Source organism: Bremerella volcania (genome assembly GCF_007748115.1).
Taxonomy (GTDB): domain Bacteria; phylum Planctomycetota; class Planctomycetia; order Pirellulales; family Pirellulaceae; genus Bremerella; species Bremerella volcania.
This window is the reverse complement of record NZ_CP036289.1, coordinates 1,498,455-1,613,797: the sequence shown is the minus strand read 5'-3', so window position 1 is coordinate 1,613,797 and position 115,343 is coordinate 1,498,455. Positions and strand designations below refer to the sequence as shown.

Genomic DNA, 115,343 nt, shown 5'->3' with positions numbered 1-115,343 from the left:
CCAAAGAAGCCTGCTTCCTTTTCGGGAGTACCTTCTGGTGAGGTCGTCTCCGCGTCGTCTTTCTTCTTACCGAATCCGAAAATGCCCATCGCTACGAATCAATCCTCTACCCCTGGGTGGGATGAATGGTTCCATTGGTCCACCGCCAATGTAGCGGAAACCCCGCTGATTGTCTGCCACGGCAGGTTAAGCTGGGTCGCTACCTTCGGCCTGGATGCTTTTGAGAATGCGGTCCAAGAGGCCGTTGACGAACTGCGGACTGTGCTTGCCGCCGAAGCGTTTGGCCAGTTCGACCGCTTCGTTAATCGCCACGCGGGCCGGCGTGTCCGAGTAGATGATCTCGAACGCACCCAGCCGCAACAGGTTACGATCGGTCGCCGCCATGCGGCGGAGGCTCCAGTTGTCGGCGAAGCGTTCCAACTGCATGTCGATCTTCTTGCGATGTTCGCGAGTCCCGATCAGCAGGTATCGACCGAACTCAATCAGGTTCTCGTCATGCTTCAAACGCGCACGCAGGAACTCGTCGGCCAGACGCGGGTCCGCATCGGGGTTGAGATCCTCTTGATAGAGGATTTGCAGAACAACTTCACGCGCTCGACTACGTCTTGCCATGGGAATCTAGAGAATGCCTGGTCTCGAATACGTCTTGCCGGTACACAGGATGCGACTTGGGGAATTCACCGGCCAGATTGGATGAATTATAGCGAGCGTGGCCAGTTCAGGGTTTCGACTCAGGCAGATTTCGCAGAAGTCCCATCATTTCCAGGGCTGCTTCGGCTGCCTCGACACCCTTATTGCCGACGGCTCCCCCAGATCGGCTGATCGCTTGTTCGACTGTGTTACAGGTCAACACGCCAAAGGAAACAGGAATTTGACACTCAAGCGCCAAGTTACCCAGCGTCTGGCTGACCTGGGTGTTGATGTGCACGTCGTGCGTCGTTTCCCCCCGGATGACACATCCAAGGCAAATGACGGCCGTGTACTTACCACTGCGAGCCATCACCGCGGCAGCCAGCGGAATTTCCCAGGCCCCAGGCACCTTGGCCACGTCGATGTCGGCCTCGGAAATGCCACGGCTTTCCAACGTTTGCAGCGAACCGGTCAACAGCTTGTTGGTGATCGAGTTGTTGTAGGTCGAAACGACAATCGCCACGCGATCGCTGGTCGGACGGTAATCGGTTCCGGAGTAAATGTTCGGCACGATGTTCTCAGTTCGGGAATTGCATGGAGGTGAAAGAGACCAAACTCGGGTCCCCTCGCCCCCTTGGGGAGAGGGTTAGGGTGAGGGGCGATGGCTGGTACTCGCTTCCCAACCCTCACCCTAGCCCTCTCCCTTGGAAAGGGAGAGGGAACAGGATTTGTTGGAATGCGGTCAGTAATGAGCGTGCACTACTGCACATTCATGCTCATGAGAAATTCAGCGTTGGTTTTGTTCTTGCTCATGTGACCAAGCAGGAACTCCATGGCGTCGGGCGGGTTCATTTCGTTGAGCACGCGACGCAGGATGCAGACGCGGCGGTATTCTTCCGGATCCATCAGCATCTCTTCGCGGCGGGTACCGCTGGCGTTGATGTCGATGGCTGGGTAGATACGACGATCGACCATGCGGCGATCGAGCACGATTTCCTGGTTACCGGTTCCTTTGAATTCCTCGAAGATCACGTCGTCCATGCGGCTGCCGGTGTCGACCAGGGCCGTCGCGATGATCGTCAGCGAGCCCCCCTCTTCGACCTTACGGGCCGAACCGAGGAAGCGTTTGGGACGCTGCAAGGCGTTAGCATCCAGACCACCGGAAAGGAGCTTGCCCGAAGGAGGGCATTCGCTATTCCAGGCCCTTGCCAGACGCGTGATCGAGTCGAGGAAGATAACCACGTCGGTCCCGAATTCGACCATTCGCTTGGCCTTTTCGATGACCATTTCGGCCACTTGAACGTGACGCGACGGCGGCTCGTCGAAGGTCGAGCTGATCACTTCGCAGTTGGGTCCTTTGACCTGCCGCTCCATGTCGGTGACTTCTTCGGGACGTTCGTCGATCAGCAGCATAATGCAGTAGGCCTCGGGGTAGTTCGTCAGAACCGCCTTGGCCATGTTTTGCATCATGATCGTCTTACCGGCCCGCGGGGGGCTGACGATCAGACCACGCTGACCGAAACCGATCGGCACGATCAAGTCGATGATGCGGCCGCTGAACTCTTCCGGCGTCGTTTCCATCCGGATCCGATCGTCCGGGTGCAGCGGCGTGAGGTCGTCGAAGAAGACCTTCTGGGCGGCGACGTTCGGGTCTTGATAGTTGACCGCTTCGACGCGCAAGAGCGCGAAGTAGCGTTCGTTTTCCTTGGGTGGACGGATCTGCCCGGTGACGATGTTGCCCGTCTTCAAACCAAATCGGCGGATCTGGCTGGGGGAGACGTAGATATCGTCCGGGCACGACAGGTAGTGATAGTCGGGGCTACGCAAGAATCCGAAGCCGTCAGGCAGGATTTCGAGCGTCCCTTCGCCGTACATCAGGCCCGACATCTTCACGCGTTCCTTCAGGATGCGGAAGATCAGGTCTTGGCGGCGCGAGCCGGAAACGTCTTCGAGGTTCTCCTTGCGGGCCTCTTCGATCAGTTCCTGCATCGACATTTTCTGCAGCTCGGCGATATGCACTTCGCTGTGCTTGAGCTGCTCGAACTGCTCGTCGTCTTCCCCTTGATCACCACGATGTTTGCCGCGAGCGATCTGCTCGGCCAGCGACATCGGCTCGGGGCCATCGTCGTAGCTGTTGTTGTTGCGTCGGTTCGAACCGCGTGACGAACGATGCCCGTCCGATGCGTGGTTCGAGGAAGAGTCAGAGGGTTGGGGCGAGTTGGGCATGGAATGATTGGCTTGATCCGAGGCAGCCTCACTGGTTTCCGGCATGATGCCGGCACCAAATGCGTTGGCGTCCTGCGAGACCCGGGACGTTAACTTGTTATTCGAATTCGAATTATTGTTGTTGGTATTTCGGTTTGTTGTCGTGTTTCTGTGTGCCATAGGAGAATGTTCTCCAAGAGGAGTTTCCTGGCCAGAGTTGTCTAAAGGAATGTCCCTTAACCAACCGTTCAGACCGGCTATCTATCGAAGCGGTTCTTTAAAATCGGCATGCAGGGCGTCTTCGGTGGACGCAGGCTGTTCCAGGATGAGGAGGAGACTCTTTCGTTGTAGCAAAACGCTCGCAAGTTCGCGAGGCGATATTCGCCGGAATCGTAGTCTTCGTAAATGGTTGTAAATTAAAGGGGTAACGATAATTCAGGCTGCTATCGCCGCAGGCAATTTCTTGACCCCCACCTTTGCAGTAAGGTGGGTTTCATCGCCACTAAATTCTCCCACGCCTATTCCGAGCGGATTGCGACGAAAAGGAAAATCTTTGGGGAAGTTAACGCGGATTCCCGCGAGGCCCTGGCGGGGGAGCAATGTACCGATCCCAAAAGGATCGGATCGCTGCTTGAAGCTGGGATAAGTCGTCGTCGTTGGGGATCTCGATATCAGCGAGCTTTCGTTTGACTTCTAATTTTTCCTGCGCGGCCTCACGAATGTCAAACTCATTTTTTGTCCAGTTTCGCGCAAGAGCCCTTTCCAGGCGTTTTTCGCGCGAGGCATCCACATAAAGAACATAGTCACAATGGCGTATCCAGCCGACCTTGATCATCACCGGAGCATCGACCACAAATGCCGGTGCCCCAGCGACTTCCGCTGCGTGGAGGGCCGCTTCCAGTTGCTGGCCGATCCGCGGATGCGAGATCTTCTCGAGGTCGGCCAGGGCCTGGCGATGCTGGTCGGAGTCGCCAAAAACCAGCTCGGCGATTTTTGGCCTTAAAACGTTCCCTTGATCGTCGAATACGGCCGAAGAAAACCTCGCTCGGATCTCCTCCTTCACCTCCGGCATCTCCAGAACGCGATGCCCGGCCTTATCGGCATCGAACACAACGGCTCCCAGCGTGCGCAAAGCCTCGGTCGCGGCGCTCTTGCCGGATGCGATACCACCCAGGATTCCGATCGTTTTCATAGTGCGACTTGCCAACAAGCTACCGATACAGGCATGCCAGGTATCGTTAACGTTCGCCTAGTTTTTTTCGTTTGCCGAGTCCGGCGATTGGTGGACACTTACCCAAGTTCAACGGGTTCGCATTCGGCCCAGTTCTGCCCTGACTCGACATCCACCACCAGCGGTACGTCCAGCTGGATGGCTTGGGTCATTTCCGGCAGCATCAACCGCACCAAAGATGGCACTTCTTCCGGGGGTGCTTCAAAAACCAATTCGTCGTGAATCTGCAGCAGCAGTTTCGACCGCAGGTCCGATGCGGCGAGCGCCTTGTGAACGCGAATCATGGCCAGCTTGATGATATCGGCCGCCGAACCTTGGATGACCGTATTCACGGCCGTCCGCTCCGGCATCAGAAGCTGCCGTGCCAATCGGTCACGCTTCTGCGGCGATCGGACGCCGTCGATCTTACGGCGACGCCCCAGGATCGTTTTCACGTAGCCATCCTTGTAGCACTGCTGCAGGGTGTTTTCCATGAAGTCGTCGACGCCTGGGTATTTGCGGAAGTAAGCATCAATGAATCCAAATGCTTCGTCCTTTTCGATATCCAGGCTCTTGGCCAGGCCGAACGCGCTTTGGCCGTAGACGATTCCAAAGTTAATCGCCTTCGCGCTGCGGCGTTCGTTCGAGGTCACCTCGTCCAGCGGAATGCCGTACACCTCCGAAGCGACTTTGGCGTGGATGTCATGATTGTTTTGATAGGCCTCTCGCAGGGCCGCATCTTTGGAGTAATGCGCCAGCACGCGCAGTTCGATCTGCGAGTAGTCGGCACAGACCAGCACCCAATCCTCGCGACTCGCTTTGAAGGCCGAACGGATTTCTTTCCCTTCCTGGGTCCGGATCGGAATGTTCTGCAGGTTCGGTTCGTTGGAACTCAACCGACCCGTCGCCGCCACCACCTGGTTGAACGACGTGTGCACGAGGTTCGTCTTCGGGCAGATCATATTGGGCAGCGCGTCGATATAGGTGTTCTTCAGCTTGGCGTACTGGCGGAAGTCGATGATCTTCCGCGGCAGGGGATCTTGCTTGGCCAACTGCTCGAGCACCTCGGCGTCGGTCGACGCGCCGGTCTTCGTCTTCTTGATGACCGGCAGCTTACGTTTCTCAAACAGAATCTCGGCCAGCTGTTTGGGCGAAGCGATGTTAAACGGCTGCTCGGCGATCTCGTAGATCTCCTTTTCCAGCGTATCGAGGCGTTCGCCGTAGGCCTGGCTCAAGTTCTTCAGACGCTCGGTATCGACGCGGATGCCGTTGTATTCCATCTCGACCAGCACATCGACCAGCGGAATTTCGACGTCGTCGAACAGATCGGTCAGGCCTTCTTCTTCCAGACGCTCGCCGAGAATGTCGTACAAGCGAAGCGGAATATCGGCATCTTCGCAGGCATAGTACGAGACCTTCTCGAGCGGCACCTCGCTCATCAGAATTTGCTTCTTGCCGGTCCCGATCAACTCGCTGATCTTGACCGTTTCGTGCTGCAAATAGCGGCGTGCCAGTTCGTCCAGGCCATGCGACCGTGCGCCCGCTTCCAGCAGGTAATGGGCGATCATCGTATCGAAGTCAACGCCTGCCAATTCGATTCCTACACCGCGGAAAACGATCTCGTCGTACTTCAAATTCTGGCCGAGCTTCTTGATGTTCGCATCTTCGAGCACCGGCCTGAGAAGCTCGATCACTTCTTCCAGCGGCAGGCTCGGGTCCTCCGCGGGCGTTTGAATCGGAATATATCGCGCCGTCCCAGCCTGCCAACAAACCGAGATCCCGACCAGGTCGGCCCAGCGGGGACTGGTATGGGTCGTCTCGGTATCGATCGAGATCCGCTTCTGCTGGCCGAGGATCTCGACCAGTTCTTTCAGCCCGTCGATCGTTTCGACGGCCTGGTAGTCGAGCTTGGTGGCCTGGAGCGCGCTGGTCTCCCCTTCCCCGGCCGTGCCGGTGGAGAGAGCCTGAAGCTGTTTGGACAGCGTGCGAAAGCCGAACTCGTCGCACAGTTCCTCGCAGGCCTGGCCGTTGACGGGCGTGACGACGTACTTCTCCCATTCCCAGCTAAGCGGAACGTCATCGCGCAGGCGAACCAACTGTTTACTGATCATCGCCAACTCGCGGCCATTGGTGATGTTCTCTTTCCGCTTCTTGCCAGAGATCTTATCGACATTGTCGAGCACCCCTTCCAAGGTGCCGAACTGATTGAGTAGGTCCTTGGCGATCTTCGGCCCGATCAGCGGAATGCCCGGTACGTTGTCGACTGAGTCGCCAACCATCGCCTGAAAGTCGACAACCTGATCAGGCCGCACCCCCCAGTCCTCCAAGAGCGACTCGGCCGTGTAAAAGGCATCCTTTCGAACATTGAACAGCCGTACGTTGTCGGTAATCAGCTGGCGGCAGTCCTTGTCGGTGGTGACCAGCGTGCAGCGGCCCCCCTTCTCCTGCACTACCTTGGCGGCAGCGGCCAGGACGTCGTCGGCCTCGAAGCCTTCGTACTCGAGCACCGGAATCGTCATCGCTTCCAACAGGCGCCGGATGCCGGCGATCTGCGATGGCAACTCGACCGGCATTTCGTCGCGATTGGCTTTGTACTGGTCGTACAGCTCGTTGCGGAAGGTCGGCCCCGAGAGGTCGAACGCACAGATCAAATAGTCAGGCTTCTTCTTCTCCAGCAGAAAGACCAGGTCCCGCGCGAAGCCATAGATGGCCGCCACCGGCTGGCCCGCCGGACCGGTCATCGGTGGGATCGCATGGAAGACCTGAAAGATCAGCGAGTGGGAGTCGACAATCCAGACCTCTTTCCCCTGCAGATCGTTGGGATCGCCTTGATCAGGCGGGGCGGCCTGGGGCTGGGGAATTTTTTCCGAAATTTCCTGCGTGTCGCTCGTGTCGAAACTAAGCGACGTTTGCCGCGTGCGATTTTTCATCATGCCAACTGCGTAAGAGGGAGGCCGGAAGCCGCTGTGAACTGCGGTTATGCACGTAGATTATTGTGCAGTAACGAGTTACGAACAAGAAGACACCCCTGAACACCCATTTTCTGTCTATTTCGCAATTTCATCATCACTCCCTGAAGGAACGTTGCCCAAAAACCCCATGATGCGACAAGACATCATTTCCATAAATCCTTTGCTATACAACGACTTACGAAAATTCCAAATCGTTGACTTCTATCCCGAACGCGTGTACACTTACGGTGCTGGCAAAGGTTTGACCAGCCAACCACTCATCCCAATCGCTAATCCGACCTAGGGTTCACGAATCCTTAACACGAGGCCCAGACGGGGCTTCCGTCCTCGCTAGTTGTTGTGATCCCTACCATCGGCTGGATTGGCATTTGCCCTCGCTTTGACTAATTTAGGCAAACTGGGGAGACCGTAGTTCCACGACCCGTCTCCCTTTACTTGTCCCCTCAGGAGAGTTTCGCTCATGGCAGCCCGTGACAATCAAGGTCTTCAAATCGCCGTGATCCTTATGGTCATGATGGTGGTCGGTTTGGGTATCACGACCGGTGTCTTCTACAACGCAAATCTGAAAGCCCAGACTGACGCGAAGGACGCCAACACACGAGCCCAGGCCGAATCGTCCAAGTCGCGTGAGTACCTGCTTGAGCGCAACCGTCTGAAGGTCATGATCGGCCACACCGATGAAACGACCATGGACGAGATCGAGACGCAGTTCAACAACGACATCGCCGCATTCGTGGCCGATGAAGGGGGCACGCCTGCTAATGCTCAGGCCCTGGACTATCGCAAGATCCCTGTCGAACTTCGCAACAAGTACTCTACGCTCGAACAGCAGTTGGCATCGGCCCGTGCCCAGGTCAACGCACTGACGGCCGAACGCGATTCGATCCGCACCACCGCGGATGCCGCCGTTGCCAAAGCGAAGTCGGAAAAGGACGCCGCTGAGGCCAACCTGCGTAAGCTGACCGCGGACTACCAATCGGAACGTCAATCGCTGCAAGACGACCAGAAGAAGGTTCTCGCTTCAAAGCAGGCCATCGAAGGTCAAGTCGCCCAGGTGACCGCCAAGTTCACCCAGGAAAAGAAAGCCCTGGACAAAGAACTGGCCGACAAGCAGAACCTGATCGCTGGTCTCCAGAAGGTGAATGAAGACCTGCAGCCGAAGATCACCGACCGCCCCGATGGAAAGATCGTCTGGTCGAACCAGCGGGAACAGACCGTTTGGATCAACCTTGGATCGCAAGACTTGCTGCGTCCGCAGATGACTTTCAGCGTTTACCCAGTCGGTCAAGAGAACCTGGCAGGAGCCGAAGTGAAAGGTTCCATTGAAGTCACCAAGATCCACGACGGACACCAGGCCGAAGCTCGGATCACCAGCTTCGACGTGGCGAACCCAATCATGCCTGGCGACACCATCTTCACCCCAACCTGGACTCCAGGGCATCCAGAGAAGTTCGCCGTGGTCGGTTACATCGACATCGATGGCGACGACAAGGACGACACCGACGACCTACGCCACATCATTGAAACCTCCGGCGGGATCGTCGCGGCTTACGTCGACGAAAGCGGCAGCATCAAGGGTGCGATCACCCCAGACATTCGCTACTTGATCCTGGGTGAACGCCCAACGGAAAAGACCGCCGAAGGTAGCCTGACCGCTTACTCGCAGATGAGCGAAGCTGCCCGAGCCAACGGTATCCAGGCCATCCGCGTCGACCAGTTCATCGACTGGGCTGGCTACGTCGGAGCGGAAGAACTGGTCCGCCTGAATGCCGCCTCGAAGCTGGAAGAACTCGAAGCCCAGGCCGAGAAGGAAAAGGCCGGCTTCCAGAAGCGACGCCCTAGCGGCAACAGCGCTTTCTAGAACGGTGCTTTCTAAGATTCGATGATTGCCAACGAATAAAGGCCGAGATCGATATCTCGGCTTTTTTTATGTTCCGATTTCTCCAAGCAACGATTAAATATACCCGCGAGCAATGGAGCACTCATGATCGTCACCACAGGCAACGACGTAGAAGGACAGCGCATCGTCGAATATTTGGGCTTGGTCCGAGGGATCGTCGTTCGTTCGACAAGCATTGCCCGCGGTTTCATCGGAGGCATTCGGGCCATCGGCGGTGGCAACATCCCCGAGTACGCCGCCGTGTGCGAAGAAGCTCGGCAGCATGCTTATGACCTGATGTTGGAGCATGCCCGCCAAGTCGGAGCCGATGCCCTCATAGGCGTGCGTTATGATGCGACCGAGTTCATGCCGGGCTCGACCGAAGTGCTGGCCTACGGAACGGCGGTCAAACTTCAGCCTGACGCGGGCTAATGTCTTTCAGTCCCCTCTCCCTTCCTAAGGGAGAGGGCGAGGGGACAAGATTTGGAGTTTGCTCTCTAAGTCAAGAACCGTGGCACGTGTTGGATTGGCAAGATTGACCGCGATGTGTGTTAGCCGTGGGAAGCGTCCTGGTGCACACTCTTGTCGGCGGCGATGGCCTGTTTCCAGAGATGGTAGCCGAAGAACGCTTCTCCGAGCTTGGTCAGTTCGCCGTGCAGGTCGTGGAACTTTTCCAGCTTCATCGCTGAAACGAGAACGCTCGGGTCGCAGAACATGCTGGCCGGCTGAGTCAGTTGAAGCTCGCGGCCAATCTTCTTCAAAAGTGACGCGTCGTGACTGCTCAGGTCATGCTTCTTGCACAGGTCCGAGAACAACCGCTGCGGGTTGTCGACTTTCCAGGCATTCTCGTTTTCCTGCCAGCGCGTCAGTGCCCAGATGAGCGAAGCAATTACGAGAACAACCAATGCCAGGATGATGAAATGCGGGAGATTGAAGTGGGCGTTCTCGGCGCGGAAGTGTTCTCCCATCGCGGTGAAGTCCACCGGCTGCTGATCGGCCAGAAAGATGATTTGCCAAAGTGGTGCCATCGGTCTTCGCTCCTAGGTAGTGACCTCTTCGCTGGCGACCGAAACATCGATCGACGGCACAGCCACTTTGCTGCCAGCGATGCGGCGCAGGCTCGCCTCGGCATTCTCGCGAACACGCACGTTACGATCGAGCATTGCCTGACGAAGTGCGGCCACCGAAGCGGACGAAGGGCAGCGAGCCAGAAGCTTGGCCGCTTCGGCTCGCAGAAAATGATCTTCGTGCTGCAAAGCCTTGATCAGGTCGGCTTCCATATCGAGGTGGTTTTCCATCACCTCGATGATCTTCAGCGCTCGCAGGCGGCGATAGCTGGCATCGTTGACCATCTCGTCGGCCAGCAGACGCTGCGTGTTGACGTCGATGCCGCGAACCAGGCGGCCGGTGTTCTTCTGCGCGTCGGGGCTCATCTTGTCGAACGCCGACAGGAAGCGAGGGAAATTGAATTCGGCCAGCGAGTTGCGAACGGTATCTTGAACGATCAGCTGCGGGCTATCCAGATGCTGTAGCAGCAGCTTGATCGCACCGGGTATGCCTCGCGGCCTGAGTTGACGCAGGGCCTCGGCACGGACGGCTGCGTTGGGATCGCTAACGGCATCGAGGATCAGTTCGTTGGTGTGCGGGTCGATGTAGCTGGCCAATTCTTCCAGTGCTGCCAGGCGTCCGCTGGAATGTTCGGAACAGGCAATCAAAAGCAGCAGGTCATACAGACGCTCCGAGCCGATCGAGGTGAACATGGCCATATGCACGGCAGCTGCCTGCTGCAGGCCGTTCAGCTTCTCGAGCACGTGACGATGCTCGTCGGCCCAGGCCACTTTGTTCAGCTTCGACAGGTTGCGCCGGACGGTGTCGTCCATGTTGCCTTGAATCCGGGCCGTCAATTCCGACATGAACGCCGGATCGTGCCGCAGCCCGACGATGTTGAGCACCGGCATGCTGGGGTGCATATCGGTGAGCGAACTGAGCACCAGGTCGATGATTTCGGGACGCGAGCTATGCCGCAGGAAGCGAATGATCGCGGCGTGTGCTGGGTGTTTGGTATTGTTCCAGGCCTCGCGGAGCAATTGGTTTTCGCGGGTGACCAACACCAGGAATGCTTCCAGAAGGGCAACCGACTCATGCTGTTGGTAGTGGCGGATGCAGTCCCCCAGGGAATCGATCGCACGGCTGCGAACCGATTCGACACCCACTTTTTTGTCGCCGGTGCGCAGGGCTTTACGGAGGCTGGCCGCCAAATGCACCAGCGTGTTGCCGGCCGAATCTCGGTAGGAATGCCCCGAGTCGCGGACGATCAGCGCGAGGGCCGGGATCAGGTCGTACTCGGGAACCTGGTGCAACACCTCGAGACCCAAAGCGAATTGCTCGTGATCGGTCGATTGGATCAGTTCCCGCAAAGCAATTTCGAGCGAGATCCCGGAGAGTTCGATCCAACTACGCTGGACCGCGGTGAATTTTCGCCAACGCTGCACGAGTGCCCGCTGCGCCACGGCGTTCCGTTGATGCAGCAAAGCCGAGAGAGCTCCTTCGCGCACTTCGGAATACGGCGAGTCCAGCGCGTCGACCAAAACAGGGACCGCCGCATGGTTGTCCGTGTTGGCAAATAGCTGAAAGGTTTTTTCGATTCCGGAGGGCACGCTTCGATTCTCGCTGCATGTCTGATTGGTTTCGGCCTTCAAGAGGCCAGAGCCTGGATCGACTACAGGAAAATCTAGTTTTCCCCACAGTTATGGGCTGTGAGAAACCGCATGAAATCGAATTCACCCTCAGCTTGTGGCCGTGCGATCGTTACAAATAGAACGACGGGCCATCCCATCAGGGGGAATCGAGGAAGGAAAAGGCCTGCATCGAACCCCCAACCGGCGGCAATCTACGATTTAAACCGTAACAACCGATTTCGGCGTTAAATATTGAACTGCCGAAGCACCAGGTCGCACACGTCGGTATCGGCCATCGGCGTTTCCGGATAGACCCCTTTTTGGTTGGAGAGCAGGACACCCCGTTGAGCATCCGTTTTGGCTGGGGCCCCGTGCGAACCCTTCACCAAGGTCGCGTCCAGTGGGATCGACTTGGTGGCCATGTCAACGTGCAGTTCGACCGGGTCGTAGCCTGGCTTGCGATGGATATCGACCGTCCGGGCAAACTTGGGGGCGTTGGCGTCTTCCAGCCAGTAGTAATAGGCCTGCCAGCTGTTGGGGGTCGAAACGAGGACCACGTCACCGCTTCGCTCGTGGTTTAAGAAGTACTTCTCGCGATCGGCGCCGGCCAGAACTTCGGCGATCCCTGCCTGGCCCTCGAACAGCTGGACGACCTTATCGATGGTGGCCTGATCGCGATCTTTGACGTAGATGTGCGAAAGCTGGTGATCGGCCACGGCAAATGCGTCGCTGCCGCGGTAATCGATCGTTTCCCCTTCTTCGCCGCTGTTGACCGTCAGCAGGCCAGCTTCCCGCAGCATGCGGTTGGGATAGGTGACGTGATCGACCGGGACGATCGTGTATTCACTGGCCACCAGGATCAGCACGTCGTCGCCATAGGCTTCCTTCAATCCGGCAAACATCTCGCCCAAAACGACATCCAACTCGGCGACGGCCTTCATCGCCGGCTCGCTATCGGGACCAAGCTTCTGGGCCTGGTAGTCGAGATGGGGGAGGTAGATATAGAAGAAGTTTGGCTTGTGCCTGTTCGCGGTCAGCACGGCCGTGTCGGAAATCCACTTGGTGGAAGGAATCGAAGCGAGCGGTCCCCAGAAGAACTTCAGCGGAAAGTGGCCGTATTGTTCGAGCAACTCGCCGTAGTACTCGGTCGGCCGCGTGTAACACCAAAGCGATTCGCTGCCGTCTGGGTTATGCACCGGGGCCGGCATGCAGACGTAATCGGCATTGCAGCGTTTGCTCAGCATCGGGAACCAGACCGCCGAGGTGAGCGATGGATTGTGCTCTTTGAGGATGTCCCAAATCTGCGGACGGGCGATCGCCTCGTTGCCCATCGTCCACAGTTCGACTTCCCCCTTGTCGCGGTCGTACCAGCCGTTGGCGACCACCCCATGATCGACCGGCAGCGTCCCGGTCATGATGTTCGTTTCCACGCACAACGTCACCGCGGGAAAGCTCGGCACCAGCGTGGCTTTGTCCCCAGACTCGGTCAGTGCCAAAAGGTTCGGCATGTGGGCAACGTCGGAGGCTCGCAATCCGGGGATGGAAAGAAGAACAACGTTGTCGGCCATGGGAGGTGCTCGCTAAGTAAGGGCAGGGTCGGGAATCCATTGACAATCAAGTCACTCTAACCCGAGATCCCACGCGAGAAAACCAGGGCAGATCGTGGTTTTGTTCTCCGAAGACCCGCCGCTCGGACATAGAAATTTGCTTTCCCCCAAATTCGAGGCCTATAATCCGCCTGGACAGGAAGTCTCAAGAAGTCGCTACTCACAAACCCAATCCCGTTGGACACAACTTTTCTCAGGCGTCGTTCCATGCATGCAAGTCGTTGCCACTTCATCATTGCCCTGCTTGTTCTTTTCGTGGGGCACGGCTTTGCCGCGGCTGAAACTTTCGAGCTTGTTCGCGTCCTGGAAGTTACTGGGCGACAAGGAATCGCCACCGATGGCGAGCGATACTTCGTCAGTGGCAGTCAGGCCCTGCACATCTACTCCAAAGAAGGAAAGTTGCTGAAATCCAACGAGGATCCGTTCACGGGTCTCGAAAAGCGGGCCAATCATTTTGGAGATATCAGCGAACACAACGGAGAACTCTTTACGGGAATCGAGTGGTTTGAAGAAGGCCGCGGCAAGGACATTCAAATTGCGGTGTACGACGCGAACACGCTCAAGTTCAAACGCTCGTTCCCATGGAACCCTGAGTCAGGCCAGGTGGAAGTCAGCGCGCTGGCCGTCGACGAGGCCAATGGCCTGGTCTGGATGACCGACTGGGTCAACGGCAACTACGTCTATCGGTACAAGCTATCCGATGGCGAGTATGCCGGGAAGTTGCATCTGCGACCGGTGCCGCAGTGGCAACAAGGGATCGCCGTACACAACGGGAACCTCTACATCACGGCCGACGACGGAAATGCGGACGATCGTGAACCAGACAATTTGTGGAAGGCTCCGGCCAGCAAAGAGGAAACAGCCGCATACGTTCAGCACGTGCTCGCATTCGATCAACTTCGCGATTTCGGCGAGATAGAAGGGATCGACTTCGATGAACAAGCGGGCGAAATGCTCGTGTTATCCAACCGGGGTAAACGAATCGACCTGGGCACGCCCAAGGGTTTCTATCCTGGCTACGATCGAGAAATCAGCGAAGTCTATGTCTTCCGGAAGACTGACCGCTAACTCACTTCAGCGCTACAACAGCGGCTTCAAGAACTCGTACGACTGTTTTGCCATGTTGGGGCCGTCGTGGCTGTGGCGGCTGAGTTCGACGTTGACGCAATCCTGGTAGTCGATTTCCTTCAGGGCTTTGAATATCGGCGGGAAGTCGATCTCCCCTTCCCCGAACGGCAGGTGCTCGTGGACGCCAGCGTTCATGTCTTCCAGGTGAATGTTGACGATCCGGTCGCCGTAACGGCGGATGTAATCGGCGATAGGCGTTTCCCCCTGGCAGTGCAAGTGGCCGATGTCGAGGGTCAGCTGAAAGTTGGGGGCATCGATCCGCTGCTGCAGCTGGTCGAACTTCTCCATCGTATCGATCAGCATGCCCGGCTCAGGCTCGAAGCCGATCGTGACGTCGCGCTGGGCGGCGTAGTCGAGCACCGGCTCGAGCGACGCGACCAGGCGGTCCATGGCGACGTCGAACGAAACGTCGTCCAGCAGACGACCTGACCAAACCGAGACGCAATCGCTTTTGAGCGTTTGGGCCGTATCGATGCAGTGCCGCATGAACTCGTAGCGCAGGTCGCGTCCTTTCGCTTCCGGGCTGATGAACGTCGGCTCGTGTTTGCGGCGGGGATCTAACAGAAAGCGAGCCCCCGTCTCGACCACCGATCGCATCTTGGCTTCTTCAAGCGTCTTGGCCAGAAGATCGACCTGCCGCGTCGCGAGATACGTGTTGCCAAATGGCGTGAGAGTCATGTGGTCAACCGTCAGGGCAATCGCACGGTAGCCGATCTCTGCCAGGATTTCCACGGCATCGAACGGGTCGTGATGCGCGAGTCCATTCGTGTTGTAACCTAGGATCATTCCTGACTAACCCTTCGACCTTACGACGTCGATGACTGGTTTGCTTTTCTTCGCGAGCGAGGCTGGCCTACCTCGCTCAAACTGCCCCTCGACATTACGTCGAATACATCCAGCGGCGAAGCCCCATCATGGGAAACAACAGGGCGACGATCACGACAGACCAAATCGTTCCGCATACCGCTAGGGTAATCGCTGCGTCGTAAAAAATCAGCGACAAGATCGCTTGTTTAATCGTTAATTGCACGTTTCGCGGCTCGGGGTAACAGACCGCGATGACCACTCTACGCCCCAAGGCCAGACTCAATAATACCAAAATCCCCCATAGCCCGAACGATTTCGCCGGATCGACGTCAACGATCGACGGCTGAAACCAGGGCACGATTCCCAGCATGCTGATGCCTGCCAGCATCAAAAACGCGCCCAGGCCAAGCATGCCCCGGCTGCTGACGACCGCTTCGGTTCGCGCGAACCATGTCACGCCCACGATGTACACGCCGATGCCGCCAGCGAAAAGCAACTGGCCGATATCGTAACCCAAAACCTGCCAGCTATCGCTGAAGGGAAGCTCTTTGGATAGGCTCATCCCCAACAGAATATTGAAAAAGCGACACGCGCCCATTAGCCACGGGGCCAAGACCGTGCGTTTAAGAACCGCGTCGTAGGCAACCACGCAAACGGAAAGCAATGCCGCGATGGCACCGCCTCGCCAGGGCATCGCGGCGTAGTCGACGTAAACATAGCCGCCCAAAAGTGCCACCAGGGTGCCAACGACCAACATCGAAAAGCCCGCGATCAGGGCCGTTTGTGCGGAAATCGCCCCGGAAGGAATCGGTCGATCAGGGCGATCCCGGGCGTCAACGTCGCGGTCGTAGTAGTCGTTCAGAATCATTCCGGCCGAGTAAATCAAGCTGGAAGCCAACACCAGGCATAGGAAGATGACCGGGGCGTTCAGGTTGGCGATCCCCTGGTTGGCAAACGCGGAAACGATGAAGAAGCCAGCGAAGATATCGGCCCACGCCGTAAACAGGTTCGGCAGCCGGCACAACTTGCCAAACGCAAGCCAGGCAGGGTCAACCGGCGTCTGGGATGTCGTCGAATCGTCCAAGGAGCGTCTCGTGATAGCTTTTTTAGGCGCGAGGGGGATAAGGATAGTGATTGTACGATTCAATGCAGAAAGCGTCGAGAACGCCCCGCCGCTCTCTCACTGAAAACTGAACACTTAAAACTGAAAACTAACCACAAAAAAACCCCCGCGTCGGGCGATTGACGCGGGGGTACTCAGAAAAGGAGGGGCTTGGCAGGAGACAATTACCTAGGCACTTTTCGTTTCGGGCATTTTGAAAAGCTTCTCTCGACCTTCAACGATCTCTCGCGTGATCGAGTAGTTGGAGCCAGGTTCTTGCTCAGGGAGATCAAACATGATGTCGAGCATCACCGATTCGATGATCGAGCGAAGACCACGAGCCCCGGTACCCTTGGCCAGGGCACGCTGGGCGATGGCTTCGATCGCTTCTTCGGTGAACTCGAGTTCGGCGTTTTCCATTTCGAAGAGGGTCTGGTACTGCTTGACCAGAGCATTCTTCGGTTCCGTGATCACTTTCTTCAGACCGTTCAGGTCGAGCGGTTCCAGCGAGGCGACCATCGGCAGACGACCGACCAGTTCCGGAATCAGGCCGAATTCCAGGATATCGTCGCTGGTCACGTTTCGCATCAGTTCCGCCGAGTCGGCATCCGACTTGAACCCGGAGGCCTGGCCGAAGCCGATGCTCTTGCGCCCCATGCGGCGACGGACGATGTCTTCGATGCCGACGAACGTGCCACCGCAGATGAACAGGATGTTGCTCGTGTCGATCTGGATGTACTGCTGTTCGGGATGCTTCCGGCCACCTTGCGGCGGAACGTTGGCGACGGTCCCTTCGAGCATCTTCAAGAGCGCTTGCTGCACGCCTTCACCGGAAACGTCACGGGTGATCGAAACGTTGTTCGAGGTTTTGCCGATCTTGTCGATTTCGTCGATGTACAAGATACCGCGCTGGGCAGCTTCGACGTCGAAGTCGGCAGCATGCAACAGCTTCAACAGGAGGTTCTCGACGTCTTCACCGACGTAGCCGGCTTCAGTCAGCGTGGTGGCATCACCAATGGCGAACGGCACGTTCAGGATGCGGGCCAGCGTACGAGCCATCAGCGTCTTACCGCTACCGGTGGGACCGGCCAGCAGGATGTTCGACTTTTCGATCTCGACGTCAGAACCTTCGTGACCGACGACCAATCGCTTGTAGTGATTGTGGACGGCGACCGACAGCACCTTCTTCGCGCCATCCTGACCAATGACGTACTGGTCGAGGTTAGCCATGATCTCGCGAGGGCTGGGGATCTTGTTGAACAGCTTGTTGCCCGAACCGCGGCGACGATTCTCTTTCTCGAGAATCTCTTTGCACAGGTCGATGCACTCGCCGCAGATGTATACGTTGTTGTAAACGTCGCCAGGCCCCTCGACGAGTGGACCTACTTCGCGGTAATTGCGGCGACAGAACGAGCAAAATGCATTCTTCTTGTTGGTGCTGTTGTGGCGAGTTCCACCAACATCATTTCCTGCGGGCATGAATTAACTCCTTTCGGCTTCGCTTGGAACAGTTTCCTGGCAGCGGGTTTGGAACCTTGAGGCAATTCTCTTGATGCTTGTGCCGGCCAGGGCTGTTGTTATTTCCACGTGCTGCTCGACTGGCCATGGCTTATCGAAGCCGTCTGGCCTGGGGGCATCCTTGTCCGCAAAGAGTTCGAGCCGTATTCTTCAGCCGCAGTGATTGCTCTTGTGTAAGGGGCAACTTCCTACGCTGATACCGCTTCGCAAGGGCGAAGAGAGAATCACCGAAGTGACTCTCATTGGTTGGCCTCCCAGGCACCACACCTCGCAATACGAAACGTTGTTTTGGTTTGTGCGATTGTGTTTCGCAAAAACCAGACAAATAATCCCTAATCCGCCTTGCTGGCATCTTCGGTAAAAACGACTTCCGTTTCTTCCGAAACTGTTGCAGGCTCTTGGATTCGGGCTGATATGTCCGTTTTTATCTTTCGGAATTCCTCGTCCGATAGCTCACCCCGTGAATGCATTTCGCGGAACTTTGATAGCATCGTGTCGGGGTTGTGTTGGTCCTCGTCCGAGTATTCGCGCCATTTTCTCAGAAGGTGAAACGTTAATGCCAATCCTAGGATGCATACGGCTAATAGGAATACTGCGAATGCTAACTGCAGGTATTGATTTTCCATCGCGACCCAGGAAGTACTAACTCAACACTGCCTGCCCATGCCACAAGCGTACCGATAGCGCAGGCCGTCCTTCAAATCACTATTATTTCCATAAACGGCAACCTCGTCCAATCATTCGCCCGGATTGCTCCCGCCCAATCGGCAAATTGACAAGGCCAACCGCCGGCAGATAGGCTATCTCTACTCGTATCTTCTTACTTGAAGACCATTTAGGGCGACCCGATCATGCCACGCGAAACTATCGTTCAAAAAATCTCGTCCACGGGAATCGTCGCCGTCATCCGTGCCGACAATGGGGAAATCTTGGCGGATGTGACTCAGGCCCTGATCGAGGGTGGGGTAACGGCAATCGAAGTCACCTTTACCGTTCCCAAAGCCCACAAGGTACTCGAGTACGTCGCCGATCGATTCGGTGACCAGATCCAACTCGGAGCCGGCACCGTGCTCGACGCCGAAACGGCTCGCATCGCGATTCTGGCCGGGGCCGAGTTCATCGTTTCGCCGATCGTCGACCTGCCCACCATCGAGATCAGCCATCGCTACGACAAGGCGATGATGGCCGGGGCTCTCACGCCGACCGAAGTCGTTCAAGCGTGGCAAGCCGGATCGGACGTGGTCAAGATCTTCCCTTCCGACCTGACCGGTCCAAGCTACCTGAAATCGCTCAAAGGTCCCCTTCCCCAGGTTCGCATGATGCCAACCGGAGGGGTCAACCTGGATACGGCCGAGTCGTTCCTGAAAGCGGGCGCGTGTGCTTTGGGGGTCGGTGGTTCACTGGTCGAAAAGTCGGCGATTGAAAGTGGCAACCTGGATCGTATTCGCGACCTGGCCCAGCAGTATGTCGAGATCGTTCAGCGATTCCGTGCTCAATAGTTGTTCCCTGCCGTGGGGACCGATACGATGAATTGAGACGAAACGACGTTGACTCATCTCCCCTAATTCGCAGCGCACATGCCCATTTCCTTTGATTGCCCTCATTGCGGGACCCATATGCAGGTCCTCGAACGGTATGCTGGACAAACCGGACCGTGTGCCGTGTGCGCCAAGACGATTACCATTCCTGGCGAGCAGGGATCGGCCACCGAGCCAGGGTTTTCGCGGGTCTCCTCCCGGCGCTCGTCTGAAGATAACGGCGGCGTGGCCCTGGGAACGCTGATCGGAATTCTGGGCGGATCGGTCGCTTTCTTCTCGGTGATCTTTCTGACGACGGTGCTGATCTTCAGGGTCGCCATCCCGGCCGCCAACCAGATGCGAACCGACAGTCTGAATCGGGCTTCGCTGGACAAGATCGAGCGGATCGTCCAGGCACTCAATACGTATCACGACCTGCATGGATCGTATCCGCCTGCTTACTTTACGGATGAGAACGGGCAGCCGACACACTCGTGGCGGGTGATGATTCTGCCGCAGTTGAATCGCAACGATCTTTACCAGCAGTACAACTTTAACGAGCCTTGGAATTCGCCCACGAACATCAACGTCACGACCCGGATGCCGGACGTTTACCGCAGCGAGACCGACAACACGGCCGGTTCCACCTCGACCAACTTTGCGGCGGTGATCGGCAAGCGGACGATGTTCCCGCACGAGAAGTCGACCACCCGGTCTCAGGCCATCGACGATCCGGAGACCATTCTCATGGTGGTCGAGGTGCATGGCCTGGGTTTCGACTGGACCGACCCAACGGCGAACTACGACCTTGACAGCCCGCAAGGAACGATGATTATCGATAATAACCGAAGCTCGATGACGGCGAACAAGTCGATGCTGACCGGTAACCTGGGCGTGATGAGCGAAGACACTTACCACGCCGACGACAACACCTCGATCACGCTTCTGCAAAGCATGGCCACACGCAGCGGTAGCGAAGACGTCGGCTATGAAATGGACCTGTTCGAGCGGCCGTGAGCGTTACGTATTGAGCGATTGGTACGAGCCGTACGACCGGCACAGTTTGCCAGCCTTCGCTGACGCGTACCATGAGAGCGACCCTATCAAGCGGACGACTCAACAACCGATAGATTGTGTTGTCGTGTTCTCTATCGTTTTAAAGGGTCGTTCATGTTCGCCAAATCACGCTTGCTCGCTGCCACGGCTGGCGTACTAGCATCGATGCTGGCACTGGGCCCTGGCATGCTATCAGCGCAGGCCCATCGGCCCGCTGGCACGACGCCTTCCGATGGCGGACCCGTACTGACGCGGCAGACCGAGTTTGGCATCCCTTACCAGGTCGATGCCCCGGGTTCGACTCCGGAAGTGCAGCTGATGGTTTCGAACGATCGCGGGGCGAACTGGGTGGGCTATCACCGCCAGTCTTCCCAGCAGGACCGGTTCGTCTTTCAAGCCAAAGCCGACGGCGAGTATTGGTTCGCCATCCGAACCTTCGATGCCAGCGGACGCCCCACCGAAACCGGCGGTTACTTCAAACCTGAATTGAAGGTTGCCATCGACACGCAGACGCCGCAAGTCTCGCTCAAGGCGCAAGCACTCGAAAGTGGCGAGGTGATCGCCCAGTGGACGATTCACGATCCCGCGATCGACCCGAACCAGATCCAGCTTAGTTATCAATCTTCGCTGCAAGCCCCTTTCCAAACCGTTCAGGTCGATGCTTCCAAAGCGTATCAAGCGGAGGGCGTGATCGCTGGCGAAACGCGTTTCTTTCCGATCGCCACCGACCGGGTCATGCAGATCCGATTAGATGCCTACGACAAAGCAGGCAACGTCGGCTTCGCGCAGCAGTCGGTTTCGGTCCCGCTGGTCGCTCAAAAGCCAAGCTGGAACGGCGTTCCTCAGCCAGCCCCAGGTCAGGCCGGCCCCGCCCAAGACTCGCTTGTCGGCGGCAACATCCCCGTCGATCCATTCAAGCAGCGCCGGATCGAGATGCCTGAACCTCCCAAGCAGCCAGTGCCATGGCCGACCGACAATGCCTTGCCGCGGCCAGAACAACAAGCCCAGAACCCACCGCTGCAGCCTGGCGCCGGTGCTCAGCCGCCGCAGCCGCTAGCCGACATTGGTGCTCCGCCGCTGCCTCAAAATGTGGACGATCGGTTCAAGCCTGCCAGCATGAAGATGGAACCACCAGTCGCCTCTTCCAGCCAGCCAGACCGACCCACCGTGCGAGCGAACTCCACCGTTGGTCTTCCACCAGGCGTGTCGGCTCAAGCGATCAACCACAAAGGGTTCGCCCTCAACTACGGGGTCGATACGGTCGGTCCTTCGGGCATTGGCCAGATCGAGCTATGGGTGACCCGCGATGGTGGCGAAACCTGGGAACCAGGCGGCACCGACCCGGACCGTCAAAGCCCATTCGACGTCGAAGTTCAGGCCGAGGGTACGTACGGGTTCCGCATTGTGGTCGAAGGGGGCAACGGCCTGACTGGTCGACGTCCGCAACCAGGCGACCTGGCCGACATTTGGGTGAACGTCGACCTCTCGCAACCGATCGCCACGATCACTAACGTCGTGTATGGCGAAGGACCGCATGTGGGGCATCTCGATATCAGTTGGAATGCTACCGACAACGATCTGGCCGATCGCCCCGTCTCGCTGTACTACGCCTCGTCGGCGGATGGCCCTTGGCGGCCGATCGCGGAAGAGATTGCCAACTCTGGGCAATACATCTGGAAAATCACCCCGGAAGTTCCGGCCGATATCTTCCTGAAAGCGACTGCCCGGGATCGCGCCGGCAACGTGGGCGAGTTCATCCTGAAGCGGGCCATCGCCAACGACGGACTCGTTCCCCGAGCGCAAATTCGCTCGCTGCAACCGATTTCCAGCCAGAACGATCAAGCGGCCATGCCGTTCACGATTCGTTAGGTCTGCCGCTGGTAGCCAAATTGCCCGGCACCGGGTAACTTGGTGCCATGGCAAATACGGTTCACGCGTTTGATTTTCTCGACATGGACGCGACGTCCATTCCTTCGGTTTGCGTCATCTTCGGCCGCGATGCCTTCCTGCGCGGGCTTGCTGCGGAGAAGATCCGCGACGCGGTCCTGGGGGACGATCCCGACGTCCCGTACGGCAAGCTGGCCGGAAACCTGGTGACGTGGGTCGACGTGGCGGATGAGGTCTCGACGGTCAGCTTATTCGGTGCGTCGGGCCGCCGGCTGGCGATCGTGGAAGATGCCGACCCCTTCGTGACCCGCTACCGCGACGAACTGGAAGGCTTTCTCGAAAAGAAACGGCCCGGCGGCGTGCTGGTTCTGCTCGTCGAGAAATGGGCCGCCAACACGCGGCTCTATAAGAAGTGCAACGAGGTCGGTCTTCAGGTTCAGTGCAACCCTCCGGAAAAGAAAGCGGGCAAGAAGACTTTGCTCGATATGGACGGGCTGAGCAAGTGGTTCGTCCGCCGAGCCAAAGAAGAACACCACGCCAAACTCAACGCAGGCGCGGCACACCTTTTGGTGGAACTCCTGGGAACGGAACTGGGACTGATCGACCAGGAGATTGCCCGGCTCGCCCTTTTCGTGGAACCGCACGATGCCATCAACGAGGATCTCGTTCGCGAACAGGTTCATGGTGGCCAGTTGCAAGAGATCTGGCACCTGGTGGATGCGGCCGTGGAAGGAAAGACGGCCGAAGCATTGAACCAGCTCGATCGACTCTTTCAAGCAGGCGAAAAGCCCCAGAAGCTATATGGCCAGATTGCCTGGAGCCTCCGGCGCTTCGCCGCCGCGACCCGAATCTATCAACGTGCCCGCCGCCGCGGAGATGCCGTCAGCCTGCGTGATGCCCTCAAAGAAGCAGGCTTCCCGAACTGGCCCAAGGCGCTGGAAGAAGCCCAGCGACGGCTCTTGGCCCTCGGTCAAATCCGCGGGGGACGTCTCTATCGGCAACTGCTGGAACTCGACATGTCCCTGAAGGGAAGCCACTCGCAAGAGGCCCGCGGGCGGTTGGCGTTGGAAAAGATGATCGTGTCGTTCTCCAAAGCGATGGACCCGCCGCGTGCTACCGCTCAGCGCTGAACTCAAATCCTGTCCCCTCTCCCTTCCCAAGGGGGAGGGGACAGGATTTGCAGCTAGCACCCGCTCGGCATTCCCCACTCGGTATCTCTTGCTTCAATCTTGAGGTTTTCCTACTATCCGCCGACCGTTTCTTGGAAGAAGGCTTGCGCCCGCGCGCGCCATCAACGGAAGCACGAGCGAATGATGTCGAAGATTATCCTCCCTAGCGTTGTCTCCCTGACCGTCCTTCTGACTGGCTGCATGAGCGGCTGGAATCGCGGGATGAGCGAGCCAAGTTCACTCAATTCGTACCTCAATCAGCAAACGGCCCAGCCGAAACCGGCGGCTAAGCAATCGACCATGCCGGAAACCGAGAAACCTCAGCAGCACGAGTTGGTCAAGTCGGAAAGCAGTGACGTGGCGTTGGGCAAAAAGCTGGCGGCTAGGTTGGCAGCCGCCGAGCAGCAAGCGGCTGGTTCCGAACCACAAGCCACCACCTATGTGGCACGCGTCGAAGCGTTGTCGTTACCGGCTGACGACAAGAAACAGATCCTCAGCGAGTTCGCCTCGGCCAGCGACGCCCAATGGGAAGAACTGCTTTCCAAGCTGGAACCTGTGTTCGGTCCTAAGCAACAAGCGGTCGTCAAGAAAGAATCGGCCAGCGAAGCCGACCTGATCGACAAGTACGCCTCGAAGCTCGTAGAGCAACATCTGCAAGTCTCCGCGGAAAGCGACCCTGCCGAGCAGCCCAAGCGGTTGCCATCGGTCAACATGCATCAGGATACATCCCACCTGGCACAAGCCGATCCGGCAGGCTACCCGCGCACGATCGATCTCGACCGCGGCAAGACTTCGCCAGCCGCGCGGGCGACCGCTCCTCCTGAGGAAAGAATCCGCCGCGACACGGGCGTTCAGCTGGCAGCCTACGTGCCGGAGATGGACGCCCACTCGGAAGGTCTCTATCCGGAAGACGTTCAGGCCGCCACCATCGCCGACATGAAACGGGACCCGAGAAATCTGCCTGACAAGACCGCCGGCCCCAAGCCGAAAGCGGCACCAGAAACCCAAGAAGAAGAAACCGTCAGCCAGCTTACCCGCGTCGAATACCGCGCGATGCAGATTCTGTGGCAACGCAGCCAGATTTCATTAGAAGCGCTCTACAAAGAATACAAAGCGCAGTTCGCTCCCGAGCAATCGCGAACTTCGCCTGACCCAAGCATCCTCAGTCTCGACGAACTACACGCGATTCTCTTCGACTTGAAGAACCGCGGCTGGATCGCGGATACGCGGCGGGGCAATACGGTCGTCTATTGGGCTGCTCGTAACCAAGAGGAAACCGACTCCGGCAGTTGGGAAAAGATGATCGACGACACGATCCTGAAGCTGGAACGCGTCGCTACCGATACGCGGGCATCGGGCGAAGAGCGCACCATCGCCCAGTTGCGTCTGCGGATGCTGTACCTGATTGCCAATCGCAAGGCGGACGCGATGGAAAAAGTCGAGGGCCTAACCGCTGAAGAACAAGAGGTCTGGAGCAACACGCTCTTCGGCCTGGCCGACTACATGAAAGTGGAGGACATCCCGGTCGATCGTCGCCACACGCTGGCATTGGGATCGTTCCGCCGGGCCATGTCCCACCTGGAAGCGGCCAGCCCGTTGGAACTGCGAAACCTGGAATTCATTCAAAGCGTCGACAGCTTCGGTCAATTCAAGCCGTTCCCCTCGCACGACTTTCAACCGAAGCAGGAAGTGTTGCTGTACGTCGAGATCGAGAATTTCACCAGCCGCGACAACGGCGGCAAGTTTGAAACCACGCTGCAGAGCAACTACGAGATTTACGACCAGTCAGGCCGCCGGATCGATGCTCGCCAGTTTCCGGAAGTCAAAGACAGTTGCCGCGTGCGTCGTCGCGACTTCTATGTTCCTTACCGCTTGTACATGCCTGAGAATATCCCCAGCGGTACCTATCGGCTAGAATTGACGGTTCGTGATTCGGCCGCCGATAAGTTCGGCCAGTCCTCGATCGAGTTCCGCATCAAGTAGGAAGACGCCATGCTCATGTGCGACGTTGCGGTAATAGGTATCGGCGGCGTCGGCAGCGCGGCGGCCGCTTACCTGGCCCAGGCCGGCGCAGACGTGATCGGTCTCGATCGCTACTCGCCTCCGCATGCCCGGGGCAGTTCGCACGGCCAGACGCGCGTCATTCGCATGGCCTACTTCGAACATCCGGACTACGTCCCCCTGCTGCGTCGGGCCTATCGCGGTTGGCACGATCTGGAGCGAGCCACCGGACGGCAGCTCTACTTCCCCACCGGCGTACTGCAAATCGGTCCCGAGTCAGGCGAAGTGATTGCCGGAACGCTGCGCAGTGCCCAGCAGCATCGACTGGCGATCCAACAGTTTCGTTATGAAGACATCGCCAGCGAGTTTCCCGGTGTAGTTCCTCCCGCGGACTGCGTCGGCATCCTGGAGCACGATGCAGGCTATTTGCTGGTCGCCGAATGCATCAACGCCTACTTAGACCAGGCGAAGCAGCACGGGGCCACGATCAAGACCGACTCGCCGGTTCAATCGTGGTCGCGGACAGGGGAAGCCTTCGAACTGCGAACCGATTCCGAGGTGATTCACGCGAAGCAATTGGTTCTGTGCGGCGGGGCCTGGGCCAAGCAGCTTCTGGCCGACCTGAACGTGCCGATGACCATTCTGCGGAAGCATCTTTACTGGTACGAAAACGATGCCCCCGCCTATACGCCTGCTTCGTCGTTTCCGGTCTTTCTGATCGTAACGCCGCAAGGGATCTACTACGGATTTCCCCAGCTCGACAGCCAAGGGGTGAAGCTGGCCCGGCACGATGGAGGCGAGCCCATCGCGTCGGCCGATCAGCAGAACCAAAGGGAAGACGCCGCCGACCGCCGGGCAGTCGAAACCTTCACGTCAAGTCACCTTCCGCTGCTCTCGCACAACCTCGTGCACCACGAGGCGTGCATGTATACGGTCACGCCTGATCAACACTTTCTCGTGGGCACGCATCCTGAGCATGAAGGGCTGCACTTTGCGGCTGGCCTTTCAGGGCACGGTTTCAAGTTCGCTTCGGCCCTGGGGGAGATCCTCTGCGACCTGGCTACGACCGGCCGAACCTCCGCGCCGATCGAGTTTCTTTCTCCCCGGCGATTCTCTTAATTCGCGCTGACTACGCTTAACGGCAACCTAGAGTTGGATACGCGTTTCGCTGCGCACCTGCGCACGCGCATGGAACAATCGCTACAACCGCTACAATCCGCCAATCGGAAGTCGCCATGAGCCAGCTTCAGCTACCTCCACAAGTTCAACAGTATGCCAGCCTGCTTCAAAAACAGTGGAAGCTGTGGGTGCCGGTGGCCGTTGGCTGTTTTCTTCTGGCGGCAACCTATTCGCTGGTGAAGCCGGACCAGTGGCAAGCCACGCAGTCGATCCTCTTGCGTGACGAAGCGGCCGGCCAGTTGAGCGGCCAAGGGCGTTTCGACAGCATCGATACGATGAAAGCGGCACAGGAAATGGTGGTGGAAGTGGCCCGCAACCAAGCAGTCCTGGAAGCCACGCTCAAGCAGGTTGGCCCACCGCTGGGAAACCGCGTCCAAGGAGAGTGGCCGTCACTGACCGACGTCGAATCGCTGCGCAAGAACGTGAAGGTCAGTCCACCCAACGGAGCCGAGTTTGGCACGACCGAAGTGCTGCACCTTTCGGTTGACGCCGATGATCGCGAGCGAGCCATCCTTCTGACATCAACGCTCTGCCAGCAAATGGACATCGCCCTGAAGAACATCCGTAACCGACGCGCCGACAGCGTGATCGCCGAACTGGAAAACGCCGAGCTACTAGCCCAGCAGGAACTGGACCGGGCTACCGAAGCGTTGAAAGCTCAGGAGACCAAGGTCGGAAGCGACCTGGGTGAGCTGCGCAGCCTGAACGATGCCAACTCAGGCGACGGCAACCTCCGCAATGCCTGGAACAAGATCAAGCAGCAGATTCGCGACGGCGAAGCCGAACTGGTCAAGCTGGATGAACAGCTGAAGATTCTGGAAGCTGCCCAGAACGATCCCGATAATCTGATCGCCACTCCGAACCAATTGCTCGAAAGCCAGCCATCACTTCGCCGTTTGAAGGATGGCCTGGTCGATGCCCAGCTTCGTACCTCGCAGCTGATGGGCAAGATGAGTAAGTCGCACCCGCAGGTTCAGTCCGCGGTTGCGGCGGAAGATGAAGTGCGTCATAAGCTGCGCGGCGAACTGGCGATTGCAGTCCGCGGTATCCAGGCCGACTTGCAGTTGCAACGATCGCGTCTGAAATCGATTAACAACCAAGAGGCCGACGTTCGGGAACGGCTCGATTCGCTGGCCTCCATTCGCGCCGGCTACGCTAACCTGGTGGCCGACGTCGATAAGTGCACGCTCGTCCTGCGGACCGCCCATGAACAACTGTCCGACGCCAAGGCCAACAAGCGTGCTTCGGAAACGGCCAGCTTGATTACCCGCATCGATCAGCCAACCACCGGCGAGTATCCGCTAGGGCCAAGCAAGACGGTCATCGCGGGAAGCGGCCTATTGGGTGGCATGATCCTGGGCATCGGCATCGTGGTGCTGCTTTCGCCCATGCCAGGCAGCCAAGGGCGTCGCTGGACCGATCGTCTGTGGGGACGCCGCTCGACCGATACGTCGGCGGCACCGGCCGCTGGAGATCGCCGATCGGTTCCGCGGGCGGCGGAACCACCGGTCAATCCAGATGCCCCAGGCCGCGGTCGTCGTGCGACCGATCAAGCTCCGCCGGCAACCTATCCGGAAGTCGACCGACGTGCCGGTTACGACCGCCGCGGAACGGCCGCGCCCGGAGATCGGCGCGGCCAGTAGAGTAACGACCTGGCTTCTACTTTCCTTGGAAGTCGGCCGGCTTCAAACCCTTCTTGAAGCTGTTGAAGCCGTAGAAGCTCGGATCGTAGTCCCCCACGATGCTGACGTCGAGATCAGGCGTGATCTTGTCATCCAAACCCAACAGGTCGAACACGCCGTTGACGATAATCCGGCGACCGTCTTCGTTGACGTAGTCGATCGCGCTGCCGAAGGTACTGCACAGCGAAGTTCCGCGTTTGCCACCTTTCAGCTGGTAAGGCATCGTCCAGACGATCGGCATCATCGGGTCGTTCTTCTTCCCTTCAACCGGCTTGTCCTCCGGCTTCATCCCTTCCAGCACCGAGCCATAAACCAGCACGGTTGCTTTTTCCGGCAGATTACGGATCCCATACACGTCGGTCGGTCCCCAGACATCATCGACGCCGCGCAGGATTGGGTTGTCCTTCTGCTCGGCGTTGATCACACCGCGGGTGCTCTCGCTCTTGTGCTTGCCATGATGGCTCACCCAGGTTTCGCCCAGCACATTCTTGCCGAAGCCCCCTTGGTTGTTGAAGCTGTACGAGTGGAACTTGGCATCCTTGGGAATGTTGAACGCATGGGTCGCCGTGCGAATCCCGATGATCGGCTTGCCCGCTTTCAGGTAGTCGTCGATGACCTGCATGTCTTCGTCCGGCAGGTTACGGAAGCGAGTCATGATAATGCACAAATCGGCCGACTTCAGTTTATCGATGCCGGGAATGTTCTTCTGATTGTTTGGATCAACGGTGCCATCTTCCGGGTTGATCGAAAAGAGCACCGTGCAATCAAAACCATGATGCTTCGACAAGATACCGGCCAGCATCGGCAAGGCTTCTTCCGAGCGATACTCTTCATCACCGCTGATCAGCACGATGTGCTTTCCTTTGCCGGGACCATCGCCACCTGAGTAGGTGAGCATGGTGTCGTCGGCGGAAGCAACTGAAAGGGGCGTCACCAGGGCAACCAGCGCGAGCCAGAAAATATTCAGTTTCATGGAGAATTCCTGAGGGGTTGAATCGGGAGGTGGGAAGTCGTGAATCAGTTCGGTTATAATCGAAATCGATCCACATTTCACCGCTCTCGCGCGATCAATTCCCACGAATTTATCGCCATGCCACTCCCCTCCCCCCTGCTCGACGCTTCTCTTGAAGGTTTCACCATGTCTCGATTACGGTCGCTTGCCCTGGGTCTGATTTTATTACTGGGAACCGTGGATATTCTTTGCGCCGAGATGCCGAAGGTACTCGATCCGCGTCTTCAGTTGGAACTGATTGCCGAGCAGCCTGACATCGTCACGCCGATCGGGATTACCTTCGATTCCAGTGGTGCCCTCTTGGTGATTGAATCGCACACGCATCATCGCAAGCCTGATTATCAAGGCCCGCCGAAGGATCGCATTCGCCGCTTTGCCGATACCAATGGCGATGGGAAATTCGACACGTGGAGCACGTTCTACGAAGGAACCGAGGCCACCATGAGCATTCTCTCGGCGAAGGACGGCTCGATCTATGTCGCCACGCGGATGGAAGTCTTTCGTCTGCGCGACACCAACGGGGACCATATCGCTGACAAGCGCGATGAAATTGCCCACCTGGAAACGGCCGGACGCTATCCACACAACGGACTGGCTGGCCTGACGATTGGCCCAGACGGCTTGCTTTATTTCGGGCTGGGTGAAAATCTGGGCGAGCCCTACGCATTGGTCGGCAGCGACGGCACCAAGCTTTCCGGCGGAGGGGAAGGCGGCACCATCTACCGCTGCAATCTCGACGGCAGCGACCTGCAGTTGATGGCGACTGGCGTATGGAATCCGTTCGGGATGGTCTTCGACCCGGCCGGACGTTTGTACATGGTCGATAACGATCCCGACAGCCGTCCCCCTTGTCGGCTTCTGCATATCGTTCCAGGCGGTGACTACGGCTATCAGTTCCGATACGGGCGAACGGGCGTCCATCCACTGCAAGCCTGGAATGGCGAACTGCCTGGCACGCTGCCGATGGTGGCCGCGACCGGCGAAGCCCCCAGCGGCGTCGCGTGGTACCACGGCGAACTGTGGGGAACCAGTTGGGGCGATCATCGCATCGAAACGTTTCGCCTTGGCAACAATGGCGCCAGCGTTCAGGCAACGTTCCAGACGGTCGTGCAGGGAGATCACAACTTTCGCCCGGTCGATTTCGCGATCGCTCCGGACGGATCGCTCTACTTCACTGACTGGGTCGACCGCAGCTACCCGGTGCATGGCCAGGGACGCATCTGGCGTTTGACGTGGAAAGAGCAGCCAGCTGCGAGCCAAGCGTTACCTCTTTCCACCGCGGAAAAGGAAGCCAAAGAACTGCGAAAGGCCCCGACCCTGGCCGCACTGGAATACGATGATCCTTTCCTGCATCAAGCCGCCGTCTATGGCTTTGCCCGGCAAGGGGTCGACATGCCGCTGGAAATCTGGCAAGAGCTTCCCACCGGCGCACAGCGTCTGGGAATCCTCGAAGCGTACCGCTGGTCGCACGACACCAAGCAGACAGAGACGCCTCTGCCACTGCTTCGCGCGGCGATTGACGATCGCGACGATCGCGTCCGCATGTATGCCATGCGGTGGATCGCCGACACGCAGGCCAAAGACTTCCTGCCGCAGTTGCAAGAGCGGCTGCAATCGCACACGCCGAGTGTTCGCGAGTTTCCCGTTTTGCTCAGCACCATCTCGTGGCTCGAGTCCGGCAGCGTTGGCGGGCGGAACGAAATCCTCGAACAGCAGACGCTGGCTGGCATCATTCGCGACGACAACCAATCGGCCGCGCTACGAACGCTGGCCCTCAAACTGATTGATCCGCGTAGCAAACAGCTCACCGACGAAACGCTTGAGGCCCTGACCCATGCCGCCGATAACGACTTGGCACGTCAGGCGATCCAGGTGCTCTACCTTCGCGGCGGCGAGCGTGGAGAGAAGGTGGCGACCGACATCGCCCTGAACACGCAGCGTGATCCCCAAATCCGCGCGATGGCGATCGTTGGCCTGTCCGATCATGCGGACGTCCATCAGGAAACGCTGCAGAAACTGGCGGCCGACGACAACGATATCGTCCGCCAGGAAGCGAAACGCACGCTCCGCACCGCGACGGTTGCCGATCCGATTCCAGCACAGAAGCTGGACCAATGGCTGGCTGCCATCGAAGGGGAAGCCGACGTCGAGGCAGGCCGCCGCATGTTTCTTTCCTCGAAGGGCGGCTACTGCATCCGCTGCCATCGTTATGACGGAAGTGGCGCGGACGTCGGCCCCGACCTCACCTACATCGGCCAGCGTATGACGCGCGAGCGGCTCTTGGAATCGATCCTGCAACCGAGCCAGGAAATCGCGCCGATGTATGTCCCCAAAGTCTTGCTGACCGACGATGGACGACTCCATATCGGATACCCGATTACCGATCCGAACGTCAACGAAAAGCGTCTCTTCATCGACACCGCCGGCAAGCGGTTTGAACTCGACCCCGAGGCGATCGAAGAGGAACGCGACTCGGAGAAGTCGATCATGCCGGAAGGATTTCAACAGGTTCTCTCGCCCGAAGAGATGCGCGACCTGATTGGTTTTCTGATGGAAACCAGCACCGCGAAGTAGCTTTCTCAAGTCCCCTCTCCCCTCGGGGGAGAGGGTTAGGGTGAGGGGGCGACCCCGGTACCCGCTTCATCAACCCCTCACCCTAGCCCTCTCCCTTGGGAAGGGCGAGGGGACAAGAGTTTTTTGGGCAAGCCTTTTCCTTTCAATCATATCGCTTAGTACGCGTTCTTTCGCCCGAGCACGACCCAGACCGTCTCGAACAGAATCCGCAGGTCGAGCCAGATGCTCCAGGTGCGGATGTACTCGTGGTCGCATTGAACGCGTCGTTCCATCTTTTCAACGGTATCCGTTTCGCCTCGCCAGCCGCGGACCTGGGCCAGACCCGTGATGCCAGGCTTCACTTTGTGACGCAGCATGTAGTGATGGATCAGCTTGCGATATTGTTCGTTGTGTGCCGAAGCGTGGGGGCGCGGCCCAACCAGAGACATCGTCCCGGTCAGCACATTGAACAACTGCGGCAGTTCGTCGATCGATGACTTACGCAGAAAGCCGCCGATCGGCGTCAGCCGACTGTCGTTCTTCTGAGCCTGTTTGACGTTGGGACCATCTTCGCAAACGGTCATGCTGCGGAACTTCCAGACCAGGATCTCTTGCCCGTCCAGGCCATACCGCCGCTGACGGAAGAAGACCGGCCCCTTGCTCGTCAGCTTTACCGCCAAGGCGACCAACGTCATCGGGACCGCCAATAGCAACAGTGCGAGCGAAGCGAGGATGATGTCGCTGACCCGCTTCAAGACGCCATCGACACCCAGCAATGGATTCTCGTAGACACTAACCACCGGCAGGCCGCGAATGTCGGACCACCGCGAGTGCAATATCTCAAACACGAAGAAGTCCGGCACGATGTAAACCGAAGCGGTCGTGTCCCCCAAATGATTCAGTACGTTGCGAATCCGTGATTCGGCCCGCATCGGGAACGTGATGTAGATGCGCTGCACGTCGCCACGCCTGGCGGCTTCGACCAGTTCGTGCAAGTTCCCCACGCACGCCCCCAGGCTGTCGGGAATTCGCGGCAAGCGTTCGCTGGGTCGGTCGTCGTAGAAACCGGCCACGCGCATGCCCAGGTCAGGCGTATCTTTAATGTTCTGGGCAAGTTGAATGCTTAGTTCGTTCACGCCCACGATCGCCACGCCATGCTGGTTCATCCCGTTGGCCAGCAGCCAGCGAAGCACCGTGCGAATGATCATTCGCGATACGGTAAGCAGCAGCGGCGTGATCAAGAACCACGAAACGAGCGTATAGCGATTGAAAGGATGATCGTAGCGGAAGACGGTCGAGATCAGGACGAGCACCGCCAACGAAACGGCCCAGGTCATCGCCCCACACCAGATTTCTCGTTCGGTGGAAACGCCTCGCCAGTTTCGGTACACGCCGGTAAATTCGGCGACGACGTAAAAGATGGCCAAGGCAGCGGCTACCGCCAGTTGATGATCGCTGGCCGGAGTTTCGCCAGCCCCCATGACGGCCAGGATCATCCCCACGATGATCGCCGCGGCATCCGCCACGCGGTAGAGCCCATCGAGGAGGGTCGATTTGTGCTGAATCTGTCGAAGTGGATTGCTCATGGCGATTGCCTGATTTCCGGGCGCACGCGCCCCTGGGATTCGAATTCAGGCAAATATAGGTCAGCCCCCTCAACGGAGGAAAGAAAGCGGATCAGCGAGGTATGATCTCGTGTGATCGTCGTTCCAGTTGTAACGATTACACCAACTAGATCAGGGTCAGCGACAGGCTCCAGTCCCCTCTCCCTTCCCAAGGGAGAGGGGACTGGAGGTTTTAGAGATCGACCGCTTCGCCTAGGTTGATCTCAACCTCTGGTGCCGCTGGGTCGGGGGTATCGCCAGGCGGGGCATCGGAATCCTGGGCCGCTTCCTGGGCTCGTTTTAGCAGCCGCTTGAAAAGGCCATCGCGCGGGGCATCTTCTTCGTCGGTCGCGTTTCGTTTCTGTTGGTTGGCCTCGCGTCGCTCGCGCATCTGATCGAGCATTCCCCCTTCGCGGTTGGCGTTTTCCAGCAGCGAGCCTGCGAGATCGAGAATGCCGTCAACGTTGACTTCGCCTTCTTCCCCCTCGAAGTTCAGTTTGATCTCGTCGCTGTTCAGAAAGTCGCGCAGCGTCGACTCGGCGGTGGCCATCAGCGATTGACCGAGGCGATCTTTGTCGATGATCGGATTATCGAGCGTACCGACGATCGGGATTTCAATCGTCTTGCCTCGCAGCGCCGAAAGGAGCGGGCGCGGAAGCTCCCCATCCTTGAGTTCTTCCACCGGATCGAGCGGCATGGGAACTTCCGCGATCAGGTTGAGCGACTTATCGAGCCCTACGAAGCCGCGTGTCCGCACACGCACGTTGCCGACGCCGAAGTCAAGCCCTTCGTGATAAACCTGCTTGTCGGCCAGTTCGAAGTTGATGGTGCAGTCGGAGAAGACCTCGACCGACGGCCCGAGCCCGATGAACTCGGTAATCTTCTGCACCAGCGGCGTCTTCCCGGTGAGTCGGGCCTTGTGAATGACCATTTGCCCTTTGCCAACCGAGCTTTGTCGATCGGCCAGGGGAACGCGGATATCGGAAAGGGAAAGCGAGATCTCACCGTCGACCTGCGTCACGCCGGTGACGATCGGGGCAACGAACTTGAGCATGTCGTCGCACATCTCCTGCGTCATCTGCTGACGATCCATCAGGGTCGCTTGGGGAATGAGGATCGAAGGACCTTCTTCGTCGCTGCGACCAGGACGCAGTTGGGCGAGGAAACCAATGTTCTCGAAACCCCATGGCTGCTCCGACCCTGGTTTTTTGACCTGCACGGTGGCGTCGATGACTCGCACGTCGATCGTTCGCTGAAGTGCCGATTCGACTTTGTCTCGATCCAACGAAGGGGCATCCCCGGCACCGTCGGTGACCAGATCGGCCTGTTCGCTGGGAAGTTCAATGACGATCAGCGGCTGTTCGATCGTCAGGTTACCGAGTTGACGCGGCTTGGTGATCAGCTGAAAGAGGGTCACGTCGTTGGCGATCCGCGGAACGCCGACGTTGTACTTCCCTTCGTTTTGCTGAACACGAAGATTCTCGATTTCCGTCGGGCGGAACCACCCTACCGAAACCGAATCGACCGAGACAGCAACTTCTTTGTCGTTGAACAGATGGTTCAGTAGAAAGTTACGCACTGGGCCGTAGCCGATAAGCGTCGGTGCCGCGAGCACCAAGACGATCAGCAGCGCGACCACGCCGCCGGCAAGCCCAAGCAGTTTGCCCCAATGCTTTTGCAGAAATTTCATGGCGTGACATCCGGAAGTGTTTCGCCCAGCCCGCCGATCGCGCCGCGTCCCCTCGCCCGCGACGCGAGTGAGGGGACTGGCGAGTGATTGACTTACAGGGCAGCATTCAACGCGGCCAAGGCAGCGTCATAGTTAGGTTCTTCGGTCACTTCCTTGCAAGTTTCAGCATAGACGACCTTGCCGTCCTTATCGAGAACAAACGTGCCGCGGGCCAGCAACTTCAACTCGTCGATCAGCATGCCCCAGTTGTTGCCGAAGCTGCGATCCTGGTAGTCGCTGTACTGCTTGATGTTTTCGATTCCTTCGGCACCGCAGAAACGGTTCTGGGCGAACGGCAAGTCCAGACTAATCGTCAGGGCGTTGATCTTGTCGCCAAGTTCGCCCAACTTTTCATTGAACTTCTTGGTCTGCGTTTGGCAAACGCCGGTGTCCAGCGAAGGGACGACGCTCAGGATGGTAGGCTTCCCTTTGACGTCGGCTACGGTGATAGCCGTCAAACCGGCTGGGCCAAACGCGTGCAGCTTGAAGTCAGGAGCGTCCTGACCAACTTGCACTTCTTCGCCGACCAGGGTCATCGGGTTGCCTTTGAACGTAATCGCTGCGGGGCGGCTCATGGAACTTCCTCTTCTAATAATGTTGCCGATGGCAAGTGGGTTTCACAAACAAAGGCGCATTGTGACGCGCCGCCCAGGGGGATTAAAGAGGGCGTCCAGCTTCCCGCAGGCGATGAAAAAGAAAAGGCCGCTATTGGCGGCGAGTTTTCAGTTGGAAGTGTTCAGTTTTCAGGAAGAGGACGAGAAGGATCGTTCGAAAATGAAAAATGCCACCGGGCTTTCACCTGGTGGCATTTCACTTTATGGAAATGGATCGTTGACGGTTGATCTTCGTCCGAAGGGTGCGGACCAATCAACGCCAATCGACTTCCAGTTGATTTTCGACTTCATGGACGCCGTCCAACCGGCGGACGGTTTCCTGGGCCATCTGCTTGTGGAAGTAGCTGCCCACGCGACCCTTTAAAACCACGCGACCTTCGCTGTCTTCCACTTCAACGTGGCGGCCGGGAAAGTGCGGGCTAGTGGAAAGGGCCTGGTGAACATTGCTGGCAATCGCGGTCATCTCTTGCATCACGGGTGCCTCACGAAAGGTCTGAGATCGGGGGAATTCGCTCGAAGTGCTATCACTGCTATCGGAGTTTCCCTGAGGCAAACCTCAACGGATTTTCCGCCCGCGATGCCACGCGAGCCGAAACGTTACCGGTTGTCCGGGTTGTAACGATTTGCCAGACGCCTTTCTGGTCCCCTCGCCCCTGCGGGGGAGAGGGTTAGGGTGAGGAGGCGAAGCGGGGACTAGCTTTGAAAACCAACCTTACCGCTCCCCTGAACGAGGATGCTAACGGTCGTTCTCGGCGTGAGACTGCCCGCCTGTTTTAAACAGCCAGGCCGCAAGGTCAACAATGGCCGACCAGAGGATGAAGAAAACAATCCCGATCCCGAAAAAGACGACCTGCCCTGAGATCCCGGTTAGCCCGATCATGTTCGATACCACAAACGCCATTGAGTACCGGTGGAAGCATCCACGCGAGGATGTAGACGGAATCGAGCCAAGGTTGACGGTTCATATTGGTAACTGTTGGTTCAAATCACTACTTCGAAGAATCGGTTCGGCGTATTCATTTAGCTTTACTCGATGCCAACGTTATTCATCTACCCCCGCACGTATTCATCCGAATCATCATCTGGCTCGTCGAGAACGCGCTCTTCATAATCGTCCGGAATCTTATCAAGAGCGGTGGGAAGCCACTCTCCCTTTGACTTTCGATAACACTTCTTGCGATAAGGGAATTTCTTGATGATGCTTTCGATCTCCTTGAACAAATTCTCCTTTTCGTACCAGATCGATCCGCACTCGCCGCAGCCCCAGAAGGGGTCTTCTTTCTTTCTGCTCTCGATGTAGTCGACGAAGCCATCGCATGCGGAAACGGGGCAACGGTACTGGGGCTTGGAGACAACCGTTCCATCCTTGCCTGCGACGACCGCGGAAGGATTGATCATCGTGTACTCGTGACAACGAGGACATCTGATTCCCAACTCCGTCCACTTGCCCTTGGCACACCTTCGAATCATGTCCGCCTGCTTCGTTTTCAGGGGATAGAATCGTTCGCCGCATTCCTCACAAATCGCTGAAGACATCGAGGACCTCCGCAGTCATGAATGATAGCAGCGTGTATCAGAAACTCCTGCTTATGACCCATGAACGGCATACGACTCCGCCTGAACCGTAAGCACAACACGCCTTATGTCGGAGTGTAGCCGGTGCATTGTGACTTGTCACATGGTTTTTGGCGCGGATGAAAGACCAACGCCTATTCCACGTCAGAATACCGGCTCAGCCAAATCCCGGAATCCTAGTTCGCTCTGAAGTAACCGGATTGCTTACGCAAACAGCGTTTTGGCTAATTCTTCCGCTTTGGCCATAGCCGCCGGAATCTGCGAGGCGTCCTTACCACCGGCCTGGGCCATGTCAGGTCGACCGCCGCCGGAACCGCCGACGATGGCCGCTGGTTCCTTTACCCAGTCGCCGGCCTTCTTGCCGCTGTCGGTGAGCGACTTGCTGAGGCCGGCCACGATGGTGACCTTGCCTTCTTCGGCAGCGGCGAACAGCATGACGGCTGACGATTCGGTGCTTTTGCGGATCTGGTCGATCAACTGCCGCATGAGGTTGGCGTTGGCACCTGGGACGTCGGCGACGACGACGCTGGTGCCCCCCACGGTGGTAGCCTTGGCCAGCAGATCATCGCCCGAGAGCGTGCCCGACTTCTCGCGTTCGGCCAGTTGGTGCTTCAGCTTGTCGACTTCGTGGTAGAGCGTTTCAACACGTTCGGCCGACTCGAACAGCGGGCTGTTGAGCAGGCGGGCCGATTCCTTCAACATCTCTTTGCGGTGATAGTAATCGACGTCCTTGCCGTTGTAAGGCTTGATCGCGGCGGGGGCTTCGGGGGCTTTGCCGCTGCCGTTGACGGCCTTCTTCAAATCACGCACGTACCCGGTCAGGCTGCGGACCGCTTCGGGAATGTTGGGCACGTCGCACTTGAGCGTCTTAGCCATCGCCTCGAGCGAGTGATCGACCTTTTCGCGGTACTCCTTCGCCTTTTCGCCGGTCAAAGCGATGATGCGGCGGACGCCAGCGGAAACGCTTTCTTCGCTGATCACCTCGAACGCTTCGACCTGCTTGGTATCGGTCAGGTGCGTACCGCCGCACAGTTCGCGGCTGAAGTCACCCATGGTGACCATGCGGACCGGGTCGGGGTACTTCTCGCCGAACAGCATCATCGCGCCCAGTTCGCGAGCCTTGGCCAGGGGAACCGTTTCCCATTTGACCGTGCCGCCGTCGACGACCTTTTCGTTCACGTCGGACTCGATGGTCGTCAATTGATCGAGGGCTATCGGCTCCATGTTGGTGAAGTCGAACCGCAGGAGGTCGTCTTCCACCTTCGAGCCTTGCTGCTGGGCATGCGAACCAAGGGTCTTCTGCAGGGCATGATGCAGAATGTGCGTGGCCGAGTGTGCCCGCTTGATGGCCGCGCGGCGCGTCGTGTCGACTTCAGCCTTGGCGGTGCTATCCGTCGTGATCGTTCCCTTGGCCAGGTAACCTTCGTGCAGGAACAGGTCGCTGTCCTTTTGCGTGTCGGTCACGATGAACTCGAAGTCGTCCGAGTAGATGCGCCCCGTATCGCCGACTTGACCGCCTGACTCGCCATAGAACGGCGTCTTGTCGAGCACGACCACCAGCTTGTGTTCTGGACCGGTGGTACTGCAGTCGTCAACCAGGTGCGACTCTTCGTCTCCTTCGGACGCGGTCACGATTCCTTTGATCGTCACATCGGTCGCTTCGTTGTCGTAACCGACGAATTCGGTGGAGCGAACCGAGTTCTTGAGCGACTCGATCGGACCGGTCTCGAACAGTTTTACCTGATCGCCGCCGGAACGCTCGCCGAACTCTTCCATCGCTTTCTTGTAGCCGACCCAGTCAAACGTGAAGCCATGTTCGATCGCGACCTGCTCGAACAGTTCCGGCGGAAAGCCAAACGTCTGGTACAATTCGGCCGCTTCGTCACCGTTGACGACGGTCCGGTTGGCCGAACGCATGCCGGCGAAGATCTTTTCGCTGCGGGCAATGCCGTCGTCGAGCGAGTGCAGGAAGTTTTCTTCTTCGCTCTTGATGACGTTCTTCACGCGGGTCACCGAATCTTGCAGATCCGGATACGGCACCTTCATCATCTCGACGATCTTGTCGACCAGTTGGTAAGCGAACGCCTGGTGCATGCCCATCTGGTGACCATCGAGCACGGCTCGGCGGAGCAAGCGGCGGATAACGTACTTCTCTTTGTTGGCGCCTGGGTAGACGTTCTCGTGAACGGCCATCGTGCACGCGCGGATATGGTCGGTGATGCGGCGCAGGCGGCGACCGTTATCGGAAGCCGGATCGTACTTCACGCCACAGATTTCGCCGGCGGCTTCGACGATCGGACGCAGGATGTCGATGTGGTAGTTGGTGGTGACCCCTTGCAGCGTCGCCGCCGTACGTTCGAGCCCCATCCCGGTGTCGATGTTCTTGCTGGGGAGCGGTTCGAGGTTGTTCGGCGGATCCCCCACGCGATTGAACTGCGTGAAGACAAGATTCCAGATCTCGACCTTCTTGCCGCCTTCCGGGGTGAAGTAGATTTCGCTACACGGACCACAAACGCCATCGGGACCTTGGCTCGGGGCGCTGGCAGGCCAGAAGTTTTCGTCTTCGTCCAAGCGTTCGATGCGGCTGAACGGAAGACCGATTTTTTCGTGCCAGATGTTGGCCGCTTCGTCGTCATCCTTGTAAACGGTGACGCTCAGTTGATCGGGATTCATCGCGAGCCACTTCTTGTCGGTCAGAAATTCCCAGGCCCAATGGATGGCGTCTTCTTTGAAATAGTCGCCGAAGCTGAAGTTGCCCAGCATCTCGAAGAAGGTGTGGTGGTAGGCGGTACGGCCGACGTTGTCGATGTCGCCGGTACGCAGACACTTCTGACAGGTCGTGGCCTTAGTGAAGTCGAGTTTCACGCGGCCGAGGAAGTGATCCTTGAACTGGTTCATCCCGGCCGGGGTAAAAAGAACCGAGGGGTCCCACGTAGGAACCAGAACGTCGCTCGGGCAACGCGTGTGTCCTTTGGTCTCGAAAAAGCTGAGGTACTTTTCGCGTAGTTCGTCGGTTTTCATTGGGAAACTAGTTTTCAGTGTTCAGTTTTCAGTGTTCAGCAGAAAGCCGGAGCTACCGCTTCTTCCCCAATCGTTGGGACACAAGTCCTTCATGATAAGTTCTTTGCCAATTTGGGCAAAGGTGACTGGTTGGACCAGATAAAGTGGCCGGCAAGAACCAAAACAAGGCCGGCCATCCCTCTGTGCAAGGACAGCCGACCTCGGAACCCTGTTTTGGAAATGGAGAACGCTCGGAAAAAGCAAATCCCGGGGGGAGAGATCTGCCAGATCTGCTTTGGGTCGGCACGGTTCCCAGAACGAACTATGCCGTGCAGGTCGATCCAACGGAAAGGATGGTGCAAATCGCTGGGGACGCTTCGCTATTCGCACCTGATACGGTCCCCGGCGAAAGGGACCGCGTTGTAATCACCCGGGAGGACGGGCCGCTTACAAGTCTTCTTCGGGTGGCATCTCGCCGTCATCTTCGGGGCCAGAGACGGGCCCAACGACTGGCTCGATCGAATCCATCACTTTTTGCTTGATTTCCTCGGTAATCTCGGGATTCTCGACCAGGAAGATCCGGGCCTTCTCTTTCCCCTGACCAAGCTGCATGTCGCCATAGCGGAACCAGGCCCCACTGCGAGCGACAATTTTATGAGCAAGACCGAGATCCAGTACGTCCCCTTCATAGCTGATGCCGTCTTTGTGCATCATGTCGAACTCGGCGACGCGGAACGGCGGGGCAACCTTGTTCTTGACGATCTTGGTGCGGACGCGTTGCCCCACCACGTCTTCCCCATCCTTCAGCTGACCGATGCGGCGGACATCGATACGGCAGGACGAGTAGAACTTCAAAGCGCGGCCACCCGGCGTGGTTTCGGGGCTGCCGAACATCACGCCTACCTTTTCGCGGATCTGGTTGATGAAGATCACGCAGGTTTTCGACTTGGCGATCGCCCCGGTCAACTTTCGCATCGACTGGCTCATCAAGCGGGCCTGAAGACCGACATGCGAGTCACCGATCTCGCCGTTGAGTTCCGCCTTGGGAACCAGGGCAGCTACCGAGTCGACGACGATGATATCGACCGCGTTCGATTTAACGAGCATTTCGGTGATCTGCATCGCTTCTTCACCACTGGAAGGCTGGCTCACCAGCAGCGTTTCCAGTTGAACGCCAAGCTTCTTGGCCCAACTGGGGTCCAAGGCGTGTTCGGCATCGACGAATGCAGCGATCCCGCCCAGTTTCTGAGCTTGAGCGATCGCATGCAGGGCGAGCGTCGTCTTACCGCTCGACTCAGGGCCGAACATCTCGATGATGCGCCCACGTGGAATTCCTCGACCACCCAGGGCCAGGTCGAGCGAAAGCGATCCCGTCGGGATCCCTTCGATTACCTTATGATTGTTGCCCAGGGGCATGATGGCCCCCTCGCCGAACGATTTCTCGATCTGCGCGAGCGTTGTTTTCAGGGTGGTGTTCCCAGCAAATACGTCCTTTTTGGCGTCCGTTCCCTGGGGAGCGGTGTCCTTCCCGGACGATTTCTTCTTGGCTGCCATTTTACCGTTGCTCTTGGTTGCGACCGTGACCATTTCTCAGGGCTCCTTTATGGGGAAAGACTGCAGGCACTGCAAGCGGCCTGAAAGCCTAACTGCACAGATGAACAGTGTACAAATTTGCATCGGCTATGCAAACTCGTTTCTGTGTTGTTTCTGAAATTAATGATCGGTGAGGGACGGGACACGTTAGGTCCAGCGGCGGAAAAGAATTTCCAGAAAGTGAAAAGATGCCCGGAAAGCCTTTCAAAGTAAGGCCTTACGAAACGCTCCTATCCGCCATGCGGGCCCCGATGGGCATTTAACCGAGCGTACCGCGACCGATCAGCGTGTACTTGGGACCAGTGCGATCGAGCTTGCTGGCAAAGATGCAAACTTCCTTCACGTGGCACTCACCCATCGGCAATTCGGCGTTTTCGGCCAGCAGCGTCTTCAGGTCGTCGACCTTGCGGCTAAAGCGTTTCAGCCGACCAAGAGTCAGATGGGGGTGATACTTCTTCCGCGAATCTGGCGGGAAACCGATCGCGGCCAGGCTCTCGGTCAGATCTTCCTGCAGCGCAATCAGCTGCTCGGCTCCGGCACGCGCGCCGACCCACAGCGTGCGGGGATTGGCGACGTCGGGAAAGGCCCCGGTGCCGATCATCTCTAACTCGAAGGCCGCGTGCTCGGCGGCGACCTCAATCGTTTTCCGAGAGATGTCGACCACGTCCTGGCTGGTGACGTCCCCGAGAAAATTGGTCGTGATGTGCAGGTTCTCGGACTCGACCCATTTCACGTCGGCCTCGGCAACCGAGAGCTTTTTGATCAGCTTTTCGGCGCGGCGGCGGACGTCTGTGGAAATGCGGACGGCCAGAAAACAGCGAGTCGCTTCCATGAAGCCCAGCGCCTTAGAAGGTGAGCATCTGGCGGTATTGGGCGAAACGGCCGTCGATTTCATCGCGGCTGGCGCCCTTCAAGCGATCCATGCTGAAGTCTTCCACGATCAGACTCGCCACGACGGTACCGTAAGCCATCGCTTCTTTGAGGGTCTTCGGATCGAAGTCGTTCTTTTCGGCCAGGTAGCCCATCATGCCACCAGCGAAGCTGTCGCCAGCACCGGTCGGATCAACCACGTGCGGCGTGGGGAAAGCAGGCATCACGTAAGTTTCGCTTTTCGAGAAGAACATCGCCCCATGTTCCCCCTTCTTCAAAACCACGAACTTCGGTCCCATTTCCAGGACCTTTTGGCCTGCTTTCACCAGGTTTTCTTCCTGGGTCAGCAGCTTTGCTTCGCTGTCGTTAAGCACCAGGCCGTCGATGCGGTTGAGCAGCGTCATGAGTTCGTCGCGTTCGATTTCGATCCACAGGTCCATCGTGTCGGCAACGACCAGACGTGGGCCAGTCATTTGATTAAGCACCTTCAACTGGGTGGTCGGCGATCCGTTGGCCAGAAACACGAAGGGGCAGCGGGTCGCGTCTTCGGCCAGGGTCGGGCTGAAGTTTTCCAGCACGTTCAGATGAACTTCGAGCGTGTCACGATCGTTCATATTGTCGTGATACTTACCGGTCCAGCGGAAGGTCTTGCCCCCCTTTTCGACTTCGATGCCAGTCGTATCGATCCCGCGCTCGGAGAATAGCTGGGTGTGCTCTGCCTGCCAGTCTTCCCCCACGACACCGACCATGCGAACGCCGCTAAAAAAGCTGGCCGCATAGGAAAAGTGGGTTGCCGATCCGCCAATGATGTTTTCGCGAACCTCGGTAGGCGTGTGAATGGAATCGATGGCGATGGATCCGACGACCAAAAGTGACATGGGGACGTCTTTCGTTTTAGCGTGAGCAGGGGAAAATCGTTTTTACCGGCGCGACGTCCCGACCAAACCATGGGCAGTTCTCCCTGTCTGGACCATAATGAACCTCGCAAAACGCCCCATTATCAGGGAATTCGCTCTGACTGCAACGTACCGCATGAAACCAAATGGGCATTGTGGTCATTTTCTTGTGGCGTCTTGGTATCCCTCGTTTTCGCTTGATTGCCCCGAAAGGTCGTGAAATTGCCTTTTCGCTCTGCCTTGTTCTGCCTTCTGATTTTTGCCTGCACGATCAGTTCCGCTGCTTACGGTGACGAAGAAAAGCGGTTTGTCGCCATGCTGGAAGATGGCCGAGTGGTCGAGGACGACGTCCTGCGCAATTGGTATTCCGGTAACGCGATGCCGCAGTTGGCGGGGCAAAGCCTGATCCAGGGCGGCAATCCCATGCGGTGGATGATGGACCGCTCTCTAGGCCCAGCCGAAATGCCCAACGCCTACATCGAGCTTTTCTCCGGCGATCGCGTTCCTGGGCACCCAGATGCGTATGTACCGGAAGGGGTCGAATACCAGGCCGACGTGCCGGAACACTTTCTGATTACGCCCAGTTTCCCCTTCCGCAGGTCGTCCAACTCGCGGTATCGCTCCGACATCCGCGTGCGCCGCGACTTCGTGCAGAAGATCGTGTGGGAACAGATGCCGGCGTTGATCGATCGCCACGTGCCGGCAACCGTCTTCTTGAAGAACGGGCGCGAGATTACCTTCCGCGCCATTCGCTTCTCGGAAGCAGGCATTCATCTGCTGGTCGATCGCGAGCGCATGTCGTTCGGCTTTCATGAAATTGCCGAACTGCACCTCGACGTCGAATCCCCGTGGGAAAGCCACTTGCAAGAACTTGCGATCCTGTTTCCCAGCGGCAAGGTCGAGCCGGCCGATCAACAGCGGCTGGTGCAGTGGGAAACGTCGGATGGTTTGGTCGCAACGACCAGCGTGCAGCGGATCGATGCCGACTCGCGGGGCGACAACAACAACTCCGATCGTTGGGTGCATGGCATCCAGCCGGCGTGGTCGCTCGATCCGATCTGGATCGAGTGCCGTTCGACCTGGATGCGGCGTAGTTGGGCCTTCGACGAAATGCCGTTGTTTCGCCTGCCCTTTGCTGAGAGTCGCGACGGAGCGATGTTCTCGCGCAATGGTTTCTCGGCCCGCATCAACCGCGGCATTCTCGCCGGCACGGCCAAGAGCGGCGATCGCGTCAGCGGATGGAGCTTGGGCGTCATGGCCCCCAGCCGCTTGAACTTCGACCTGCCGCCGTTCGCCACGGCGTTTCGCACGATGCTTGGGATCGACCAGGCCGCGCATGACCGTGGGTGCATCCGTGGACGGGTGTTCGTCTCGTGGGAGAGTTCTCCGAAGTTTGAATCGGACGCGATCGTTGGCTCGGAAAAGATGGCCGATGCCGGTAACGTTCATTGGAATAACCTACCGGGTGATGGGCAACTGATCCTGGAAGTCGACATGGCCCATCAAGGGCGTCCCGATGGTGCCGATCCATTCGACATCCGGGATATGGCCAACTGGATCGAGCCGCGAATCCAACTCGATCGCGAGAAGCTGCGCGAGGCCATCAATGAGCGAACGCCTGGAACGATCCTGGCCTGGAACGGATGGCAGGTCGCGTCGAACCTCGACAAGTTGCGTTTCCAAACGACGCGACGCCGCGTGGAATACCCTTACGAATCCCCTTCGTGGCGTACCACCGTCGTGGCGAAGGACGAGCCGCTGCGGCTCACCACGATCAAGAAGATCGCGCCTGATACGGCCTACCTGGAGATCAACACGGCCAAGTTCGATGGCGGCGATGAGCCGAACATCGAAGTTCGCATCAACGACGTCCCCGTTCTTTCCGAGCCGATGAAGAACGTCAACACGCACGATCACGTCAACACGCCGGCTCCCTTCCTGGTCGACCTGACTCCCTTCGCAGGGAATGAAGTCACGCTCGAAATCTCGCAAACGCCTGGGGCGGACAACATCACGGTCGACTGGCGTGGCATCCACTTTCTGCCAACTCCATCGTTTCTGGTGCCCGTGCTGGATGCTCCTTCCCAGCAGCAAGTCGAAGGGCTGTTGACCATCGATGGACAGCCATCCGGCGCGAAGTGGAGAAACGACATCCGCCTGGTGAGCCGGCCAGCCCTCGAAATCAACGATGGTCCGTGGGTTCAGATTGCCAGCTTTGATCGCCCGATCGAGATTCGCGAACGCCCCCTCCCAGGTCAGTATCGGCAGTTGCGATTCGCTTTTCAAAAACAAGGCGATGGCTACGTCCAGATTCGGCTGCTGCACGATCGAGACAGCGAATCACCCGCCATCTATGCGGTCGGCACCACCAAGGCAGACAAAGGAGTCATCGAACTCGACCCAAAGAAGATCAAGGAAAACGATTGGCACCAGGTCGGGCCCGATATCTTCTCGAACTTCCGCGAACTCAACATCACAGGGATTGCCATTCAATCGGTTGGTGGCGGCAAGTCGACGTGGGACCATTTCGTCTTTTCCAGCAGTGCCTGGCATTATGATCGCCTGACCTCGATCTCCCCCATCAACAACAACTGGGACGACTGGCAAAAGCGATCGGACGACCTACTTCAGTGGCTGCCCAAAGCAACAGTCCAGGTTAACCGTCCAGGAAAACCGGTACGACCGGCGATTCTGATCGACCAGGGACAAGGCATCTGCGCCATGTTGGGAGACGGTGACTGGAAACGGGACCAACAGGTCGAAATCGTACGGGATGACGGCAAGAAGTTTCCTGCGAAATGCCTGGGCATCGATGAAGAATCCCACCTCGCACTGCTGCGCATTGAGAATATCGAGCAGGACGGACAGTGGAGCCAGGTTAACCTGGCCGGTGGCGATCGGTTCGATCCTCAGTTCGCATTTATGCTGATTCAGCAAGATGATACGCCCGGCCAGATCACCTGGGATATCAGTCGGCCGATCACTTACACAAAAAGAGTTGAGATCCTTTCCGAATCCCCGTCTCTTGACTTCCAATTAGGGGCGATCGCGATCGACCGAAACCATCAGATCGCCGGATTCGTCAGCGGCAAGACCCCCAATGGGGAGCCAATTCTTACCATCGCCCATCCTCTCTCCCAGAAGCGTTCCACCCTTCAGGGCAATTAACAAACTCATCTACTTTAAATATATTTGCGGAATACTGCTTATCTCGGGAAATCCATGCCCTTCCCGATCGATTTGCCGAAACGCAATGTTTCAGGCGGTGTTACGAGGTAAATCCCTTCTTTCCTCCTTCCTCACTTGGTATCACCATGCGCAAGAGTCATGCCTTCACGTTGGTCGAGTTGCTTGTTGTTATCGCCATTATCGGCGTGCTGATCGCTTTGCTTTTGCCTGCCGTCCAGCAGGCACGTGAGGCAGCCCGCCGTATGCAATGCACCAACGGCGAGAAACAAATCATTTTGGCGATGCACAACTACGAATCGAGCTTCAAGTTGTTCCCCACGGGGCGTCTTGGTTGTGACGGTGCCTGCAACCCAACCAATGGCCCTGGTACTAGCGGATTCGTGCTGCTGCTTCCGTTCCTGGAAGAAAACAACCTGTACGAGTTATTCGCACCGTACGGCCCAGACAACGCCTTCCCGGGCAATCTCCCATCCTCCACTTTGTCGCAGCGTCCCGATGTGTTCGTCTGCCCCAGCAGCACCATGCCGGAAACGGTGAACTCGGGTAGCAAGGATTGGGCGACCAGTTCCTACGCACTGGTCTCGGGGCACTATGGTCCTTCGCAGGGGATTGGCTCAAAAGTGAAGTGGGAAAACTCCGGCATGTTCGTCTATCGTGATTCGTTTGGCGTTCAAGACGCGACCGATGGACTGTCGAACGTCATGTTCGTGGGTGAAGTGATTGACGGGCATCTCTCCAATCACATCAATCGCTGGACCACCGCCGGCCGTCACTTGGACTCGCTGCGATCGACGGAAAACCCCGTCAATACACCGCCAGGGCAAGGCGTCACGACGTCCCCCTACGGCGAGGCGCTCAACGGGGCGTTCGGCAGTCGGCATCCAGGCGGAGGGAATTTTGCCTTTGGTGATGGTTCGGTCCACTTCATTCCTGAAACGATCAACCTGACCGTCTACAAGCGTCTCGGGCAACGTGCTTCCGGACAGACCAAGGCGTTTAATTAGAAGAGGCACTCGTCTGAGCGTTTACTTGATATCCCTTCATCCGAGATTGCCTTATGTCGAGATGCATTTTGCTCAGCGCTGCATTGGCCGCGCTGATGGTTGCTGGTTGTGGTGATGGCCGCCCGGCAGTCGTGAAGACCTCGGGACAAGTGTTCTTCAATGGCGAACCATTGACCTTCAAGGGAGATGGCTTCGTGCAGGTCATTCCTGCCGATAGCAGGCCTGCCACCGGAAAGATCAACCCCAACGACGGGACCTTTACGCTCACCACGTTTGAAAATGGGGATGGAGCCATTCCCGGCGAACACCCCGTGACGATCCTCGTCAATGCCTTGGGGCCTGGTGGACAATCGGTGAACCTGCTGCCTATGGAATACGCCGATGTGGCGACCAGCGGGCTCATGGTCGTCATCGACAAGCCCACCGATTCCCTCAAGATCGAACTGGAAGGGAAAATGCGCGCCGCACCCGACAGCACCAACGCATTAAGAGGTGACGCTTCAGGCTTTTAGCGTTCATCGCTGGGAAACATCACCTGGCAAGCCTCTAGCCGAGAACCTGCGTCGTCGGTGACGGCGATCTTCCAGTCTCCTCGCAGGCAAACCCCGGCATGGGTTCCGTCTTTGGCCAACAGGTAAAGCTGCAGGTTGAAGTTGGGTCGGCCGAGGGTGTCTAACTCGAACGGCGGAGCATGCTTTGCGGCGTGCTCTAAGGTCGCCATGCCGGCTTCCTGGGGCGACATCCCCTGCCCCATCAATTGCACCGCGAGAAAGCTGCTGCAGTTGAGCAGGTTCGCTTCGCCGTGGCCAATGCTTCCACAGGTGCCGTGCTCGTTGTCGACGTACAGACCTGCTCCGAAGATAGGAGAATCCCCCACGCGACCTTTCGTTTTGAAGCAATGTCCACTGGTGGAGGTGACGCAGGCCAAATTGCCGTGCTGGTCTTGCCCGGCCGTGTGGACCGTTCCGGCCGGGTGACGATAGTAGTATGTTAAGATCTTCATGAGCTGCTCGGTTTCTTCATCCGCCGGGGCCGGCAGCCACTCTTTATTGGCTTGATACGTTCTCTTCCACAGTCGCCACAGTTTGCGTGCTTTCTCAGTCAACAGATCTTCCATCGGAAAGCCGCAGGCACGAGCGAACGCATCGGCTCCTTCGCCGTGCAGCATCACGCGACGAGATTCTCGCATGAGGCGCAAAGCCACCTTGGAGACGTGACGAACGCCGGTTAGGCCGATAATCGAACCACCGCGGTGCGATTGTCCATCCATCACGGCCGCGTCGAGACTGACGTTTCCCTGTTCGTCTGGGAGCCCGCCGTAGCCGACGGTCAGTTCTTCTGGGTCATCCTCGACCAGGCTTACGCCGTCGACGCACGCATCAATCAGAGGGCAGTTTTCCTGCAGCTTCTGCCAGGCGAGTCGGGTGGCTTCCAAACCGTTGTGCGAGGCAATCACTTTCATGGTTTTTTGTCACCCTTCTGAAGGTATAATTGACGGACTCAAAAAATCGTAACCTAGTGGTCTCATGTCCACTTATCGTTACGATTGAATAAAAATGGAAGCGGGACATTTTACCAAATGTTCTGACGGCTGACGTTCTGCAAGGCGGCGGTTTGCGGGGACGGTCACCCGCGAGCGAAAGTCGAGAACGCTCGGCTTTTTGTTTACTCAGGAATCGAAGCAGAGATCGTAACGCGTTCTCCCACAGAGAGCGATTTCCCCGATCTTTGATCGCCTTGCCCCCATCAAAGCACTCATGACCAATCCAACTGACGCAAGCGATTCGCCATCCCATTTGCGATTTAATCACGGCCCGGAAGAGCCGACTCGCCAGTCACGATGGCTACGTGGCATCGGCGGCATCATCATGGGTCTCTCGCTGGCTGTGGCGTTTGCACCTCTCTTTTTCACGGCCGACGTATCGTCCATTGAGACGACCACCTACCTGCTTTGCCTGGTCACGGTGCTGGTCTTGGATGGTTCGCTGGCGGCCGTGATTATTACCTGGCGGAACGTTGCCAGCAGCCGGCTGGGCGAATGGCAATTCACGGTGGATGGTTTTCAATCGTCTCATTACCGCAACTTGCTCCTCGGCGGTGGCATGCACACTCTGTCGCTGTTTCTGCTGTGGATTCCGCTGTTGATGAAAGAGAAGCCGAACGTGCCGCTCAATGGCTTTCTGCCGTTTGTCGTGATGGCTGGGTTTGGCGCACTGGCCAGTATTCCCTGGCTGGTCCAGTTCTTCTTGGGCGTCAAAGGGCACGACCTGGAAGTCCACGAAGAGGGCATGATGATCGGCGGCTTTTATCCTTGCCGCTGGGATCGCATTCTGGGCTATACCGTTTGGGACGATGCGGCATCGCTGTTGGTCTTCGATATCCGCGGACGTGGCCCGGTCGAAGTCTTTATGGCTCCCTCCGACCGCAAGATCCTGGTGGCGGAACTTCGCCGCCACGTAGGCCCACCACGGCGAGAAGGACGCTCGGACGACCTGCCCGACGATGATCACAACGGGCAGTTTGGAAACCTCTCGGTGTTTCGATAACGTCTAACTGACGCTGGCAATGAAACACTTCAAGTATTCATTTTCCAGACACGTGGCGCTAACCGGATGATCCGGGGCTGCCCCGCGCTGCTCCAATAAACGCAGATCACGTCCCGTCTTCTGCGACACGCCCAAGAGCATCATCAGAAACTCATCGCGGCTCACGTTGCCACTACAGCTGCAAGTCACCAGGATGCCGCCGGGCCGCAGTAGCTGCGTGGCATGTCGATTGATGTGGAAGTAGGCCCGCAAGGCTTCGTCGATCGTGCGACGAGACTTGGTGAACTTGGGCGGGTCGAGAATGATCGCGTCGTACTTGTCGCCGGCATCGACGCGGGCCTTCAAGTAGTCGAAGCAATCGGCTTTCTCGAACGAGACGTTGTTTAACTGGTTACGCTCGACATTTCGCTGGGCCGCGGAAACTGCCGGGCCACTTCCATCGACTCCATGCACTGACGCCGCGCCGCCATGCCGGGCCGCATTCATGGCGAAGCCGCCACTATAGCAGAACATATCCAGCACTTTGGCATTGTGGGGCAAGTAACTCGCCGCTACACGCCGGTTGTCGCGCTGGTCGAGATAGAACCCGGTCTTCTGTCCCTCGGACAGATCGACCTCGTAGCGCAAGTCGTTCTCGACGATCTCGATCGGTTCGCCTGGCAACTCGCCGACCAGCATTCGAGATTCGACCTCCAGGCCTTCCAGCTTCAAGATGCCAGCTTCCCCGCGTAAGGAGATGCTTTTCGGCTGAAGCAGATCGGTCAGGATCGCCGCGATGCTTTCGATGCGGCGGTACATCCCGAGTGAGGTGACCTGGATCATCAGATGCCCAGCGAAGTTCTCGACGATCAGACCGCTGAGCCCGTCGGCTTCGCTGTAGACGAGTCGGCAGCCGGTGTCATCTTGCAGCAGCCCCATTTCACGGCGCATCAAGATGGCTCGCTCGAGACGCCCACGCCAGAACTCGTCTGCCAGCGGCTGCTCTTGGTCCCACGAGTACAACCGCACGCGGAGGTGGCTGTTGCGATTGATCAGGCCATACGCGATGAAGCGGTCCTTGTCGCTGTGCAGTTGGACCACATCGCCATCTTGCACCTTGCCGATCACTTTATCGATGCCGCTGTCGCGCACCCAGGGATGCCGCCCGAAGAACGGCTGAGCCTTGCGGGGGCGGAGCTTCACGATCGGAATGGAGGACGCAGACGCATCGCTTGTTTCATCGGACATTAGGTGACTATTCAGATTCAGGTGGAAACTTTTCCTGGGCTAATTTCAACGTCGCGTCCATACGCTTCAAGCAAGACTCTTTGCCCAAGATGGCCAGGCAATCAAACATGCCAGGGCCAACCGTCTTGCCGGTCACGCTCAGGCGAACGCCGTGAATGATATCGCCGATCTTGACGTCCGCCTCATCGATGAACGCGTGCATCTCTTTGTCGAGATGCTCGACGGTCCAATCTTCGACGTCGGAAAGATGATTGCGGAAGGTCGCCAGGATGGCTTGCGATTCGGGGCTGGAAAGCCGCTTCTGGAAGCCTTTCTCGTCCATCTCCATTTTGTCGTCAGCGACGTAGAAGTAGTCGGCGTAGGAAAGGATATCCCCCATCACCTTCAAACGATCGCCACAGGCCGCGACGATCTTCTCCAGCTTTTCCTTCTCGCCAGCGGCGCTGGCGTCGGCAACCAGGCCGGCTTTCACGAGAAACGGCATCATGCCGGCGGCTTTCTCTTCGACCGACAGCTTCTGCAGATGGCGATCCTGGAAAGCCCACAGTTTCTTGGCATCGAAGCTGGCGGGGGCCTTGGTGACGCGCTGCAAGCTGAAGTGTTCGATCATTTCGTCGACCGTGAAGTCTTCGGTCTTGTCGTCCAACGACCAGCCCAGAAGCACCAGGTAGTTCAAGATGGCCGATGGCAAATAGCCGGTCAGTTCGTAGAAGTCGACGATCACCGGGTTGAACGTTTCGGCCGACATCTCGATCCCCATGCGATGGGCGATCTCTTGACCATGTTCGTTGATCCGTTTGAAGTCGGGGTTCTTCAGATACTTCTCGAGCTTCCGCTTGCTCAGCTTGTTCTTGCTGCCTGGCTCGGCCACATACGGAAGGTGAGCATACACCGGCAACTCATACCCCAACGACTGCGCGATGAAGATCTGCCGCGGCGTGTTGGGCAAGTGCTCTTCGGCTCGAATCACGTGCGAGATCTGCAAGTCGTGATCGTCGACCACGCTGGCCAGGTGATACAAGCAGGAACGATCGCTTCGCTGGATGACGTGATCGTTCTCTTTGGCCCATTCGAACGAGACGTCGCCGCGCACCGCGTCGGTGAATTCACAGTTGCCTTCGCGAGGCATCTTTAGGCGGACGACGAAGCTGCGGCCTTCAGCCTCGAACCTGGCTCGCTCCTCAGGCGTGGTCGCCATCCACTTACGACTGTACTGGAACGGCTTCTTTTCAAAGTGTGCCAGATCGCGTTCGGCGTTGATCTCTTCGGGGGTCGAGTAGTCGTAATAGGCGAAACCGCTTTCAATCAGCTTCTGCGCGGCAGCTTTGTATTTTTCAGACCTTTGCGACTGGTAATAGGGCTCGTGCGGGCCGCCGACCTCGGGGCCTTCGTCCCAATCGATACCCAGCCAACGAAAGCCATCGAGGATCGGCTGCAAGGCCTCGTCGACGTTGCGTTGTTGGTCCGTATCATCGATCCGCAGGATGAACTGACCGCCATGCTTGCGGGCAAACAGCCAGTTGAAAAGTGCGGAGCGAACACCACCGATGTGCAAATAACCGGTCGGACTGGGGGCGAAGCGAGTACGAACTGGTGCCATGATGACGAGGGCTTATGCCATGCTGGAGGAACCGAACAGCGACAGGCGTCTCCCCCTTATTGGGAGGGAAACGCCTGGAACGATCCCTAAGCTTAGACGCTTGCGGCAAAGCCCGTCAAAGGGGCTGCGGCGATTTAGGCGGCTGACCGACGCTTTAACTTCTTCAAACGCCGCCGCTCGGCCTTGCTGAGCAGATGGTCTGGCTTCGATTCCAGCCGCAAGATTTCCTCGTCCTCGCTCGAATTTTCCGAGTCTTCGTCATTCTGCGAGTACCTGCCGGTGATGGTGGGTGCCTGGTTTGCGGCTGGCCGCTCTTGAGCCGCTGGCTGCTGCTTCGGACGCGTTTTGACCCGTGGGTTCATCGTCGTCCGCGCTTCTCCGGCGTCGGCTCCCTCCTCCTGGCCGGCATCTTCCGAGGATTTCTTGCCCCACGAGAACCACGATCGCTTGGGCTTCTCTTCGGCTGGCTGATCGTCGACCGTGGAAGGGGCGACCTTCGGCTTGGCCGGGGCCTTACTTTCCTGCTCGGCTGATTCGTCCTCGACGTTCTTCTTGCCGAACGAGAACCAACCACGCTTAGGCTTCTCGTCTGCCGACGCTTCGTCGCCGGTCGACTTGGCGGCTGGCTTCCTTACCGGCTTGATCGCTTCCTCTTCGCTCTCTTCCGACTTCTTCCTTCCCAACGAGAACCACCCGCGTCGCGGCTTGGCTTCTTCGTCCTCTTGGGTCGGCTCCTTAGCAGCAGGCTTCTTGGCGGCGGTGCGACTGCGGCGAGTCGTCTTCCGCGGCTTGGCTTCCTCGTCCCCTTCTTCTTCTACGCGGACGGAGCGCCGTGAGATGAGGCCCTGGGCGTCTAGCCAGACGAAACGGGAATACTGAACGAGCGTCGTCAACAACAGCCCCACGCCCAACAGTTGGGCCGCATGCAGTGCCAGACCGGTCGGCACGCCGCTGGGCAGCAAAAGCAGGTCCATCTGCAGGGCCATCCCAGTGAACAGCAGCCCGGCGCTGATCAGTCCGACGACGACCGTCCCCACGCTTTCGCGAACTTCGATGAGCGCCCGAAGCGTCATCGATCCGTAGGCCACGCACCAGACGACAACCCACCAGCCATCGGTTTGACCGAGCAGACGAACGCGTGTGACGGCCTCCAGCCCGCGAGCAACGTCCGAGCGGAAGTTCAGCATGCAGTCCAAGCTGGCGAACAGCAGCAGTCCGGCAAACCACAGCCAACATCGGTAGCGGCCGCGATAGTCATCCAAACGATGACGTCGAATACGATACGTGAGAAACGCCAGCATAGCCCCGACAAAGAGCGAGCCAGCGGAAAGATACGTTCCCAGGCTATCCACACGGGATAAGTCGGCCCAACGCACGATGTTCGCGCCGTAGTGATGCATGGCTAGCAGCACGGCAACGGTCAGCACAATGGCGGCATAAATGAGTGTGACTTGGACGAGATACACCGGCACGACGTCAACGATGCGAATCCTTCGCTCGTCGACGGCAGTCTTCGAATAAGTCCGGGCCGACCGACATACGACGTCGTCTGCCGTGTTCGACGTAGGCTGGTTGCCTGAATCGCTCGCGCGATCGTCCATGAGGGCCCGGCGACGACGCTCGTCGCGCAGACCATTCCGCCTGAATTGCATGCTTACATCCATCCCTGGTGAAAGAAATGACCACTTCCCTGTGGCATTTAATCATCCTACACATGTCATTTCGGCAAACGCACGAAGGGTTCTGAACGATTGCTGGTCACTATTTAGCCAGCAAACGGCAGCTCCTTATCGCATCGCGTAAAACGCGTAAAGTCGAGCGATCTTGCTGGCAGGGCTAGCGGGTGGATCTCTTCGGCTGGCTGCCTGGTTTGCGTGCTCGACCTACTTCGCGTCGATCACCGGATTGGTGAGCACGCCCAGCTTTTCGATCTCGACTTCGACCCGGTCGCCGGCTTTTAAGAAGACCGGCGGATTGCGAGCCATGCCCACGCCTGGCGGCGTTCCCGTGTAGATCAAATCACCCGGCATCAGGGTGCATACCTGGGAAAGGTAAGAGATCAGAAAGTCGATGCGGAAGATCAATTGGCTGGTCGACGAGTCTTGCATCGTCTCGCCGTTGAGTCGGCATTGGATCCGCAAATTGTGCGGATCTTCGATTTCGTCCGCGGTGATCAGTTCAGGACCGAGTGGGGCGAAGCTATCAAACGACTTACCAAGCAGCCACTGCTTGCCAGGCTTCCCTTTTTGCCAATCGCGCGCGGACACATCGTGCCCCACGGCGTAGCCAGCGACGTGGCTCATCGCATCTTGCTTGGCGATGTTCTTGCCAGCACGGCCGATCACGACGACCAGTTCCGCTTCGTAGTCGACCTCCTTGCTTACCGCGGGGAGTTCGATCGGCTGGCCGTCGGCACGCAAACACGTTGGGAATTTATTGAAGACGACGGGTTCATCACCGACGGTTGCCCCGGTCTCGGCAGCATGGTCGGCGTAGTTCAAACCGATGCACAGGATCTTTTGCGGTTCCACCACGGGAGGAAGCAGGCGCAGCTTGGCAGGATCGATCAGCCGCCCCTCTTCGGCGGCTTCCAGAATGGCATCGTGATGCATGGACAGCATCGGCAGCAGGTGTTTCATCTGGGTTGGCAATAACGGGTCGGCCTGGTGCAAGTCGACATAGCCTTCGCCACGAGCCACGGCGGTGCGTGGGCCGGTTTCACTTTGGTAGCTGATCAATCTCATATCGGTCGGCAACTTTCCTGAGGAGCAATCCCATCAATCGTTAAAAGCCAAATAACCATCAAGATTCAACTTATCGCAATTATTAGGGAGGGACAACGAGACGTTTCCGCTTTCCGGGAAGCCGTCAGCCGCTGGCAAGCTATTGTTTTCATGGAATTCTCATTTCTTATTCGGTGGTGATTTGCTGGTCTACGGATTTCGACGTACCTTTTCAGCGCTAACCTTCCAACAACATAAGCGCGGTAAGCGATGGGCAGCAGTAACTAATGGCGATGGAACCTCCTACTAACTCAGGTTCATACGACCCTACGGACGAATCACTCGGCGCCGTAGATGATCCGATTCACACTATTTCGAATCTCATTGCCTGGGCCAACGAGCCGTCGGAAGAGACGGCTGATGAAGAATTTGGGGAAGCAGACAATCAACTCATTCAAGTGAGCCTGGGGATCGCATCGGGCCTGTTCTACTCGCTGCAAGCAAAGCACTTTCCAACCGCTTCTCACTCGCTACGCGTCGCCAAGTTGTGTTCTCAATGGGCTGCAACACTCGACCTGGAAGCCTACCAGCGCGACCAACTGGAAGTCGCCGCTCTGCTGCACGACATCGGCAAGGTGGGCGTGCCCGACTACGTACTGGCCTGCCCCGGCAAGCTGGCCGCCGAAGAACAGCAATTGATGGATCGCAGCCAGGACATTGGCCTGGAGATTCTATCTGCCTGCTGCGACGGCGAAGAGATCGTCGATCTGATCCGCTACAACTACGCCTGGTTTGACGGCTCCAAAGGCAACTCGAACGTCAAGGGAAAAGATCTTCCGATTGAAGCACGCATGCTGGCCATCGTGGATGCGTTCGACTCGATGACGGTCGATCAGATCTTCCGCCGTGCCCGCTCGAAAGAACGGGCATTCGCCGAGTTACTCTCGTTTGCCGGTACCCAGTTCGATCCGGACCTGGTGAGTAACTTTTGCGAAATGTTGTCACATCCATTGCCATCAAGCAGTCAAGCAACACGCCACTGGCTCAAGGTTCTATCCCCGGAACAAGCCAACAGACATTGGCGAGTGAATCAGAATGGCGCCAATCCGTCGAAGTTGCGTTCGCTGGCACCGTTCCAGGAAAGCATCGTTCGCCACATCCACGACGCGGTCATTTTCATTGATATCAATCAGCAGATCCTCGGTTGGAATCAAGCCGCCGAGCGTCTCACCGGTTTGACGCGCGACGCCGTCGAAGGGCACCTCTGGACGTCCGAGATGCTAGGCCTGGCCGACCACCAAGGCCGCAAGTTCACCCATGAAAACGACCCTGTGCGCGTGGCTGTCTCTGGCGGCACCCAGGGCATGCATCGCCTGTCGATTCGTAACGCCGGCGGCAAGTTCGTGACCGTCACGGCACACATCGTTCCGGTGGTAGGTGAAGACGGCAAGAGCCTGGGCACGACCATCCAAATGCACGACACCTCCGGCGTTGAGTCGCTGGAAGAACAGATTCAATCGCTGCACTACAAAGCGACCCGCGACCCACTGACCGGGTTGGTCAACCGCGCCGAGATGGACCGCGGCCTGATCGACATGGTCGAGCGTCATACGACCTCTGGCCGATCGTGCAGCGTGATCATGTGCGACATCGACTTCTTCAAGAAGATCAACGATACGTACGGACATCAGGCCGGCGACGAAGCATTAATCTCTTTCGCCAATCAACTTCAGACGAACGCCCGCTCGGCGGATATTTGTGCTCGCTATGGCGGTGAAGAGTTCGTAATCCTTTGCCCCAGCTGCAACAACGAAGAAGCCGCGATGCTGGCCGAAAAGATCCGCAGCGAAGTGGCCGCAACGCCACAGAAGGCACTGGGTGGCAAATGCATGTCGGCCAGCTTCGGCGTGACCGAAATCCAACGCGGCGACACGGCCGACTCGATCTTGAACCGTGCCGACCGAGCCCTGCTGCAATCGAAAGAAATGGGTCGCAACATCGTTACCCAGATCGGCAGCGGAATGAAAGAACCGGCGATCGGCGATCGGCGCAGCTGGTTCGCCCGGATGTTTACACCGGTCGAACCTGAGGTGCTGCTCAAGCGGGCCATGAAGACCAAGGTACCGCTGAACCTGGCCGCGGAAAAGATCCGAGGCTTCGTCGCCGACCACCGTGCCGAAGTGCTGAAAGTGACCGAAGAGTCGATCAAGATCATGGTCGACGGCGAGTCACTGCCGCTTCAACGTCGGATGGCAGACCGTGCGGTTCCGCTGATCATCGAACTCAAGTTCAGCCCCATTCTTGGTGAAAATGGCGGGCAACATACCAAGGTTCAGATTTCCATCGCCCCACGCCGCAATCGCGACCGACGCAAACGGGACGCGATCGAACGAGCCCGCCACTTGCTGGCGAGCCTGCAGTCGTACATGGTGGCCTACGAATTCGTTGACACCACCGTCGCCTCGGAAGAAGTCGAGGCATCGTGGTGGAACAAGCTGTGGGGCGGATCACGCAAAGGGGAATCTCATTAGGCGAGACGCGTCGAGTATCATCGTCGTTTCTTCCAGAAATCCCTCACCCTAGCCCTCTCCCTTCGAGGGAGAGGGGACGAGTGGCTGGCTTTTGGCTGATTCGTTCTTAGCCGATCAGCTTTCGTAGTTCGCCGCTCAGGTCATCTGCTTTGACGCGCCATTGTTCCAGCGTGTCGCGATGGCGGATGGTGACCGTTTGATCCTGCATGCTTTCGCCGTCGATGGTGATGCAGAACGGGGTACCTGCTTCGTCTTGGCGACGATAGCGGCGTCCGACGGCTCCCTTTTCGTCGTAGAAGACATTCCAGTCCTTCTTGAGCGAGCGGTAGATGTCCTGTGCCATCTCCGGCATGCCGTCCTTCTTCACCAGTGGGAAGATGGCCGCTTTGATCGGGGCGATCCGCGGGTGAAGTTTCATCACCGTTCGCGTCTGCATGTTCCCCTTGTCATCGGGAGCTTCATCTTCGGTGAATGCTTCGCACAAGAAGGCCAGCGTCGCGCGGTCCGCACCTGCCGATGGCTCGACCACGTGCGGCACGAAGCGTTCGCCGGTGATGTCATCTCGGTACGACAAGTCCTTGCCGCTACCACGATGCTTGGGCTTCCCTTCTTCGTTTAACTCGACGGTCATCGGGTTAGTGCTTGGATCGAGCTTCCCTTCCATGTGACTGCGCAAGTCGAAGTCGCCCCGGTGGGCAATCCCTTCCAACTCGCCATACTCCCCTTCCGGCAGGAATGGGAACGCATATTCGATGTCGGCCGTACCGATCGAGTAGTGAGCCAGTTCTTCCGGATCGTGTTCGCGGAGAATCAGCTTGCCTTCGTCCAGGCCCATGTCCTTGTACCACTGGAAGCGACGCTCGCGCCAGTAGCGGTACCATTCTTGCGACGAGTCTGGGTGGCAGAAGAACTCGATTTCCATCTGCTCGAATTCACGCGAGCGGAACGTGAAGTTACGCGGCGTGATCTCGTTGCGGAAACTCTTACCGACCTGGGCGATACCAAAGGGAACGCGTACGCGGCTGCTGTCGACCACGTTCTTGAAGTTCACGAAAATCCCCTGAGCCGTTTCAGGGCGCAGGAACGCCGTATCGGCCTCGCCACCTAGGGCGCCGATCGTCGTCTTGAACATCAGGTTGAACTCGCGCGGCGGAGTCAGCGTGCCCAGGCTCTTTGCATCGGGACCGAGCACCTGCTCGAAGTCGTCGACGGTCGTGAGCGAAACCAACGGGCCATCCCACTTCAGTTCGTCCGCATTCTTGGAACGCATACCAAAGAATTTAAGTGCCTGACGTTCGATGTCGGCTTCAGGCGATTCCGAGTCACTACCGGCGGTGGCGAAGATCTTTTTGTCCTTCGCTTCCACCCAGCGACCTTGGATCTGGTCGTGGCGGTAGCGTTTCTTCGATTCGCGGCAGTCGACCATGTAGTCGTGAAACAGATCGTAGTGACCGCTGCACTTCCAAACCTGGGGATGCATGATGATCGTGCAGTCGAGACCGGTCATCTCGTACGCAGCCGGCGCACCCGGCAATTGGGCCAGATCATCGTGACCGGTGACCATATCACGCCACCAGGCATCCTTGATGTTGCGTTTCAGCTCGACGCCCAACGGGCCGTAGTCCCAAAATCCATTGATACCTCCATAGATTTCGGATGACTGAAACATGAAGCCTCGCCGTTTGCACAACGAGACGAGCTTTTCCATTTCCATGGCGTCGATTCTGCTTGAAGTGGGTGGTTGGCGTAAGTCGTTAACGGGTAAACGTCTAAGTGTACCTCAGGGGTCCTGGCGGCGTCTACGTGGGTCGTCCGCTGGCAAATGGCTCGATTGCCTGGCCGGTTTACCCTAGAATTCGGACAAGCACCGCAGAGAAAGGTTCCTTTACCACGGTCATGCCAGAAGATCCCGTCAATCCGTTTCAGTCGCCGCAAGCAACGCCGGACGAGCCGCCGTCGGTCGTTTCGACCGTGGTGGATGAAGATTGGCCGTTTGAAGCCACCGAACTGGCGGTCATCGAAGTGATCGAACCACCCCTGGGCCGACCGATCGCACCTGGCCGGCCGTGGGGCAAGATCATTTCTCTCTTGCTGCTGGGCCTGGTCGGACTCTACGGACTATGGATTGGGACGATGCTGCTCGTTGCGTGGCTCTCCGGCAACGCGGATCTGCTCAGCAAACTTACGATGCAGCATGTCCCGACCATGCTGTTTGTCATCTTGCCGGCGGTCATGTTTCTGCTGACCATCAGCCGGCATTACTTTCAGCCAGACTATTCGACGTTTCGTCGATTGGGAAAGCTGATTCGCCAACGCGAAACCAACGCAATTCCTTCGTTGAACTCCCCCAACTGCCAGTTCGTGGCGATCGCGCCGCGCGAGCGATGGCATCTTCCCGAACAGGAGCTTGCGCAGGAAGTCGCCATCCTGCATGTCAATCCCTACGAGTCTCGCATCATCCTCGAAGGTGCCGAACATCGCTTCTGGGTCCCCTCGCAGGCACTCCTCAAATGCGGGGTCGACTTCTTTACCAAGAACAACAAGCAGATCTGGGTCGTGTGCCTGGTGATTCAAACCAAGGATGGACCGCGGGAAGTAGGCCTGCGAATCGGCAACGTCGATGGGTTCTGGCAATCGAACGCTCAGCGAAAGTCGGTTGCCGAGAAGTATTGGGGACGGATCATGCTGCTGAAACAAGCACCGCTCAAAAACGCAAAAACAACCTAGCCAGGCCCTGTGAATGACGACTCAAGAAACCAATCCGTTCGCATCGCCGATGACCGAATCGAAGCGTGAGTCGGTTCAGTTGGCGGCCATGCCACCGACCACTCCGCTGGATGAAGGATCATGGCCTTATCAGGCGACGGAACTAGCCGAGATAGAAGAAATCCCCAGACCATGGGGACGCCCCGTATCGGTTGCCCGCAAGTGGGGAAACGGTCGCTGGCTGGGGGTCTTCCTCTCGGGGCTGGCACTGGCTTACTTCACGTTTGCGATCGGTGTTTCCGTCATCTCCGAATTGGATATCGCTGAATCCTCCACTGCGGTGCGGATGATGTCGGCAGCACTGATCATTATTCTTGTTTTGTCAGTTCCCCACGCGATCTACTACTTGCGCGAAGATGTCTCCGATATTCGAAACTTAAAGAAGCTAATCCGCCGTCGCCGACAGGCCATCGATCCTCTGCCTGAGTCGGAAGAACCGGTCTACGTTGTGGTGGTCCCCAGAACACGATGGGTCTTCTCACGTAATGAGATGACTGCCTATGTCGCATTCGCCCACATCGATCTCCAGGCAAAGCAGATTCTTCTGGATGCCGATCAGTTTCGCTTTCGAATTCCGGTGAACTCTTTGCTGGATATCTCGGTAGAACCACTACTGAAATATCGCACGACGTACTGGTTCGTGCGGCTAGTCCTCCAGACCCAAACGGGCCCCCAAGAGCTCTGTTTTCGCCTGGGAAATACGAATCGACTTTGGCAAACCAATAGTCAAAGAGAAGCAGACGCGGAAGAATACAAAAAACGTATTCTGCTGTTGAAGAACTCGACATGACCACCGAACCCACCAATCCATTCGCTTCACCGATGACCGATACCGCGGCTACCGGCAACCCGGAAGCCGACCAGGCGTACCCCATGACGGCGACGGCCATCGCGGTGATCGAGGACGTGCCGGCAGCGCATCGCCGGAAGGTCCGCACGCTGGGTATGCGTTTCCTACTGGGGCTGCCCAACGTGGTGATCCCAATCATCCTGGGCATCATGTTTTATACGCTGGCCGCGTTCGGTCCGGCGTGGCTCAACCTGGGGGGGAACGCCTCGCTGGCCCTTCTGGTTGTCAGCATTACCTTGTTCTTCACCATGATCTATGTCCTGACGAACGCTTTCCGCCAGGACCAGTGGTGGGAGTCGATGTTGCGGCGTCAGATTGAAAGCCGCCCTACCCCGTGGATCTCGCTCGAAACTCATCTCTCCGAATTCGTCACGCTGACTTCGACGCAGCCCAAGTCGATGGCCTCGTTCCAGCTTGGATCCAACGAGGCCGAGATCATCGACATCGGCCTGCTTCAGCTGGATAAGATTAAGGGAGAAATGGTGCTGGAATGCGATAACCGCCGCTATCGCATTCCACGCAATTCTTTGCTGGCATGTGACGTCCAACAGATCAAGCTGCATTCGCCGTGGACGTCGGTCGTGAAAATCGCTTGCCAGACCAGCGACGGCCCTCACGAGTTCTGCATCATTCCGGCCGACGTCCAGCCGTGGCTCGTCATCACGCAGCGTTACCGCAAACGGCAAACCGAACGGCTGGCCAATGAAATCTACGAGTTGCCTGAGACGCGTTAGATCAACACGTCTTCCCAAGGCCCGGTAATCGCAACCGTGATCCCAGGCGTCTGGATGTTGGCGAACAGCCACTTTCCGTCGGGGCTGAAGGTCGAGCCAGCCCATTCCTTGTCGACGAATGACCCACGCAAGCCGTTGTGCTCGCCGTTGAGAATGACGTTGTTCTCGGCGAAGGTGTTCAACCGGCCATCCTTGCTCAGGGTCAGCATCCGCTGCGGTAGTGGGGCTTCGCCCGCGTAGTCGTTATCTTCGCACAGAATCAGGCCACCCTGGGGGCTCACGCACAGGTTGTCTGGCATGTTCAGCACGCGTTTGCTGCGCGACTCATAAAGCAGCGTCACGGTCTGCTGTTGCGGATCGAACTGCCAGATCTGCCCTGCCTTGGCGGCGCCGCCATCGGTGGCATCGAAGTAGATCAGATCGTTTCCGTACCAGCAACCCTCGAGACGCGAGAAGGTCGAGCCCCCCAGCTTCTGGCCTTGCTCGAACACCGAGTCGACCTTGGCATTGGGACTTGTCTTTTCCAAAGCAGGGTTGGCAATGCGATGCCACTTCACTGGGAAGGTCGAGCCATCAGGGAATCCCCCCCGCAGGTCAGGTTGCCCCACGACCTCGGCGATTTCCAGCACGCCACCCTCGGCCAACTTGCCAGGCTGCGTGGGCCGGAAGCGATAGAACCCGGAACTACCCTGGTCTTCGGTCAGATAGACATAGCCAGTCTTGCGATCGATGGCGACGGCCTCGTGCACGAAGCGTCCCATTTCCTTGATCGGTTTAGCGGTGGCCGTACCGTCGGCTGGAACTTCGAAGACCCAGCCATGCTCCTGCTCGTAGTGAGACAACTTGTTTCCATCTTCCGGGCCGTACAGGGTCTCTTCGCACGTCAACCAACTCGCCCAGGGAGTCACACCACCGGCGCAGTTGCGGACGGTGCCAGAGATCGCGCCGTAGCTGGTCAGCCATTGCCCGCGTCGCATGTCGAACTCGAGCTGGGTACAACCCCCAGTGGCCGAACGATCATATGGGGAACCATTCTTAAAGTTGAATGCAGGCCCGGCGTTGCCGAGTTCGTGATTCCGCGTCAGCAGCAGCTTGTTTCCCTTTTTGCCAATCACACCCATCCCGTCGTGCGCGGCTGGAGTCGACTGGCCATCGGCCATTTCATCGCCTGTCCAACCAAACGAGACGTAGCGAAACCCTTCCGGGAGTTTTATAAGGGGCAGGCCGGTTGCTTCGTCCCTAACCGGGATCAGAGGAGTCGATTGCCGAGCCGCTTCGCCGAGTGCCGTTCGCTCGCCAAAGGTCGATAGCGCACCTCCGATGGCGAATGACCCGAAAACAGAAAAGGTATCACTGAGAAACTCGCGCCGCGATTTAGATTCTGCCATGTCCACTTCCCAAGATGGGACTATTAAGAAACGCCAATGCCAACGGGCAAGGTACCCCCATAGCTATCAAGCTGACAAGCAGCTTCATGAATTCTTAACAAACGAAACGCGTTTACGCAGCCGCCGTGCTGAACTTCAAGCCAAGAATGGCAATCGCCAGTAATGCCATGAAAAACAAGCGGATTGGCGAGACAGGTTCATTCAGGACTACCATCCCCAAAATGGCGGTACCTGCCGCTCCGATCCCGACCCAAACCGCATAGGCGGTTCCTATCGGCAGATCGCGAACCGCCACCGAGAGGAGGTACATACTTCCGGCCAAAGCGACCGCCGTTAGTAAGCTGGGCCAGAAGCGGGTAAAACCTTCGGTGTATTTTAGACCGACCGCCCAAACGACTTCGAGAAGGCCTGCTGCCAATAGAATCCACCAAGCCATGATAAGCTCCTTGTATGACGACACGAGGTTGTTTACTTCGTGCGTCGTCTTATCCTGACCGGGTACGGCGCGTCTCGTCCGGGGCTGACTGCGTAGCCAACGCTTGTGAGATTATTGGTGAACGAGGATGCGGCAGCAAGGTCGGCTTACCGTATTCACATTTTGTCCCCTCTCCACCGTCCTCGGGGGAGAGGGGACAAGAAATATTTTGCTTTCCGACCCAAACCCAAGCACTAAAAATTCGGCGTCGGGGGGCGATACTGCGACAGATCAATCGTTTTGAACCAGTCGATCGTTTGCTTGAGCCCTTCTTCCAATTGCGTGGTTGGTTCCCATGCCAGGTGCTTTTTGGCCAAGGTGATATCTGGCTGACGCTGTTTGGGATCGTCAGCGGGCAGGTCGGTGTAGATGATTTCCGACTTCGATCCAGTCAACTTTACGACCAACTCGGCCAGTTGTCGGATCGAGAACTCCTTGGGGTTCCCGATATTGATGGGGCCGACCTGATCGCTTGCCATCATCTTCAGGATGCCGCGCACCAGGTCGTCGCGGTAGCAGAACGAACGCGTCTGCGAGCCGTCGCCGTAGATGGTGATCGGTTCGCCGGTAAAGGCCTGGCGTATGAAGTTCGAGATCACGCGGCCATCATACGGATGCATCCGCGGTCCATACGTGTTGAAAATACGCACGATGCGAACCTGCACGCCATTCATGCGATGGTAATCCATGCACAGCGTTTCACCGGCTCGCTTCCCTTCGTCGTAGCAAGCGCGGATGCCCAGCGTGTTGACGCTGCCGCGATAGGTTTCCGGCTGCGGATGAACTTCGGGATCACCATAGATTTCCGACGTCGACGCATACAGATACTTCGCGCGGCAACGCTTGGCCATCCCCAGCAAATTGATCGAACCCATCACCGACGTTTTCATCGTCTTGATAGGATTAAATTGATAGTGGCCGGGCGCCGCCGGACAGGCCATGTTGTAGATCTCGTCCACCTCCAGCCACAGGGGATGGATGATGTCGTGACGAATGACCTCAAAATTGGGCTTGGGCAACAGGTCGACGACGTTCGTCTTCTGGCTGGTAAAGAAGTTATCGACGCAGATCACGTCGTGACCTTGTGCGACCAACTCTTCGCAGATTCGCGATCCTAAAAAGCCAGCCCCGCCGGCCACCAAAATGCGTTTGATCTGAGACATAGATTTCAGGTCACTCTCTGTAGTGAAGTCCCAATCCGCAAACTAGGCTTGGGAAACATCGACCGGACGACGTCCCACCGAAAAGTACGTGAACCCGTGCTTTTCCATGGTGCCCAGGTCGAACAGGTTACGTCCGTCGAAGATGGTCGGGGTCGTCATTTTGGCCTTCAGCTTCTTGAAGTCCGGCGTGCGGTATTCGTTCCACTCGGTGTTGATTGCCAGGCAATCGGCACCATCGATCGCTTCCATCTCGCTTTTGCAGTACTTGTGGATCTTGTCGCCGAATTGGGCCTGAACGTTTTCCATCGCTTCAGGATCATGCACGTGAATGATCGCTCCCTTTTCGACCAGGTAGCTCAGCAGTTCCAGTGCCGGTGCCTCGCGAATGTCGTCGGTCTTCGGCTTGAAGGCGAGCCCCCAGACACCAAACGTCTTGCCGGCAACGTCGCCGCCATAGAAGGCATCGATCTTGCGAACCAGCGATGCCCGCTGATGAACGTTGACTTCGTCAACGGCCCGCATGATCTTTGGGTGTAGTTCCAGCGATTCAGCCAAAGAGGCTAAGGCCCGGACGTCTTTCGGGAAACAGCTTCCGCCGTAGCCCAAGCCAGGAAAGAGAAACTGAAAACCGATCCGCTGATCATGCCCCATGCCGATCCGCACATCGTTGATGTCGGCACCCACCTTTTCACTGAGATTGGCGATCTCGTTGATGAAGCTGATCTTGGTGGCCAGCAAGGCATTGGCGGCGTACTTCGTCAGTTCCGAGCTTTCGGGACTCATGAACAAGATCGGCTTGCCGGTGCGAACCAGCGGGGCATGCAGCGTCTGCAGCAATTCCTCGGCCGCTTCGTTACGCACGCCGCAGACGACGCGATCGGGGTACATGAAGTCCGAGATAGCCGAGCCTTCTTTCAGGAACTCGGGATTGCTCGCCACGTTGACTTCGCGGCCGCATAGCTTTTTGAGCATATCGTAAACTTTGCCGTTCGTGCCGACCGGGACGGTGCTCTTCACGACCACCAACGCGTCTTCTCGCAGATGGGGCGCAATCCCTTCGACGACTTTCCACACGGCAGAAAGATCGGCCGCTCCGCTATCGGATTGCGGCGTGCCGACGGCGATGTACACAATATCGGCGTCCGGGATCACTTCAGCGGCGTCGGTCGTGAACTGAAGTCGACCTTCTTCATGGTTTCGCAGAACCAGTTCCGACAAGCCTGGCTCGTAGATGGGGATGATGCCTTTTTTCAGGCCTTCCACTTTGGCCTGATTGACGTCGATGCACGTGACTTCATTACCCAAATCCGAGAAACAGGTCCCCGTAACCAGACCGACGTAGCCTGTGCCTATGACTGCTAGCTTCATCTAAACTCTTCCTGCCAGGAAATCGACCATGAAGGTAATCGAATTAGTGTAACCCAGTTTGTAAAGGATAACAGGTGAAGAGCCCTCGCGCGACCACACCTAACAGGGCAATTCAGGCACATCTGGGGAAGAAAACCCTTTTTTAGGCGGCGTGAGTGTGGGAGAATCTGGCGAACTCATCCAACGACACGCGATCCAGCCTTCATCTCTTTACCTAATCTTCCCCGTATCCTTGAAATGCTCCATCGAATCATCTTCTGGTCGGTAACGGCTTCTTTGGCCGGTTTTCTGTTTGGTTTCGACACGGTCGTGATCTCTGGCGCCGAAAAGACAATCCAGCAGTTATGGGGGCTCAAGGACTTTCAGCATGGTCTGGCCATGAGTGCCGCCTTGTGGGGAACCGTCATCGGCTCGATGGTTGGTTTCTGGCCGACCGATCACTTCGGTCGCCAAAAGACCCTGGTATCGATCGGCATCCTTTACCTGGTATCGGCCGTGTGGTCAGCCCTGGCGAATGATCCTTATTCCTTCATGCTCGCTCGGTTTATCGGCGGCCTCGGGGTGGGGATCTCGACGGTAACCTCTCCGCTGTATATCTCCGAAATCTCGCCGCCACAAAACCGCGGCAAGCTGGCAGGCATGTTCCAATTTAATATCGTCTTTGGAATCCTGATCGCATTCCTCTCGAACGCACTGATTGCGCAGTGGTTTGCCAGTTCGGTCGCCGAAGGGGAAGTCAACAACGCATGGCGGTGGATGCTGGGAGTCGAAGCGGTTCCCGCACTCGTCTACTCGCTCTTCTGTTTCTTTCTGCCCGAGAGCCCTCGCTGGTTGATAGCCCGCCAGGGAGAACGCGAAAAAGGGATCGAGATCCTGCGGCAGATCATGCCAGAAGACTCGCCCGGTCACGTCGAAGCGGTAGCCGACGAAATCGAGATCACCGCCCAGCAGACAATGGCGGCTGGCAGCATCTGGCAAGCCAAGCTGCATGTGCCGATGATGATGGCCTTTCTGATTGCCTTCTTCAATCAACTCTCCGGAATCAATGCGGTGCTTTACTTCGCTCCGCGAATCTTCGAGATGACAGGCCTCGGCGAAGAAGCCGCCTTGTTGACTTCCGTGGGAATTGGCGTGGCCAACCTGATTTTCACGTTTGTGGGCTTGGCCCTGATCGACCACCTGGGACGCCGCACGTTGATGATCATTGGTTCGATCGGTTACATCGGCTCGCTGGGACTGTGCGCGTGGGCGTTTCAGAGCGAGTATTACTCGATCGTCCCTCCCTGTATTTTCGCCTTCATCGCGGCGCACGCCATCGGGCAAGGAGCGGTGATCTGGGTCTTCATTTCCGAGATTTTCCCGAATCGTTACCGCGCCGGTGGCCAGACGCTCGGCAGCTTCACGCACTGGTTCTTCGCGGCCACGCTGACGCTCGTCTTTCCCTACTTGGTCAACGCATTGGCCCCGGCAATCGTGTTTGGCATCTTCTGCGGCATGATGGTGCTGCAGCTTATCTGGGTCTTATTGATGATGCCTGAGACGAAAGGAGTTCCCCTGGAAGAAATCGAGCGGCAACTGGGCATTCATCAGTGATCCGATAACCGCTCGAACAATTTCTTAAGCCGACAAAGATGTTCTTCCGGCGAGGCAAGATTTCCGTGATTGGGCAGGACTCCGCGGGGATTGATCGCCAGTGCCGTCTGAATGCTGCGCACGTTTTGCTCGGAATCGATGTTGAAGATGTTCAGCGGCAGCCGGGCCTGATCGCGGTAGCTGACAAACAAATCGCCTGTGAACAGAATCCCCTGCTCTTCCCACCAGAATCCCATGTGCCCGCGGGTATGCCCTGGCAAGTGAACGGCTTGGACGCCGGAAAAGATCTCGAGCCGATCCCCGTCGTCCAGCCAATGATCTGGCTTGAATTTGTGGTAAGCGAGCGTCACGCGCCCTACGGCTTCAAGCCAGCCGGTCACGCGGGAATGGCCTGAATACTTCGGGCGACCGGCGTAATGATCGGCATCCAATCGGGGTGCCGCGATCCAGGCCCCATACGCTTTGGCCAGGTGGGAGACGTTCAAGATATGATCGAGATGGCCATGCGTGACGATGACACCGCGGACCGGCTCGTCTTGCCAACCCTCTTGCCGCAGCGCGTGCTGGAACAATCGCCAGCCTCCGATAAACCCACCATCGATGACGTAAAGCCCCTTGTCATCCCGCAGGACGAAGAAGTTCAGTCCCAGGGCACGGACCTCCAGGATTCCAGGATGAACGATAGGCATAGCGGTGCGATCAAGGTAAAGCGTGAGTGTTCCTACAGAATAAAGCGATAAACGCGCGCAGGTAAGTCATCCTGAGCGTTGCCTGGCTCAACCAGGTACGGTTATCCTCTTGCAGCTGAAGCATCGCCCCAAGGAAGCACCGTCCGTGACCACCACCCCCAACCCTCGCCGAGTCGTCATCGCAGGCGGTAGTGGTTTCCTGGGCATCTCGCTGGCTCATCACCTCCACGAAAACGACTACGAGGTGGTTCTTCTTTCGCGCAGTGCCCCCAAGTGTGACGGCCCCTGGAAACATGTTGCCTGGGATGGTCGAACCCTCGGTAATTGGAAGAATTGCTTAGGCGGAGCACTCGGCATGGTTAACCTGGCAGGGCGCACGGTCGACTGCATTAAAACCCCCGATCACCAAGATGAAATCCTTCGCTCACGCGTGGAGTCGACCAGAGTCCTCGGCCTGGCAGTACGAGCCATCGACCAGCCGCCGCCTGTTTGGGTGCAGATGGGAACGGCCCACATTTATGGCGATCCGCCGAAAGCGATCTGCACCGAAGGCTCTTCACTGGGGATCGGCCTGGCACCCTTGGTGGGCAAGGCCTGGGAAGAGGAGTTCCACACCGCGAAGCTTCCCGCGCAGCGCGGCGTAGTGCTTCGAACCAGCTTCGTCGTCGGTCGAAACCGCGGTGCGGGTGGCGGTGCTCTTGATCGCTTGAGTCTCCTCACACGATTGGGGCTCGGCGGCCGTGTCGGTTCCGGTAAACAAGGATTCAGTTGGATACACGAACACGATCTGAATCGTCTTTTCCAACAAGCGCTGACTCAGGACAGCATGCAAGGTATCTACATCGCTTCGGCTCCTAACCCAGTCTCGCAAGTCGAGTTCATGCAAGCCCTACGCGACGCTTTGGGCGTCCGGTTCGGCCTGCCTGCGTTTGCGTGGATGGTTCGTCTGGGGGCACCCTGGCTGCTGAAAACGGATCCGAACCTGGCGCTTTATGGCCGTTACGTACGTTCCGAACGATTGCCCAGCGAAGGATTTACGTTTCAGTTCCCCGAGGTGGGGCCGGCGCTGAAGAACATTGTGGGTCGCGCCATTTGACTATTGAATCTCGGTCCAGCGGATGATTCGGACACCCTGGGTAACCTGGCCGGATGATAAGGCTTGGATTTCCGAGGCACACAGCGCGCGGCTATAGACACGTACGTCGTCGACGCGGGCATCCAGGTAGTCTCCGGAAGGAGCGTAAACACCTTCGCCAATTTTAAAGTACGAACTACTGCTGCCGTACGTGCCACTGCCAATCGAACTGCCTTCCATGTGAAGGAGCGTTCCATTCACGTAGACCGAAAGTGAGCTCCCATCACCCACCGCGGCGACATGGATCCATCGCCCTGTGGAAAGGGTACCGGCCGTGTAGAACGAGCCCCCGTTCGCCGTCCATATGTGGATCTGTCCGTCGGCGCCATTGATGCCCAGTTCAACTACGTCGTTCTGCCCGAAGAACGAACGATTTGCCGTGAGCGAGTCGAAGTAGATCCAGCCGGCGATCGTGAATTGACTTAGCCCATTGAGCAAGCTCTTCCCACTGGTGACGTATTGCGTCGAGCCATCTAGTTCGACGGCCGTTCCCAGTTCAGCCGAGTTCGGCCCGCCGACGGCAAGCGTTGGTGCACCAATATACGTGGCATGATTGCCTGCCAAGGTCGAGTCGTAGGCGATCGATCCACTTGTCTCGTCCAGTTCATAATGAGCAATCACCCCGGCCAACTCCAGAATCTCGGAGGTCAGGATCTTGCGGTTATAGATCCGGAAATCGCGCATCGCCCCTTGCCAGTATTCGGATGAGCCAGTGCGTGTTCCGAAAGTAAGTCGATTGGCCGATTGCGACGCTAAGTTATTCGCGGAAATGCCGCTCTTATGCAACTGGCCATCGATGTAGATCGCGTAGCTATCATCGCTTGTGTCGTACACGGCGACGAAGTGATACCACTTCGCCCCCATCAGCGGATCGGAATAAAAACCGCCCCCAGCCCCATCCGATGTGATGTCGCAGTACACAACGCCATCGGTATCCTGACGCATTTCGTAGTCGCCGCCGACGCCCCACAGCCGCTGATGCGAAGCCGTTGGATCCGTACTTAAGAACCAGAACGCAATCGTCCCTTCCGCAGGAGGCGCGAAGTTGGAATTGGTTTGGGCGTTGTCGCCGGAACCGTCGAAGGACAGAATCGTATTGCCGGCGCAGTCGGTCGACCAGGTCGCGCCATTGATCGTGGCATCATTGCCGAAAGCCGTACTATCTGCCGCGACGCTGCCACTTCCTTCGTCAAACTTCCAATGCCCGACCAGTCCGTATAACTCAGCAACTTCCTGGGCATCGAGTTCGTAATTGTAGATTCGCAGGTCGTCGACCGTTCCATCAAAGCGTTCGCTCGAACCGGTCCGCGTTCCCAGCGAAAGATAGTTGGCCCCTTGGTCCACCAGGTTGTAGGAACCGGTCTTATGGAGTTGGCCGTCAATATAAATCGCATAGGTGTCATCGACCGTGTCGTAAACGCCCACTACGTGATACCAACGATTGACCACCATTAAGGAACTGTTGGTCACGAATCCGCTGGCCGTGCCAGATCCCCCCAGATCGAACGTGACAAGGCCATCCGTTTCCATGCGAATTTCCCAGTCGTTCGACACACCGAGTATTCGTTGGGTACTGCTGACCGAATTATCCCGTTTCATCCAGAAAGCGACCGTCCCCCGCGCTGGCGGATCGAAGGTAGCATTGGAGCGAGCATCATTCGATCCACTGAAATCAAGGGCTCCGTCTCTCGGTCCCGTGGCCCATGTCGGAGTCCCGGTCTGAAACGAGCCGTGGCGATTGTTGCCTGAAACGTCGCTGAGAGTCGTTCCCGATCCCTCGTCGAGCTGCCAGTGAAGTTCTAGTTGCTCACTTGACGCTGCTGCGAAGGCAATCGCTTGCTGAACTAACGTATAACCTGTGCTGTTCAAGGACGACCACTGAAAACTATTTCCAGCGATCGGCAAACGGACACGTCGGCCGGCAGCGTTTGAATTACTGAGCAGGGTGTTGGCCAAAGTAGCGCCAACTTCTAAAGTTGCCGCCGTGATGGCACCACTAGAGCTTGTCCGTCCTTCTACGGTCAACCCAGGAGCCAGATTGCCACTCATTTGCGTGAGGGGCTGAGTGGACGAAACAATGGTGATGCTGTAACCCAAACTTGGAACATAGATCTGCGTTGCAAAACGTTCACTACCTCCTGTGTCGGAAAACCCCAATTCATCGTCAAGCTGCGACTCTTCATTGATCACACCGATAGGAGCCAGTCTAAGCTTGGTGCCGAGAGTCGAGCTATCGACATCTTCCGGAATGTAGGCCAAGTCCACGGATGCATAAGCGTTGTTGAACGTCGTCTGCGACGCCCCGGCCCAAATCGTGGTCACGGTATGTCCCCACGTCTGAAAAGTCGAACGCCGGGCAGATTCTTCACTCGTTACACTGCCATCGTTGGAGGTCACCAGCAAAATATTATGCTGAGCCAAGAGCGACGGCGCAGCGGTACTCAGCACCACGAAAAATGCAGCAACAGCGATCCATCTCGACCAGCGTGGGCGAGCCTTCATCGGGACCTTCTCCGAGAACACATGCCATCAATACGGAAAACAAGGTCCTAAAAGATAGGTCAGCCCTGGAGTGTTTCAAATCGTCAGAACCCGCATAACCGGAACCTACGAGAAGCATCCGGGCAGATGGAGTGATTTAGAGCCATCCCATCCGATACGTACGATCGAAGGCTCGCTCGATGAAGGTGCTGATATCCTCTTCGGATGGCACGCCCGAAGTCCCCTCCCGCCGAGCGTCACCGGTAATCATTTGACGGATCTCAGCCATCTTTTCGCTACGATCGTAATCGCCGATCAAGATCCCGTTTTCGAAGACTAGTTCTCGTACCTGAAGGTACTTCCAGGCTGGATGAAAGCCCATGTGCACGTATAGCTCTTCGATAAAGCCGTCGGCCAGCAGCAGCCCGCCAGAGTACTCCAGGTGGAAGTTGATCTTCTCATAGTGATTGTTGAACCAGTCGTGCTCGTCCTGCATATCAGTCGGCACGATGCCATTGATCTCCGGCCCTTGCAGCCGTCGGTAGCCTTCCCCCTCTTCATAAAAACTGGCATGCAGGTTCACAACGGCCAAATGCCGATCGACCAGGCCATACTCGACGAAGTAGCCTCGCCAACAGGCCGAGCAAGTTCCCATCGGTTGGATGTCCAGGATCGCCGGATCAAACAGACTCCCTTCGCTGATGCCTGCGACGCTGTAAGACTTGTCGGCGTACAGAAAGTAATCGTCGATTTGCGCTGTCACGAGGATCTTTAGCTCCTGAAAGAATGCCCTTGGATCAGGCCTTCCAACCACTGCCAAACCATGGGGTGTGGATCTCGTAGTCCATCCGCAGCCGCATGATCAGTTGGGCCGCGTGGTGTTGAATATGACGCACGTTGTAAACATGGAGTTCGGCTCGGCTGAACGTCTTGGGAGGAAACAAACAGGGGGCAGCCAGGTCTGCGGCCGATTCCGCCGCCAGCACCTCGTTCGCCTTCGTTCGACAGAACTGCAGATAGTCGTCGAGTGACTCTTTGGTATACCGCTGCACCTGGTGGCGCGGCTCCATTTCTTCGTAGTCGGCAAAGAAATCAGCATACTGTCGGTGGTACGCCTGCTGCTTGAGATCTTCTGGTTCTTTGCAGAGGTAGTAGTCGGTGAAAAACAGCGTGTGAAAGACAACCTGGTCGAAGGTCATATTGACCACCTTCCCCTGCCAGGCCGCTTCCGGACTCTCGATAATACAGTGATTCAACGTGCACAACGAGGCTTCGTATTGCTGGTAAAGCAGGTCGTTCCAGAAATCGGCCATACCCTTTTCCTTTTCGGTAAAGTCTTATCAGCTAACCACTTGGCGCATCGTAACGCCTTCGGCAGGTTCCGCCCAGAAATGGGTTGGATTTACCCCTTTCTGGCCACGCGTCGCGGAAACCCGCCTATTCTTTCGTGCGCTTAGCGAGTATAGTAATGCCAAACAAGGTGTGAGACTTAGCGGCCTTTTGGCCGTTTAAGTTCATTCGATTCGATAAAAAGCGGTCACCTGGACCGAGATGCAGCAAACGTTTTGCCATCTCACTTGCTCATCCCAGGTTGCTCGTTCTCTCGACCGCGACTGATTATCTTGCCCCTTACGGCCACTCCACGCAAACCAATATCGTGCGTGATGATTTATTTGCCACGTAAGGCAAAACCATCTGGCCGACAACCTGGCATCGCCCCGCAAACCATGGGGCAGACAGTTCGCGCGTCCCGGTAACAGAGGACTCTCTACCGACGGTCTGCGAACGTCTTCCGAAAGCATTGATTGATATGAAGTTTACCGACGTCGCGCTAGCCGAACCGTTTCAGCGTGCCCTGAAGAAGCTGAAATACGAAACGGCCTCGCCGATTCAAGCGGAAGCCATTCCCGTCATCATGGACGGCAAAGACCTGATTGGCTGTGCCCAAACCGGCACTGGCAAGACCGCGGCATTTGCGCTGCCCATGCTTAATCGCCTGCTCGAGACGCTACCTCCCCGGGAGCAGCCGACCGAGCGTGTTCGCGGCAAGCGCGTTCCTCACAACAAGTTCCACGGACCACCACGCCCGATCCGTGGCCTGATTCTGGCCCCCACACGTGAGTTGGCCGCTCAGATTGGCGAGAGCCTGAAGAAGTACGGCGGGGCAACAGCGCTGAAACACACCGTGGTGTTCGGCGGCGTTTCGCAAAACCCTCAGGTTCGTGATCTTCGCTGGGGTGTCGACACCCTGGTGGCCACGCCTGGCCGCCTGCTCGACCTGATGAACCAGGGTCACATCAACCTCTCGCAGTTGGAAATCCTTTGCTTCGACGAAGCCGACCAGATGCTCGACATGGGCTTCTTGCCGGCCTTAAAGAAGATCGTCGCCGCGTGTCCCGATCAGCGTCAAACGGTGATGTTCTCGGCCACCATGCCGCCGGAAATTCGCGAACTAGCCGAAAAGTGGCTGACCAATCCGGTCTCGGTTCAGGTCGCCCCGGTCGCGGCTCCGGCCGATCGCATCTCGCAGTCGGTCCACTTCGTCGACAAGAGGCGCAAAGCCGCCCTGCTCTCACGTTACCTGCAAGACACCCCACGCAGCCGAACGTTGGTGTTCGTCCGCACCAAGCACGACTGCGACAAGATTGTCCAACTGCTGGAAAAGGACGGCCTGCGTGCCGCCGCGATCCACAGCAACAAAAGCCAAAGCGTCCGCAGCCGCACGCTGGCCCAGTTCAAGAGCAACCGCCCACCGGTTCTGGTAGCCACCGACATCGCCGCACGCGGCCTGGACGTGAATGACGTTTCGCACGTGGTGAACTTCGATCTACCGGAAACGCCGGAGACATACGTCCATCGAATCGGCCGCACCGCGCGGGCTGGCGCCGAAGGGGTGGCTGTATCTTTCTGTGCCGGTGGCGAGCGCCGCTTGCTTAAGCAGATCGAACGCTTGACGCGAATCTCGATCCCGATCGAACCGACCATCGAAGGCTTCGAGACGAGCGAACCGATCGTGTACGACGAACCAAGACGCGGTGGTTCGCGCGGACGCGGTCCTCGGAGTGGCGGTCCACGCAGTGGTAGCGATTCGCAAGCAAATGGTGGTCCACGTAAGTTTGGCAGTAAGCCAGGCAAGAAGCCGCGTCGTTTCGGCTCGAAGGCTTCTTCCAATAGTCAAAGCCGCGACCACCAAGGCGGCGACGATCGACCCAGCGACAAGAAGCCAGCCGCGGCCGGTCCTTTCGGCAATAAGAAGAAGCCGAAGCGCATCGGCGGTAAGCCGGCAACCGGCTTCGGCCAGAAGCAAAAGCGACGCCGCCCGGCAAGTGCCAAGGGCTAAGCCAAAACAATCATGATACGGCAAAAGAAAACCGCCTGAGCGAGATCTCGCTGCAGGCGGTTTTTATTTTAACAGGATGCGTGCGAAAGTTCGCTTAGTCGTTGAGCAGGCTCGAGAACAGTCCGCCGGTTCGCTTGATGCGGTAGAAGGTCGTCGTACCGCTCACTTCGTTCGACACCACAATCGATGGCTCGCTGAATGGGCCTTCGCCGCGTGGGATGAAGTCGATCCCTTCCGGGGCATTGTCTAGCTCGTCGCGTTCGTACTGTAGGAAGCTCGGGTTGAGCGGATTCGAGATATCATACAGCATGATGCCGCCGACGCGTTCCAGCCCGATGAAAGCCCAGGTGCAACCCAGATCACTGCCGATGTCAAGTGCTTCAGGCTCTGGACCTTTGTTGTCGCTACGGTTATCGAAGCTGTCTTCTTCACCTTCGTTCGAGTTGAATTCTTCTGGAACTTGAGCAGCGATGATTTCTTCAAATTCGCTGCCGCTGTCATAAACCTGGACGGTCTGGCCAAACGGCGTGAAGAGCCAGATCGAGAACGAACGGGCACCAAAGCTGTACAGCTCGTCGTAGTCGCCATCGTTGTCGATATCGCCCATGGTGGTCGTCACGGTCAAACGGCCCAAGGTTTCGTCTTCTTGCAGATCATCGGCATCGGGGAATACGGTTGGATCGAGTGTCAGATCCTTGACGCGTTCCTCTTCTTCAAAGTCACCATACTCGCGGGCATCCCCTTCATTGGCCGAAGCCACCAAGGTGAAACCAAGGAATTTGGTCGAGGCGATTGAATCTGGCATGTACATCCCCTTGACCGGCCATGGCTGGATGTTGATGGCATCGTCGCGGTCCGAAGCATCGAAGGCATTTTCTTCCAAGGAATGATCTTTGTAGCCCAGCGGATTGATCGACACGATGCGTTTGGCAGGAATATTGACCACGGCAATCGCGTTGTTTTCCTGGCAGCTGACGTAAGCCGTACGGGAATTGGCCGAAACGGTAATGTATTCCGGTTCCATATCCTGAGCGACCGACGAGCCTGGGCCAAAGATACGAACGCCGTCGGCCTTGAGCGCGGCTTCGTCGCCGTTGAACGACTCGAAACCAGCTTCAAACACTTCCGGATCGGCAGGATCGGTCACGTCGATGATCGAAACCGAGCCGACGGGATCAAGGACGTAGTCATCTTCCGGTTCCCCTTCGTTGGCAACCAGCACGTATTTGCCGTTGGGGGTGAAGGTCACCATGTCTGGCAGGAAACCGACTTCGGGCTGCGAGAAAACCGTGTAGTCGTCGGCATCGACGAGCATCACCTTGCCACGCACACCGACCGTTCCCGAGTCGACGGCGATGGCGACCAGGCCTTCATGGCAATCGACGCTGTTGACGTCTCCGACATCAATCTGGTGCAGCAGCGTACCGTCGGTCGCATCAAGCACGTCGACCGTTCCGTCTTCCGAATTGGTCGTGAAGACTTTCTGCGTGGTCGCGTCGTACGAGGCGATTTCGCTCACGGTACCGAAGTGACGCCACTGAAATTCAAGGCTAGGCGTCCCAAACAGAAAATCCAACGGTCCAGCCGCAGCCGAACCGGCCAGAACCAGCGATGCCAGAACGGCACTGCCAAAAGAAAGTAATTTCATCCGAGGTGATCCTTCAACATGGGGAGTGTCCAGAGAGACAATGAGCCGACAAGTTTGTCGAGGTAATGTTGGCAGCAGATGAAGGTCAAATGAAAAAACAAGATTTCGTGTTATGGCTAACGATGCAACAGCCGAGAATGATTCGTTCCCTTTCGAACGACAATTCAATTCCGCGATTTGTTGCGTCCCGATAAGATGAAGGAAGCTTAACTTGCCTCCTTCGACAAAGCAGACGCGTCGCGTGTTCGAGAGTCCTTATCTTCGTCTGGTTCAAGCCGCATCGCAGGTCGTTGTCGACGATGACTACCACGACTTGATCGACCGCGGAGACGTCGCCTCGCTTCGTCGTATCGTAAGTCACAACCGCGAAGCACTGGCGTTTGCTCGGATGCACCTGGGCCCAACGTGCAAGATTGAGTTGGTCTACGAAGCGGACTTCTTTGCCAAGAACTGTCCCAACATGCAGCATCTGCGCGGTCTGTCTCGGGCCTTCACTACCGAGGGGCATCTGGCCGGGCTGGAAAATCGCTGGGCCGATGCGGCTTCGATTGGGCTCGATTTGTTGGAACTCGCTGGTGCGACGGGTCGCGGCGGGCTCTTATGCGATCACATGGTGGGTTGGGCCATTTCAGCCGCTGGCATCGACCTGCTGCGGCGGTGGCGTGCGAAGTACGACGAAGCGACCTTGTCTCACTTGCTGGTCCGTATCCCTCAAATCGAAGCTGGCCGAGACGACTGGAACGCCGTCCTTGAGCGCGATCGCAAATGGGAAGAGATCGTCGAGTACCCGGATGAACCCGTGGATCGGTCCGATATCGAGCTTACCGAAGAAGACAAGCAAGAGATGTCCGAGGAAGAGATTGCCGCGTATTACGAGGTGGTCGATCTCACGCTGAACATACCTGATGAAGAGCGAACCGATACGAGCCGTAATCTCGAGAACCGTGCGATTGCCGGCTTGCGTCTGATGACTCTCGATACCGCGATCCGCATGTTTCGAGCCATGACCGGCAGTTACCCCCGGCAGCTTGCCGAACTGATCCCTGGCGTCCTGGCGGAACTTCCGAGCGATCCCTTCACCGAGCGTGACTTCATCTATCGTCCCCAGTGGAAAGGGATCTTTCACCGCGCGATCGAATGCTTCTTGCTCTACAGCCCCGGGCCCAGCCAAACGGACCACGGCGGGACGTTTGGCCCCTACCCGCTGGTCGCCGCTGGCGAGGCCGACCTATGTCTAGATGAAGCCGACTATTGGTCGGAAGATTGATCCTCGCCGGTCGACTCAGCACCCGCTTCATCCGACGCTGGCGTTTCGTCGGCAACCGCCCGGAACGAGTCGATGCGTTCTTTGATCAGCTCGGGGCGTTCGTACCCGCGGACGATCGCCTTCTTAAGTTCACGATCGGCATCTTCAAAGCGGCCCACCGTGGCGTACGCAAACGCTAGGTTCGAGTGCGCGACCGCCAGTGAGTCATCCAGTTCGACCCCCTTCTCCAAGTGAGCGACCGCCTTTTCGTATTCTTCCTGATGGATATACAGTGCCCCCAGGCTGACGTGCAGTTCGGCATACTCCGGCTCCAGTTCCAGAGCCTTATTGTACATCTTCTCGGCCTCGTCAAACTCGCCCAACAAACGGCATACGACTCCTTTATTCACGTATGCCATGTGATTCTTGGGATTCTCCTTGATCGCCATGTTGTGGTACTTGATCGACTCCTCGTACTCGTCCAACTCGTTGTAGCAGTTGCCGATCATGGTCAGCACTTCGCTCTTGTTATAGTTGACCAGCGGCTTCTCGAGGGCATCCTGGAAATAGGGAATCGCTTCGGCGTAGTTCCCCTCGTCGTGATAAGTGGCCCCTTCTTCGACCAGCGCGTCCCCGTTTTTTGGAATATCGCAGCCGACAAACAGGAGGATCGCAACGAGGCAGACAGCGGCGGAAGGTAGCTTTGTCATGACAGTCGATCTATGAGAGAAAAAGCAATCGCGGAGAATCGTTCCTCTCGATTCTAGTCTTGTCGCGTCGAATCTACCAGAACTTCCACCAAGGCTTCTTGCGCGCCGGGCGAGAATGCTGCGACATGTTGAAGACCGTCTCCACCGCCTTGTCCATCGTTTCCTGCGAAACTCCTCGGTCGGGCACCACACTCGGAAAGAGCCGCATGGCGCTCAAGTCGTCAGGATTGGCACCCGATTCCAAAGCATTCAAAATCGCATTCGATTCGGCGTTGTATAAGGTGAGTGGTTGCCACTTTTCTTCCGGCAACGTCTCCCAAAGCTTGGCCCCGATCGCTCGGGCCCTTGAGTAGGCCGGCAGTGACATCAATGGGACATCCGTTTCGATCGTGCCGTCACGATGTGCTCGCACGATCGTAGGGGAGTACTTGATGCCGGTCTGCTCGAAGTAAAGACGCCCGAATGCAATCGTCGAAAGAGACTCGACTTCGTGAACCAGGTCGGCATCGAATCCCTTTCCGACCATGGCGTCCATCAGCTCATCGATCGTGGGGTAGTCGGTAAAGTGCTCGGCGAAGAAGCGGATCGTGCGTTCCAGTTCCTTGCGGTGCTCGATCTCCGCCGAATTGCGAGGAAACTCGAACACGGCAAAACGCGTCAGGTAGCCGAAGTCTGGCCCCTCCACGCCGGCCGGCCAGTCGTCATCGTGATGCGCGACCTCGTGCCCGTCGATTTCGAGTTCACGCTTCCAGCCTTCGGCACCATGCGAAAGGATGGTCGCCTTGACCAGGTGGACTCGCCGCGGAGCCGCCGACTCGGCCGCGTAGCGAAACCACGGCTTGCTGTCGTCCAGCTTGCCGTGGATTGCGTCGTCTTCGATGCCTCGCGCCAGCGATGGCCCCACGTACGCCCGCAGCCCTGGCAGACCGTAGTCGCCGGGCGCATATCCTTTCGAGAAATCGCCGTCCGCTACGCCGGCCTGGCAGGTCATGCAGAGGGGCTTATTGTCGAGAAACGACTTGATCGGCCCGGCCACGCAGGTAATCCACAGCGCCGCCGCTTCGCGTAGTGCCTTGTCACGATCGTCCCCCATGCCAACGACGCAGGCATCCAGGACTTCGTCGTCGTACTCATGCAGCGTGGCAAACACGTGACAATGCGCCATCTCCCGCCGCCCGTCTTCACCTTCGTAAATCTCGCCGGTAAGGGTGATGCGTCCGTCGAACAGCTTCAGATTGCCATCGAACAGCTGCGTCCAGCCCCCCAGTTCCCCACCATGCGCGACGATGCCTTCCTCGATGTACTCGAGTAGTTGATGTTCTTCGTTCACGGTTATAAGTATCCCGGCATGATGTTGAAAAGGGTTTAATCGACAGAAACTTGATTGACGACACCGGAAGCTTCCAACGCATCCACCTCGTCACTAATTTCGTCGTAGTAGTCGGAGAGTACGATGTGTGCGTTTCTCGCTCGCCATGCGTGAAACGCATCTTCCATATCGGGACGATCTAACCAAAGGGCTGCTTCGTGAATCAGCAATTGGTTCGGGACATGCCGTCTGGGATTCAGCATCTCCGTAGCCGATAACAACCCGAAATGCTGACAGTTCAGGACGAACGCCAACGCAACGCTGCGGCTTTGCCCCGCTCGGCAGGTTACCAACAAGTTTTCGCTATTCTTAGCGAATGCGAGGGCCTGTTGGATGTGTGTCGAAGTGACGTGCTGTTGCCCCTGGACGGGAAATTCGATGTCGTCGAAGCGTAACACGAGATGGCGCTGGGTGGTTTCCGCGACCAATGGATTCAGTTCCGCTTCCCTACCCAGCACGACAATCACATCCCACAGACCAGCTTCCCGCCGTAACAAGTCGGAAGCGGCCAGATAACTAGCGACGCGGATTGCCTTCAATGTTTGCTTCCCTTTCAAGCGACACCAGTTCGGCGGTTAAGCCCCGCCAGCCTCTTCCAATCGCTTCATCACCTTCTTCCATCCCAGCGACTTGGCCAGCATGTACGGCGTCATGCCGTTGCCGGCAGGCTTGTTCGGGTCGGCGCCGTTGTTCAGGCAAACGTCGACGCCATCGAGCGAGCCTCCCAGGGCCAACTGGTGCAGGAAGGTGAACCCCCTGTCGTCTGGCTCGTTGAGCATCTCGGGATTGCCGGCCAAGGCTTCCTCGAACGAGGGACGCATGTTGACCGACATGGGGTGCTCGTGGGCGGCGACCTTGGCGTAGTCTTGCGGTTGTTGCTTGGCGGCGCCACCAAACAGCTTGCTGAAGAAGCCTTGCTTGACTGGCTTCTCGCCGATGTAATCTGGCGGTACGAGATTGACGACCCCCACTTCGCCGAAATCAAAGCCCCACGCATTGTCATGTTCGCGGCGTTCGCTGGGAGCCAGACGCGACCGCATCAGGTCGACCGTAAAGCCGCCGTAGACCTTGCCGAACATGACGTACATCCAATCGCAAATCTGCTTGCCGGGGATCTTCACCTCGTCCCCTTCTTTCACCGACTTGAGCGAGTGGGGAGAGTTGATCAGCGTGCCGGTCAGGTGCTTGCCGTCGAAGTCAACGTCCATCAGCCACATGTGCTCTTTTTCGAGTTCATCCGAGTCGCCGGTGCGTAGTTCGGGAGGATCTTCAAAGGTCGCTTTCACGGCGGCAAGCTCCAGCCCCGGGATGATTCGGCGGCGTTCCCACGACATCTCGCGCCAGAAGTATTTGAAGGTCTGCCGCGCTTTTTCAGCGGCTTCTACCATCTCGGGGTCGTTGGCTGGGGTAAGAATGGCGGTCGATTCTTGATCGGACATGGTCGACTGGCCTCGACGAAAGGAAGAAAGAAAAGAGGGTTAGGTCCCAGTTTATCGGAGCGACCAACCAGTGCCAACGTTTTTATTGGGAACCCCTGCGAGCGTTTTCGAACGAAACATGCCCACGCAAACGTGGGCATGTCGTGAGATCACGTCTGAATTCTTACCCGTTAGAACGGCAGCCCTTGGTTGGGCGAATCGCTGGAAGCATCGCCGCTACCATCCTTCGTCGCATCTTTCGGCGGGTCCATCCGAATCAACAGGTAGTGCTGGGTGCTGGCCGTACCGAAATGAACCAGGACCGGCACTTCGTTCTTGGTGAGATTATAGATCCCGGTCTCAAAGACCGTCGAAGAATTGTCCCCCACCGTGAACGCACAACGCTGCGTCTTCTTGTCGACCTTTCCTTGCACCAGGTACGACTTGTCGGTCGACGTGTTGTAGTACGACCCACTGATGATCCCGTTATGATCGACGGCCAGTTGGATCACCCGCGTCGGCTTCGGATCTTCTTCACTGGTCGAAATCGCGAAGGTCCCCAGCGGCAGGAACTGATCCCCATCGCTGTTGTCGCCTTGCTGGTTATCGGACTGCGTGTCGGAAGGCTGCACGGTCGCCAGGTCCATTGCCGACTGGGCGTACTGCTCTTGCGTGCCGACGTCTTGCCCGTTGACGTAGACGGAGTTGTCCTGGTACACGACGTTGCCCCCGTCGCCGTAGTCGTAATAGATCGGAGCACCCCAGCCGTAGTATGGGAACCAGGCCGTCATGCGCCCCCAGGTCACCCCACCCCACCAGTACCACCAGGCGTGATTGTGCCAATCGTGTTGGTAGTACCACGGCCGAAGGTTCGGATGGTTGTGGCTCCACCAGTCACTTCCAGGACGATTCCAGTTGAAATGGTTTTCGATGTTCTGCGTGATCTCGGGATGATTGACGCTCCACCAGTCGCCGTCGATATGGTTGTCGTGAATGTTGTTCCATTTGTTGGCGATGTTGCCGTTGTTCTGGAAGTTCTGCAGCTTGTTATCAAGATTCGGATGGTCCTTGCTCCAAAAATCGCTCCCAGGCTTCGGACCGTCACCCCCCAGCCACTTTTCGATTTGGTTACTGGCGTTGGGATGATTCTGACTGAACGCCCCGCTGCCAATCAGCCCCGAGCCCTTCGCCTTGTCGGCCCATTGCTCGAGCTTCGCGGCGCGGTCCGGGTTGTTATCCAGCCAACTGCTCAGCTTGTTGGCACCGGCACTGCCTGGCCCGACGATATTGCTTAGCTGGTCACGGACCTTACTGGCAGCATCAGGCGGGAAATTCGAGCGAATTCCACCGTCAGCTTGAGGACCACCCTGCAAACCGAGAAAGCTTTGCAGTTGGCCCGTCGAAGGTCGCCCGCCGTTGGGCAAGTGCGAAGTGAACGAAGGGAAGCCGGCGTGGCTTTCGCCGATACCGGCCAGAGGATCACCCCCGTGCAGCGACGAAGGATTCAGCGTACCCGGGAAACGTCCCGCGACGCCGGAAGGAAGGTTGACCCCTCCTTGCGGCAAGTGAACGCCGGACGGTAGATGAGCGCCACCAAAGTCTCCTCCGCCAAAGCGGCCGGCGCCCAGCGCCCCGCCGCCAAAGTTTCCGGAAAATCCGCCGCCGCCAGCACCACCGGGGTGAAAGCCACCGCCAGGCATCACTCCGCCGCCATGAAAGCCGCCTCCCATGCCTCCCATTCCACCGCCGTGGAAACCGCCACCACCATGAAAGCCAACCGCGTACGTCGCTACGGGAAAGAGGACCGCCGCCACGACGGCAAAGCACCCGGTTAATAGATTTCGCTGCATGGAAATGTTCCCTTATGTTTCTTGTGTGCGTGAAGTCCTAGTTGCCGTAACGGGTAAGCTTGTCAGGCCCCGTTCCTGGAAGCGCGTGACCGTCGACTTCCATATTGACCAGGCTGAGCTTCAACTCGTTTGGCGAAACGCGCTCGATCACCTGGCTGTACGAAGCACGACGACCATCAACCAGCTTCACGACCATCGGGCAGCGCCAAGTCGCGGGACCGGTTTGTTCGAACGTCCCTTCACCGAAGCTTCCGTCACCGTCAAACTGCCAGCAGCGGATCACGTTATGTTCGTTGTCCCAGCCGAGGATCTGCATGCCATACTGGCCGAAACCTTGCGGCGTGTTCATTTGATAATTGCGGGCCAGGAAGTTACCGCCACTGATCCAATAGACCTGATTCGAGACGGTCGCCTTTTCATCGCCGTCGACCCATACACCCACCAGCCATTCGAGTTGTTGCAAACCGCTGGGCGAGCCTGCGGCGCTGGGCGGCACATCGGTTTCTTCCACTTCACTGATCAGCCACTGGTCGTCATGCTTGGCGAGCAGTGCCGACAAACGCGAGAACGATACCGACTTGTCGCTGTGCGAGAGCTGCGTCGAGCACTTCACGCTGACCACATTGGGGGCGACTTCACGAAACGAATTCAGCGTGATTACCAGCTTGGCCTGGGGATCGGCTTGAAAGAGAGCTTCGTACGCGGCTAGAATCGCGGCGCGTCCCTTCAGATTGCCGGCCACGGTCGTCTGGTGATGGACGGCATCTTCCTGCCAGAGGTTGGCGATCGCTTTGGCATCGTGCTGATTGAATGCCTTTTCAAACGCCTGGAAAGCCGTTTGCAGTTCTTTCTCAAGCGGTTTGTTTGTCGGCTCGGTCGATTGGGCGTAACCCGCCGCACTAAGCAGCAACACAATAGAGCATGCCAGCAAACCATCGCCGATCTTACCGGTAAGATGGCATCTACTGGGCGAAGATAGAAACTTCATCCGACGTCCCCCGTTCTCTGCTTAGTTGAGTTCGCCCCTTGGTAGGGTGTTTCATCCCAAATTATAGGTGGTGTTTTTTGGGGGTCGCAATAAAAGCGTCGGAAGAATTGGCGGAGAGGGGCAATTTCACCTGAGTTTCACGCTCGTTACATCGGCAACAGGTAATACATCCAGGCCTTGATACGGACCGTAACGGTGCTGATGATCTGAAATGGTTTCCCTTTTTGCGTGTAAATCGTCGCCATGCCAGCGGTTCCCATGGGAAGCGACTTGGCAAATTGCTCGTCGTCTAACACGATTTTGACGGCAAATTTACCGCTGGAATGAACACTGGCGGCATCCAGTAGTTTGCCTGAGGTGACGAACTGCCCTTCCCCGCTGGCCTGGATGACGGAATCGACCGTACCGGCGAATACCTGACCGGGATGGCTCTTCAGTGCCATTTCGACACGATCGCCGGGGGCGACATTCTTCAGCACATTCTGACTGAAAACTCCGACGATATCGGCACGGGTCGTATCGATGAACGTGCCCATGGGAGCCAGCGGCAGCGGCACGGCCATCGCCCCCTCGCGGACTTGCCAGTTCGTCACAAAACCATCGGCCGGCGCGTAGACGGTGCACTGCTCGAGATTGAACTGGGCCGTTGCAAGCTGGGCCTTGGCGACGTCGACTTGCTGCTGTGCCGTCTGCAGCGTAAATGAGGCAACTTCTTTCGCTGCGTTTGCTTTATCAACGCCTGCTTCCGCGGCCGCGACCCTCGCCCGCAGTTCCGTCAGTTCCAAGGCGCTCACGGCCCCTGGTGATCGCTGGTTGGCATCTTCCTTGGCAGCCAGGTCAGCCTTGGCCGCCTCGAGACTGGCCGTCGCCTCTTGAATCGTGGCATCGGCGACTTTGATTCCCGCTTGCAACTGCTCGACCGTTTTCTCGGCGGCACTGACGGCCCCTTGGCTCTGATTTACGGCGAACTGATAAGGATCTCTTTGTATCTCAAACAGTATATCTTTTCCCTTGGTCAGCGGCACGTTGGGCTTGGCTTCGATCTTGGTAATGGGCCCTCGGACCTGCGGTACGATCTGAATCGTATAACGCGAAACGACCAGTTGACTGGACGTCGGCGCCGAGAACTGCCAGCAGATCACGATCGCACCCACCGCGACAACGCCGATCACGGCGCACGCGGCCAGGTTCACCGGCGTCGGCTTGACCTTCAGCTTCATATAGAAGAGCCAAATCCCCGCCACGTACAGAATGACGAACAAGGCAATCATCGTGAACCTATCTTTTGCAGGAGGCGATCGATCTTAAGTGGACGCATTCTTAAGGGAAGCCAGTTCGGCTTGAAGCTGGGCGACCTGTTTGCGGAGTGACTCGACTTCCCCATCACCGGTGGAGTTCGATTTGCCAAAAGGAATAAACGCCCACACGAACGCGATCGGCCAAAGGATTCCGCCCAGCGCCAGTCCAATCCAACTGGCCGCATTGATGGCATCGGCGTGGGGATGATTCCGCTGCTTTGCGATACCGCCAGGCAGCGACCCTAAACCAACAATCGCGGCGACGACCACAGAAAACAAGACCGCAATGACGAACCAGGCGAACAGCGTGGCAATGTCCATAATCCCTATTCCTGAACGCGAACGGACGTTATCGATAAGCTGCTCTTAGTTTAGCAATTCGAAATTCGAGCGTCATCGTTTTCCCCGCAATGTTTTCGTCTTGACCGGGGCGGTGGTATTCTCATTAAGATCAAACATAGTTGATGCTCCCGCCGCGAAATTCCTGCACCACCTCTTGAGAATCACCATGGCAACGAAGGACTTTGGCGTGATCGAAACCGATTACGCGTTTTTCATGTCGCATGCCACCGAGGCGAAAAGCGACGTCGAGGAGTATGCCCGTAAGCTGGTCGGTTTCGGCAACGGGCGATCGGACATTCATCTGCTCGACTTTGGCTGCGGTACCGGAGAATTCAGTCGCCAACTTCTCGATGCCCTGGCGTGGCCCAAGGCATCGCTGTATCTGACTCTCTTTGAACCGGTCGATCATCAACAAGAGATCGCAGCCAAAAGGTTGTCGTGCTACAGCGATCATGCGATCGCCAGCTTGGGGGAAGCCTCGTACGACCAGCGGCCGACCTTCGACGTGATTCTTTCCAATCACGTCTTGTATTACGCCGAAAACCTGGGCCAGACGATCGACCAGTTGTTGGAACGCTTGCATCCCGAGGGAAAAATGCTGTTGGCGATGGCCGGTCACGAGAATGCTCTGATCAAGCTTTGGAAAGTCGGCTTCGACCTGCTCAATCAGCCGATTCCCTATTACGTAGCCGAGGACGTTGCCGAGAACCTCGCTTCCCACGACGTCCGTATCGAAATGTCCCTGTCACACTACCAGCTACGTTTTCCCGATAGCGAAGAGAACCGCTGGAAGATCCTGCGGTTCCTGTTCGGCGACTACCTCCGAAAGATTCCACGGGAAGAACTTCTTCAGGAATTTGATCCGTACGTGGAAGACGATCACATCGCGATCAACACGTTCAGCGAACACTTCCTGGTCGAGCTGAACGCGAAAGCGTGAGCGTCAGATTAACAACTGATCGACAGGATGATGCTCTTCGACGCCGGTCAGCCTGAAATTCAGCCCACGATGACGGAACGTCAGCTTCGTATGGTCGATCCCCAGGCACTTGAGAATGGTGGCCTGAACGTCGTGGACGTGTACCTGGTTCTCGACGACGTTAAATCCGAGTTCGTCCGTCTTGCCGAGCGAAAACCCCGGCTTTATGCCGCCGCCGGCAAACCACATCGTGAACGCTTGCGGATGATGGTCGCGTCCCTGGCTTCGACCCAGCGCGGCACTCGCTTCGACCATCGGCGTGCGGCCGAACTCACCACCCCACACCACCAACGTGTCCTCGAGCATGCCGCGGCGACGAAGGTCTTCGACCAGCGCCGCACAGGCTTGATCGGTTTGCTTGGCCTGCCCGCGAATGCCTCCTTCAACGTTGCTATGATGGTCCCAGCCGGCGTGGTAAACCTGGACGAATCGGACACCTCGCTCGGCGAGACGACGGGCCATCAAGCAGTTGGTGGCAAAGTCACTCTTCGGATCGAGCGGATTGGCCCCGTACAGGTCAAGCGTCTCCTTGGTCTCTTGCGAATAGTCCATTAGTTCCGGAGCACGCGACTGCATGCGGAAGGCCATTTCGTACGCTTCCATCCGCGTGCGAATCTCGGGATCGCCGATGTCTCCCAGCTGCTTCTCGTTCAGATGATGAATCAAGTCGAGCGAGTCACGCTGGGCCTTGTCGTCGTAGCCTGGCGGGTTGGAAACGTGCAAGATCGGCTGGCCATGACTGCGGAAGGGTACGCCTTGATGGACCGAGGGCAAAAAGCCAGCGTTCCACATTGCCGCACCGCCACTCAAACTACCGCCACTCTTGAGCACCACGAACGAGGGCAAATCATTCGCTTCGCTCCCCAGCCCATAGCTGAGCCACGACCCCATGCTCGGACGCCCTGGCACACCGTTACCCGTATTGCAAAACAGTTGGGCCGGCGAATGGTTGAAATGATCGGTATGGACCGAACGCACGATGGCGATGTCATCGACCACCTTGGACAACCCAGGCAGCACTTCCGAGATTTCGGCACCGCACTGACCATGCCTGGCGAACTTGAATCTAGGGCCGAGCACCGCCGCATCAGGCTGAATGAACGCATAGCGCTGACCGGCGATCACCGATGGGGGAATCGGCTTCCCTTCCATCTCGGCCAGTTTCGGTTTGTAGTCGAAAAGTTCCAACTGGCTTGGAGCGCCGGCCATGAACAGGTAGATCACCCGCTTGGCCTTGGCCGGAAAGTGCGTTGGCTTGGGCGCGAATGGGCTTGCATCTTCGGCCACGACTTCACTCGACTGAGCCAATAGCGATGCCAGGGCGATCTTACCGATGCCGACACCACAATTGCGAAAGAAGTGCCGTCGCGTTTGCTCTTGTAACCAGTTCATGGATGTTGTGTTTCTTAAGGTTTGGTAACGGCTTCGTCCAGGTTCATCAGCGAGCGAGCCACCATGACCCAAGCCGCTTGCTCTGGCGAACTCGATTTCTGCGAGCCAATGACCTGGACGTCAAGCTCTCCACTTTGCAGTCGAGCGAGTTGTTGATTTCGAAACGCCAGGATCACCTTCAATTCGTCCTCGGCAGGCGGCCGCGTCAGCAGACGCCGGAAAATGTTCTCGGCAATCGCTTCCGGCGTCGACGACTCGCGCTGGGCCGCTGTTGCCAACGCCTGGGCCAGTTCGATGTACATCGCGTCATTCAGCAGCGTCAACGCTTGCAGCGGCGTGTTGCTGCGATCTCGTTTGGCCGTGCATACCTCACCGCTCGGTGCATCGAACACCGCAAACGCCGCGAAGGGGGTCGTGCGTTTGCTGAACGTGTAAATCGAGCGACGATAGCGATCTTTGCCGGTCGATGGCTTCCACTTGAAATCTCCGTAGGCCAGCGCCGTCACGCTCTCAGGCTGCGGCGGATAGACGCCGGGGCCGAACATCTTGTCCGAGAACTGACCGCTGGCCTTGAGCATAATGTCGCGGACGATTTCCGCATCGACGCGAAACCGAGGGCCGCGGGCTAGGAGCCGATTCGCAGGATCCTCCGCGCGAAGTTCCCCCGGAGCGTCTGCCGTCTGGCGATAGGTTGCACTGAGCACGATCTGGCGATGCAGCCCTTTCATCGACCAGCCATTCTCCATCAGCGAGCAAGCCAGGTAATCGAGCAACTCCGGATGGGTCGGCGGATCCGACTGCGTCCCAAAGTCGCCACTGCTTTCGGCCAGTCCTCGGCCAAACAGCGCCTGCCAGGCTCGGTTCACCACCACCCGGGCCGTCAAAGGATTTTCTTGACTGACCAGCCACCGCGCAAGCTCCAAGCGGTTACTCGGACCATCGGTCAATTCGTCCCCCAAAAACTCCGGCACGCGCGGCGTGACCGCCTCTTTCGGGCTCAGGTACTCGCCTCGGTGATGAAGAAACGTCGGGCGTGGGTTGTCGGCGGGTCGCTCTTGCATCACGAGCGTCTTGGGAAACGCCGGCATCTTCTTTCGCAGCTCATCGATCGGCTTGCGAGCGTCGGCCAGTTCCGGGGCAATCGAAAGATAGTAGTGATCGATCTGTTCCTGCTGCTCAGGCGAAAGCTCTTCCGCGGATTTGGCGAGCAGCGATTCCATTTCAACGGGCATCTCTTTGGCCGTGGCCTGTCGATCGAGCGAGGCCGCCGAAAAGCGGAATCTTCCCAGGCTGGCCGCGAAGTGGCGTTCGAACAACAGCTGAATCTTCAACTCGCCGGGCGTAGTGATCGGCTGCGGCAAATTGACCACCAACTGATGCGACTCTCCTTCCCGCTGAGCGGTCGACCAACCGGTCGAACCGTCGCCATCGAGCACGTTGGCCGCGTCGGCACTACCACTGCCGATGCTGATCTTGCCGTAGCTCTGCGAGGCGCCGTCCAGCTTGACCGGGTGGCCATCGAACCTGGCAGATAGCTCACTGAGAAAGAAGTCCCCTTCCCGGCCTTCGTAGTAGGTGCGTCCTGGGCCGCCGGCCGGTAAGCGAGGGTCCGCCATCGCTTCGAGCCGCAATGCCGTCAGAGGCAATTGGCTGGCGTCGATCGTGTAGGTCAACGTAAACACGTCACGCTTGGTGATGTCCCCACTGGAAAGAATCGAGTGATCCGGCAGCGACTCCAGCTTCGGCATATTGCTTTCCAGCTTAGTGGCTGGCAGGGGTTGCCACTTGGTGGCCTCGGCCCTGGCAGTCTCCAGCCAGGCCGAACGCTTGGCCTGAAGGTTCGCTTGACGCCGCTCGTCTTCCTCTCCCTCTCCTTCCATCGGTGGAAACTGCCTGGCGAGTTCCGCCGTCAGCTTTTCGATCTGCGCGGTGAGTTCCTCACGACGCTTGACGATATCGTCTGGTTGAATATGGAAATCTGGCTCGTCGGCGTTATTCATCAAGGCCATGAACGAGTAGTAGTCGGTATGCGTGATCGGGTCGTACTTGTGCGTGTGGCACTGGGCACATCCCACGGTCAGCCCCAGCCAAACGGTCCCGGTCGTGGCGACGCGGTCGACCATCGCATAGAAACGGTACTCGAGCGGGTCGATCCCCCCTTCTTCGTTGAGCATCGTATTGCGGTGAAAGCCGGTCGCGATCTTCTGGCTTTCGGTTGCATCGGGCAGCATGTCGCCGGCAATTTGCTCGATCGTGAATTGATCGAACGGCATGTCGTCGTTGATCGCGCGAATGACCCAGTCTCGGTAAGGCCAGATCGAACGGGGACGGTCTTTCTCGTAGCCGTTGGTATCGGAGTAGCGAGCCAGGTCCAACCACTCGCGGGCCCACCGTTCGCCGTAGTGCGGAGACGCCAACAAACGATCGACCAGCTTTTCATACGCCTGAGGATCCTGGTCGTGAACGAATGCGTCCGCCTCGGCGGGTGTCGGGGGCAGTCCGATCAGGTCCAGGTACACGCGGCGAACCAGTGCGTATCTATCCGCTTCCGGTGAAGGCTGCAACCCTTCCTTCTCAAGGCGAGCCAGCACAAACCGATCGATGTCGCCCCTGGGCCAATTGGGATCTGAAACCTCTGGCACCGGCGGCTTCTCCGGCGGCACGAATGCCCAGTGCTCGGCGTAGGGGGCTCCCTCTTGAATCCACCTTTGAAACTTCTCTTTCTGCTCGGCCGTCAGCGTGTCGTTGGTATGCGGTGGGGGCATCACCAGGTCGGGATCGTCGCTTAAGATCCGTTCGACCAGCAGGCTCTCGTCCGGTGTGCCTGGGACAATCGCTCCGTAATCGATGGCCGCTTCGCGCTGGTCCAACCGCAGATCGGCCTCACGGTGCGACTCATCGGGGCCGTGGCACGCAAAGCATCGCGCGGCAAAGATCGGACGAATGTCGCGATTGAAATCAATCGTAGACTCGGCCATGGCCAGACGCCCATCGAGACCAACGGCCACAACGAGAGCCAGGCAAAGGAAAAGAACTCGACGAAGCGACATCACGTATTCCAAGGAAGCTAAGGGATGGCGGGATAATCCCTCAAGTATATCCCTCAATGCCCGATTTGCCAAACATGCATTCATATCGATTGATCTGACCTGAATGATTCGATAGTGAACCCTTCTTCGCCTGATCTGCGTGGCTTGTGCTTCACCTTAGTTCCCGCCCAATCGTGAAACAACGACTACCGTCAATCGATCTCCAACTCTTCCGCCAATTCCTCTAGAAACCATTCAGGAAGACCCACCCGCGGGACGAATATACCGAAGGCGGAAGTTTTACCGATCGCGTGGGATTTGAAGCGATGCCTCGACGGGCGACAGCAATGATGGCAGTTCTGGCAGTGATCATTCACTGCGTGCTCGGCTGCTGCGCTCGTTGCCTGAGCGCAGGGGAGCATCACGACCACGCCGACGCGTGTCAAACGGGCTGCCTTTGTTGCGAGCATCACCATCACGATGCCAGGCCGCAACTCTGCTTGCAGCCTGCTACCAGCGAAGTGCCCGCCGAGACGACCTCGGAAACGGTTCCGCATCCCGACGAACAATGCCTCGGCTGCGGCAAGGCCAAGTGTGCGTTCATTCAGGATGAGTCGGCCTGCGATGGCCTGACCGATGCGCTGCTTGGACCGGTCGATCTGGCCTGGCTCGACACGGCCTGCCTGGCGATCGAAAGCGACCCACAGTTTCATCCACCAAGATTCTCTGAGCGATCGACGTTACTCCTGACACCCAAGCTGCGCCTCCATCTCTCCCTGGCGGTCCTCACGCTTTAATGTCACACCGGCTGACTTGCATGTTCTTCATGCGTGATGGTCAGCGTTTCTACCACTTCGACAACGGCAATGACTACCTGGTAATGCCTCCGCCGCGTGGCGGTTTCATCACGAGCCGATACGCCAAGAGCCCGCGTTCAGGCACCATTTCATAAGTACGACATTTCATCCGAAAGGATTCCGATGAAGATCATCACCCATGCCGCAATGGCACTTGCCTGTTTGCTTTCCCTGTACAGCGTCAGCTTCGCCCAGGCTGATGCCGGCGCGACTTTGCAACAGGCCCAACAAGCCGGACAGTTTACGTTCATCGTCTTCTACAAAGACAACTCGCCACAAACGCAAAAGATGCTGCAGGTCGTGCAGCAATCGATTTCCGACCAACCCCAACAAGCCACCTTGGCAACGGCCAGCATGGCTTCCGCCCAGGGGCAGGCGCTGGCCGAAAAGTTTCAGGTCAGCCGTGCACCGATGCCGATGACCGTGGCCGTCGCACCCAACGGAGCCGTCACGGGCTTGTTCCCTCGCCAGGTTGCCAAGGCCAACATCGACGCGGCGATCGTTCCACCAGTCATGATGGAGTGCATGAAAGAACTGCAAGCCCAGAAGCTCGTTTTCGTTTGCTTGACCAAGTCAGAACAGGCCGCCGTTCCGGCAGGCGTCCGCGCCTTGCAACTAGATCCGATGTTTAAGGACCGTATGGCCCTGATCGGCTTGAACGTGCAAGACGCGACCGAAGCTCGTCTCATGCAGCAGCTCAAAGTCGATGCCGACCAGGTTCAAGGACCTTACGCGGCGCTGATTGCTCCGCCTGGGGTTCTCGTCGGGCACTTCTCCGGCACGTCGACGGCCGACCAAATCGCCGCCGCGATCCACAAGGCGGGCAAGTGCTGTGACGATCCGAATTGTAAGCATGCCGGCAACGCCCAGGCATCGCAGTCCACCGCCACGCGCCGCTAAGCCACTTACCGAGAAGGAAACACGATGAACCTTCGTTCCATCATCTGGCACGAGCTGAAGTCGCGCCCGGCTGGGGTGGCGTTCAACAGCCTGACCATTTTTTTAGGAGTCGCTGCCCTGGTGGCGATTCGCCACGTCACGGTCCATTCGGAAGAAGCCGTGTCAAAGCAGCTGACCAACCTGGGAGCCAACATCCTGGTCCTTCCCAAGGAGGCCACGCTGCAAGATTATTATGCCGCCGATCAAAACGGCGGCACGCTACCGGAAGAATACGTCGCCGAAATCTTCCTCGCCGGTTTGTCCGGCGTCGAACAGGTTTCGCCGCGATTGAACGTCTCGACCGAGCTTAACGGCCATCCGGTGGCGATTACCGGTATCCTGCCGCAGTCGGAAGTCGAATCGCTGGCCACCTGGCAGGCAACGACCATGTTCATGACCGCGACCGAAACCGGCTGCTGCAATAAGGCCAGCGTCGCCACCAGCGACGACCTGAAAGCACCGGAGGCGCTAGTCAAACATCGAGCCATCCAGAATCTCGATAAGCAGGCGCTCGTCCTGGGTGCCGACGTCGCCCAGAAGCTGAACTGCCAGGTCAACGATCGGCTGAAGCTTCAAGACGAGAACTTCACCGTAATCGGCATTCTTCCCGTGACGGGCACCGTGGATGACGGACGCGTGTTCGCGCATCTGCATTCGATCCAGCGTCTGTGGAAGAAAGACTCGACCTGCAATGCGATTGAAATTGTCGGCTGCTGCGAAGACGCGGCTGGCAGCCTGGTACCACAGCTGCGCGAGCTTCTGCCGGAAGCCAAGGTCGTCACGATCTCGCAGGTGGTCGAAACGCAGGTCGGCGTCAACGCCCTGATGGCCAAGACGTCGTGGATCGTGCTGGCCGTGATGATCGTCGTCGGTGGAGCCGGCCTGGCCGGTTCGATCGCGTCGAACGTGCGGGAACGCCGCCGCGAGATTGGCACGTTGATGGCGCTCGGCGCTACGCCAGGGTTCATTCAGAAGCTGTTCCTGGGCAAGGCCTTTGTCTTGGGGCTAGGTGCAGGCAGCGTCGGATGCCTGGTCGGCGTCGTGGCCGCGATCATCGCCGGTCCGGTCTGGGCAGGCGTGGCGATCACGCCGCTGATCGGCACGTCGCTGGCTTCCATTGTGGCGGCTACGCTCGTCGCGCTGGTTGCCGCGTGGTGGCCAGCTCAGGGAGCGGCCCATCTCGATCCATGCATCTGTTTCCGGGAGGTGTAAGCGATGATTCAACTTGAAGCGATCCGCAAGGACTACCAACGACGCGGCCAGGCATTGACCGCGTTTCAGTGCGAATCTCAGCGAATCGAAGACGGCGAGTACATCGCCATCGTCGGACCCAGCGGAAGCGGCAAGACGACCCTGCTTTCGATGCTCGGTGGAATGCTTTCACCGACGACTGGACGCGTGCTGGTCGATGGGGTCTCATTGTACGAACACTCGGTCGCCGAGCGTTCGGCTATTCGCGGTCGGAAGATGGGCTTTGTATTTCAAAGCTTCAATCTGATTCCGTACCTGTCCGCACTTCAGAACGTGCAGATCCCGCTCAGTTTCTCGGGCATTCCGGCAGCCGAGCAGCAAGCACGCGCGACCGAGATGCTAACGCACCTGGGCCTGGCCGAGCGGCTGCATCACAAGCCGTCGGAACTAAGCGTCGGACAGCAGCAGCGCGTCGCCTTGGCACGCACGCTGGTCAACGATCCCCAGATCATCCTGGCCGACGAACCGACCGGCAACCTCGACCCGACCAGCCGAGAAGTCGTGCTGGAAACGTTCGACCAATGCCATCAGCAAGGGAGAACCTTAGTGGTGGTAACCCACGACCCTAGCGTCGCTCAGCGTGCCACGCGGCGTTTGACGCTGGTGGATGGAATGCTGGTTGACGAGGACAAGGCGAGTTCGGCTGTATCGGCGCGAGTTTCTGCCGCGTAAGGCGAAACGACGTTCCACGCAGAGAGGAGCAATGACCAATCTGTCTCTCTCCTCTCTGCGATATTGGACGCACTCAACGAGAGCACCCTTCGATCGCGGAGCACGGCCTGGTAGTCATTGAATCAGCGAGCGGTCAGCCGAGCTAAGCCGAGTCCGCAGGTACCAAACCAACCAGTTGCCGAGTGTTCAAGACGACAAACCTACAACAAGCTTCGTACGCTTGGGTTCAAGATCTGAAAGGGCGTCTCTTTCGCGATACAACACCAACTATTCAGGCTCCACCGTTTTGCTCAACGCGGCGTGGAACTGCTCAATCGTAGGCGTTGGCCCTGGCCCCAGGTTGCAGTTCGCGCCATCGGCCGTAATGCATCGCAAGGTCGTGCGGCCACCCAGCGGCGATTGTCCGAGAATATAGTAGCTGATCTTCCCTTCGCGATCCCGTAAAACGGAGGAAAAATACGGAGCCAGAACCAACGGGGGCTGCGAACGCAACAACTCCTCAGGTGACTTGCCGGCCATGTCGACCGGCGGGGGAGTCGGATAGGCAAGCGTCAGGTAATCGACAACCCCATGGAAAGACCCGACATGCCAATGGAACGTTTTGGCGGTCTCGACGTCAGGCTCGACTTTGCGCATTTGACAGGCCATGACGTAGAAGAACGGGCCGGCGGTGCCTGGCGTTTCACGACACATCCCGTCAAGCTTCTCAAAGTCTTCATGCGCGTAGTGGGGCAGCACGAAGTACGCGACGTCGTAACATAGCTGAGGAAGCGGTACGCTGGGCTTCGGTTTCTTGAAGAAGTCAAAAAGTCCCACGGCGGCTCTACGCTTTCTTGTGCAAGTGCTTGTTTTGGGGTGATCAACGGGGAGATGTCATGAGCAAATCCTGGTGAGATGCCTGACGATCATACCGGAAGCGAACGTTGGGGCTCGCGTCTCATTCAGTCGCTTGGGCATCCTGGTCTTCCTCTTGCCCGGCGTCAGGGGCTTTCCAGAGATCGGCATTCTTGTCCAACCATTTCGCCGTTCTGGCGCCCCAGCCTTGCCAGGGAGGTCGCTCGAAGTGGCGGGCAATGCGCTCAGGCTCACGGATCGTCACGTCCAGAACGGCAGGATTGCCCATTCCCTCCCAGAACAGTTTTTCCAGTTCGGGATCGGAGAAGTGGATCTTGCCGGCGGCTGCTTACTCTTTGACCAACCGGTTGCGCCCCTCGATCGCGATGCATCCGCCAAACGAACTGATGGCAATCGGTCCGCCGTACTTTTCGTGCAGCGCTTTGGCCGTGACCCAGTCGACACTCGCTCCGATCCCCCATCCCATCGCGGCGGCCACTTGTTTTTTCCCCTCGGGAGATGCGTATGGCTGAAGATGCTGCGTGGCCTCATCGGCGAAAAGCTGCTGAATCTCTTCCCGACTGGGTCGCACATTATTCTGCTCTGCCCAATCCGACATGACCTGGTACGAAACCTTACTGACAAGCGGCCGCCAGCGCGAGTCCGCTTGCCACCGGGCAAAGTCCTTATCAGAAAGCTTCGCTCGGTTGTGCTCCACTTCGGCCTCCGAGATGACGCGCAGACGGACGTCCTCATCGAACACGGTCGCAGCGACGTAACTGGAAGGCTTCGCAGCCGGCTCCTCGGCAGCCGCGACGCCCCGCGAACTGGCACACGCAAGCACGATCAATCCCATGGCGAAGTGGTGGCCTGCAAATAATTGATTCTTCATGGCTCGTTCCTTCCGCTCGAGGTGGCACTGCCAAGATCTGAGTTGATTATCCTACCTCGGAATCGAGGCAGACGAAAATCGAAATCAACGGCAGTCGTTACGTAGCGGATGCCAGACACGGAATCGGCAGGTCTAACGACTCGCCCCTTCCCAGCGTCACTCAGCCAATAAACGGCCGATTTGCTGGACTTTTGTCAGGGACCGAGATAACCTTCGATGACCTGTCCGTTTGTCGATCACCGAGGTGAATACCCATGCGCTGGTGCGTCTTCTTACTGCTCATCCTTGTGACGGCCAGCACCGCTTGGGCGGCTCCTGGGGATGATGCCCCCGAGTCGACCAAGCGTCCCGAGCCACTCAAGGTCCCCATTCCCAAAGCTCCGATTGGTCGGTTTGGGGATGGCATCGTTTACGATCTGGACGGTACGCCGGTCGAAGGGGCCGAGGTACTCGGCTATTGGGAGTACAAAAAGCACTCCGGGATGTCGGCTTATCCGATCGAGACCTGGGAGACAAAGACCGATGCCAACGGGCGGTTTTCATGCAATCCGCCAAAGCACTTGGGGGACGTAACCATTCACGTCCTCGTTCGTGACGGGAAGGGTAACTACGCATCCGAGACTATTCATAAAGACGGGGATACTCAGCCGATCAAAAAACTGGTGTTGCTGGAAGAAAAGTACCACCAGGTTTGCGTCATCGATGAAGACGGCAAACCTCAGGCAGGCATCACGGTGTTTGTTGCTTGCCCCTTGGGTCCGCGATTGGCTGCGACAACGGATGGAAATGGTCGAGCTTACGTTCTCTCGGTAAAGCTCATCGATACACTGGTTGCCCGAATGCCTGGTAAGTTGGCTGGCGTCCAAGTGTTTGGTAACCGTGCAACTCGCCGTAGTGACAAGATCAATGTCGTAACTCCCATCGAAGTGAAAAGGGTTCTTCCACGGGAAGTGGTTGTGCGCAGTCCAGACGGCAAGCCTCTGTCAGAGGCCTTCGTCGCGGTCCGTGCCTTCAGCGTTACTGGCTACGATCCACTCGACCAGTCTTACTTTACAGCCACCGACGCCCAGGGGCGGGCGACGATCGACTTGCCGATCCTCACAGGCGGCGTAATTAAGATCTTCAAGGATGGCTACTACCCCCAGCGAGTCGAGTTCGGAAAACCCGACTGGGTTGCGAGAAAAATCCCAGTCTTCAAGGAGGTCACCTTGCCCGAGCTTGTCACGCTACGAGGTGTGGTGGACGTCGATCCGAGCGTGAAGCTGGACGACGACGAATCCAGCGAAATCATGATCGACTACCTAGGTACCAATCCCTTGTTAGGGGAGGTCTACGATAAGCTCAAAATAGAAAAGCCTGGTTCTTTTGAGTTGCGGCTGCCTGCCGACAGCCAGTTGGTGTTGAACGCTTACCAACAGCAACATTACTCGCGTGTGAACCTTCGCGTCGTGCGCCGCGGGGAAGAAGCGGAATCAGTCAAACTCAAGATTCAGTCGCCGGTGACGATCACTGGCATCGTGCTTGACAAGAACACTCGGCAACCGCTTGCCAATCACAGGATCATCGTCTCCGAGAAGCGCTGCGATCCGCAAGTGCAAGAGGCCTACTTCCAGCAGCACGCGATTCCCAATAACGATATGCCCAGGTCTGACTACCTGAGAGACGAGGGCTGGACCTCCCTCGACTCCGACGAACACGGCAAGTTCCAGTTCAACGCCTACTCAGGCTACATCACCTTCCGTGCAAGCGGATCGGATGAGTACATCCTGGTGAGATTCAAACCAGGTGACACGCCGACGGTAACGCTTTGGGCGGATGGTGAAGAGGAATAGTTGGCGTCGTATGCCACTACTGCCAAATGCTTGCACGGATCTCATTCGTCTGGGAGTATACAGTTCAGGGGTGCGATCGAGCATAATGGACTTCGCCGATCGATTTTTCTTAGGAGAAGGCGGATGCACACAAGCTTTGGCCTCACGCTGGTCGTGAATCATGCGTGCAATCTGCGCTGCTCGTATTGTTACACCGGCGAGAAGATCCGCCGCCCGTTGTCGCCTGAGATCGGACGCAAGGCCATCGATCGGGCGATCCGATCCGTGTGCCGCGAGGGGACGCTCGAATTGTCCTTCTTCGGCGGCGAGCCTCTTGTCGAAGCCGAGTTAGTGCTCGATCTGGTGCACTACGCTCGGTCAATTGCCGACCGCGTGGATGTCCGCTTGGCGCTCAGCATGACGACCAACGGAACCATTGAATCGTCTGCGTCATGGTCGGTCATGACATTGCCTGAACTCGAATTGGCAATTAGCCATGATGGGTTGCCAGGCGTTCATGATGGACAACGCGTTACGGTCGACGGCCAGCCCAGTTCGCTTCGAGTCCAAAACACCATGGCTCGCCTGTTCGATGCCGGAAAAGAGTTCCGCGTCGTGATGGTCGTCCAGCCATCTACCGTTGATTCCTTGCCGGATGGAATGGAGTTTCTGAACGCGCTCGGGGTCCGGCGATTCGATCCTTCACTCAATCTTTGGACCACCTGGAATCAAACCGACGGCGAGCGTTTGAAAAGCACCATCCGCCGCGCCGCGGATTTTTGGGGAGAGCGACTGCCTGAATGCAGCGTCAGTTGGTTCGACGAAAAGGCTGCCCGAGCGACAGGCATTCCCATGACACAGACGGCCCGCTGCGGTTTTGGCCACGGCGAGATCGCGGTCACCCCGGCCGGGAATCTATTTCCTTGCGAACGCCTGGTGGGTGCAGACGAGCCCAGTAATCCGATGCGTCTCCCCGGGAATGTGTTTGATGGCGATGATTTCCTTGCCATGACGTCACTTGCGGATATGTGTTCACCGGAATGCGCCCCGTGTCATCTGAAGTCACTTTGTAGTACGAAAATTTGTCGATGCAGCAACTACATCAGGACAGGCGATGTGAACCGTCCGGATGGACTACTGTGTTTGCTGGATCAAGCTTGTTACCAGGAAACGATCCGCGTCCTTGAGTCGCGATTCCTCTCTTCCAACTAAGGTGCCCTATGGACGAACCCTCCAAATCAGACGAGTCGTTGGCAGATGTACCGCCGACCCCTGTGACTGCGCCGCCGACGCACTCGGCCAACAATTTTGGCCTGAACGCATTGGTCCTGGCTGCGGCGGGTGCGGGAGCTTTTTTTCTCATCGGGGGCACGATGACTCCATGCATGGGAGCGACGCGTTCCACCCAATTACAGTGGCAAGAGCGAAATGCACAAATCGAGCAGGCCGAATGCGATGCCAGAGCCAGAGAATCCCAATCAGAATAACTCTCCGGTTCGGAGTCGTTTTACTTCGATCTTTCGCGGAAGCCTGCGTTGGATCGAGCGCGGACTGGCCGGGTTCGGGGCGATGGTCGCGATTTACTGGCTGACGATGGACGTTTCCGTCGTCTTGTCCCCATCGATGCAACCGACGCTCAAGGGAACCAATCCCGACAATGGTGATCGCGTGATCACCGAGAAAGTCAGCCGCTGGTATCGTACGCCTCGCCGCTGGGAAGTCATCACCTTTATTACCGACTCTGGTGAAAAGCGAATGAAACGCGTCGCGGGGCTGCCAGGCGAGAGCATTCAAATGCTTCGCAATGGGGAATTACTCATCGATGGCCAACCGGTGGAATGCCCGGAGTCGCTCGACCTCAAGTATTTGAGGTTTGGCAATTTAATAGAGGGCAAGCCCGTTCCGTGCGGTGATGGCTATTATGTTCTGGGGGACGACCTCAAAGATTCCGACGACAGCCGGTTCAATGGCCCGGTACCTTCCCACAGAATTATGGGCCGTGCATGGCTGATTGTATGGCCGATGTCGCGCGTGGGATGGGTCCACTAACCCACACGCTGGAAACCCGACTTCGGAAAGCTTGCACCTCGGCCAATTAAAAAGAAAATGGACGTCATCCCGTCAGATCGTGGATGACGTCCATTGTGTATCCGCAGCGGCGGAGGTTTATCGGCCGAGTTCCGCTGACTAAGTACCAGGCGTCTTGCTGTGCGCGTTCTGCGGGAAGTCGAACGTCAACACGAGCGGTTCCGTTCCCGTGTTCTCGATTTCCACGCCGCCAGCCGCAATCGCTGCCTGGGTGATGAATCCGATCTCGGGGTAGATCTCACCGAGAATCATATTCTGGTGATAGCGCACCTCGAGCTTTCCAACGCGACCACTGCCGCCGTTGGTATGGAACATCGTGGGGCTCTCGGGGCGGAAATTCGTCTTGGCACCAGGCTTCACGATGAGCCGGAGAATCGAGCACTTCTGCTCGCCGAGCAGTTCGCCGTAAACGATCCACTTGGCGTCGACGCCATCCCCACTGAATTCCTCCGCCGTGATTGCCGGACGCGAATTCTTCAAGACGAAGTCAGGATCCTGGTTCGCCGCGAAGTCGAACTGTTCCACCAGGTAGTCCCAGTCTCCGTGCTTAGACTTCGGATAGTCCTGTTCCCGGCAGGCATAGAATGCCGCCTCGGCACTGATCCGCCCGTCGAGCGTGACGTCCTCGGCCAGGAAGTGCTCGTCCATCGTGACGTGCAGTTCGTGCGTGCAAAGATCGGTCGGCGAATGCAACACGCCGTTGGGCATCACGAAGCCGTCATCCAATTTCATCATGGTATGCGGTGCCAGGTGGCGAATGCCGTTGTACTCGCCTTTGCCGTATCGCTTCATGCAAGCAAGGAACTGATCCTTGGTCACGAACGGATACAGACCCATCGCCGTGGTGTGATAGTGCGAGGGGCTGACTCCTGGATTGTCGTACGAATTGATGTCGTACACTTCCCACTTCTTCCAGTGCAGGTGGTCTGGAATCGGATTCAGATTGTCGAACTTCTTCGACACGATCGGCCACGTCGGATCGCCGAACATCTCTTTCGAGAAGGCGGTAATCTTTTCCCCCATGACCGTCTCGGGATTGGCGGCGATCAAATCCTGAAGCGAGATCACCTGTCCATCCGAAGCAAGGACATGCGCTTCCCCTTCGCGAAACGGTGCCTTGTTGGTGCGGGTATCGATGACGCCGGTCACGATGGGAACGGTGCAGCACATCCAGATTTCATCGAGACCGGTGCCCCCCATGTAGTCTGGATAATACGATTTCTCTTCCAGGCGAAGGCGCTTGCCTGGGCTACAAAACGTCCGCCCCGCATAGCGATGCAAAAGCTGGAGCACTCCGCCGTTCTTGTTGAGACAGTCGTCCAGAACCGCGGCGACGCCGTCGCTGGTCCCGTCGATCACACCTTGCTGTGGGTACTCGTGAAGTTTTTCTGCGAGAATGGGGGTGGAAGCAGCCATGAACATTTTCCTCTAAAGACCGAAAAGCGTCTCTGTTTCCAAAAACTCGGGAGAGACGAGTGATGGTGTCATCTTGGCAGTACGCAACCGGGCGGGCATACCAGTGAAGTTGCCAACGTTATATCAAAACCAGGGGCATAAGGGGAATCAGGGCCGAAGTGAATCGCAGAAACGGCATCCAAGAACCGCCCGGCTTTCCCCGTCGATTCTAAGGCCGCTGGATGCCCCCTGGCTGCAAGCGTGCCACCCAATGCGGTCGTTTCCTGCCGCGATGGTGACCGAAACCGACAAGGCCGTGTCGGATAATTCACAATCGAGGAAATCGTGCCTGGGGGAAAATCTCATCCATGTTAGCCAGCCAATCCCGGACTCTACAGACATCCCCCGAGAATTCGTGTTACACTCAAACATAAAGAGGGAATGCGTGCCGGAAGTCGTCCACAACCGGCATGGCGTCCCAACTCATCCTGATTGCCTGGGGATCGTCACTTCTTGCAAGCGAAAACCCATCACCCACCTGAAAGGTAAACCCCATGAATCCTACCAACCAATCGATCACGCGTCGTAGCTTCCTTCATACCGGCCTGGCCGCCGGAGTCTGGCTCGGCACGGCATCCAGCATCACCTATGCCGCCAACGCGAATGAGGAAATCGGCGTGGGCCTGATTGGCTGCGGCGGTCGTGGCGGCCAGTTGATGAAGTATTTCATGAAAATCGACGGCGTGAAGATGGCCGGGTTCTACGATCCCGACCCAGGGCGCGCCGCCGCGACGAAGAAAGCCTCGAAAGGAAACGGGACCGTTCACGCCAGCCTCGACGACCTGATGGCTGATGATGGGATCGACGCGGTGATTATCGCCACGTGCAATCACTGGCATTGTCTCGCCGCCATTCGGGCGATGGAAGCCGGCAAAGACGTCTACGTCGAGAAGCCTCTCTCGCACAGCCAGTGGGAAGGCCAACAGACCGTGGCGGCCGCGCGCAAGTACAACCGAATCTGCCAGATGGGAACCCAGCAGCGTTCCGACCCCATGCAGGCCGAGATCAAAAAGTTTCTTCACCAGGACAAGGCACTCGGCGAAATCCAATCGGCCCGGGTCAACCGGTACGGACAACGAGGCCCCATCGGCAAGCGGACCGAACCGTTGGTGATCGATTCCAAGATTGACTACAACATGTGGCTTGGCCCGGCTCAGGACGAGCCCCTCTACCGCAACAACCTGCACTACGACTGGCACTGGGACTGGAACACCGGCTCCGGCGAGATGGGCAACTGGGGCGTGCATGTGCTCGACGACGTCCGCAACAACGTCTTCCAGGATAAGGTCTCGCTCCCCCAGCGGATCATCGGCGGCGGCGGACGCGTTGCCTGGAACGACGCAGGCGAAACGCCCAACGTCCACTTTGTGTACTTCGATACCGGCTCGATTCCGGTGGTCATTGGCCTGAGCAACCTGAAGGAAATCGGCTCGGCCAAGCATCCCGGTCCAGGCAGCGGCTACATCGCCTATTGCGAAGGGGGGCGTCTGGAAGGCCAACGCGGCCGGGCGGTGGCTTTCGATAACGATGGCAAGGAAATCAAATCGTTCAAGGGCAGCGGCGGCAATGACCTGCATCAGCAGAACTTCATCGACGCCGTGCGGTCGCGCGATGCCTCGTCGCTCAACACCGAGGTGCAAGTCGGCCACGATTCGACTGGCTGGTGCAATCTCGCCAACATCGCCTTCCGGGCAGGCGACACCTTCAGCTACGCCGCGGCGAAAGAAGTCAGCGGCGAGGGCGGCATCTGGAACAGCTTGCTGGAAGAAACGGACAAGCACCTCCAATCGCACGACATCAAGATCGAAAGCTCCGAGATCAAACTCAGCCCCATGCTGACGGTCGACGTCGAAAGCGGACAATTCGTCGACGACCACGCCCAACAGGCCAACGGCTTCCTCAAACGCGAGTACCGCAAAGGCTTCGAAGTCCCCAAACTCGCCTAAGGACCAGCCTGAAATCAAACGTCGAGTCCGCCAATTACGCAGCTCGACCAGCACCCAAACGCAAAACAGCTCGCCGCGTAATGCAACGCGACGAGCTGTTTTTGTTTGTGAGTCTGAAGGTACCCAGTTGCCGATCAGAATCCGTCGGACCTTATGGGCGATCAGTACGAGAGGCATCCACAAGTTTACAGACCTGGGGAAAATTGTTTTGATCCTTCAGTTGCGCAGGAGAATAGTCGTCAACCGTAGAGATCGCATTGCACTGGCCAGAGGCCAGTGGCACCCTGCCGACGGGGAAATACCTGCCGTTGTGTATTCTGTATTCTGTCCACCCAATCCGAATCTAGCGTTCACAAAGTTGTCCGCCAATCCTAATACGGCAGAACCTTGCTCTCAAGAAGTACATTGGGCACGTCTACTAATGCTTCAATTACCTTAGGATGCCTGGCAAAGAGGAGTCGTATAGTCCGAATTGACCTATATGCCTCCAGGATTACTTCGCGTTGTTCCTTAAAGTATTGTTGATTGAAATGGTCCTCATTCACTGCATGGGCTGGCTTTTGTCGAAGTTTTCTCACACGTTTCATAGCGGCAATACAGGCGTTCCACTGTTCAAGATCGCTAAAGGTAAAGAATTTACGTGTCCACTCGTCGAGAATTCGGATTGTGCCTTTCCGTTGTACTTCAACCTTTCCATCTTGCCGTTCAACATCCTCCTCTCGCTCAATATCTTCTCCAAAGAAATGAACATTTATATTTTCGGAGAGGAGCTGATCGAGCAGCAAAATATATGAGTAAAACTCACTAGCAGTCGGACGAATAAGGAAACTAAACTTTGGAGGCTTACCCTCAAGGTTGGGGCCGAAATCTTGGCGAAACAATGGCTTACGGCCCATTGCCTTAGCCATGCAGTTGACAACATATAATTCCGCTAAAAACGCATCGTGAATTGATATATGAGAAGGGAAAATACCACCTAAACTAGAATTAAAATATTCAGGGTGCAGCGTATAGTTCCCGTGAAGCTGTTTCGCCTTCCAAATCTGCTGATGCTCCGAACTGAGATCACGTAGGTATCGCAAAAATACTGCAACGCCTCGATTCATTTCGCTGTCGTAGGCAAATCCAAAGGTCTTAAGAAGTATCTCGTCGCTTTCAGCAATAGTACCTTTCTGAAAATGATCATCAGAGATGCAGATACGCCCTGACATGTCGTTGGCATAGTAAAGGTACCGTGGGTCATTTCGATAAAACTCAAGAACCGACAAGTCAAAAACACGAAAAGCAAGCTGAGGTTCACCTAGGGCCAGGGCATGCTTGTACGGCTCATTAATATACTTAGATTCATCGACAGCGGGTTCAAGAAGCGGTGGGCGTGGGTAGGCGCAGGCCTCTTGAAATTCAGCTGAAATACGAGCACTTTGATCTTCTGGTTTACCGAAACCTAATCGCTGGATATGTGGATTATCGTCTGCACCGAAAATGACACCGATCTTATTATCTAGAATCAGTTCAATAAGCGTTTCGACAACTACTTCTCTTGTAAGGCCACACCGCATCGCTAACTGAGGAAGCGGAATACCGTTGAAGTCATTGGATGAAAGGTAGAACTCAGTGATGGCATCTGGAATATTAATGTTTAGCTTCCTTCATCGTCTTACTTGATTTCATGCATGTATGATCATATTCAGCGATTCGGACGAATAGCGCCGCCGAGATCCTGGCAGATTCCACCTTATAGCGTGTGCCACTGCTGCCCTCAGCAGTGCTGGTCCCCGATCGACTTAGCGTACTCGAAAACGCCACCCTTTTTCAAACCTCCCGATTCTCAAGCCCCTTCATCAGTCCCGAGAGCATCTTTGCGATCTCTTCCTGCTTCTCCTTCAACTGATCGTGCCGTTCGTCGTCGATGCGCTTCCGGCGGCGAGCCAGTTCCAGTAGTGGCACGCACTCCTGGGCCGAGCCGCGGGCGATGATGAAGAAATGTTTTCGGTCGGCCTTGGTGAATCGCCCGTTTCCTTCGGCGATGTTGGCCGAGATCGACAAGGCTGCCCGGTTTAGTTGGTCGACGAGGAAACCGTAACCACGGGAAAAGTTCTCGCTGGCGCTGCAGACCTCATCCGCGAAATCGATGGCTTTCTGGTAGACGACGAGCTTCTCGAAGGCAAACGTCATGCGGCTACTCGGGAGAAGTGAGTAGAAAGGAGAAAGTAGACCGAGTAGAGAGGGAGAAAGTGTAGTGGTGGTGAGAATCGTCGCCCTCGTGAAACGGCTTGGCGATCAACGCTCTCCTCTCTACTTTCTCCCCTCTACTCTCTACTGAGGCGACGCCTCAGTCGGGGTAACAGGATTCGAACCTGCGACCTTTTGACCCCCAGTCAAACGCGCTAACCAGGCTGCGCTATACCCCGAGTTTTGTCCCTGTGGTGGTGCCGTTTGGGACACCAGGACTTGGCTTCGGTTCACTCTAGTGGTGGCCGAGGCCTGTGAGGGAAACTACCAATATGCCAACTCTGGGCCTGGGAAACAAGGCCTGATCGGGCATCTCGGCTGTGGCTTATGGTTGACTCTGCGGATAAACGGGCCGGAATCGGGCGTTACGGGGCCGGATTCCGAGAATCGCGGATTTCCCAAGTCTTCGGGTTCAGCTTGGGGACGACGTCGAATTTGTCGAGCGCGGCCGCGATGTCGATGTCGTTATCCAGGCCCAGCCGCAGGACGTTGCGGCCTCCGCGGCTTTTCTTCAGGCGGTCGGCCAGTGTGGTCGCGGTCAGGCCGGTCTTGGCTTCCAGCCAGGCATCGGCGGCGATCTGGGCCTGGTCGTTCAGTTCGATCGGCTTTAGGGCGTCGGCGGAAAGAACGTCGACGATCGCGCCGGCCAGCAGCACGTCTTCCCGCGTGATCTCTCCTGTGGTTCCGGCACACACCACGAAGATATGCGGGCAGTCGGCCAGCTGATTGCAAACGGCCGTCAGGTTGACGAACGCGGCGATATAAATGTCCTGGGCGGTGCGGCAGGCCTGCATCGCTTTGGTGCCATTGGTGGTGGTGAACAGAATTTTCTTGCCAGCGACGGTGCTCTCGGGGTACTCTGCCGGAGAGTTCCCCAGGTCGAAGCCGTCGATCTTCTGGCCGCCCCGTTCGCCTCCTAAAAGCGCGGCAGGCTGCCGGGCACCTTCCTCTTTCGCATCATCAACGTTTAACAAAGGGACGACACAATCGGCTTTATGGGCGATGGCATGCGTGATGGTGGTGGTGGCCCGCAGCACGTCGATGACCACGGCCACGCCGCCAGAGAGGTCGGTTTCCCCCAGCAGGGTCGGCAGCAAAAAGACGTCGATTCGCTTCGTTTTCAAAATTTACTCCTGGGGGCTCGCCAATTTTCCTTTGGCCGCGGCGAATCTAGTATTAGGACAACGACACACCACTTTTGAATTATGACCTGAAAGGGTTCCCTGAGGAATGACGGAGAACAACAACACTCACTCGATCGTCGTCGGCTACATTGCCTGGGCCTTCGGCGTGTTTGGTGCCCACCGCTTCTACTACGGCAAGCCAATCACCGGCGTGATCTGGATGCTGACGCTGGGCGTGCTGTTTATCGGCTGGATCATCGACCTGTTTCTGATTCCCTCGATGGATGCCGAGTGCAACGCACGCTTCAAAGCGGGGCCGGTCGATTACACGGTTGCCTGGCTGCTGACGGTCTTTCTCGGGTACCTGGGCATCCACCGTTTTTACATGGGCAAATGGATCAGCGGCATCATCTGGCTGCTGACTGCCGGCGTGTTTGGCATCGGCTGGATCTACGACTGCCTGACGATCAACCAGCAGGTGGATGAAGTCAACCGAGAACTGGCCGCCACGTAACGTTACAAAAAAGAAAGCCGGCGAGCGACCTGCGTCACTCGTCGGCGTTTCATGTTGATGAAGCGTTGGTGAAAACTACTTCGCCAGCTCTTGAATCTTGGTCGGGCTGCTCGGGTCGAGCTCGAACGTCACCGGGTAGTGATACCCTGCGGCCTTTTCCGGGAACAGCTTTTGCCATGCCCGCACAACCGAGTAGGCGGCGACTTTCACGCCGTACCCCAGCCCCTCGGTATTTTGCGAAAGTGTTTGGCAGCCGAACTTGTGCCGCAGGAAACGATTCGCGCGGAACAGCTTGATGCGGCGGCGAGCCTTCGGCGTGAGGTGTTCGGTGGTGAGCGAAACGTTCAGCCCTTCGATGTTGCTCACGCGATGCGGCGTGTTTTGCGGCCAGGTGATCATCTGCCCTGGTTGCAGGTCGACGACCATCGCTTCCTGATCGTACTCCGGCTTGTAATCCAGCTCTTCATTGCAGACGCCGCAAATGACGTCTTCGACCTTCTTCTGCGTGACGTAGCGTTCGTTGCGTGGTGGATAGGCGAACACGCGCTTCACCCCTCGCAGGTGCCACAGCATGTTGCAGGGAATGTCCAGGTGGTAATACACGAGGGCACTCGGCGAACTGATCAGCAGGTTGGCCGATCGCTCTAAGGCATAGAAGCCCGGGGCCTTCGCTTCGACTTCGTTGTAGATGTCGTTGATCAGTTGGCGGAAGTCGTCGTGATGCTGGGCCATGTTGCGGACGTTCAGCCACAGGCGGCCTGCCTTGGTGGCTTCCAGCAGCTGCTCTCCGGAAAGCTTCGAGGCATCCCCTTCGCGCCACTGGTTCGACTTCTCGTCGGTCCCCATCGTGTGGACGTTCAGGTAGTCGCGCGGATGAGTGTCCAGAATGCGGACCAGTTGTTGATCGTCGAACAGACCGGTATCCAGCAGGTGGTGCTGCGCGGTCAGTGGGGTTTCTTCCAACTGCTGATTGGTGAACGTGCAGTCGACCAGGTTTGTTGCGACCATAATTGGGGGCTCTCGCGCGATTACGTTTGAAAATTGCGGCGTCATCCGCTTGTTAAGGAAGTTTAGGCGCTGCCGGGCGGACAAGTCCCCCACACCTATCCTCTTTCCCCAATCCACCACAAACGATGGTTGGCCCGATTGATTTATTCCCTTCAACCGTTACCAATGGAATAAGCGCCTCGCGGCGTGGCTGATTGTCACCACGCGGGGGATGCGTTATTCTGTCGGCAAGTCAGTCGGTTCGCCGAGTTCGGACTATCTGACCGTCGCTTTCGCCCGTAACGACACCAAATGAGATAAGTTGAGGATCCCAACTATGGCTTACACACTTCCCGACCTGCCGTACGCCTACGATGCCCTGGAACCGCACATCGATGCCCGCACGATGGAAATCCATCACACGAAGCATCACAACGCCTACATCACCAAGGTGAACGCTGCGATCGAAGGTACCGATCTGGAAGCCAAGTCGATCGAGGACCTCGTCGCTGGCATCAACTCGGTTCCTGAAAACATCCGCACTGCCGTCCGCAACAACGGCGGCGGTCACGCCAACCACACCCTGTTCTGGACCGTCATGAAGCCCGGCGGTGGTGGCACTCCTTCCGGCGATCTGGCCGCGGCCATCGACAGCGAACTGGGCGGCTTCGATAAGTTCAAGGAAGACTTCAGCAACGCCGCCGCGACCCGCTTCGGTTCCGGCTGGGCCTGGCTGGTCGTCTCGGGCGGTAAGCTCGAAGTGATGAGCACCCCGAACCAAGACTCGCCGCTGATGGAAGGCAAGACCCCGATCCTGGGTCTGGACGTCTGGGAACACGCTTACTACCTGAACTACCAGAACAAGCGTCCCGACTACATCGCCGCGTTCTTCAACGTGATCAACTGGGACGAAGTCGCTTCCCGCTACGCCGCTGCCAAGGGCTAATTGAACCCAGGGTGCCATGCCCAAGTCCGCTTGGGCGCGCGCACCGGGTACCGACTGTCCAACCCTCTCCCTTGGGAAGGGAGAGGGGACAAGACGTTCTGATAGCATCGCATTCAACGAAGGCCTGATTCCTGAATGAATCGGGCCTTTTTCATGGGCGCAGGGCAATTCTTTAGGGGAATGCCATTGACCCCGATTCGACCCATAACTACGATCCGCCACGATTTCCGGGCCCCGCGTCAAACTGGGTCGGGTTTTCTGAGAATTCGTATCGGAATGGTTGAAGGACGCCTGAACAACTTCCGATCTCAAACTAATGGACGGGTATTCGGGATCGACGTCGAAGCGTTCCGCGGGAACGCCATCCGTCACCGAACACCAAAATTGAAACATCACCGAATGAGTTGGTGAGCGAAAAAGAACCTTTCGCAGATCAGCTCGTGCACATCCGAAGGCAAGGACGCCATGCGAATGCACACCAATCAATGGTCGCTACTGTTCGCCGTAGCCGTTTCCGTCACTTCCGTCGCCGCGACGGGGTGCAAGTCGATGCCCGGCTATCACTACATGGCCAGCTGGGGTGCTCCTGAAAAGGCATCGGCCGGTGCTTCGGAAGCTCCGAAGTATGCTGCGGCTCCTTCTTCGACCTCGACTCCCGTACCGTCGACTGCCCAGTTGGCGGGTCGTCAGTCGGTCACGCCAAATTACTTGGCTGGGGCAACCCAATCGGCCAGCCCATACGCCTACCAGCAGCAACATGCCGCTCAAACGGCTCAGGCTTCGGCGACCTCGATGCAGCCGCAACGCGGTTTCTATGCTTCATCGCCTAGCGGATCGGCTCAGACGGCCGGTGCCCCGCCGCAAGCGGGTTACGGCGCTTACAACCCAAGTACCTCCGGCGGTAGCTACGGTACTTCGCCGGCAGCCTACACGGCCAACGCCAACACCACGTCCACCTACAGCGGCACGTCTCCTGCCGGTTACTCGGCTCCGCCAGCATCGTACACGCAGCCCCAAAGTGGTTCGCAGTACGGCGGCTCGCAGTACAGTGGCTCGTCCTATAGCGGCGGTCAGACTTCCACCTACAGCGGCGGCTCGACGCCAGGTGCCTCGGCTTACCCCAGCACCTCGACTCCAACTGCTCCGAGCTACCCTTCGACCTCGACGCCACAGTCGAGCTACCCATCGACCAACAACTACCAGTCGAACTCGGCCTATCCTTCGACCAGCAGCTACTCGAGCACCTCGGCTCCGAATCCTAATGATTACCAGGCGATGAGCAGCCCGGCCTATCAGACGGCTTCGACCGCCGGAACCGACTCGCATTACCGCCCAGGCGGCACGGCCGACTACAGCGGAAGCACGACCACCAGCGGAACGACTTCCCGCTACGGTAGCACCGAATCGAGCTACCCCAGCACGTCGACCTACACTCGCTAGTCGATCGCAACACAATCCAACAACAACCACGGGGGGAGCATGCTGGTTTGCTCCCCTTTTTTCATGCGCGCACCCAACCCTCCCACTCCCCTCGCCCCGATGGGAAAAGGCCAGGGTGAGGGACGAACGTGGTACCAACTTCTCGAATGCAAAAAGAGAAGACCAACCACGGATGAACACGGATAGAAGAGAAATGGTATGTGGGTGCCACTGCCGCCCCCGGCAGTGCGAAGTTGGTACCCGTTCTCGATTCATTCCCATCCGTAATATCCGCGTAATCCGTGGTCAAAAAATTTTTTTCCGCGCGCACTATCTCACTGAAGCGCTAACCCTCTAAATTGCACGTACACCCGGCGAAGCATCACGCTTCCGGGTGCCAAGCCCACGTTCGCGTGGGCACGCAAACCTTCAACACACTCAAACGTCATGTCCCATCAACACGCACCACAACCTGAAACACACGGAGCTGGCTCAACCGGCCACGCTCCGCAGGTTGCCGTGCGCGAGGGGAATCGGCTTCTCTGCCCTTGCTGCGGAGAAGTGTTGATGATCTTGCAGGAAGAGCCGGCCAACGAGTCGCAGCCCAAAAAATTCTGGCCGCCGAAGATGTCGCCTCCGAAGAGAACGCCGCGGCCCCAATCGGCCACGCTCAACGAAATCATTCGGCGGCAAGAGGCCCAGGAGGAAGCCGCGTTTCAGGCTGCGATGACGAAGGATGTTTCCCACGACGAGCCGCCTGTTGAAGCGTTCGACCCCGACCGGCCCCACTACCGGGCCGACAGCATCGTGGTCGAAATCGATCCGGAGGTCGCGGCGTACGAGTTCCCCGAAATCGATCCTCCCCTGGTGCCCAATGGCTTAACACCCAAACGTTCGCGAAGTGATTCAGGCGAATACCGCGAGCCCCGCGAACGCGACGCCGTGACGCGTTACGAGGAACGAAAGCGTTACCGGCTGCGGCAGCCGCTGCGCGAACCGCTCACGTACGAAGCCGCCCGATTGTACGCGTGGATGTTCTACCGCATGAAAAAGCTCAACCTGCAACTGATCGAGGAGATCACCGCGAAGCAGGCCGAGATCGATGCGCTGGAAGAGGAACTCAACGCACCGGTCGAAGCGGCTTCGAGTGAAGACCAACCGCCAAGCGAAACGCCGCCCCAAGTAGTCTCTCGAGCCGAAACCCAGAAGATCATCACGCCCACACGACGCGAACGTGTGCTTCGTGCGATCGAAAAGCGTGTCCACGCGGACATGGCGTCCGCGATGGAAACACAACGAGTCGAAGCGGCCAACGAGCGCGGGCCGCCTTGATCATGTCAGCCCCAAGGGGGCGACAAGAAAATCCTGTCCCCTCTCCCTCGCAGGGAGAGGGTTAGGGTGAGGGTTTGTTGTGCGGTTTTTGCCTCACATCGCTGGTCGAAAGTTCCGAGCCTATCGCGAACTTCGGTCTCGCATGCGCTTTCAGGCCGGCGGGGATAACCCCTCACCCTGGCCCTCTCCCCTCGGGGGCGAGGGGACAGGAATGCGCGCGCATGCGTCGGCCTTCGTTGAGTGCCAGCACTTGTGGGTTGGATTGCGAGAAAGGGGGTTAGCGCCCCGTTGGACAGAATTTTTGACTGACGATGCGAGACAGCATGCCTTGCACTTTCAGTTTCATCACCTTCTTTTCGGCGGTGGCATTGTCGGCGAACGTACCGACGCGTTTCCAGGCATGTTCCGTCGCATCAAAGACGTCAACGAAAACCTGCCGCGCCATCCCCCCCGGGGCGCTGACGGAAATCCACTTTCCCGCCGAGCTTTGTGTGGATTGATTCATAGCTCAATCTCCCAAGAAATTAGATGCGGTTCTTATTCCATCGAACCATTTCGCGGCGATTGATTACCCAATTTCCAGGTTTTCGGCGGCAAGAGAGGAAATTGAGGCCAACTAGTGCGGTTCACCGAAATCGCTCGGCCTGAGATGCCGAGCGAATGAGGGGTGATTTTAAGAGAGAATGGGGGGCGTTTAGGCAGGCCAAACGCCCCGCGGAAGCGCGAAAACAAGCGGAGTACTCCTCCGCCTGAAAAGGTCGGCAGGCCATTACCAACCCATGACCATGTTCGACTCGATGGCCTTACGAGCCTGGTTCAGGTCGTTGCCGGTCTCGTGCATGTACAAGCGAATCGCATGGACTTTGTCCCCTTCCGCTTTCGAGAGACAATCGCGTGCCACAATGCAAGGATCCAGAGGACCTGTCGTTAAACCCAATGCTGCTTTAGAGATTACCCACGATGTCCGTGGTCTTTTAGAAATGCGAATTACGTCGTCGCCCGGGTAATTGTCGTAGACCTGTCCTTTGGCCTCGTTCTCGTCATCCGCCCACGTGATGACGATGTGAGCGTTTGTTTCCACCTCGAATAGCGCCATGGAGAATCTCCTTCTAACGAAGACTAGGGAAAGCGAGTGAGAAAAGAACCGGCCTCATCCTCTTCTGGCCTGCCCTCGCTTTCTCTCCGACACGCTCGAGTCACTACCACACAATTCGCAACGGATGCGGTGTTAAAGCCAAGCGGCAAAGCGTCGTAGGAGTAAGAAACATAACGAGGCGACCTGGTAGAATAAAATGAGGTA

95 protein-coding genes, 1 tRNA gene and 1 riboswitch (1 of these 97 only partly in view) are annotated in these 115,343 nt (G+C 57.5%); of the genes, 37 read left to right on the top strand and 59 right to left on the bottom strand.

The genetic code is table 11. The features are described from left to right. From ftsY to polA, 6 genes are all read right to left on the bottom strand, one after another. Positions 1-89 carry the 5' portion of a signal recognition particle-docking protein FtsY gene (ftsY, locus tag Pan97_RS06530; RefSeq protein WP_144971314.1) on the bottom strand. The gene continues 904 nt to the left of window position 1, outside the view, so only the first 89 of its 993 coding nucleotides appear in the window; its start codon is at positions 87-89; its stop codon lies beyond the left edge, outside the window. Between the two features lie 97 nt (positions 90-186). Next, positions 187-612: a transcription antitermination factor NusB gene (nusB, locus tag Pan97_RS06525; protein WP_144971313.1), complete on the bottom strand. Its 426-nt coding sequence runs from the start codon at positions 610-612 to the stop codon at positions 187-189. A gap of 106 nt (positions 613-718) precedes the next feature. Further along, the gene (gene ribH / locus Pan97_RS06520; protein WP_391529980.1) at positions 719-1,201 is read right to left on the bottom strand and encodes a 6,7-dimethyl-8-ribityllumazine synthase; all 483 of its coding nucleotides are present in this window, start codon (positions 1,199-1,201) and stop codon (positions 719-721) included. A 188-nt stretch (positions 1,202-1,389) separates the two neighbouring features. Further along, positions 1,390-2,901, bottom strand: coding sequence for a transcription termination factor Rho (gene rho / locus Pan97_RS06515; RefSeq protein WP_449240258.1), 1,512 nt, complete (start codon positions 2,899-2,901; stop codon positions 1,390-1,392). 496 nt (positions 2,902-3,397) lie between these two features. Next, the gene (coaE, locus tag Pan97_RS06510; protein ID WP_144971311.1) at positions 3,398-4,027 is read right to left on the bottom strand and encodes a dephospho-CoA kinase; all 630 of its coding nucleotides are present in this window, start codon (positions 4,025-4,027) and stop codon (positions 3,398-3,400) included. 98 nt (positions 4,028-4,125) lie between these two features. Continuing rightward, positions 4,126-6,978 carry a DNA polymerase I gene (gene polA / locus Pan97_RS06505; RefSeq protein ID WP_241676365.1) on the bottom strand — a complete coding sequence of 951 codons (2,853 nt, stop codon included), beginning with the start codon at positions 6,976-6,978 and terminating at the stop codon, positions 4,126-4,128. A 499-nt stretch (positions 6,979-7,477) separates the two neighbouring features. Here polA and Pan97_RS06500 point away from each other — a divergent pair, with 499 nt between their 5' ends. Beyond that, the gene (locus Pan97_RS06500; protein WP_144971310.1) at positions 7,478-8,878 is read left to right on the top strand and encodes a GumC domain-containing protein; all 1,401 of its coding nucleotides are present in this window, start codon (positions 7,478-7,480) and stop codon (positions 8,876-8,878) included. A gap of 123 nt (positions 8,879-9,001) precedes the next feature. After that, a complete protein-coding gene (locus Pan97_RS06495; RefSeq protein WP_144971309.1) occupies positions 9,002-9,328 on the top strand; it encodes a YbjQ family protein in 327 nt (108 codons plus the stop codon). 119 nt (positions 9,329-9,447) lie between these two features. Here Pan97_RS06495 and Pan97_RS06490 read toward each other — a convergent pair whose 3' ends face one another. From Pan97_RS06490 to Pan97_RS06480, 3 genes are all read right to left on the bottom strand, one after another. After that, complete coding sequence (locus tag Pan97_RS06490) at positions 9,448-9,924, bottom strand: hypothetical protein (RefSeq protein ID WP_144971308.1); 477 nt, start codon at positions 9,922-9,924, stop codon at positions 9,448-9,450. Positions 9,925-9,936: 12 nt separating this feature from the next. Beyond that, positions 9,937-11,553, bottom strand: coding sequence for a HEAT repeat domain-containing protein (locus tag Pan97_RS06485; protein WP_144971307.1), 1,617 nt, complete (start codon positions 11,551-11,553; stop codon positions 9,937-9,939). 266 nt (positions 11,554-11,819) lie between these two features. Then, a complete protein-coding gene (locus Pan97_RS06480; protein WP_144971306.1) occupies positions 11,820-13,142 on the bottom strand; it encodes an alkaline phosphatase family protein in 1,323 nt (440 codons plus the stop codon). Positions 13,143-13,388: 246 nt separating this feature from the next. On the opposite strand from Pan97_RS06480, the gene Pan97_RS06475 reads away from it, so the two are divergent. Next, positions 13,389-14,249 (top strand): hypothetical protein, encoded by an 861-nt coding sequence (locus Pan97_RS06475; RefSeq protein WP_196782301.1) that lies wholly within the window; start codon positions 13,389-13,391, stop codon positions 14,247-14,249. A gap of 12 nt (positions 14,250-14,261) precedes the next feature. Here Pan97_RS06475 and Pan97_RS06470 read toward each other — a convergent pair whose 3' ends face one another. From Pan97_RS06470 to clpX, 3 genes are all read right to left on the bottom strand, one after another. Further along, positions 14,262-15,095: a sugar phosphate isomerase/epimerase family protein gene (locus Pan97_RS06470; RefSeq protein ID WP_144971305.1), complete on the bottom strand. Its 834-nt coding sequence runs from the start codon at positions 15,093-15,095 to the stop codon at positions 14,262-14,264. A 94-nt stretch (positions 15,096-15,189) separates the two neighbouring features. Next, entirely contained in the window at positions 15,190-16,200 is a 1,011-nt protein-coding gene (locus Pan97_RS06465) for a UbiA family prenyltransferase (protein ID WP_165698641.1), read from the bottom strand. A gap of 207 nt (positions 16,201-16,407) precedes the next feature. After that, entirely contained in the window at positions 16,408-17,697 is a 1,290-nt protein-coding gene (gene clpX / locus Pan97_RS06460; protein WP_144971303.1) for an ATP-dependent Clp protease ATP-binding subunit ClpX, read from the bottom strand. Between the two features lie 890 nt (positions 17,698-18,587). Here clpX and Pan97_RS06455 point away from each other — a divergent pair. From Pan97_RS06455 to Pan97_RS06425, 7 genes are all read left to right on the top strand, one after another. Further along, complete coding sequence (locus Pan97_RS06455; RefSeq protein ID WP_144971302.1) at positions 18,588-19,235, top strand: bifunctional 4-hydroxy-2-oxoglutarate aldolase/2-dehydro-3-deoxy-phosphogluconate aldolase; 648 nt, start codon at positions 18,588-18,590, stop codon at positions 19,233-19,235. A 78-nt stretch (positions 19,236-19,313) separates the two neighbouring features. Further along, positions 19,314-20,270, top strand: a complete 957-nt coding sequence (locus Pan97_RS06450) for a DUF1559 family PulG-like putative transporter (protein ID WP_144971301.1) — start codon at positions 19,314-19,316, stop codon at positions 20,268-20,270. Positions 20,271-20,423: 153 nt separating this feature from the next. Then, the gene (locus Pan97_RS06445; protein WP_144971300.1) at positions 20,424-22,178 is read left to right on the top strand and encodes a hypothetical protein; all 1,755 of its coding nucleotides are present in this window, start codon (positions 20,424-20,426) and stop codon (positions 22,176-22,178) included. A gap of 47 nt (positions 22,179-22,225) precedes the next feature. After that, positions 22,226-23,326, top strand: coding sequence for a DNA polymerase III subunit delta (gene holA / locus Pan97_RS06440; RefSeq protein ID WP_144971299.1), 1,101 nt, complete (start codon positions 22,226-22,228; stop codon positions 23,324-23,326). 180 nt (positions 23,327-23,506) lie between these two features. After that, positions 23,507-25,348 (top strand): hypothetical protein, encoded by a 1,842-nt coding sequence (locus tag Pan97_RS06435; protein WP_144971298.1) that lies wholly within the window; start codon positions 23,507-23,509, stop codon positions 25,346-25,348. 9 nt (positions 25,349-25,357) lie between these two features. Next, positions 25,358-26,485, top strand: coding sequence for an N-methyl-L-tryptophan oxidase (solA, locus tag Pan97_RS06430; protein ID WP_144971297.1), 1,128 nt, complete (start codon positions 25,358-25,360; stop codon positions 26,483-26,485). Between the two features lie 116 nt (positions 26,486-26,601). Further along, positions 26,602-28,188 (top strand): GumC family protein, encoded by a 1,587-nt coding sequence (locus tag Pan97_RS06425; protein WP_144971296.1) that lies wholly within the window; start codon positions 26,602-26,604, stop codon positions 28,186-28,188. Between the two features lie 16 nt (positions 28,189-28,204). On the opposite strand, the gene Pan97_RS06420 is transcribed toward Pan97_RS06425, so the two are convergent. After that, positions 28,205-29,200 carry a ThuA domain-containing protein gene (locus tag Pan97_RS06420; protein WP_144971295.1) on the bottom strand — a complete coding sequence of 332 codons (996 nt, stop codon included), beginning with the start codon at positions 29,198-29,200 and terminating at the stop codon, positions 28,205-28,207. Positions 29,201-29,365: 165 nt separating this feature from the next. Between Pan97_RS06420 and Pan97_RS06415 the strand changes: the two genes are divergently transcribed. Continuing rightward, on the top strand, positions 29,366-31,813 hold the full coding sequence (locus Pan97_RS06415) for a PVC-type heme-binding CxxCH protein (RefSeq protein WP_165698640.1): 2,448 nt from the start codon (positions 29,366-29,368) through the stop codon (positions 31,811-31,813). Positions 31,814-31,968: 155 nt separating this feature from the next. Here Pan97_RS06415 and Pan97_RS06410 read toward each other — a convergent pair whose 3' ends face one another. The 10 genes from Pan97_RS06410 to Pan97_RS06370 form a co-directional block, all read right to left on the bottom strand. Next, the gene (locus Pan97_RS06410; RefSeq protein WP_144971293.1) at positions 31,969-33,378 is read right to left on the bottom strand and encodes an undecaprenyl-phosphate glucose phosphotransferase; all 1,410 of its coding nucleotides are present in this window, start codon (positions 33,376-33,378) and stop codon (positions 31,969-31,971) included. Positions 33,379-33,589: 211 nt separating this feature from the next. Beyond that, entirely contained in the window at positions 33,590-35,086 is a 1,497-nt protein-coding gene (locus tag Pan97_RS06405; protein WP_144971292.1) for a hypothetical protein, read from the bottom strand. Positions 35,087-35,178: 92 nt separating this feature from the next. Then, on the bottom strand, positions 35,179-35,700 hold the full coding sequence (gene tpx / locus Pan97_RS06400) for a thiol peroxidase (protein WP_144971291.1): 522 nt from the start codon (positions 35,698-35,700) through the stop codon (positions 35,179-35,181). Between the two features lie 292 nt (positions 35,701-35,992). Then, complete coding sequence (locus tag Pan97_RS06395) at positions 35,993-36,202, bottom strand: BON domain-containing protein (RefSeq protein ID WP_144978183.1); 210 nt, start codon at positions 36,200-36,202, stop codon at positions 35,993-35,995. Between the two features lie 273 nt (positions 36,203-36,475). Continuing rightward, positions 36,476-36,619: a hypothetical protein gene (locus tag Pan97_RS26220; protein WP_165698639.1), complete on the bottom strand. Its 144-nt coding sequence runs from the start codon at positions 36,617-36,619 to the stop codon at positions 36,476-36,478. 170 nt (positions 36,620-36,789) lie between these two features. Next, a complete protein-coding gene (locus Pan97_RS06390) occupies positions 36,790-37,137 on the bottom strand; it encodes a hypothetical protein (RefSeq protein WP_144971290.1) in 348 nt (115 codons plus the stop codon). 381 nt (positions 37,138-37,518) lie between these two features. Further along, positions 37,519-40,335: an alanine--tRNA ligase gene (gene alaS / locus Pan97_RS06385; RefSeq protein WP_144971289.1), complete on the bottom strand. Its 2,817-nt coding sequence runs from the start codon at positions 40,333-40,335 to the stop codon at positions 37,519-37,521. A 426-nt stretch (positions 40,336-40,761) separates the two neighbouring features. Beyond that, entirely contained in the window at positions 40,762-41,901 is a 1,140-nt protein-coding gene (gene recA / locus Pan97_RS06380; protein WP_241676364.1) for a recombinase RecA, read from the bottom strand. A 265-nt stretch (positions 41,902-42,166) separates the two neighbouring features. Then, entirely contained in the window at positions 42,167-42,739 is a 573-nt protein-coding gene (thpR, locus tag Pan97_RS06375) for an RNA 2',3'-cyclic phosphodiesterase (protein ID WP_165698638.1), read from the bottom strand. 13 nt (positions 42,740-42,752) lie between these two features. After that, positions 42,753-43,655, bottom strand: coding sequence for a PfkB family carbohydrate kinase (locus Pan97_RS06370; RefSeq protein WP_144971287.1), 903 nt, complete (start codon positions 43,653-43,655; stop codon positions 42,753-42,755). 234 nt (positions 43,656-43,889) lie between these two features. Here Pan97_RS06370 and Pan97_RS06365 point away from each other — a divergent pair, with 234 nt between their 5' ends. The 3 genes from Pan97_RS06365 to Pan97_RS06355 all read left to right on the top strand — a co-directional run bounded on the left by Pan97_RS06365 (position 43,890) and on the right by Pan97_RS06355 (position 48,378). Continuing rightward, positions 43,890-46,841, top strand: a complete 2,952-nt coding sequence (locus Pan97_RS06365) for a hypothetical protein (RefSeq protein ID WP_144971286.1) — start codon at positions 43,890-43,892, stop codon at positions 46,839-46,841. A gap of 146 nt (positions 46,842-46,987) precedes the next feature. Then, on the top strand, positions 46,988-47,866 hold the full coding sequence (locus tag Pan97_RS06360) for a DUF1559 domain-containing protein (RefSeq protein WP_144971285.1): 879 nt from the start codon (positions 46,988-46,990) through the stop codon (positions 47,864-47,866). 53 nt (positions 47,867-47,919) lie between these two features. Further along, positions 47,920-48,378 (top strand): hypothetical protein, encoded by a 459-nt coding sequence (locus tag Pan97_RS06355; RefSeq protein ID WP_144971284.1) that lies wholly within the window; start codon positions 47,920-47,922, stop codon positions 48,376-48,378. Here Pan97_RS06355 and Pan97_RS06350 read toward each other — a convergent pair. Then, positions 48,375-49,328, bottom strand: a complete 954-nt coding sequence (locus Pan97_RS06350) for an isoaspartyl peptidase/L-asparaginase (protein WP_144971283.1) — start codon at positions 49,326-49,328, stop codon at positions 48,375-48,377. The two genes, Pan97_RS06355 and Pan97_RS06350, sit on opposite strands and share 4 nt — an antisense overlap. Positions 49,329-49,623: 295 nt before the next feature. Between Pan97_RS06350 and Pan97_RS06345 the strand changes: the two genes are divergently transcribed. After that, positions 49,624-50,412 carry a hypothetical protein gene (locus Pan97_RS06345; protein WP_144971282.1) on the top strand — a complete coding sequence of 263 codons (789 nt, stop codon included), beginning with the start codon at positions 49,624-49,626 and terminating at the stop codon, positions 50,410-50,412. Positions 50,413-50,415: 3 nt separating this feature from the next. On the opposite strand, the gene Pan97_RS06340 is transcribed toward Pan97_RS06345, so the two are convergent. From Pan97_RS06340 to Pan97_RS06325, 4 genes are all read right to left on the bottom strand, one after another. Beyond that, complete coding sequence (locus tag Pan97_RS06340; protein WP_144971281.1) at positions 50,416-51,639, bottom strand: class I SAM-dependent rRNA methyltransferase; 1,224 nt, start codon at positions 51,637-51,639, stop codon at positions 50,416-50,418. 7 nt (positions 51,640-51,646) lie between these two features. Beyond that, positions 51,647-53,239, bottom strand: a complete 1,593-nt coding sequence (gltX, locus tag Pan97_RS06335) for a glutamate--tRNA ligase (RefSeq protein WP_144971280.1) — start codon at positions 53,237-53,239, stop codon at positions 51,647-51,649. A gap of 134 nt (positions 53,240-53,373) precedes the next feature. Continuing rightward, positions 53,374-54,891, bottom strand: a complete 1,518-nt coding sequence (locus Pan97_RS06330; RefSeq protein ID WP_144971279.1) for a hypothetical protein — start codon at positions 54,889-54,891, stop codon at positions 53,374-53,376. 231 nt (positions 54,892-55,122) lie between these two features. After that, the gene (locus Pan97_RS06325) at positions 55,123-55,983 is read right to left on the bottom strand and encodes a fumarylacetoacetate hydrolase family protein (RefSeq protein WP_144971278.1); all 861 of its coding nucleotides are present in this window, start codon (positions 55,981-55,983) and stop codon (positions 55,123-55,125) included. A gap of 266 nt (positions 55,984-56,249) precedes the next feature. Here Pan97_RS06325 and Pan97_RS06320 point away from each other — a divergent pair, with 266 nt between their 5' ends. Further along, a complete protein-coding gene (locus tag Pan97_RS06320; protein ID WP_144971277.1) occupies positions 56,250-58,493 on the top strand; it encodes a sensor domain-containing diguanylate cyclase/phosphohydrolase in 2,244 nt (747 codons plus the stop codon). A gap of 106 nt (positions 58,494-58,599) precedes the next feature. On the opposite strand, the gene Pan97_RS06315 is transcribed toward Pan97_RS06320, so the two are convergent. After that, positions 58,600-60,201: a glycine--tRNA ligase gene (locus Pan97_RS06315; protein WP_144978179.1), complete on the bottom strand. Its 1,602-nt coding sequence runs from the start codon at positions 60,199-60,201 to the stop codon at positions 58,600-58,602. Between the two features lie 188 nt (positions 60,202-60,389). On the opposite strand from Pan97_RS06315, the gene Pan97_RS06310 reads away from it, so the two are divergent. Genes Pan97_RS06310 through Pan97_RS06300 form a run of 3 tightly spaced genes read left to right on the top strand, consistent with a single transcriptional unit; the run spans position 60,390 to position 62,843 of the window. Further along, positions 60,390-61,220 (top strand): hypothetical protein, encoded by an 831-nt coding sequence (locus tag Pan97_RS06310; RefSeq protein WP_144971276.1) that lies wholly within the window; start codon positions 60,390-60,392, stop codon positions 61,218-61,220. Positions 61,221-61,233: 13 nt separating this feature from the next. Beyond that, the gene (locus tag Pan97_RS06305; RefSeq protein ID WP_144971275.1) at positions 61,234-62,049 is read left to right on the top strand and encodes a hypothetical protein; all 816 of its coding nucleotides are present in this window, start codon (positions 61,234-61,236) and stop codon (positions 62,047-62,049) included. Further along, on the top strand, positions 62,046-62,843 hold the full coding sequence (locus Pan97_RS06300) for a hypothetical protein (RefSeq protein ID WP_144971274.1): 798 nt from the start codon (positions 62,046-62,048) through the stop codon (positions 62,841-62,843). Before Pan97_RS06305 ends, Pan97_RS06300 begins: the two co-directional genes overlap by 4 nt. Here the strand turns inward: Pan97_RS06300 and Pan97_RS06295 are convergent. From Pan97_RS06295 to Pan97_RS06280, 4 genes are all read right to left on the bottom strand, one after another. Further along, entirely contained in the window at positions 62,840-64,231 is a 1,392-nt protein-coding gene (locus Pan97_RS06295) for an alkaline phosphatase PhoX (protein ID WP_144971273.1), read from the bottom strand. The two genes, Pan97_RS06300 and Pan97_RS06295, sit on opposite strands and share 4 nt — an antisense overlap. 112 nt (positions 64,232-64,343) lie before the next feature. Further along, on the bottom strand, positions 64,344-64,667 hold the full coding sequence (gene sugE, locus Pan97_RS06290) for a quaternary ammonium compound efflux SMR transporter SugE (RefSeq protein ID WP_144971272.1): 324 nt from the start codon (positions 64,665-64,667) through the stop codon (positions 64,344-64,346). Between the two features lie 38 nt (positions 64,668-64,705). Then, a riboswitch (guanidine-III (ykkC-III) riboswitch) is annotated at positions 64,706-64,771 on the bottom strand. 129 nt (positions 64,772-64,900) lie between these two features. Continuing rightward, positions 64,901-65,869 carry a UDP-glucuronic acid decarboxylase family protein gene (locus Pan97_RS06285; RefSeq protein WP_144971271.1) on the bottom strand — a complete coding sequence of 323 codons (969 nt, stop codon included), beginning with the start codon at positions 65,867-65,869 and terminating at the stop codon, positions 64,901-64,903. A gap of 42 nt (positions 65,870-65,911) precedes the next feature. Beyond that, positions 65,912-67,237: a UDP-glucose dehydrogenase family protein gene (locus Pan97_RS06280; RefSeq protein ID WP_144971270.1), complete on the bottom strand. Its 1,326-nt coding sequence runs from the start codon at positions 67,235-67,237 to the stop codon at positions 65,912-65,914. 237 nt (positions 67,238-67,474) lie between these two features. Here Pan97_RS06280 and Pan97_RS06275 point away from each other — a divergent pair, with 237 nt between their 5' ends. Then, positions 67,475-68,830 (top strand): sugar porter family MFS transporter, encoded by a 1,356-nt coding sequence (locus Pan97_RS06275; RefSeq protein ID WP_144971269.1) that lies wholly within the window; start codon positions 67,475-67,477, stop codon positions 68,828-68,830. On the opposite strand, the gene Pan97_RS06270 is transcribed toward Pan97_RS06275, so the two are convergent. Then, positions 68,824-69,519 carry an MBL fold metallo-hydrolase gene (locus Pan97_RS06270; RefSeq protein WP_144971268.1) on the bottom strand — a complete coding sequence of 232 codons (696 nt, stop codon included), beginning with the start codon at positions 69,517-69,519 and terminating at the stop codon, positions 68,824-68,826. The two genes, Pan97_RS06275 and Pan97_RS06270, sit on opposite strands and share 7 nt — an antisense overlap. Positions 69,520-69,664: 145 nt before the next feature. Here Pan97_RS06270 and Pan97_RS06265 point away from each other — a divergent pair, with 145 nt between their 5' ends. After that, the gene (locus tag Pan97_RS06265; RefSeq protein ID WP_144971267.1) at positions 69,665-70,615 is read left to right on the top strand and encodes an epimerase; all 951 of its coding nucleotides are present in this window, start codon (positions 69,665-69,667) and stop codon (positions 70,613-70,615) included. Here Pan97_RS06265 and Pan97_RS06260 read toward each other — a convergent pair whose 3' ends face one another. The 3 genes from Pan97_RS06260 to Pan97_RS06250 form a co-directional block, all read right to left on the bottom strand. After that, positions 70,616-73,156, bottom strand: a complete 2,541-nt coding sequence (locus tag Pan97_RS06260; RefSeq protein ID WP_144971266.1) for a LamG domain-containing protein — start codon at positions 73,154-73,156, stop codon at positions 70,616-70,618. Between the two features lie 136 nt (positions 73,157-73,292). Further along, the gene (locus Pan97_RS06255; RefSeq protein WP_144971265.1) at positions 73,293-73,898 is read right to left on the bottom strand and encodes a hypothetical protein; all 606 of its coding nucleotides are present in this window, start codon (positions 73,896-73,898) and stop codon (positions 73,293-73,295) included. 34 nt (positions 73,899-73,932) lie between these two features. Next, on the bottom strand, positions 73,933-74,448 hold the full coding sequence (locus Pan97_RS06250; protein WP_144971264.1) for a DinB family protein: 516 nt from the start codon (positions 74,446-74,448) through the stop codon (positions 73,933-73,935). Between the two features lie 497 nt (positions 74,449-74,945). On the opposite strand from Pan97_RS06250, the gene Pan97_RS06245 reads away from it, so the two are divergent. After that, positions 74,946-76,475 (top strand): DEAD/DEAH box helicase, encoded by a 1,530-nt coding sequence (locus Pan97_RS06245; RefSeq protein ID WP_144971263.1) that lies wholly within the window; start codon positions 74,946-74,948, stop codon positions 76,473-76,475. A gap of 94 nt (positions 76,476-76,569) precedes the next feature. Here the strand turns inward: Pan97_RS06245 and Pan97_RS06240 are convergent, their stop codons facing one another. After that, complete coding sequence (locus Pan97_RS06240) at positions 76,570-78,123, bottom strand: choice-of-anchor I family protein (protein ID WP_144971262.1); 1,554 nt, start codon at positions 78,121-78,123, stop codon at positions 76,570-76,572. 211 nt (positions 78,124-78,334) lie between these two features. On the opposite strand from Pan97_RS06240, the gene Pan97_RS06235 reads away from it, so the two are divergent. After that, positions 78,335-79,390 (top strand): hypothetical protein, encoded by a 1,056-nt coding sequence (locus Pan97_RS06235; protein WP_144971261.1) that lies wholly within the window; start codon positions 78,335-78,337, stop codon positions 79,388-79,390. On the opposite strand, the gene Pan97_RS06230 is transcribed toward Pan97_RS06235, so the two are convergent. From Pan97_RS06230 to Pan97_RS06195, 8 genes are all read right to left on the bottom strand, one after another. Beyond that, positions 79,372-80,079, bottom strand: coding sequence for a tetratricopeptide repeat protein (locus tag Pan97_RS06230; RefSeq protein WP_144971260.1), 708 nt, complete (start codon positions 80,077-80,079; stop codon positions 79,372-79,374). The two genes, Pan97_RS06235 and Pan97_RS06230, sit on opposite strands and share 19 nt — an antisense overlap. A gap of 73 nt (positions 80,080-80,152) precedes the next feature. Then, the gene (locus tag Pan97_RS06225; protein WP_144971259.1) at positions 80,153-81,409 is read right to left on the bottom strand and encodes a DUF6348 family protein; all 1,257 of its coding nucleotides are present in this window, start codon (positions 81,407-81,409) and stop codon (positions 80,153-80,155) included. Between the two features lie 35 nt (positions 81,410-81,444). After that, entirely contained in the window at positions 81,445-81,987 is a 543-nt protein-coding gene (locus Pan97_RS06220) for a protein-tyrosine phosphatase family protein (RefSeq protein ID WP_165698637.1), read from the bottom strand. Positions 81,988-82,023: 36 nt separating this feature from the next. After that, positions 82,024-82,887 (bottom strand): DUF2314 domain-containing protein, encoded by an 864-nt coding sequence (locus tag Pan97_RS06215; RefSeq protein ID WP_196782297.1) that lies wholly within the window; start codon positions 82,885-82,887, stop codon positions 82,024-82,026. 170 nt (positions 82,888-83,057) lie between these two features. After that, a complete protein-coding gene (locus Pan97_RS26215) occupies positions 83,058-84,716 on the bottom strand; it encodes a hypothetical protein (protein ID WP_165698636.1) in 1,659 nt (552 codons plus the stop codon). Positions 84,717-84,753: 37 nt separating this feature from the next. Continuing rightward, positions 84,754-85,704 (bottom strand): YybH family protein, encoded by a 951-nt coding sequence (locus tag Pan97_RS06205; protein WP_144971257.1) that lies wholly within the window; start codon positions 85,702-85,704, stop codon positions 84,754-84,756. A gap of 146 nt (positions 85,705-85,850) precedes the next feature. Next, complete coding sequence (locus Pan97_RS06200; RefSeq protein ID WP_144971256.1) at positions 85,851-86,975, bottom strand: HlyD family secretion protein; 1,125 nt, start codon at positions 86,973-86,975, stop codon at positions 85,851-85,853. Between the two features lie 33 nt (positions 86,976-87,008). After that, complete coding sequence (locus Pan97_RS06195) at positions 87,009-87,323, bottom strand: DUF3302 domain-containing protein (RefSeq protein ID WP_196782296.1); 315 nt, start codon at positions 87,321-87,323, stop codon at positions 87,009-87,011. A 187-nt stretch (positions 87,324-87,510) separates the two neighbouring features. Here Pan97_RS06195 and Pan97_RS06190 point away from each other — a divergent pair, with 187 nt between their 5' ends. Continuing rightward, complete coding sequence (locus tag Pan97_RS06190) at positions 87,511-88,284, top strand: class I SAM-dependent methyltransferase (protein ID WP_144971254.1); 774 nt, start codon at positions 87,511-87,513, stop codon at positions 88,282-88,284. Between the two features lie 3 nt (positions 88,285-88,287). On the opposite strand, the gene Pan97_RS06185 is transcribed toward Pan97_RS06190, so the two are convergent. Together Pan97_RS06185 and Pan97_RS06180 are read right to left on the bottom strand one after the other, a co-directional pair. Next, positions 88,288-89,715 (bottom strand): DUF1501 domain-containing protein, encoded by a 1,428-nt coding sequence (locus Pan97_RS06185; RefSeq protein ID WP_144971253.1) that lies wholly within the window; start codon positions 89,713-89,715, stop codon positions 88,288-88,290. Positions 89,716-89,729: 14 nt separating this feature from the next. Beyond that, positions 89,730-92,765 (bottom strand): PSD1 and planctomycete cytochrome C domain-containing protein, encoded by a 3,036-nt coding sequence (locus Pan97_RS06180; protein ID WP_144971252.1) that lies wholly within the window; start codon positions 92,763-92,765, stop codon positions 89,730-89,732. Between the two features lie 305 nt (positions 92,766-93,070). On the opposite strand from Pan97_RS06180, the gene Pan97_RS06175 reads away from it, so the two are divergent. Genes Pan97_RS06175 through Pan97_RS06160 form a run of 5 tightly spaced genes read left to right on the top strand, consistent with a single transcriptional unit; the run spans position 93,071 to position 96,463 of the window. Continuing rightward, the gene (locus Pan97_RS06175) at positions 93,071-93,541 is read left to right on the top strand and encodes a hypothetical protein (protein WP_144971251.1); all 471 of its coding nucleotides are present in this window, start codon (positions 93,071-93,073) and stop codon (positions 93,539-93,541) included. A gap of 20 nt (positions 93,542-93,561) precedes the next feature. After that, a complete protein-coding gene (locus Pan97_RS27005; protein WP_261342369.1) occupies positions 93,562-93,696 on the top strand; it encodes a hypothetical protein in 135 nt (44 codons plus the stop codon). A 28-nt stretch (positions 93,697-93,724) separates the two neighbouring features. Further along, on the top strand, positions 93,725-94,501 hold the full coding sequence (locus Pan97_RS06170; protein WP_144971250.1) for a hypothetical protein: 777 nt from the start codon (positions 93,725-93,727) through the stop codon (positions 94,499-94,501). 24 nt (positions 94,502-94,525) lie between these two features. Next, positions 94,526-95,752: an ABC transporter permease gene (locus Pan97_RS06165; RefSeq protein WP_144971249.1), complete on the top strand. Its 1,227-nt coding sequence runs from the start codon at positions 94,526-94,528 to the stop codon at positions 95,750-95,752. Positions 95,753-95,755: 3 nt separating this feature from the next. Further along, complete coding sequence (locus tag Pan97_RS06160; RefSeq protein ID WP_144971248.1) at positions 95,756-96,463, top strand: ABC transporter ATP-binding protein; 708 nt, start codon at positions 95,756-95,758, stop codon at positions 96,461-96,463. Positions 96,464-96,730: 267 nt separating this feature from the next. On the opposite strand, the gene Pan97_RS06155 is transcribed toward Pan97_RS06160, so the two are convergent. From Pan97_RS06155 to Pan97_RS06145, 3 genes are all read right to left on the bottom strand, one after another. Then, entirely contained in the window at positions 96,731-97,279 is a 549-nt protein-coding gene (locus tag Pan97_RS06155; protein WP_144971247.1) for a hypothetical protein, read from the bottom strand. 121 nt (positions 97,280-97,400) lie between these two features. Further along, entirely contained in the window at positions 97,401-97,586 is a 186-nt protein-coding gene (locus Pan97_RS06150) for a hypothetical protein (protein ID WP_144971246.1), read from the bottom strand. A gap of 60 nt (positions 97,587-97,646) precedes the next feature. Further along, positions 97,647-98,189, bottom strand: a complete 543-nt coding sequence (locus tag Pan97_RS06145; RefSeq protein WP_144971245.1) for a hypothetical protein — start codon at positions 98,187-98,189, stop codon at positions 97,647-97,649. A gap of 254 nt (positions 98,190-98,443) precedes the next feature. Between Pan97_RS06145 and Pan97_RS06140 the strand changes: the two genes are divergently transcribed. The 3 genes from Pan97_RS06140 to lepB all read left to right on the top strand — a co-directional run bounded on the left by Pan97_RS06140 (position 98,444) and on the right by lepB (position 102,049). Next, complete coding sequence (locus Pan97_RS06140; RefSeq protein ID WP_144971244.1) at positions 98,444-100,021, top strand: transthyretin-like family protein; 1,578 nt, start codon at positions 98,444-98,446, stop codon at positions 100,019-100,021. 123 nt (positions 100,022-100,144) lie between these two features. Continuing rightward, on the top strand, positions 100,145-101,212 hold the full coding sequence (locus Pan97_RS06135; protein ID WP_144971243.1) for a radical SAM protein: 1,068 nt from the start codon (positions 100,145-100,147) through the stop codon (positions 101,210-101,212). 216 nt (positions 101,213-101,428) lie between these two features. Further along, a complete protein-coding gene (gene lepB / locus Pan97_RS06130) occupies positions 101,429-102,049 on the top strand; it encodes a signal peptidase I (RefSeq protein WP_144971242.1) in 621 nt (206 codons plus the stop codon). A gap of 138 nt (positions 102,050-102,187) precedes the next feature. Here lepB and Pan97_RS06125 read toward each other — a convergent pair whose 3' ends face one another. Continuing rightward, positions 102,188-103,504 carry a hypothetical protein gene (locus Pan97_RS06125; protein WP_144971241.1) on the bottom strand — a complete coding sequence of 439 codons (1,317 nt, stop codon included), beginning with the start codon at positions 103,502-103,504 and terminating at the stop codon, positions 102,188-102,190. Between the two features lie 533 nt (positions 103,505-104,037). Here Pan97_RS06125 and Pan97_RS06120 point away from each other — a divergent pair. Then, the gene (locus tag Pan97_RS06120) at positions 104,038-105,489 is read left to right on the top strand and encodes a Gfo/Idh/MocA family protein (protein ID WP_144971240.1); all 1,452 of its coding nucleotides are present in this window, start codon (positions 104,038-104,040) and stop codon (positions 105,487-105,489) included. 371 nt (positions 105,490-105,860) lie between these two features. Here Pan97_RS06120 and Pan97_RS06115 read toward each other — a convergent pair whose 3' ends face one another. From Pan97_RS06115 to Pan97_RS06100, 4 genes are all read right to left on the bottom strand, one after another. Beyond that, complete coding sequence (locus Pan97_RS06115; RefSeq protein ID WP_144971239.1) at positions 105,861-107,048, bottom strand: AAA family ATPase; 1,188 nt, start codon at positions 107,046-107,048, stop codon at positions 105,861-105,863. Between the two features lie 253 nt (positions 107,049-107,301). After that, positions 107,302-107,664, bottom strand: a complete 363-nt coding sequence (locus Pan97_RS06110) for a four helix bundle protein (RefSeq protein ID WP_144971238.1) — start codon at positions 107,662-107,664, stop codon at positions 107,302-107,304. A 161-nt stretch (positions 107,665-107,825) separates the two neighbouring features. After that, a tRNA-Pro gene (locus Pan97_RS06105) sits at positions 107,826-107,900 on the bottom strand. 186 nt (positions 107,901-108,086) lie between these two features. Continuing rightward, positions 108,087-108,845: a 2-phosphosulfolactate phosphatase gene (locus tag Pan97_RS06100; RefSeq protein WP_196782295.1), complete on the bottom strand. Its 759-nt coding sequence runs from the start codon at positions 108,843-108,845 to the stop codon at positions 108,087-108,089. A gap of 106 nt (positions 108,846-108,951) precedes the next feature. Here Pan97_RS06100 and Pan97_RS06095 point away from each other — a divergent pair, with 106 nt between their 5' ends. Next, entirely contained in the window at positions 108,952-109,359 is a 408-nt protein-coding gene (locus Pan97_RS06095) for an NINE protein (protein ID WP_144971237.1), read from the top strand. 75 nt (positions 109,360-109,434) lie between these two features. Here Pan97_RS06095 and Pan97_RS06090 read toward each other — a convergent pair whose 3' ends face one another. Then, the gene (locus Pan97_RS06090; protein WP_165698635.1) at positions 109,435-110,367 is read right to left on the bottom strand and encodes a cupin-like domain-containing protein; all 933 of its coding nucleotides are present in this window, start codon (positions 110,365-110,367) and stop codon (positions 109,435-109,437) included. 316 nt (positions 110,368-110,683) lie between these two features. Between Pan97_RS06090 and Pan97_RS06085 the strand changes: the two genes are divergently transcribed. From Pan97_RS06085 to Pan97_RS06075, 3 genes are all read left to right on the top strand, one after another. Beyond that, entirely contained in the window at positions 110,684-111,292 is a 609-nt protein-coding gene (locus tag Pan97_RS06085) for a superoxide dismutase (protein WP_144971235.1), read from the top strand. Between the two features lie 465 nt (positions 111,293-111,757). After that, positions 111,758-112,732, top strand: coding sequence for a hypothetical protein (locus Pan97_RS06080; RefSeq protein WP_144971234.1), 975 nt, complete (start codon positions 111,758-111,760; stop codon positions 112,730-112,732). Between the two features lie 426 nt (positions 112,733-113,158). After that, positions 113,159-114,043: a hypothetical protein gene (locus Pan97_RS06075; RefSeq protein WP_144971233.1), complete on the top strand. Its 885-nt coding sequence runs from the start codon at positions 113,159-113,161 to the stop codon at positions 114,041-114,043. 277 nt (positions 114,044-114,320) lie between these two features. Here Pan97_RS06075 and Pan97_RS06070 read toward each other — a convergent pair whose 3' ends face one another. Together Pan97_RS06070 and Pan97_RS06065 are read right to left on the bottom strand one after the other, a co-directional pair. Continuing rightward, entirely contained in the window at positions 114,321-114,548 is a 228-nt protein-coding gene (locus Pan97_RS06070) for a hypothetical protein (RefSeq protein ID WP_144971232.1), read from the bottom strand. A 264-nt stretch (positions 114,549-114,812) separates the two neighbouring features. Continuing rightward, positions 114,813-115,139, bottom strand: a complete 327-nt coding sequence (locus Pan97_RS06065) for a DUF6793 family protein (RefSeq protein WP_105350828.1) — start codon at positions 115,137-115,139, stop codon at positions 114,813-114,815. Positions 115,140-115,343 lie beyond the last annotated feature (204 nt).

Coding starts and splice junctions, on each gene's coding strand:
- nusB (WP_144971313.1), bottom strand. CDS start 612: ATGGCAAGACGTAGTCGAGCGCGTGAAGTTGTTCTGCAAATCCTCTAT.
- rho (WP_449240258.1), bottom strand. CDS start 2,901: ATGCCGGAAACCAGTGAGGCTGCCTCGGATCAAGCCAATCATTCCATG.
- coaE (WP_144971311.1), bottom strand. CDS start 4,027: ATGAAAACGATCGGAATCCTGGGTGGTATCGCATCCGGCAAGAGCGCC.
- polA (WP_241676365.1), bottom strand. CDS start 6,978: ATGATGAAAAATCGCACGCGGCAAACGTCGCTTAGTTTCGACACGAGC.
- Pan97_RS06500 (WP_144971310.1), top strand. CDS start 7,478: ATGGCAGCCCGTGACAATCAAGGTCTTCAAATCGCCGTGATCCTTATG.
- Pan97_RS06495 (WP_144971309.1), top strand. CDS start 9,002: ATGATCGTCACCACAGGCAACGACGTAGAAGGACAGCGCATCGTCGAA.
- Pan97_RS06490 (WP_144971308.1), bottom strand. CDS start 9,924: ATGGCACCACTTTGGCAAATCATCTTTCTGGCCGATCAGCAGCCGGTG.
- Pan97_RS06480 (WP_144971306.1), bottom strand. CDS start 13,142: ATGGCCGACAACGTTGTTCTTCTTTCCATCCCCGGATTGCGAGCCTCC.
- Pan97_RS06475 (WP_196782301.1), top strand. CDS start 13,389: ATGCATGCAAGTCGTTGCCACTTCATCATTGCCCTGCTTGTTCTTTTC.
- Pan97_RS06470 (WP_144971305.1), bottom strand. CDS start 15,095: ATGATCCTAGGTTACAACACGAATGGACTCGCGCATCACGACCCGTTC.
- clpX (WP_144971303.1), bottom strand. CDS start 17,697: ATGCCCGCAGGAAATGATGTTGGTGGAACTCGCCACAACAGCACCAAC.
- Pan97_RS06455 (WP_144971302.1), top strand. CDS start 18,588: ATGCCACGCGAAACTATCGTTCAAAAAATCTCGTCCACGGGAATCGTC.
- Pan97_RS06450 (WP_144971301.1), top strand. CDS start 19,314: ATGCCCATTTCCTTTGATTGCCCTCATTGCGGGACCCATATGCAGGTC.
- Pan97_RS06445 (WP_144971300.1), top strand. CDS start 20,424: ATGTTCGCCAAATCACGCTTGCTCGCTGCCACGGCTGGCGTACTAGCA.
- holA (WP_144971299.1), top strand. CDS start 22,226: ATGGCAAATACGGTTCACGCGTTTGATTTTCTCGACATGGACGCGACG.
- Pan97_RS06435 (WP_144971298.1), top strand. CDS start 23,507: ATGATGTCGAAGATTATCCTCCCTAGCGTTGTCTCCCTGACCGTCCTT.
- solA (WP_144971297.1), top strand. CDS start 25,358: ATGCTCATGTGCGACGTTGCGGTAATAGGTATCGGCGGCGTCGGCAGC.
- Pan97_RS06425 (WP_144971296.1), top strand. CDS start 26,602: ATGAGCCAGCTTCAGCTACCTCCACAAGTTCAACAGTATGCCAGCCTG.
- Pan97_RS06420 (WP_144971295.1), bottom strand. CDS start 29,200: ATGAAACTGAATATTTTCTGGCTCGCGCTGGTTGCCCTGGTGACGCCC.
- Pan97_RS06415 (WP_165698640.1), top strand. CDS start 29,366: ATGTCTCGATTACGGTCGCTTGCCCTGGGTCTGATTTTATTACTGGGA.
- Pan97_RS06410 (WP_144971293.1), bottom strand. CDS start 33,378: ATGAGCAATCCACTTCGACAGATTCAGCACAAATCGACCCTCCTCGAT.
- Pan97_RS06405 (WP_144971292.1), bottom strand. CDS start 35,086: ATGAAATTTCTGCAAAAGCATTGGGGCAAACTGCTTGGGCTTGCCGGC.
- tpx (WP_144971291.1), bottom strand. CDS start 35,700: ATGAGCCGCCCCGCAGCGATTACGTTCAAAGGCAACCCGATGACCCTG.
- Pan97_RS06395 (WP_144978183.1), bottom strand. CDS start 36,202: ATGACCGCGATTGCCAGCAATGTTCACCAGGCCCTTTCCACTAGCCCG.
- Pan97_RS26220 (WP_165698639.1), bottom strand. CDS start 36,619: ATGATCGGGCTAACCGGGATCTCAGGGCAGGTCGTCTTTTTCGGGATC.
- Pan97_RS06390 (WP_144971290.1), bottom strand. CDS start 37,137: ATGATCAATCCTTCCGCGGTCGTCGCAGGCAAGGATGGAACGGTTGTC.
- alaS (WP_144971289.1), bottom strand. CDS start 40,335: ATGAAAACCGACGAACTACGCGAAAAGTACCTCAGCTTTTTCGAGACC.
- recA (WP_241676364.1), bottom strand. CDS start 41,901: ATGGTCACGGTCGCAACCAAGAGCAACGGTAAAATGGCAGCCAAGAAG.
- thpR (WP_165698638.1), bottom strand. CDS start 42,739: ATGGAAGCGACTCGCTGTTTTCTGGCCGTCCGCATTTCCACAGACGTC.
- Pan97_RS06370 (WP_144971287.1), bottom strand. CDS start 43,655: ATGTCACTTTTGGTCGTCGGATCCATCGCCATCGATTCCATTCACACG.
- Pan97_RS06360 (WP_144971285.1), top strand. CDS start 46,988: ATGCGCAAGAGTCATGCCTTCACGTTGGTCGAGTTGCTTGTTGTTATC.
- Pan97_RS06355 (WP_144971284.1), top strand. CDS start 47,920: ATGTCGAGATGCATTTTGCTCAGCGCTGCATTGGCCGCGCTGATGGTT.
- Pan97_RS06350 (WP_144971283.1), bottom strand. CDS start 49,328: ATGAAAGTGATTGCCTCGCACAACGGTTTGGAAGCCACCCGACTCGCC.
- Pan97_RS06345 (WP_144971282.1), top strand. CDS start 49,624: ATGACCAATCCAACTGACGCAAGCGATTCGCCATCCCATTTGCGATTT.
- Pan97_RS06340 (WP_144971281.1), bottom strand. CDS start 51,639: ATGTCCGATGAAACAAGCGATGCGTCTGCGTCCTCCATTCCGATCGTG.
- gltX (WP_144971280.1), bottom strand. CDS start 53,239: ATGGCACCAGTTCGTACTCGCTTCGCCCCCAGTCCGACCGGTTATTTG.
- Pan97_RS06330 (WP_144971279.1), bottom strand. CDS start 54,891: ATGCAATTCAGGCGGAATGGTCTGCGCGACGAGCGTCGTCGCCGGGCC.
- Pan97_RS06325 (WP_144971278.1), bottom strand. CDS start 55,983: ATGAGATTGATCAGCTACCAAAGTGAAACCGGCCCACGCACCGCCGTG.
- Pan97_RS06320 (WP_144971277.1), top strand. CDS start 56,250: ATGGCGATGGAACCTCCTACTAACTCAGGTTCATACGACCCTACGGAC.
- Pan97_RS06315 (WP_144978179.1), bottom strand. CDS start 60,201: ATGGAAAAGCTCGTCTCGTTGTGCAAACGGCGAGGCTTCATGTTTCAG.
- Pan97_RS06310 (WP_144971276.1), top strand. CDS start 60,390: ATGCCAGAAGATCCCGTCAATCCGTTTCAGTCGCCGCAAGCAACGCCG.
- Pan97_RS06305 (WP_144971275.1), top strand. CDS start 61,234: ATGACGACTCAAGAAACCAATCCGTTCGCATCGCCGATGACCGAATCG.
- Pan97_RS06300 (WP_144971274.1), top strand. CDS start 62,046: ATGACCACCGAACCCACCAATCCATTCGCTTCACCGATGACCGATACC.
- Pan97_RS06295 (WP_144971273.1), bottom strand. CDS start 64,231: ATGGCAGAATCTAAATCGCGGCGCGAGTTTCTCAGTGATACCTTTTCT.
- sugE (WP_144971272.1), bottom strand. CDS start 64,667: ATGGCTTGGTGGATTCTATTGGCAGCAGGCCTTCTCGAAGTCGTTTGG.
- Pan97_RS06285 (WP_144971271.1), bottom strand. CDS start 65,869: ATGTCTCAGATCAAACGCATTTTGGTGGCCGGCGGGGCTGGCTTTTTA.
- Pan97_RS06280 (WP_144971270.1), bottom strand. CDS start 67,237: ATGAAGCTAGCAGTCATAGGCACAGGCTACGTCGGTCTGGTTACGGGG.
- Pan97_RS06275 (WP_144971269.1), top strand. CDS start 67,475: ATGCTCCATCGAATCATCTTCTGGTCGGTAACGGCTTCTTTGGCCGGT.
- Pan97_RS06270 (WP_144971268.1), bottom strand. CDS start 69,519: ATGCCTATCGTTCATCCTGGAATCCTGGAGGTCCGTGCCCTGGGACTG.
- Pan97_RS06260 (WP_144971266.1), bottom strand. CDS start 73,156: ATGAAGGCTCGCCCACGCTGGTCGAGATGGATCGCTGTTGCTGCATTT.
- Pan97_RS06250 (WP_144971264.1), bottom strand. CDS start 74,448: ATGGCCGATTTCTGGAACGACCTGCTTTACCAGCAATACGAAGCCTCG.
- Pan97_RS06245 (WP_144971263.1), top strand. CDS start 74,946: ATGAAGTTTACCGACGTCGCGCTAGCCGAACCGTTTCAGCGTGCCCTG.
- Pan97_RS06240 (WP_144971262.1), bottom strand. CDS start 78,123: ATGAAATTACTTTCTTTTGGCAGTGCCGTTCTGGCATCGCTGGTTCTG.
- Pan97_RS06230 (WP_144971260.1), bottom strand. CDS start 80,079: ATGACAAAGCTACCTTCCGCCGCTGTCTGCCTCGTTGCGATCCTCCTG.
- Pan97_RS06215 (WP_196782297.1), bottom strand. CDS start 82,887: ATGTCCGATCAAGAATCGACCGCCATTCTTACCCCAGCCAACGACCCC.
- Pan97_RS26215 (WP_165698636.1), bottom strand. CDS start 84,716: ATGCAGCGAAATCTATTAACCGGGTGCTTTGCCGTCGTGGCGGCGGTC.
- Pan97_RS06205 (WP_144971257.1), bottom strand. CDS start 85,704: ATGAAGTTTCTATCTTCGCCCAGTAGATGCCATCTTACCGGTAAGATC.
- Pan97_RS06200 (WP_144971256.1), bottom strand. CDS start 86,975: ATGATTGCCTTGTTCGTCATTCTGTACGTGGCGGGGATTTGGCTCTTC.
- Pan97_RS06195 (WP_196782296.1), bottom strand. CDS start 87,323: ATGGACATTGCCACGCTGTTCGCCTGGTTCGTCATTGCGGTCTTGTTT.
- Pan97_RS06190 (WP_144971254.1), top strand. CDS start 87,511: ATGGCAACGAAGGACTTTGGCGTGATCGAAACCGATTACGCGTTTTTC.
- Pan97_RS06185 (WP_144971253.1), bottom strand. CDS start 89,715: ATGAACTGGTTACAAGAGCAAACGCGACGGCACTTCTTTCGCAATTGT.
- Pan97_RS06180 (WP_144971252.1), bottom strand. CDS start 92,765: ATGTCGCTTCGTCGAGTTCTTTTCCTTTGCCTGGCTCTCGTTGTGGCC.
- Pan97_RS06175 (WP_144971251.1), top strand. CDS start 93,071: ATGCCTCGACGGGCGACAGCAATGATGGCAGTTCTGGCAGTGATCATT.
- Pan97_RS27005 (WP_261342369.1), top strand. CDS start 93,562: ATGTTCTTCATGCGTGATGGTCAGCGTTTCTACCACTTCGACAACGGC.
- Pan97_RS06170 (WP_144971250.1), top strand. CDS start 93,725: ATGAAGATCATCACCCATGCCGCAATGGCACTTGCCTGTTTGCTTTCC.
- Pan97_RS06165 (WP_144971249.1), top strand. CDS start 94,526: ATGAACCTTCGTTCCATCATCTGGCACGAGCTGAAGTCGCGCCCGGCT.
- Pan97_RS06160 (WP_144971248.1), top strand. CDS start 95,756: ATGATTCAACTTGAAGCGATCCGCAAGGACTACCAACGACGCGGCCAG.
- Pan97_RS06150 (WP_144971246.1), bottom strand. CDS start 97,586: ATGGGCAATCCTGCCGTTCTGGACGTGACGATCCGTGAGCCTGAGCGC.
- Pan97_RS06145 (WP_144971245.1), bottom strand. CDS start 98,189: ATGAAGAATCAATTATTTGCAGGCCACCACTTCGCCATGGGATTGATC.
- Pan97_RS06140 (WP_144971244.1), top strand. CDS start 98,444: ATGCGCTGGTGCGTCTTCTTACTGCTCATCCTTGTGACGGCCAGCACC.
- Pan97_RS06135 (WP_144971243.1), top strand. CDS start 100,145: ATGCACACAAGCTTTGGCCTCACGCTGGTCGTGAATCATGCGTGCAAT.
- lepB (WP_144971242.1), top strand. CDS start 101,429: ATGCACAAATCGAGCAGGCCGAATGCGATGCCAGAGCCAGAGAATCCC.
- Pan97_RS06125 (WP_144971241.1), bottom strand. CDS start 103,504: ATGGCTGCTTCCACCCCCATTCTCGCAGAAAAACTTCACGAGTACCCA.
- Pan97_RS06120 (WP_144971240.1), top strand. CDS start 104,038: ATGAATCCTACCAACCAATCGATCACGCGTCGTAGCTTCCTTCATACC.
- Pan97_RS06115 (WP_144971239.1), bottom strand. CDS start 107,048: ATGCGGTGTGGCCTTACAAGAGAAGTAGTTGTCGAAACGCTTATTGAA.
- Pan97_RS06110 (WP_144971238.1), bottom strand. CDS start 107,664: ATGACGTTTGCCTTCGAGAAGCTCGTCGTCTACCAGAAAGCCATCGAT.
- Pan97_RS06095 (WP_144971237.1), top strand. CDS start 108,952: ATGACGGAGAACAACAACACTCACTCGATCGTCGTCGGCTACATTGCC.
- Pan97_RS06090 (WP_165698635.1), bottom strand. CDS start 110,367: ATGGTCGCAACAAACCTGGTCGACTGCACGTTCACCAATCAGCAGTTG.
- Pan97_RS06085 (WP_144971235.1), top strand. CDS start 110,684: ATGGCTTACACACTTCCCGACCTGCCGTACGCCTACGATGCCCTGGAA.
- Pan97_RS06080 (WP_144971234.1), top strand. CDS start 111,758: ATGCGAATGCACACCAATCAATGGTCGCTACTGTTCGCCGTAGCCGTT.
- Pan97_RS06075 (WP_144971233.1), top strand. CDS start 113,159: ATGTCCCATCAACACGCACCACAACCTGAAACACACGGAGCTGGCTCA.
- Pan97_RS06070 (WP_144971232.1), bottom strand. CDS start 114,548: ATGAATCAATCCACACAAAGCTCGGCGGGAAAGTGGATTTCCGTCAGC.
- Pan97_RS06065 (WP_105350828.1), bottom strand. CDS start 115,139: ATGGCGCTATTCGAGGTGGAAACAAACGCTCACATCGTCATCACGTGG.